The sequence below is a fragment of the Spirillospora sp. NPDC047279 genome (genome assembly GCF_040643285.1).
Taxonomy (GTDB): Bacteria; Actinomycetota; Actinomycetes; order Streptosporangiales; family Streptosporangiaceae; genus Spirillospora.
This window is the reverse complement of record NZ_JBEYUA010000001.1, coordinates 56,656-154,972: the sequence shown is the minus strand read 5'-3', so window position 1 is coordinate 154,972 and position 98,317 is coordinate 56,656. Positions and strand designations below refer to the sequence as shown.

101 protein-coding genes, 1 tRNA gene and 4 pseudogenes (1 of these 106 cut by a window edge) are annotated in these 98,317 nt (G+C 70.9%); 55 read left to right on the top strand and 51 right to left on the bottom strand.

Features of this window, described 5'->3' with window-relative positions:
• Nucleotides 1-1,305, bottom strand: a pseudogene (locus ABZ810_RS00780) (hypothetical protein); the annotation flags it as partial.
• Between the two features lie 60 nt (nt 1,306-1,365).
• On the bottom strand, nt 1,366-2,193 hold the full coding sequence (locus ABZ810_RS00775; protein ID WP_358397472.1) for a hypothetical protein: 828 nt from the start codon (nt 2,191-2,193) through the stop codon (nt 1,366-1,368).
• 342 nt (nt 2,194-2,535) lie between these two features.
• Between ABZ810_RS00775 and ABZ810_RS00770 the strand changes: the two genes are divergently transcribed.
• The 6 genes from ABZ810_RS00770 (at nt 2,536) to ABZ810_RS00745 (ending at nt 5,968) form a co-directional block, all read left to right on the top strand.
• Entirely contained in the window at nt 2,536-2,892 is a 357-nt protein-coding gene (locus ABZ810_RS00770; protein WP_358397469.1) for a hypothetical protein, read from the top strand.
• 15 nt (nt 2,893-2,907) lie between these two features.
• Complete coding sequence (locus ABZ810_RS00765; protein WP_358397467.1) at nt 2,908-3,039, top strand: hypothetical protein; 132 nt, start codon at nt 2,908-2,910, stop codon at nt 3,037-3,039.
• Nucleotides 3,039-3,455, top strand: coding sequence for a hypothetical protein (locus ABZ810_RS00760; protein WP_358397465.1), 417 nt, complete (start codon nt 3,039-3,041; stop codon nt 3,453-3,455). The genes ABZ810_RS00765 and ABZ810_RS00760 overlap by 1 nt, the downstream gene beginning before the upstream one ends.
• Nucleotides 3,456-3,600: 145 nt before the next feature.
• Nucleotides 3,601-4,575, top strand: a complete 975-nt coding sequence (locus tag ABZ810_RS00755) for a hypothetical protein (protein ID WP_358397463.1) — start codon at nt 3,601-3,603, stop codon at nt 4,573-4,575.
• Nucleotides 4,576-4,848: 273 nt separating this feature from the next.
• Nucleotides 4,849-5,199, top strand: coding sequence for an STAS/SEC14 domain-containing protein (locus tag ABZ810_RS00750; protein ID WP_358397461.1), 351 nt, complete (start codon nt 4,849-4,851; stop codon nt 5,197-5,199).
• 112 nt (nt 5,200-5,311) lie between these two features.
• A complete protein-coding gene (locus ABZ810_RS00745; RefSeq protein WP_358397459.1) occupies nt 5,312-5,968 on the top strand; it encodes a hypothetical protein in 657 nt (218 codons plus the stop codon).
• A gap of 557 nt (nt 5,969-6,525) precedes the next feature.
• On the opposite strand, the gene ABZ810_RS00740 is transcribed toward ABZ810_RS00745, so the two are convergent.
• Nucleotides 6,526-6,960 carry a hypothetical protein gene (locus ABZ810_RS00740; protein ID WP_358397457.1) on the bottom strand — a complete coding sequence of 145 codons (435 nt, stop codon included), beginning with the start codon at nt 6,958-6,960 and terminating at the stop codon, nt 6,526-6,528.
• Between the two features lie 171 nt (nt 6,961-7,131).
• Nucleotides 7,132-7,815, bottom strand: coding sequence for a LysR substrate-binding domain-containing protein (locus ABZ810_RS00735; protein WP_358397456.1), 684 nt, complete (start codon nt 7,813-7,815; stop codon nt 7,132-7,134).
• A 55-nt stretch (nt 7,816-7,870) separates the two neighbouring features.
• On the opposite strand from ABZ810_RS00735, the gene ABZ810_RS00730 reads away from it, so the two are divergent.
• From ABZ810_RS00730 to ABZ810_RS00715, 4 genes and pseudogenes are all read left to right on the top strand, one after another.
• Nucleotides 7,871-8,254: a DUF5997 family protein gene (locus ABZ810_RS00730; RefSeq protein ID WP_358397454.1), complete on the top strand. Its 384-nt coding sequence runs from the start codon at nt 7,871-7,873 to the stop codon at nt 8,252-8,254.
• A gap of 313 nt (nt 8,255-8,567) precedes the next feature.
• Nucleotides 8,568-8,867 carry a DUF6247 family protein gene (locus ABZ810_RS00725; RefSeq protein WP_358397452.1) on the top strand — a complete coding sequence of 100 codons (300 nt, stop codon included), beginning with the start codon at nt 8,568-8,570 and terminating at the stop codon, nt 8,865-8,867.
• Complete coding sequence (locus ABZ810_RS00720; protein ID WP_358397449.1) at nt 8,864-9,121, top strand: hypothetical protein; 258 nt, start codon at nt 8,864-8,866, stop codon at nt 9,119-9,121. Before ABZ810_RS00725 ends, ABZ810_RS00720 begins: the two co-directional genes overlap by 4 nt.
• 65 nt (nt 9,122-9,186) lie before the next feature.
• Nucleotides 9,187-9,463, top strand: a pseudogene (locus tag ABZ810_RS00715) (transposase); the annotation flags it as partial.
• A 207-nt stretch (nt 9,464-9,670) separates the two neighbouring features.
• Here ABZ810_RS00715 and ABZ810_RS00710 read toward each other — a convergent pair.
• Nucleotides 9,671-9,744: transfer RNA gene (locus ABZ810_RS00710), tRNA-Gly, on the bottom strand.
• 113 nt (nt 9,745-9,857) lie between these two features.
• Here ABZ810_RS00710 and dcd point away from each other — a divergent pair.
• The 5 genes and pseudogenes from dcd to ABZ810_RS00685 all read left to right on the top strand — a co-directional run bounded on the left by dcd (nt 9,858) and on the right by ABZ810_RS00685 (nt 14,241).
• Nucleotides 9,858-10,433 carry a dCTP deaminase gene (gene dcd, locus ABZ810_RS00705; RefSeq protein WP_358397447.1) on the top strand — a complete coding sequence of 192 codons (576 nt, stop codon included), beginning with the start codon at nt 9,858-9,860 and terminating at the stop codon, nt 10,431-10,433.
• Nucleotides 10,430-10,951 carry a hypothetical protein gene (locus tag ABZ810_RS00700; RefSeq protein WP_358397444.1) on the top strand — a complete coding sequence of 174 codons (522 nt, stop codon included), beginning with the start codon at nt 10,430-10,432 and terminating at the stop codon, nt 10,949-10,951. The genes dcd and ABZ810_RS00700 overlap by 4 nt, the downstream gene beginning before the upstream one ends.
• A gap of 295 nt (nt 10,952-11,246) precedes the next feature.
• Nucleotides 11,247-12,404 (top strand): glycine betaine/L-proline ABC transporter ATP-binding protein, encoded by a 1,158-nt coding sequence (locus ABZ810_RS00695; RefSeq protein WP_358397442.1) that lies wholly within the window; start codon nt 11,247-11,249, stop codon nt 12,402-12,404.
• Between the two features lie 161 nt (nt 12,405-12,565).
• A pseudogene (locus ABZ810_RS00690) lies at nt 12,566-13,285 on the top strand (ABC transporter permease subunit); the annotation flags it as partial.
• 65 nt (nt 13,286-13,350) lie between these two features.
• Entirely contained in the window at nt 13,351-14,241 is an 891-nt protein-coding gene (locus ABZ810_RS00685; RefSeq protein ID WP_358397440.1) for a glycine betaine ABC transporter substrate-binding protein, read from the top strand.
• 131 nt (nt 14,242-14,372) lie between these two features.
• On the opposite strand, the gene ABZ810_RS00680 is transcribed toward ABZ810_RS00685, so the two are convergent.
• On the bottom strand, nt 14,373-15,173 hold the full coding sequence (locus tag ABZ810_RS00680; RefSeq protein ID WP_358397438.1) for a ZIP family metal transporter: 801 nt from the start codon (nt 15,171-15,173) through the stop codon (nt 14,373-14,375).
• A 192-nt stretch (nt 15,174-15,365) separates the two neighbouring features.
• Here ABZ810_RS00680 and ABZ810_RS00675 point away from each other — a divergent pair, with 192 nt between their 5' ends.
• Entirely contained in the window at nt 15,366-16,478 is a 1,113-nt protein-coding gene (locus ABZ810_RS00675; protein WP_358397436.1) for a cellulase family glycosylhydrolase, read from the top strand.
• A 143-nt stretch (nt 16,479-16,621) separates the two neighbouring features.
• Here the strand turns inward: ABZ810_RS00675 and ABZ810_RS00670 are convergent, their stop codons facing one another.
• From ABZ810_RS00670 to ABZ810_RS00645, 6 genes are all read right to left on the bottom strand, one after another.
• Nucleotides 16,622-18,778 carry a (Fe-S)-binding protein gene (locus tag ABZ810_RS00670; protein ID WP_358397433.1) on the bottom strand — a complete coding sequence of 719 codons (2,157 nt, stop codon included), beginning with the start codon at nt 18,776-18,778 and terminating at the stop codon, nt 16,622-16,624.
• A gap of 274 nt (nt 18,779-19,052) precedes the next feature.
• Entirely contained in the window at nt 19,053-20,225 is a 1,173-nt protein-coding gene (locus tag ABZ810_RS00665; protein ID WP_358397431.1) for a CU044_5270 family protein, read from the bottom strand.
• Nucleotides 20,222-20,854, bottom strand: coding sequence for a sigma-70 family RNA polymerase sigma factor (locus ABZ810_RS00660; RefSeq protein WP_358397429.1), 633 nt, complete (start codon nt 20,852-20,854; stop codon nt 20,222-20,224). The genes ABZ810_RS00665 and ABZ810_RS00660 overlap by 4 nt, the downstream gene beginning before the upstream one ends.
• A 67-nt stretch (nt 20,855-20,921) precedes the next feature.
• On the bottom strand, nt 20,922-21,305 hold the full coding sequence (locus ABZ810_RS00655; RefSeq protein WP_358397427.1) for a nuclear transport factor 2 family protein: 384 nt from the start codon (nt 21,303-21,305) through the stop codon (nt 20,922-20,924).
• 66 nt (nt 21,306-21,371) lie between these two features.
• A complete protein-coding gene (locus ABZ810_RS00650; RefSeq protein WP_358397425.1) occupies nt 21,372-22,331 on the bottom strand; it encodes an LLM class flavin-dependent oxidoreductase in 960 nt (319 codons plus the stop codon).
• On the bottom strand, nt 22,328-23,863 hold the full coding sequence (locus ABZ810_RS00645; RefSeq protein ID WP_358397423.1) for an AMP-binding protein: 1,536 nt from the start codon (nt 23,861-23,863) through the stop codon (nt 22,328-22,330). Before ABZ810_RS00645 ends, ABZ810_RS00650 begins: the two co-directional genes overlap by 4 nt.
• Nucleotides 23,864-23,935: 72 nt before the next feature.
• On the opposite strand from ABZ810_RS00645, the gene ABZ810_RS00640 reads away from it, so the two are divergent.
• From ABZ810_RS00640 to hcaB, 5 genes are read left to right on the top strand one after another with little or no spacing between them, the layout of a single operon-like run.
• On the top strand, nt 23,936-24,697 hold the full coding sequence (locus ABZ810_RS00640; RefSeq protein ID WP_358397420.1) for a class II aldolase/adducin family protein: 762 nt from the start codon (nt 23,936-23,938) through the stop codon (nt 24,695-24,697).
• 13 nt (nt 24,698-24,710) lie between these two features.
• Nucleotides 24,711-26,072 carry a Rieske 2Fe-2S domain-containing protein gene (locus ABZ810_RS00635; protein ID WP_358397418.1) on the top strand — a complete coding sequence of 454 codons (1,362 nt, stop codon included), beginning with the start codon at nt 24,711-24,713 and terminating at the stop codon, nt 26,070-26,072.
• Nucleotides 26,069-26,638, top strand: a complete 570-nt coding sequence (locus tag ABZ810_RS00630; RefSeq protein WP_358397416.1) for a 3-phenylpropionate/cinnamic acid dioxygenase subunit beta — start codon at nt 26,069-26,071, stop codon at nt 26,636-26,638. Before ABZ810_RS00635 ends, ABZ810_RS00630 begins: the two co-directional genes overlap by 4 nt.
• A 26-nt stretch (nt 26,639-26,664) precedes the next feature.
• Nucleotides 26,665-26,871, top strand: coding sequence for a hypothetical protein (locus tag ABZ810_RS00625; RefSeq protein ID WP_358397413.1), 207 nt, complete (start codon nt 26,665-26,667; stop codon nt 26,869-26,871).
• Nucleotides 26,871-27,650, top strand: coding sequence for a 3-(cis-5,6-dihydroxycyclohexa-1,3-dien-1-yl)propanoate dehydrogenase (hcaB, locus tag ABZ810_RS00620; RefSeq protein WP_358397411.1), 780 nt, complete (start codon nt 26,871-26,873; stop codon nt 27,648-27,650). Before ABZ810_RS00625 ends, hcaB begins: the two co-directional genes overlap by 1 nt.
• A 71-nt stretch (nt 27,651-27,721) precedes the next feature.
• Here hcaB and ABZ810_RS00615 read toward each other — a convergent pair whose 3' ends face one another.
• Nucleotides 27,722-28,513, bottom strand: a complete 792-nt coding sequence (locus tag ABZ810_RS00615; protein ID WP_358397408.1) for an IclR family transcriptional regulator — start codon at nt 28,511-28,513, stop codon at nt 27,722-27,724.
• 363 nt (nt 28,514-28,876) lie between these two features.
• On the opposite strand from ABZ810_RS00615, the gene ABZ810_RS00610 reads away from it, so the two are divergent.
• Nucleotides 28,877-30,403 carry a 3-hydroxyacyl-CoA dehydrogenase gene (locus ABZ810_RS00610; protein WP_358397406.1) on the top strand — a complete coding sequence of 509 codons (1,527 nt, stop codon included), beginning with the start codon at nt 28,877-28,879 and terminating at the stop codon, nt 30,401-30,403.
• 11 nt (nt 30,404-30,414) lie between these two features.
• A complete protein-coding gene (locus ABZ810_RS00605; RefSeq protein WP_358397405.1) occupies nt 30,415-31,581 on the top strand; it encodes an acyl-CoA dehydrogenase family protein in 1,167 nt (388 codons plus the stop codon).
• Here the strand turns inward: ABZ810_RS00605 and ABZ810_RS00600 are convergent.
• The 3 genes from ABZ810_RS00600 to ABZ810_RS00590 form a co-directional block, all read right to left on the bottom strand.
• Nucleotides 31,578-32,708: a CU044_5270 family protein gene (locus ABZ810_RS00600; RefSeq protein ID WP_358397403.1), complete on the bottom strand. Its 1,131-nt coding sequence runs from the start codon at nt 32,706-32,708 to the stop codon at nt 31,578-31,580. The two genes, ABZ810_RS00605 and ABZ810_RS00600, sit on opposite strands and share 4 nt — an antisense overlap.
• Nucleotides 32,708-33,334 carry an RNA polymerase sigma factor gene (locus ABZ810_RS00595; RefSeq protein WP_358397402.1) on the bottom strand — a complete coding sequence of 209 codons (627 nt, stop codon included), beginning with the start codon at nt 33,332-33,334 and terminating at the stop codon, nt 32,708-32,710. The genes ABZ810_RS00600 and ABZ810_RS00595 overlap by 1 nt, the downstream gene beginning before the upstream one ends.
• Nucleotides 33,335-33,473: 139 nt before the next feature.
• Nucleotides 33,474-33,638, bottom strand: a complete 165-nt coding sequence (locus ABZ810_RS00590; protein WP_358397400.1) for a hypothetical protein — start codon at nt 33,636-33,638, stop codon at nt 33,474-33,476.
• A 2-nt stretch (nt 33,639-33,640) separates the two neighbouring features.
• On the opposite strand from ABZ810_RS00590, the gene ABZ810_RS00585 reads away from it, so the two are divergent.
• Nucleotides 33,641-33,817: a hypothetical protein gene (locus tag ABZ810_RS00585; RefSeq protein ID WP_358397398.1), complete on the top strand. Its 177-nt coding sequence runs from the start codon at nt 33,641-33,643 to the stop codon at nt 33,815-33,817.
• Nucleotides 33,818-34,007: 190 nt separating this feature from the next.
• Here ABZ810_RS00585 and ABZ810_RS00580 read toward each other — a convergent pair whose 3' ends face one another.
• The 5 genes from ABZ810_RS00580 to ABZ810_RS00560 all read right to left on the bottom strand — a co-directional run bounded on the left by ABZ810_RS00580 (nt 34,008) and on the right by ABZ810_RS00560 (nt 38,260).
• A complete protein-coding gene (locus ABZ810_RS00580; RefSeq protein ID WP_358397396.1) occupies nt 34,008-35,258 on the bottom strand; it encodes a CU044_5270 family protein in 1,251 nt (416 codons plus the stop codon).
• Nucleotides 35,251-35,856, bottom strand: a complete 606-nt coding sequence (locus ABZ810_RS00575) for an RNA polymerase sigma factor (protein ID WP_358397394.1) — start codon at nt 35,854-35,856, stop codon at nt 35,251-35,253. Before ABZ810_RS00575 ends, ABZ810_RS00580 begins: the two co-directional genes overlap by 8 nt.
• Before the next feature lie 125 nt (nt 35,857-35,981).
• A complete protein-coding gene (locus ABZ810_RS00570; protein WP_358397392.1) occupies nt 35,982-37,076 on the bottom strand; it encodes a hypothetical protein in 1,095 nt (364 codons plus the stop codon).
• A complete protein-coding gene (locus ABZ810_RS00565) occupies nt 37,073-37,684 on the bottom strand; it encodes an RNA polymerase sigma factor (protein WP_358397390.1) in 612 nt (203 codons plus the stop codon). The genes ABZ810_RS00570 and ABZ810_RS00565 overlap by 4 nt, the downstream gene beginning before the upstream one ends.
• Nucleotides 37,685-37,768: 84 nt before the next feature.
• Nucleotides 37,769-38,260, bottom strand: a complete 492-nt coding sequence (locus ABZ810_RS00560) for a hypothetical protein (protein WP_358397387.1) — start codon at nt 38,258-38,260, stop codon at nt 37,769-37,771.
• A gap of 450 nt (nt 38,261-38,710) precedes the next feature.
• Here ABZ810_RS00560 and dnaK point away from each other — a divergent pair, with 450 nt between their 5' ends.
• From dnaK to ABZ810_RS00530, 6 genes are all read left to right on the top strand, one after another.
• Nucleotides 38,711-40,576, top strand: a complete 1,866-nt coding sequence (gene dnaK / locus ABZ810_RS00555) for a molecular chaperone DnaK (protein ID WP_358397385.1) — start codon at nt 38,711-38,713, stop codon at nt 40,574-40,576.
• On the top strand, nt 40,573-41,193 hold the full coding sequence (gene grpE, locus ABZ810_RS00550; protein WP_358397383.1) for a nucleotide exchange factor GrpE: 621 nt from the start codon (nt 40,573-40,575) through the stop codon (nt 41,191-41,193). The genes dnaK and grpE overlap by 4 nt, the downstream gene beginning before the upstream one ends.
• 135 nt (nt 41,194-41,328) lie before the next feature.
• A complete protein-coding gene (gene dnaJ / locus ABZ810_RS00545) occupies nt 41,329-42,498 on the top strand; it encodes a molecular chaperone DnaJ (RefSeq protein ID WP_358397380.1) in 1,170 nt (389 codons plus the stop codon).
• 2 nt (nt 42,499-42,500) lie between these two features.
• Entirely contained in the window at nt 42,501-42,947 is a 447-nt protein-coding gene (locus tag ABZ810_RS00540) for a helix-turn-helix transcriptional regulator (protein WP_358397377.1), read from the top strand.
• 35 nt (nt 42,948-42,982) lie between these two features.
• On the top strand, nt 42,983-45,586 hold the full coding sequence (clpB, locus tag ABZ810_RS00535; protein ID WP_358397374.1) for an ATP-dependent chaperone ClpB: 2,604 nt from the start codon (nt 42,983-42,985) through the stop codon (nt 45,584-45,586).
• Nucleotides 45,587-45,804: 218 nt separating this feature from the next.
• On the top strand, nt 45,805-46,095 hold the full coding sequence (locus ABZ810_RS00530; protein WP_358397371.1) for a hypothetical protein: 291 nt from the start codon (nt 45,805-45,807) through the stop codon (nt 46,093-46,095).
• A gap of 12 nt (nt 46,096-46,107) precedes the next feature.
• Here the strand turns inward: ABZ810_RS00530 and ABZ810_RS00525 are convergent, their stop codons facing one another.
• Nucleotides 46,108-46,278: a hypothetical protein gene (locus tag ABZ810_RS00525; protein ID WP_358397369.1), complete on the bottom strand. Its 171-nt coding sequence runs from the start codon at nt 46,276-46,278 to the stop codon at nt 46,108-46,110.
• Nucleotides 46,279-46,516: 238 nt separating this feature from the next.
• On the opposite strand from ABZ810_RS00525, the gene ABZ810_RS00520 reads away from it, so the two are divergent.
• The 4 genes from ABZ810_RS00520 to ABZ810_RS00505 all read left to right on the top strand — a co-directional run bounded on the left by ABZ810_RS00520 (nt 46,517) and on the right by ABZ810_RS00505 (nt 49,069).
• Complete coding sequence (locus ABZ810_RS00520; protein WP_358397367.1) at nt 46,517-46,684, top strand: hypothetical protein; 168 nt, start codon at nt 46,517-46,519, stop codon at nt 46,682-46,684.
• A 325-nt stretch (nt 46,685-47,009) separates the two neighbouring features.
• Nucleotides 47,010-47,207 carry a DUF397 domain-containing protein gene (locus ABZ810_RS00515; protein WP_358397364.1) on the top strand — a complete coding sequence of 66 codons (198 nt, stop codon included), beginning with the start codon at nt 47,010-47,012 and terminating at the stop codon, nt 47,205-47,207.
• A gap of 156 nt (nt 47,208-47,363) precedes the next feature.
• Nucleotides 47,364-48,170 carry an SDR family oxidoreductase gene (locus tag ABZ810_RS00510; protein WP_358397361.1) on the top strand — a complete coding sequence of 269 codons (807 nt, stop codon included), beginning with the start codon at nt 47,364-47,366 and terminating at the stop codon, nt 48,168-48,170.
• Between the two features lie 191 nt (nt 48,171-48,361).
• Nucleotides 48,362-49,069, top strand: coding sequence for a hypothetical protein (locus tag ABZ810_RS00505; protein ID WP_358397359.1), 708 nt, complete (start codon nt 48,362-48,364; stop codon nt 49,067-49,069).
• On the opposite strand, the gene ABZ810_RS00500 is transcribed toward ABZ810_RS00505, so the two are convergent.
• Complete coding sequence (locus tag ABZ810_RS00500; protein WP_358397356.1) at nt 49,035-50,513, bottom strand: BTAD domain-containing putative transcriptional regulator; 1,479 nt, start codon at nt 50,511-50,513, stop codon at nt 49,035-49,037. The genes ABZ810_RS00505 and ABZ810_RS00500 overlap by 35 nt on opposite strands.
• A 193-nt stretch (nt 50,514-50,706) precedes the next feature.
• The gene (locus tag ABZ810_RS00495) at nt 50,707-51,162 is read right to left on the bottom strand and encodes a GNAT family N-acetyltransferase (protein WP_358397353.1); all 456 of its coding nucleotides are present in this window, start codon (nt 51,160-51,162) and stop codon (nt 50,707-50,709) included.
• Between the two features lie 137 nt (nt 51,163-51,299).
• On the opposite strand from ABZ810_RS00495, the pseudogene ABZ810_RS00490 reads away from it, so the two are divergent.
• Together ABZ810_RS00490 and ABZ810_RS00485 are read left to right on the top strand one after the other, a co-directional pair.
• Nucleotides 51,300-51,461: pseudogene (locus tag ABZ810_RS00490) on the top strand (NADP-dependent oxidoreductase); the annotation flags it as partial.
• 20 nt (nt 51,462-51,481) lie between these two features.
• Nucleotides 51,482-52,069 (top strand): NAD(P)H oxidoreductase, encoded by a 588-nt coding sequence (locus ABZ810_RS00485; protein ID WP_358397351.1) that lies wholly within the window; start codon nt 51,482-51,484, stop codon nt 52,067-52,069.
• Nucleotides 52,070-52,089: 20 nt separating this feature from the next.
• Here ABZ810_RS00485 and ABZ810_RS00480 read toward each other — a convergent pair whose 3' ends face one another.
• The gene (locus ABZ810_RS00480; protein ID WP_358397349.1) at nt 52,090-52,497 is read right to left on the bottom strand and encodes a nuclear transport factor 2 family protein; all 408 of its coding nucleotides are present in this window, start codon (nt 52,495-52,497) and stop codon (nt 52,090-52,092) included.
• 33 nt (nt 52,498-52,530) lie between these two features.
• Entirely contained in the window at nt 52,531-52,986 is a 456-nt protein-coding gene (locus ABZ810_RS00475; protein ID WP_358397347.1) for an SRPBCC domain-containing protein, read from the bottom strand.
• Between the two features lie 90 nt (nt 52,987-53,076).
• On the opposite strand from ABZ810_RS00475, the gene ABZ810_RS00470 reads away from it, so the two are divergent.
• From ABZ810_RS00470 to hisC, 7 genes are all read left to right on the top strand, one after another.
• Nucleotides 53,077-54,153, top strand: a complete 1,077-nt coding sequence (locus ABZ810_RS00470; protein ID WP_358397345.1) for an RNA ligase (ATP) — start codon at nt 53,077-53,079, stop codon at nt 54,151-54,153.
• A gap of 45 nt (nt 54,154-54,198) precedes the next feature.
• Entirely contained in the window at nt 54,199-54,783 is a 585-nt protein-coding gene (locus ABZ810_RS00465) for a Uma2 family endonuclease (protein ID WP_358397342.1), read from the top strand.
• Nucleotides 54,784-54,927: 144 nt separating this feature from the next.
• The gene (locus tag ABZ810_RS00460) at nt 54,928-55,566 is read left to right on the top strand and encodes a TetR/AcrR family transcriptional regulator (RefSeq protein ID WP_358397339.1); all 639 of its coding nucleotides are present in this window, start codon (nt 54,928-54,930) and stop codon (nt 55,564-55,566) included.
• Nucleotides 55,517-56,674 (top strand): NADH:flavin oxidoreductase, encoded by a 1,158-nt coding sequence (locus ABZ810_RS00455; protein WP_358397336.1) that lies wholly within the window; start codon nt 55,517-55,519, stop codon nt 56,672-56,674. Before ABZ810_RS00460 ends, ABZ810_RS00455 begins: the two co-directional genes overlap by 50 nt.
• A 285-nt stretch (nt 56,675-56,959) precedes the next feature.
• Entirely contained in the window at nt 56,960-57,679 is a 720-nt protein-coding gene (locus ABZ810_RS00450; RefSeq protein ID WP_358397334.1) for an NUDIX domain-containing protein, read from the top strand.
• Nucleotides 57,680-57,840: 161 nt separating this feature from the next.
• A complete protein-coding gene (locus tag ABZ810_RS00445) occupies nt 57,841-58,128 on the top strand; it encodes a DUF6401 family natural product biosynthesis protein (protein ID WP_358397331.1) in 288 nt (95 codons plus the stop codon).
• 93 nt (nt 58,129-58,221) lie between these two features.
• Nucleotides 58,222-59,301, top strand: a complete 1,080-nt coding sequence (hisC, locus tag ABZ810_RS00440; protein WP_358397329.1) for a histidinol-phosphate transaminase — start codon at nt 58,222-58,224, stop codon at nt 59,299-59,301.
• A gap of 130 nt (nt 59,302-59,431) precedes the next feature.
• Here hisC and ABZ810_RS00435 read toward each other — a convergent pair whose 3' ends face one another.
• The 7 genes from ABZ810_RS00435 to purD all read right to left on the bottom strand — a co-directional run bounded on the left by ABZ810_RS00435 (nt 59,432) and on the right by purD (nt 68,274).
• A complete protein-coding gene (locus ABZ810_RS00435) occupies nt 59,432-60,103 on the bottom strand; it encodes a hypothetical protein (RefSeq protein ID WP_358397327.1) in 672 nt (223 codons plus the stop codon).
• Nucleotides 60,104-60,216: 113 nt separating this feature from the next.
• Nucleotides 60,217-61,545 carry a transcriptional regulator gene (locus ABZ810_RS00430; RefSeq protein WP_358397324.1) on the bottom strand — a complete coding sequence of 443 codons (1,329 nt, stop codon included), beginning with the start codon at nt 61,543-61,545 and terminating at the stop codon, nt 60,217-60,219.
• A 705-nt stretch (nt 61,546-62,250) separates the two neighbouring features.
• The gene (murA, locus tag ABZ810_RS00425) at nt 62,251-63,537 is read right to left on the bottom strand and encodes a UDP-N-acetylglucosamine 1-carboxyvinyltransferase (protein ID WP_358398915.1); all 1,287 of its coding nucleotides are present in this window, start codon (nt 63,535-63,537) and stop codon (nt 62,251-62,253) included.
• A gap of 397 nt (nt 63,538-63,934) precedes the next feature.
• Nucleotides 63,935-64,792: a phosphoribosylaminoimidazolesuccinocarboxamide synthase gene (locus ABZ810_RS00420; protein WP_358397321.1), complete on the bottom strand. Its 858-nt coding sequence runs from the start codon at nt 64,790-64,792 to the stop codon at nt 63,935-63,937.
• Nucleotides 64,789-65,592: an MOSC N-terminal beta barrel domain-containing protein gene (locus tag ABZ810_RS00415; protein ID WP_358397319.1), complete on the bottom strand. Its 804-nt coding sequence runs from the start codon at nt 65,590-65,592 to the stop codon at nt 64,789-64,791. Before ABZ810_RS00415 ends, ABZ810_RS00420 begins: the two co-directional genes overlap by 4 nt.
• Nucleotides 65,593-65,596: 4 nt before the next feature.
• Entirely contained in the window at nt 65,597-66,907 is a 1,311-nt protein-coding gene (purB, locus tag ABZ810_RS00410; protein ID WP_358397316.1) for an adenylosuccinate lyase, read from the bottom strand.
• A gap of 122 nt (nt 66,908-67,029) precedes the next feature.
• Nucleotides 67,030-68,274, bottom strand: a complete 1,245-nt coding sequence (gene purD / locus ABZ810_RS00405) for a phosphoribosylamine--glycine ligase (protein WP_358397313.1) — start codon at nt 68,272-68,274, stop codon at nt 67,030-67,032.
• A 341-nt stretch (nt 68,275-68,615) separates the two neighbouring features.
• On the opposite strand from purD, the gene ABZ810_RS00400 reads away from it, so the two are divergent.
• Entirely contained in the window at nt 68,616-69,755 is a 1,140-nt protein-coding gene (locus tag ABZ810_RS00400; protein WP_358397311.1) for a magnesium and cobalt transport protein CorA, read from the top strand.
• A gap of 229 nt (nt 69,756-69,984) precedes the next feature.
• On the opposite strand, the gene ABZ810_RS00395 is transcribed toward ABZ810_RS00400, so the two are convergent.
• From ABZ810_RS00395 to ABZ810_RS00380, 4 genes are all read right to left on the bottom strand, one after another.
• The gene (locus tag ABZ810_RS00395) at nt 69,985-70,908 is read right to left on the bottom strand and encodes a glycerophosphodiester phosphodiesterase family protein (RefSeq protein WP_358397308.1); all 924 of its coding nucleotides are present in this window, start codon (nt 70,906-70,908) and stop codon (nt 69,985-69,987) included.
• A gap of 110 nt (nt 70,909-71,018) precedes the next feature.
• On the bottom strand, nt 71,019-72,302 hold the full coding sequence (locus ABZ810_RS00390; RefSeq protein ID WP_358397306.1) for an adenylosuccinate synthase: 1,284 nt from the start codon (nt 72,300-72,302) through the stop codon (nt 71,019-71,021).
• A gap of 175 nt (nt 72,303-72,477) precedes the next feature.
• Complete coding sequence (locus ABZ810_RS00385; protein WP_358397305.1) at nt 72,478-72,897, bottom strand: DUF3151 domain-containing protein; 420 nt, start codon at nt 72,895-72,897, stop codon at nt 72,478-72,480.
• A gap of 53 nt (nt 72,898-72,950) precedes the next feature.
• Nucleotides 72,951-73,508: a GNAT family N-acetyltransferase gene (locus ABZ810_RS00380; protein WP_358397303.1), complete on the bottom strand. Its 558-nt coding sequence runs from the start codon at nt 73,506-73,508 to the stop codon at nt 72,951-72,953.
• Nucleotides 73,509-73,592: 84 nt separating this feature from the next.
• Between ABZ810_RS00380 and ABZ810_RS00375 the strand changes: the two genes are divergently transcribed.
• Together ABZ810_RS00375 and ABZ810_RS00370 are read left to right on the top strand one after the other, a co-directional pair.
• On the top strand, nt 73,593-74,081 hold the full coding sequence (locus ABZ810_RS00375) for a helix-turn-helix domain-containing protein (protein WP_358397300.1): 489 nt from the start codon (nt 73,593-73,595) through the stop codon (nt 74,079-74,081).
• A gap of 88 nt (nt 74,082-74,169) precedes the next feature.
• Entirely contained in the window at nt 74,170-74,403 is a 234-nt protein-coding gene (locus ABZ810_RS00370; protein WP_358397299.1) for a hypothetical protein, read from the top strand.
• Between the two features lie 62 nt (nt 74,404-74,465).
• On the opposite strand, the gene fbaA is transcribed toward ABZ810_RS00370, so the two are convergent.
• Nucleotides 74,466-75,488 carry a class II fructose-bisphosphate aldolase gene (gene fbaA, locus ABZ810_RS00365; RefSeq protein WP_358397296.1) on the bottom strand — a complete coding sequence of 341 codons (1,023 nt, stop codon included), beginning with the start codon at nt 75,486-75,488 and terminating at the stop codon, nt 74,466-74,468.
• 311 nt (nt 75,489-75,799) lie between these two features.
• On the opposite strand from fbaA, the gene ABZ810_RS00360 reads away from it, so the two are divergent.
• Nucleotides 75,800-76,528, top strand: a complete 729-nt coding sequence (locus ABZ810_RS00360; RefSeq protein WP_358397294.1) for a DedA family protein — start codon at nt 75,800-75,802, stop codon at nt 76,526-76,528.
• Between the two features lie 105 nt (nt 76,529-76,633).
• Nucleotides 76,634-77,020 (top strand): hypothetical protein, encoded by a 387-nt coding sequence (locus tag ABZ810_RS00355; protein WP_358397291.1) that lies wholly within the window; start codon nt 76,634-76,636, stop codon nt 77,018-77,020.
• 145 nt (nt 77,021-77,165) lie between these two features.
• Here ABZ810_RS00355 and pyrE read toward each other — a convergent pair whose 3' ends face one another.
• Nucleotides 77,166-77,702: an orotate phosphoribosyltransferase gene (gene pyrE / locus ABZ810_RS00350; protein WP_358397289.1), complete on the bottom strand. Its 537-nt coding sequence runs from the start codon at nt 77,700-77,702 to the stop codon at nt 77,166-77,168.
• Nucleotides 77,703-77,797: 95 nt separating this feature from the next.
• Between pyrE and ABZ810_RS00345 the strand changes: the two genes are divergently transcribed.
• Complete coding sequence (locus ABZ810_RS00345; protein ID WP_358397287.1) at nt 77,798-78,376, top strand: hypothetical protein; 579 nt, start codon at nt 77,798-77,800, stop codon at nt 78,374-78,376.
• 10 nt (nt 78,377-78,386) lie between these two features.
• On the opposite strand, the gene ABZ810_RS00340 is transcribed toward ABZ810_RS00345, so the two are convergent.
• The 3 genes from ABZ810_RS00340 to ABZ810_RS00330 all read right to left on the bottom strand — a co-directional run bounded on the left by ABZ810_RS00340 (nt 78,387) and on the right by ABZ810_RS00330 (nt 83,760).
• Nucleotides 78,387-79,028, bottom strand: coding sequence for a tetratricopeptide repeat protein (locus ABZ810_RS00340; RefSeq protein ID WP_358397284.1), 642 nt, complete (start codon nt 79,026-79,028; stop codon nt 78,387-78,389).
• 301 nt (nt 79,029-79,329) lie between these two features.
• Nucleotides 79,330-80,634: an NYN domain-containing protein gene (locus ABZ810_RS00335; RefSeq protein ID WP_358397282.1), complete on the bottom strand. Its 1,305-nt coding sequence runs from the start codon at nt 80,632-80,634 to the stop codon at nt 79,330-79,332.
• A gap of 390 nt (nt 80,635-81,024) precedes the next feature.
• Nucleotides 81,025-83,760 (bottom strand): sigma-70 family RNA polymerase sigma factor, encoded by a 2,736-nt coding sequence (locus ABZ810_RS00330; protein ID WP_358397279.1) that lies wholly within the window; start codon nt 83,758-83,760, stop codon nt 81,025-81,027.
• Nucleotides 83,761-83,941: 181 nt separating this feature from the next.
• Between ABZ810_RS00330 and ABZ810_RS00325 the strand changes: the two genes are divergently transcribed.
• The gene (locus ABZ810_RS00325; protein ID WP_358397276.1) at nt 83,942-84,730 is read left to right on the top strand and encodes a hypothetical protein; all 789 of its coding nucleotides are present in this window, start codon (nt 83,942-83,944) and stop codon (nt 84,728-84,730) included.
• A 217-nt stretch (nt 84,731-84,947) separates the two neighbouring features.
• Here the strand turns inward: ABZ810_RS00325 and ABZ810_RS00320 are convergent, their stop codons facing one another.
• Nucleotides 84,948-86,564: an alkaline phosphatase D family protein gene (locus ABZ810_RS00320; RefSeq protein ID WP_358397274.1), complete on the bottom strand. Its 1,617-nt coding sequence runs from the start codon at nt 86,562-86,564 to the stop codon at nt 84,948-84,950.
• Nucleotides 86,565-86,825: 261 nt separating this feature from the next.
• On the opposite strand from ABZ810_RS00320, the gene ABZ810_RS00315 reads away from it, so the two are divergent.
• On the top strand, nt 86,826-87,584 hold the full coding sequence (locus ABZ810_RS00315) for a TetR/AcrR family transcriptional regulator (protein ID WP_358397272.1): 759 nt from the start codon (nt 86,826-86,828) through the stop codon (nt 87,582-87,584).
• A 108-nt stretch (nt 87,585-87,692) separates the two neighbouring features.
• On the opposite strand, the gene ABZ810_RS00310 is transcribed toward ABZ810_RS00315, so the two are convergent.
• The 3 genes from ABZ810_RS00310 to ABZ810_RS00300 form a co-directional block, all read right to left on the bottom strand.
• Complete coding sequence (locus ABZ810_RS00310; RefSeq protein ID WP_358397270.1) at nt 87,693-89,057, bottom strand: SPFH domain-containing protein; 1,365 nt, start codon at nt 89,055-89,057, stop codon at nt 87,693-87,695.
• A gap of 142 nt (nt 89,058-89,199) precedes the next feature.
• Complete coding sequence (locus ABZ810_RS00305) at nt 89,200-89,400, bottom strand: hypothetical protein (protein ID WP_358397268.1); 201 nt, start codon at nt 89,398-89,400, stop codon at nt 89,200-89,202.
• Between the two features lie 104 nt (nt 89,401-89,504).
• Nucleotides 89,505-90,221 (bottom strand): hypothetical protein, encoded by a 717-nt coding sequence (locus ABZ810_RS00300; protein ID WP_358397266.1) that lies wholly within the window; start codon nt 90,219-90,221, stop codon nt 89,505-89,507.
• Nucleotides 90,222-90,381: 160 nt separating this feature from the next.
• Between ABZ810_RS00300 and ABZ810_RS00295 the strand changes: the two genes are divergently transcribed.
• Nucleotides 90,382-90,663: a hypothetical protein gene (locus ABZ810_RS00295; RefSeq protein WP_358397264.1), complete on the top strand. Its 282-nt coding sequence runs from the start codon at nt 90,382-90,384 to the stop codon at nt 90,661-90,663.
• Nucleotides 90,664-90,685: 22 nt separating this feature from the next.
• On the opposite strand, the gene ABZ810_RS00290 is transcribed toward ABZ810_RS00295, so the two are convergent.
• Nucleotides 90,686-91,378, bottom strand: coding sequence for a lysophospholipid acyltransferase family protein (locus ABZ810_RS00290; RefSeq protein WP_358397262.1), 693 nt, complete (start codon nt 91,376-91,378; stop codon nt 90,686-90,688).
• A 366-nt stretch (nt 91,379-91,744) separates the two neighbouring features.
• Between ABZ810_RS00290 and ABZ810_RS00285 the strand changes: the two genes are divergently transcribed.
• The 3 genes from ABZ810_RS00285 (at nt 91,745) to ABZ810_RS00275 (ending at nt 94,234) form a co-directional block, all read left to right on the top strand.
• Nucleotides 91,745-93,226, top strand: coding sequence for a hypothetical protein (locus ABZ810_RS00285; RefSeq protein ID WP_358397260.1), 1,482 nt, complete (start codon nt 91,745-91,747; stop codon nt 93,224-93,226).
• Nucleotides 93,227-93,377: 151 nt separating this feature from the next.
• Nucleotides 93,378-93,755, top strand: a complete 378-nt coding sequence (locus ABZ810_RS00280; protein ID WP_358397258.1) for an STAS domain-containing protein — start codon at nt 93,378-93,380, stop codon at nt 93,753-93,755.
• A gap of 41 nt (nt 93,756-93,796) precedes the next feature.
• Nucleotides 93,797-94,234 (top strand): DUF6210 family protein, encoded by a 438-nt coding sequence (locus tag ABZ810_RS00275; protein WP_358397256.1) that lies wholly within the window; start codon nt 93,797-93,799, stop codon nt 94,232-94,234.
• Between the two features lie 11 nt (nt 94,235-94,245).
• Here the strand turns inward: ABZ810_RS00275 and ABZ810_RS00270 are convergent, their stop codons facing one another.
• The 4 genes in view from ABZ810_RS00270 to ABZ810_RS00255 are tightly spaced (at most 15 nt apart) and all read right to left on the bottom strand, a layout consistent with a single transcriptional unit that may run on beyond the window.
• Nucleotides 94,246-95,142, bottom strand: coding sequence for a glutamate ABC transporter substrate-binding protein (locus ABZ810_RS00270; RefSeq protein ID WP_358397254.1), 897 nt, complete (start codon nt 95,140-95,142; stop codon nt 94,246-94,248).
• A 15-nt stretch (nt 95,143-95,157) separates the two neighbouring features.
• On the bottom strand, nt 95,158-96,765 hold the full coding sequence (locus ABZ810_RS00265; protein WP_358397251.1) for a hypothetical protein: 1,608 nt from the start codon (nt 96,763-96,765) through the stop codon (nt 95,158-95,160).
• Complete coding sequence (locus ABZ810_RS00260) at nt 96,762-97,427, bottom strand: FHA domain-containing protein (protein ID WP_358397250.1); 666 nt, start codon at nt 97,425-97,427, stop codon at nt 96,762-96,764. Before ABZ810_RS00260 ends, ABZ810_RS00265 begins: the two co-directional genes overlap by 4 nt.
• Nucleotides 97,428-97,432: 5 nt before the next feature.
• A protein-coding gene (locus ABZ810_RS00255; RefSeq protein ID WP_358397248.1) for a VWA domain-containing protein crosses the window boundary here: on the bottom strand, nt 97,433-98,317 show its 3' portion. The gene runs 447 nt beyond the window's last position; the window shows 885 of its 1,332 coding nt (coding positions 448-1,332); the start codon falls outside the window, past its right edge — the gene reads right to left on this strand; it ends in the stop codon at nt 97,433-97,435.

Here is a 98,317-nt window from a genome sequence, read left to right as displayed (position 1 = left end):
CCCATGACCACGCAGAGGACCACCCACCTCCTTGCCCGTGACCGTGTCCCACAACCGCACCGTGTCGTCCCGACCACCCGTCGCCAAAGTCCGCCCGTCGGGGCTGAACGCCACCGAGAGGGTGCTGAGCGAAGCGAGGACCCGTCCGTTCCGCCGGGAGTCGCTCATGTCCCACAGCCACACCGCGTCCGGACCACTGCCGGCGAGGAGCCTGCCGTCGGGGCTGAAGGCGACGTCGGTGATCGTGGAGTTGGGGCCGGAGAGCTCCCGAACGGACAGCCGCCGCCTGAGATCCCACAGGCGGATCGCGTATTGGTCGCCGTCCGTGGTGGCGAGAGTTCTTCCATCGGGGTGGAGCGCGATCGGCCTCGTCTCCCCGTGGTGGGCGCTGGATCCCATCGGGCTCGTCTGGGCCCACGAGGCGGTTCGTGAGTCGCCCCAGGCGTTGAGGAAAAGCACCAGAGCGACGACGAAGCCGGCGGCCATGCCGTAGATCACGGCCTTGGCCAGCCAGCGTCTGGGCAGACCTTTCAGGGCTCCACTCTCGTCGTCCGATGCCGCCGGGAGCTTGCAGGCCTCGGTTGGGTCGGGATCAGGCTCCCGGAGTGGGGCGTGGCGCTGGTCGCCGTTCTCGTCCGGTGGGGGGTGGCCCGGTCGTGAGAGCTCCCTCAGGAGCTCATCGCCGGCCGCGCACCGTTCCCCGAGAACCGACTCGGCGGCGTCAAGGACGACACGGGGAACGGGCTGGCTGCACTCGTACCTGTGCGCCAGCTCCAGGATGGCCCACGCCACATCCGTCCGCACCTCCGGAACGACGTCCTGGTCGATGAGGTAGCGCAACATCCGCGCGGGCCGCCCGCTGCACACCTCGTGAATGATCATTGCGGAGCCGTCCGCCGACGGCGCGATGACCTGGGTCAGCCGGTCACCGTCCCAGCGCTCGAGGGCGCGCTCGAACGTGTCGTCGGCGCCGCTTTCGAGTGCGTGCGCGGAGTTCTCCAGCCCGAACCGGAGCCGGCGGGCGGCCTGCTCCGGCATGGTCTCGCCGAGACCGGGCAGCGCGTCCTCGACCGGCGGTGCGAAGCCGGGCGGAGGTTCGCCTTCGCCCCAGGTCCGGCACGCCCACACGAGTCTGAGGATGATGTCGTCGACCGTCCCGCGAAGGGACGCGCATCCGGACGTCAGCCGGAAGTCCAGTGCGGCCAGCACCTCCGGTGGGACGCCCTGCTGGATCTCCCGAACCGTCTCCCCGCCGAACGACGACTGTTCCAGCAGCTCGTCGAAATGATCTCGCCTGGCGTCCACAGTCGCTCCGTCCTTGGGAGCACGCCAGGAATGGGGATCATGAGAATTCATGGATCTGATTCACCTCTCCCCCGTGCCGCCGTCACACGACGCGGGATCGGCCGCGTCATGGTTTCCATGCTTGCGCCGGTAGCGCGCGAGCCGCCGTTCCGCGGCCTTCTCGGTCAGTTCGACCTCCGCGGCGGCCTCCTTCTGGGTGTAGCCCAGCGCCCGCAGGCCGACGACGTGACGTAGACCCGGATCCATCGGCTTGATCGCACGATCGACCAGGTCCTGGACGACGGCGTGCTCTTCGGGATCGACGACGCGCGGCCTGGCGGCCACCTTCTGGGCTTCGAGATCCTCGGCATAAGCGATGTGCACGACGCCGTCGGTCAGGATCTGCTCACGCCGCCAGACTCCGTACGCCTTGCAGAACGCGCACACGCAGGCGCCCACATAGAAGGTCTTGAGACTGGCGCCCTTGTCCGGGTCCCACCGGTTCAGGCGAAGCTGCCGGCGGAACAGTTCCACGCCCTCCAGCAGAGTGTCGATCGCGATCTGATATCGGTCGTCCGCCGTCCAGTCCAGATCGGCGGAATGACGCTTGAACTGGCACCGGCACTTCTGCGCCTTGGCGAAGATCTCTCCGTTGTTCAGCCACTTCATCATGATCGGAAAACCGTACGCCACCATCTCCCGAGCCAGCCGGTTGAACCGGTCGCCGGCGAAATCGTCCTCACGAAGCAGTTCGATCAATCGTTGGTCGACGGCGCGGCGTTGCGCACGGTCGTCGTCGTTCCCCGTTCTCGATTTCTCTGTCAGCTCCCGCTCGGCGATGTCGATCGCGCCAGCGAGATGATCGAGAGCCCTCTTATCCGAAAGGTCGCTGACCTCGATGAGAAGCACAGAATCAGGCTCCGGCTGACGGCTTCCGGCCTGGGACTCGGGTGGCTCCGGGTCAGGCCGGGAAACGTCCGACATGATCGGCTCCTCTGGGGAAGTAGGGGGCGCCGGCCCAGACGGAAGGTTGTCGCCTTAGCTATAGGAAGCACATCCGCCGTTCCCCCCGCACGATTTTTCCCGACCTTCACATCGGCGAACTCACCCTCGCCCCCCTCTCTCGGACGATCAAGTCCGCCCATCAATGCTCCGGGGGACGGGACGGCAACGCCCCCTATGAGATGCACAGGACGCGCCAGCAGGCAGCCTCCCGTCAGCCCAATACTTGATCAAAAGAATCGGGGCGTTATGAAGATCTTCTGTTCGGAAGTTCCGGAAGACATGATCGCTATTCAGCGAAGCAGAAGAATGGCCGTGAAGGTCTTCCTGCGAAACCACCTGAAGCGAGCCGCGCGCCTCAGCGGCCGGCCCCTGATCGTGGTCACGGCCGTGCCGATCGCCCCGACGGTGGCTTGGGCATTGATCGAGCACCCGGAGATGGCGGCGCCCGTAAGCGCGATCACCACGCTCTACATCGCCATGGTGAACACGCGAATGTGGCTGGGCGGTGCCAGGGACGAGAACTCCGAGACCTCCGAGACCGATGACAGGTCGTTCTCCCGACACGGATCCATCCGCGATCCGCGAACGCGCGCGCGGGAGTGACCCCCTTCAGGCACGGTGACCTCGAGCCGAATGGTCGTCACCACCCGCGCCGAGACCGAGAACGGCGAGGTCGTCGACAACCCGACCGAGGAGGCCATCCTCGCGCTGCTGGCTGGTCTCGACACCGCCGACAACACCTTTTCGTGATGGGAGGCGTGCAGGGGCTCGTTCCGTTCGCCCAGATGATGCGGGAGATCGACGCGGACAATGCGGGAGAACTGGGCCTGGGCTGGTACTGGCCCAGGGAATGCGTCGGGGTGGCGGTCGACAACAGCGCGGATGCGCTGGTGATCGACTGCACCCCCGGCCCGGACTTCGGGCAGGTGGGCAGGCACATGGAGGGCGAAGGCACGCTGTTCGGCTTCGAACCCGGCCCGTCCGCACCCAGCATCGGCGCGCTCCTGACCGACGTGGCCGACCGCCTGGAGCAAGGCCTGCCTTTCAGGGAGGGCATGCCCGCCTGGCGCCGCCATCCCGAGACCCCCACCGTCGTCGACGGCCGGCTGGTCTGGCACGCAGACTGGTCCCGTCCTCCGGACATCTACCCGACGGAGTGTCGCTGACCTGGACGTCCCAGTCGCATTGCCAGGCGGCTGCGCGGCGCGTGTTGGCGCTGGCCTGCCCCACACGATCACCGAGATCCTCGACGCCGCCGGCATCGGGATGGGGCCGAGGTCCAGGGATCGTGCCCGGTACGATCAGCGGATCATGACGACAGGGAACCTCGGGCGCCGCGACCGGCGTCCGAGGTCGATGAACCGTTTTCCTCCCGCTGACGGGTTCGTCGTGAACCTGCTTGAGATCGTCAACGACTACCCGACCGGCGATCCGGTGGAACTGCTGGGGTCGGTCGCCGAGATCCTCGCGGAGGACCCCGATCCCCACGTGCGGGCGGCGCACGTGCTCGCGCTCTACTCGACCAGCTTCTGGGCCGCCCACCGGCTCCGCGACCAGCCGGTCTACGACTCGATGATCGCCGCGGCGGCGCTGGCCGAAGAAACGCTGGACACCTGTGCGGAAGACCATCCGGGCAGCGTCGATCTCGGCGACCTTGAGCGCATCGTGCGATGGATCCCTGCGATCGAGGACCCCGAGGTGGCCACCGCCGCAGGACTCGCGAACCGCGACGAGATCGCGCTGTTCTCCTGCCCGGCCTGGCTCCGGCTGATGGCGAGGAAGGCCATGGGGGCGCTGCTGGCACGGCGCCCCGCCGAGTTCGGAATGCCGGATTTCGGCTTGCTGGCGCCTGCGTACGTGGTCGATGACTCCTTGGACGTCATCGCGCTCACCGTCAACGTCGGCTCTTTCCCTGAGGATCCGCCGTCGCAGGTCGCGAGCCTCTGGGCAGCCCAGAGGCTGCTCGGTGACGTTCCGCGGAACGAGCTGCTGCCGTTGACGGCGGTGGTCTGTTCTTCCCTGGTCGGACAGGACGCGACCGCACCGCCGGCCGTCCCGACCTACCTGCGGGAGGTTCTCAACCGAGTCGCGGCAGACTTCGCGTGCACGCACGGCGAGCGCCACAACACCGACCCCGTCGCCTGGCTCGCGGGCGTCGAGTACCTGTACAAGCCGATGCGCTTCGACGATGACGAGCCGGTGGACGAAGCACTGTGGCGCTGCCCCGGCCAACGCGCCGCAATGATCCGCGCAGCGCTCCAGCTCAGCACACCCCTCAAACAGTGACCGTGCTCGCGCCGCTGCGCCAGTAAGGCGGCAGCCCCAGCACAACTCCGCGCGACTCACCGCCGGAGCTTTACGACCCAGGACTGCCAGGTCCCAGAACCGGGCAAGATTCCTGGCGGGGCGGCGGGTGCGCTCGCACATGATCTTTCACTCGGCAGGCTCACCCCCGGCGGGTGAACTACGACCGCCGGGCTCGCTGCGAAGGTCGTGACCGCTGGCAAAGGATCTGGGCTACCTGAAGGGAGCGCATCCGTGATCCGCATGCTCGATGGGATGCCTGACGGGGTTCTCGGCGTCGAAACGGTCGGCAGGCTGACCGCGGACGACTACACCAACGTGCTCGCTCCAGCCCTGGACGCCGCCGTCAAGGAGACCGGAAAGATCCGCATCCTGCTCGTCTTCAGGCACGAGTTCGAAGGCATGAAGCCGGGAGCGGCCTGGCAGGACCTCAAGCTGGGCATCCGCGACTGGAACGCCTGGGAACGCATCGCACTCGTCACCGATCACGACTGGATGAAGGACGGGCTCCGGCTGTTCGCCTGGGCGATACCCGGCGACGTCAAAGCCTTCGGCCTGGCCGAACAAGACGAGGCAGCCGCCTGGGCCGCCGGCACCACCCACTGATCGGCAGCCGCCCGGATCCGCCGTCGGCGGCGGAACGGTCTCGGCGACGTGATGGACGAGGGCATCGAAGAATCCGTTCGAGGCCTTCGGCGCCGCCTGTCATCCTGACCGGATGCTGCTCAAGCTGACCGGGTCCAGCTGTTCGGGCAAGTCCACGCTCGCCTTCTGTGTGTCCGGCCGGCTCCAGCAGGTCGCCGTCCATGACTTCGACGAAGTCGGCGTACCGGAGCGGCCCGATCGCCACTGGCGCCATCGCATGACCGAATGGTGGGTGCGGCGCGCACAGGAGTATCAGGACCGCGGGATCGACCTCCTGCTGAGCGGCCAGTCCCCGCTGGGTGAAGTCCTGGCCGCCCCTTCCGCTCCGCAGCTGGACGGGATCGCCGTGTGCCTGGTCGACGTCGCCGACGAGGTTCGACGCGACAGGCTCACCGCGCGGGACCCTGGCCGGTGGGAAGCCGCCGAGGTCGAGGCGTTCCTCGGCTGGGCCGCCTGGCATCGCGGGCATGCCCGCGATCCCCGCCACCGGCCTGAGGCCATCATCAACGACAGCTGGCCGGGCATGGCCTGGCACCGCTGGACGGGCTGGACCGCCGAGCATCCACGATGGCGCACTCACCTGATCGACACCACCGGTCAGGCAGTCGCACACTCGGTGGAGCAGGTCGAGCAATGGGTGACCGAACAGCGCAAGGCACACCGTTCCGGCCGAGCCGCCGGACCGGGAACCGGCGACAGCAGCGTCACTCGAAGATCGAGCTCCGGGTGACATCGCTTTGGGGTGGTGGGCCTGGTGGAACCGCGAGGGCGTTCCGGATCCGGAACCGCTCTGTCCCGCCGAGGACTTTGAACGGGCGGGTGAGCGGATCGCGCATGTGCTGTCGGTTCCGGGCGCTGAGGGTGTCGGGCGGTGAGTGCTGCTGCGCGGGTGCAGTGCTCGCAACCGTCTGGGGCAGCTCCGCGGCGGGCGGCTCTGGAGATCAAGCGGGATCGACCGCGCTACTGCCGCGTGGCCGCGGACTGACGGGTTCTGGCTTTGATCTCACCCTTGGCCCCGATCCAGAGCCTGCAAGGTTGAGCCCGTGATGAAGAGATGCACCGCTGAAGGGGGTTGGGGTCTGGGGGGAGCCCCCGCTAAGGCTGTCCGAGCGGTAGCGAGGGCCTTGAAAAGGTCAGGCCCGGCGAGTGACCCGCACGTGACCGCTGCTGCCCCTTGATCAGCCTGGAGGCATGACGTCTCCAGGCTGATCAAGCCGCCGGCCGTGTGACTCACCGGAGTCTCGAGCGAGGGGGCCGACCCGTTCTCCGTGAGTCACATCGAACGAATCAGGCCCACCCGCACTTCATCGCCGACTGACCGTTCGCGTTCGCCGCGTAGACGCACACGCGGATGCTGGAGCCGCTGCCGGTCATGCTGAAACCGGAGTGGCTTCCACAGCCGCCGCCGGCCTCCGCCCAGTCCCGGTCGGTCACCCATCCGCTGCCGTTGACGAACTCGACCCGGACGACGCCGCTGCGTGAGTCGCATTTGTCGTCGTACACATACCCGTCGACATGCGTCGTACTGCCGCACCTGTACTTGTACCCGTCGGCATGGGCCTCGGGAACGGAGACGCGCCAGTACGTCTTACCCGAGCAGGCCGCCGCCTCGGCCGGGGCGCTGGTCGCGGTCACCCCCAGAAAGGGCACCGCCAGAGCGGCCGCCGCGACGGCGATGACGCGCTTCCTCTTGCGTGCTCCGCAGAGCTTGATGTTCTTCATGAGCCGAGATGATTCACGGTGCCGTTATCGAACCCTTATCGAGGCCAACAGGGGCGTGGAGCGGCCGGACACGCGGAGGCTTCGGCACGCCGGCCGAACGTTCCCTCCCCACCCGATGAATGCTGATCATCTTCTCTGCTGGGACGCGCCGTCGGTAAGCAGGACCCCTCTTCACGTCCGGCGGCGCGGTTGACGGCGACGTTTGGGGGCGGAGCGCTGTTGCGGTGGCTTCTTACGGGTGGACTCTTGTTGCGGCTTGCGACCACGGGAGCTGTTGGGGGTGCGGCCGCGGACAATGCCGATCAGTTCCTCCATGAGGTCGGTCGTCACGGCCTCGAGCCAGGCCAGGCCGATCTGGGACTGAGGAGCGTCGGTCACGGCGCGGTAGGTGAGGTCTTTGCGGTGGTGGAGTCGGGCCAAGGACTGCGGGAGCAGTAGGACACCGGCCCCCGATGCCACCAACCCGATCGCGTCAGCCGTGCTCTCAGGACGGGTGAAGCCGGGCTGCCCGGGGCGATCACCCCAGGCCAGGACGTCGTCGAGCGGCTCGAACACGTCCTCGTCGGCGAGATCGGCAAGCTCCACCTCCTCCACCGCGGCCACCACGTGATCCTTCGGCACCACCACCACGGTCGTCTCCACGTACAGCGGGATCACATGGAGGCCCTCGCGGTCGACGGGCAGGCGTACGAACGCCGCGTCCACACCACCGTCCCGCAGCAGGGGGACGACCTCGGCGGCGGGCATCTGCACCAGCCGAAGCGGCACCTCCCGCACCCGCTCGGCCCACACCCCGGCCCACTTCCCGGGCGTCACCCCCGGCACGTAGGCCAGGCGGAACTCACCATTGGTCACTTCCTCAGCCTAGTCACGACCAGGCAGCTCCCTCCCGCTGGCTACCCTTGAGGTCATGAGCACGTCCAAGGCGAAAACCCCGCAGACCATGAAGTCCGCGACCGCAGCCAAGAAGCTGGGGATCCTGCTGTCGGCGGCGCCCGCCGAGTTCCAGGAAGGCCCTGTCTCCCGGGACGAATTGAACGCGCTCCAAGCCAACCCGCCCTCCTGGCTCGCAGACCTGCGCCGCGAAGGCCCCCACCCCCGCCAGGTCGTCGCCGCCAAGCTCCGCGTCTCCATCTCAGGCCTGGCCCGCGGCGGCATCACGGGCCCCCTCACCACGGCCGAGATCGAAAACCTGAAGGCCGAAAACCCCGGCTGGCTGGAACGCGAGCAAGCCGTCCAAGCCGAAGTCCGCAAAGAAGAACTCCGCCTCAAGGAGCAGCGCGCCAAGGCCTGACTCTCGTGATGCCCCTGCCACAGGTACGTGGGCGGAGCGAGTGACGGGAATCGGACCCGCGCTACCAGTTTTGGGAAGTCGCATCCCCTGATCACCGCCCACCAGCCAACTCTCTGACCTGCACCAACGCAAACCACTCCCCACTGACGACCGTACGAGCCCGCAAGTCCCCGCTCCCAAAGGGCACGCAACGGGCACCCGACTCGCCTGTCTACGTGTGGGAGGTCGAGCGCGGCTTTCTGGAGGAGTACACGTCCCGGGCTGCGAACCTCTGCGAACTACGCGCGAAGGTTCGCAAAGGTAGATTGGTCTCATGACCGCCCAGCCCGAGGAACCGACCGCGCCGCATGACCCCGGCGAAGACCCGGCCGCGATCTTCGATGCACTGCCGGCGTCACACCGTGACCAGTTCCGGGCCGAGTACGACGCCGCACTGGACGCCGCGCACGACCTGGCACGGTTCAAGCAGGTGCAAACGCTTCTCCGGCAGTGGCGGCTCCGGGCGATCGCGTACGCGCGTCCGGGCTACGAAGAGGCCGTCCAGGATGCGCTGAATGGCCGCGAAGAAGCCTTCGTCCACTACACCCCGCCCGGCTGGGAAGGCCGGGTGTGACCCACCGCTTCAATGGTTTCCACGGACGCGCGCTCTACGAGCTGAACGGCCTGCCCGAAGAGGTCCGCAACGGCCCGCTCCTGCAGCGGCTCCTCCAACTCCTCGAAACCCCGTGGGACGCGGTCCCCGAACGGTCCGGCCTGACCGCGGTCCGCCACGCCTACTTCGGCGAGCACAACCAAGGCATGCTCACCCTGCTGGTAGACGACGACGCCGAGACTTTGCGCATCATCGACATCCTGTGGGTGGGGTAGCGGCGTAGCCACTGCTTGTCCCCCAACTTCCCCTCCCCCGCCCCGATGAATGCCGCACGTTGCGGCGGCGACGCCCGGCCGAATTGCACGGCGACAAGGGCTACGACTTCGCCGACCTGAGACGCCGGCTGCGCGCACGCGGCATCGTTCCGCGCATCGCTTGCGGCGGCATCGAGTCCTCCAGCCGGCTGGACCGCCATCGCTGGGTAGTCGAACGCACGGGTGTCGTGGCTGAGCGGCTGCCGCCGCCTGCACCGCCGCTACGAACGCAAACCCGAGCACTTCCTAGCCTTCGTCGGCATCGCCGCCACCCTCATCTGTCACCGCCGACTCATTAAATGAGATGTCGTCTAAGTTCTCTCCGCGCGAGCGGGGGTGGTCCGCTGGTCGTGGCGGCCGCTGGGAAGAGGCCGGCGGCCCCGGAGTCTGCACTAGACGGAGTGCGTTGTGCCGGGTGGTGGTGGGGTGTCCGGGGTGATAGATGAGTGATAAAAGATCTTGAGCCCTGATCGACTGTGTCGTGATCAGGGCTCTGAGCTGGGAGTTCTTTGGAGCGAGTGACGGGAATCGAACCCGCGCTACCAGCTTGGGAAGCTGGAGTTCTGCCATTGAACTACACTCGCGCGGGCCGCCTGAGGGGGCGGCCGTTCGGCCATGGTACCGGAATCTGGGTGGTTGGCGAGACGGGCGCGGGGCGGACTGCGGGGCGGGTGGTCTAGCCGGTAGCTTTTCTGACGTGCTGCTCTCCGATCGCGATATCAGGTCCGAGCTCGAGTCCGGGCGGGTCAAGATCGACCCGTTCGAGGCGAGCATGGTTCAGCCGTCCAGTGTGGACGTGAGGCTGGACCGGTACTTCCGGGTGTTCGAGAACCACAAGTACCCGCACATCGACCCGATGATCGAGCAGAGCGATCTGACGCGGATGGTCGACGTGGAGCCGGACGAGGCGTTCGTGCTGCACCCCGGGGAGTTCGTGCTGGCCTCGACCTATGAGATCTTCGCGTTGCCCGACGACCTGGCCGCCAGGTTGGAGGGGAAGTCGTCGCTCGGCAGGCTGGGGCTGCTCACCCATTCGACGGCGGGGTGGATCGATCCGGGGTTCAGCGGGCACGTGACGCTGGAGTTGTCGAACGTCGCGACGTTGCCGATCAAGTTGTGGCCGGGGATGAAGATCGGGCAGATGTGCCTCTTCAGGACCAGCTCGCCGGCCGAGTTCCCGTACGGGTCCGAGCGGTACGGGTCGCGGTACCAGGACCAGCGGGGGCCGACGCCGTCGCGGAGCTATCTCAACTTCCACCGCACGAGGGTATGAGCCGGAGCGAACTGGAAGCCGACCTCAGGCGGTACGACCCGCTCGTGAAGCGGCGGCCGTGGGGGTGGCGGCTCTCAAACGGGGCGTTCGTCAGCAGGAACGGCTCGGTCAAAGGGGATGACCGGCTGGCCCGGGGGCTCGTGAGGGCGTCGGGCGAGGAGGCCCTGGAGGATCTGATCCGGGTCTTCGTTCCCGGAGTGTTGTTGCCCGCGGAGCTCGCCACGTTGTTGCAGGGGCTGCTGCCCGCGGTGGTGATCCGCGAGGATCCCGATCTCGGGCTCTTCTGGTTCGACAACGACGATCCCGACCTGACCGTCAGCGCGCATGAGGTGCGCGGGGAACTACCGCCGGCGGTGGCGGCGACCGGGCGGTTCTACGTGTGCGGGATCGACGACGCGCGGGGGCCTTCACCGGAGTCGGCCGAGAGGGCGTTCCGGATCGCCGAGGCGATCGGCGGGACGGCGGTGGATCGTTACGGTTTCAGGGTGACCGAAGTGACCCAGATCACCAAAAGATGAAACATCTTCTGAACGAAGGTAACTTCGGTTGGTGCAAAGCAATGGCTCCGGTTTGACGCTCTAGTTGCGCGAAGCCCCTCGCACCGGAAGCCGTTAGGGAAACTCCCGAGCGCTCAGCAGTTTCCGCGCACCCCCGGCCCCCCGGGCGCGTCAGGTCAGGCGCGTGAACGCGGAAACCCGAAAGGAGACCGTGTCCACACTCCGCGCGGAAAACGTTACCAAATTGTTCGGCCGCAAGGCCGTAGAGGCCAGTCGAAAACTCGGCTCCGGCGCGGATCTGAAGGAAATCCGCGCCATGGGCGTGACTCCGGCCGTGGTGGACGCCTCCTTCGAGGTGGCGAGCGGTGAGATCTTCGTGGTGATGGGCCTGTCCGGGTCCGGCAAGTCCACATTGATCCGCATGCTGAACGGCCTGCTCGACCTGACGTCGGGCACCGTCGAAATCGACGGCGAGGATCTGGCCAGCCTGTCCGGCAAGGCTCTGCGCACGCTCCGGCAGAGCAAGGTCAGCATGGTCTTCCAGCATTTCGCCCTCTTCCCGCATCGCTCCGTCCTGGCCAATGCCGCCTATGGCCTCGAGGTACAGGGTGTCTCCAAGGCTGAACGCGAGAAGACGGCCCGGGAGTTCCTGGGACTCGTGGGCCTGGACGGCTGGGAGGACAAACTCCCCGGCCAGTTGTCCGGCGGAATGCGGCAGCGCGTCGGGCTCGCGCGCGCCCTGGCGGCCGGCACCGACATCATCCTGATGGACGAGGCGTTCAGCGCGCTCGACCCGCTGATCCGGCGCGAGGTGCAGGATCTGCTGCTCGACCTCCAGTCACGGCTCGGCAAGACGATCGTGTTCATCACCCACGACCTGAACGAGGCGATGCGCATCGGCGACCGGATCGCGGTGATGCGGGAGGGCCGGATCGTCCAGATCGGCACCGCCGAGGAGATCCTCACCGATCCGGCGAACGACTACGTCGCGCAGTTCGTCGCCGACGTGGACCGCACCCGGGTGCTGACGGCCGCGTCGGTGATGGAGAAGCCGCTGGTCACCGTGCCCGCCAACACCGGGCCCCGGACGGCGCTCCGCACGATGCGCGAGCATCAGACGTCGGCGGCCTTCGTGGTCGGCCGTGACCGCACGCTCGCCGGGACGGTCGAGGCCGCCACCATCGCCGATGCCGTGCAGGACGACGTCCAGGCGCTGGACGGGCTGATCGACACCGAGACCATCGTGCCGGTCCGGCCGGACACGCCCGTCGCCGACCTGTTCGCCCGTTCGGCCGAGAGTGCTCTGCCGGTCCCGGTCACCGACGAGAGTGGAACGCTCCTGGGCGTGATCCCCCGGGTCACGCTGCTGGCGGCGCTCGGAGCCATCAACAGCCACCTGCCCGACGACGTGCCTGTGGACGACCTGACCGAGGAGTCCTCGGACGAGCCGATGGCCAAGGGAGGTGCCGCCTGATGTCGGATCGTGTACTCGCCGCGGACGTGCCCCGGGTCCCGGTCGGCGACTGGTTCGCCAACACCGTCACCTGGCTGACCGACAACGTGTCGTGGCTGTTCGAGGCGATCGCCGAGGCGGGCGAGTCGACCGTGGAGGGGCTGGCCGACCTGCTGAAGGCCACACCTCCGCTGGCCCTCACCGTCGTTCTGGCGCTGCTCGCCCTGTGGCTCAGCGGATGGAAGCTCGGGCTCTTCACGCTGGTCGGCTTCGGCCTGATCGACAACATGGAGCTCTGGGAGCCCGCGATGGACTCCCTCGCGCTGGTGCTGGTCGCCGCGCTGGTCGCGGTGGTGCTCTCGATCCCGATCGGGATCGCGGCCGCCCGCAACGATCTGGTGAGCCGCGTTCTCCGGCCGATCCTGGACCTGATGCAGACGATGCCGGCCTTCGTCTACCTGATCCCGGCGATCTTCTTCTTCAGCATCGGCGTCGTGCCCGGCGTGGTGGCGACGGTGATCTTCGCTCTCCCGCCGGGAGTGCGGCTGACCGAGCTGGGCATCCGCGGCGTCGACACCGAGATGGTGGAGGCGGGCGAGGCGTTCGGCACCCCGCCGGGCCGCATCCTGACCCAGATCCAGCTTCCCCTCGCGATGCCGACGATCATGGCCGGGATCAACCAGCTGATCATGCTCTCGCTCTCCATGGTCGTCATCGCCGGCATGGTCGGCGCGGGCGGCCTCGGCGAGGAGGTGCTGGAGGGCATCCAGCGGGCCGACATGGCCACCGGATTCGAGGGCGGCATCGCCGTCGTCGTCCTGGCCGTCTTCCTCGACCGGGTCACCAGCGCGCTCGGCGACCGCACGGCGGTCGCCCGCGCCGCGGCACGGGCCGCCACCTGACCGGCGTCGCTCCCCGACCGCTCCCAAGACGTCTCTTTCATCCGCTCCCCAAAGGAAGGACGCCCATGCGTCTCCCGTTCAAGAAGGCGGCCGTCGCCGCCGCCGCGCTGTCCCTCAGCCTGACCACCCTCGCCGCCTGTGGCGGTGACGACGGCGGCTCCGGCGGCTCCAGCAAGAAGCTGACCATCGGCATGGTGACCGGCTGGGCCGAGGGCGAGGCCGCCACGGCGTTGTGGGACAAGATCCTCACCGACAAGGGCTACGACGTCGATGTCAAGGCCCTCGACACCGGACCGCTCTACACCGGCATGGCCAAGGGCGACGTGGACCTGTTCCTCGACTCCTGGCTGCCGGGCACGCACGAGGACTACTGGAAGCAGTACGGCAGCAAGCTCGAGAAGGTCGGCATCTGGTACGACAAGGCGCCGCTGACGATCGCGGTGCCGACCTACTCGCCGCTGAAGTCCCTGGCGGACCTCAAGGGCAAGGGCTCGGCGTACGGCGGCAAGATCATCGGGATCGAGAAGAGCTCCGGCCTCTACCGGATCTCCAAGGAGAAGATGCTTCCGGCGTACGGCATCGAGGGCGAGTACGAGGTGACCACCTCCTCGACCGCCGCCATGCTCGCCGAGCTGAAGAAGGCCACCGACGCCAAGAAGGACATCGTCGTCACCCTGTGGCGTCCGCACTGGGCCTACAGCAAGTTCCCGATCCGCGACCTGACCGACCCCAAGGTCGCCATGGGCGCGCCCGACGGCGTCAACACGGTCGCCCGCAAGGGCTTCAGCGAGGACCAGGCCGAGGTCGCCGGCTGGCTCAAGAAGTTCAAGATGAACGACCAGCAGCTCGGCTCGCTCGAGGACCTGATGGAGAACAAGTACAAGGGCAAGCCGGAGCAGGCCGTCGACGAGTGGCTGAAGGCCAACCCGGACTTCGTCAAGTCCATCACCGGCTGATCCACGGCTCACCCGAGCCCGAAGAGTCCGTACGTTCACGTGGGCCCCGCTCGTCTCGATCGAGCGGGGCCCGCGCCGTATGCCGACCGCCGAGGTCGGCCGAGGTGCGCCGTGTACCGACCGGCCGGGAGTCAGCCGGCGATGCCGACGATGAACATGACGGCCAGGACGCCCGCGCCGGTCGCGCACAGGGTCAGGACGCGCGGATGGCGGCTGTGGGCCTCCGGCAGGATCTCCGCGGCGGCCAGGTAGAGCAGCACCCCGGCGAAGAACCCGAGGTACGGGCCGAGCACCTCGCGCGGCACCTCCACCAGCATCGTGATCAGAGCGCCGGCCACGGGGGCGGCCGCGTCGGCGGCCAGCAGCGCGATGGCCGGGCCGCGGTCGGTGCGGTTGAGGGACGCGGCGGTGAACGTGTTGAAGCCGTCCGCGAAGTCGTGCGCGATGACGGCGAGCGCCACGAGGAGTCCCACGGACGAGCCTGACTGGAAGCCCAGCCCTATGCTCAGGCCGTCGACGAAGCTGTGCCCGACCAGCGCGCTCGCCGCCACCAGGCCGACCTTGCCCTGCTCGTTCCCATGGTCCTGGGCGGCCGGGTCCTGGGCGGCCGGGTCCTGGGCGGCGTGGCCGTGGCCGTGACGATGCCGGTGCGGCGCGTACTCGGACTCGTGCGCCTGGTGGATGGCGGTCGCCTGCTCGATCACGTGCAGGAGCAGGAAACCGCAGGCGAAGCCTGCCATCGGGGCGGGCACGCCCAGCCACGACAGGTCGGACAGTTCGAGGGACTCGGGCACCAGGTCGAACGCGGCGATCCCCAGGATCAGCCCGCCGACGAGGCCGAGCACCAGGTGCCGGTGGTCGCGCACGCGCATCGCGACGATGCCGCCGACCAGCGTCATCAGCGCCGACACCACCGCGAGGACCACAGCCATGGTCCGGTCCTATCAGCCGCGTGACCACAGCGGCCCCACGCGCACCCCAAGCCCGCACCGAGAACCGAAAGGATCTTGAACAACGGAACGGTAACGATGCACCGGGCTCACCCGGCACGCCGCATGATCATCGGGGTAGCGTCCGCTCCGCGAACGATCTTGATCTTCGACGCCCCCGAAGGGACCCCCGCCATGCGTCGACTGACCGCGGCCCTCACCGCCGCGCTCGCACTCGCGGCCGTCACCGCCTGCTCGGCCGGTACGGAGCCGCGCACCGGCTCACTCGCGGGCGCCGCCGGCACCGGGCTCTCGGGCAAGCTCCGCACCACCGCCAAGCAGGCGTTCGTCGGCGCCGACGGCCCCGAGCGGCTGAACGGGCCCAACATCCAGCCCGTCTGGGGCGCGGACGACATCGGCACCTGGGACCAGAACACGTACGACCAGATCAAGGCCAAGGGCTTCACCGCCGTACGGATGGTCCTGTTCTGGGACGACTTCGAGCCCGCCAAGGGGCAGTGGAACGAGACCGCGTTCACCGTCCTGTCGACGGCGCTCGACCGCGCCGAGGCGGCGGGGCTGTACGTGATCTTCGACTGCGTGCACCTGTACGGGCAGCCCGAGGGGCAGTCGCGCGTGCCCGCGTGGGCCCGGACGGCCGACGGCATGGGCGCCGTGGCGACCAACGGCCTGGGCTTCCTCCAGCAGCTCGCCACCCGCTTCGGCGCCAGCGAGGCGCTCGCCGCGTACGACCCGGTGAACGAGCCGTACCGGTGGCCGGTCGACCACCGCACCGTCCTCGCCGACTACACCAAGATCATCAACGCGATCCGGGCCAGGGACGCCGACACCGGCATCATGGTCGAGCCGACCTACGGCGACGCCAAGGTGCCCGAGGCCGACCTCGCCGCGCTCGCCCCCACCGACCGGAGCAACCTGATCTGGTCGTTCCACGACTACTACGTCGGCGGCAAGGGCGAGGGGTACGACGCCAACGGCATCGGCGTCAGCCCGAACGCCTCGGACGGCGACACCGGCTACGACCCCGCCGACAAGGCCGACCTGGCCACGCATCTGAACGTCCAGCTCGGCATCGCGGCCAAGGCGGGGCTGCCGGTGTGGATCGGCGAGTTCGGCATCGGCGCCGACGCGCCCGGCCACGACCAGTTGATCAAGGACAAGGTCGCCCTCTACAAGGCCAACGGCCTCGGCTACTCGTGGTGGGAGTACAAGGACGGCAGCGGCGCGTTCAGCATGATCGACCACGAGGACGACGGCTGGAAGCCCTGGGTCGACCTGCTCTTCTGACGGAGCGGCCACCCGGAAGGACAAGGCCACCACTGGAAAGACAGGCCACCACTGGAAAGACGAAGGCGCCCGCCCCCGTTCCCGGGGCGGGCGCCTTCGTCGTGCTTGGGCTGACGGCGCCCTACTCGGCGCCGGCGGGCGCCTTACTCGGCGCTGACGGGCTCCTTCTCGGGAGAGGTGCCCGCGGCGCCCCCGCCCTTGATGGAACGGATGAGCAGCTGGGAGACGTCCACGACCTCCAGCGACTCCTTGGCCGCGCCCTCGTTCTTCTTCTCGTTGATGGCGTCGCCGAGCATCACCAGGCAGAACGGGCAGGCCGTCGAGACGGTGTCGGGATTGGTCTCCAGCGCCTCGTCCACGCGCTCGGTGTTGATGCGCTTGCCGATGCGCTCTTCCATCCACATGCGCGCGCCGCCGGCGCCGCAGCAGAAGCCGCGGTCCTTGTGGCGGTGCATCTCCTGCGTCTTGACGCCCGGCACCTTGGCCATGATGTCGCGCGGCTGCTTGTAGACCTTGTTGTGGCGGCCCAGGAAGCAGGGGTCGTGGTAGGTGATGTTCTCCTCGATCGGGGTGACCGGGGTGAGCTTGCCCTCGTCGACCAGGTGCGCGAGCAGCTGGGTGTGGTGCACGACCTCGTACTCGCCGCCGATCTGCGGGTACTCGTTGGCCAGCGTGTTGAAGCAGTGCGGGCAGGTCGCGACGATCTTCTTGACGCCCGCGTCGTTCAGCGTCTCGACGTTCTGCTGGCCGAGCATCTGGAAGACGAACTCCATGCCCAGGCGGCGCGCCGGGTCACCGGTGCAGGCCTCCATCGGGCCGAGGACGCCGAACTTGACGCCCGCGATGTGCAGCAGCTCGGCGACCGCCTTGGTGGTCTTCTTGGCCCGGTCCTCCAGGGCGCCGGCGCAGCCGACCCAGAAGAGGTACTCCATGTCCTCGGGCATCTTCTCGTCGACGACCTCGACCTCGAAGTCGAGCTCCTCGATCCATTCGAGCCGCTTCATCTCGGACATGCCCCACGGGTTGCCCTTGTTCTCGAGGTTCTTCAGCATGACGCCGGCCTCGCTCGGGAACGAGGACTCGATCATCACCTGGAAGCGGCGCATGTCGAGGATGTGGTCGATGTGCTCGATGTCGACGGGGCACTGCTCGACGCAGGCGCCGCAGTTGGTGCAGGCCCAGAGGACGTCGGGGTGGATGACGCCGTCCTCGGCGACGAGTTCCTTGTCGACCTCCATGGCGAGCTTCTGCTCGTCGGTGAACTTCTCGCGCTCCTCCTCGGAGGCGAGCATGTAGGGCGCCTTGTGGAACGCGTGGTCGCGCAGCTCCAGGATGACCATCTTGGGCGACAGCGGCTTGCCGGTGTTCCAGGCGGGGCACTGCGACTGGCAACGACCGCACTCGGTGCAGGTCGCCATGTCCAGGAGGCCCTTCCAGGTGAAGTCCTCGATCTTGCCGCGGCCGAAGGTGTCCTCGTCCGGGTCGGCCTCCTCGAAGTCGAGGGGCTTGCCGTTGCTCATCATCGGCTGGACGGCGCCGAGGCCGTCCGGGCGGCGCTTGAACATGACGTTCAGCGGCGCGATGAAGATGTGCAGGTGCTTGCTGTTGACGACGATCACCAGGAAGACGAGCGCGACGCCGATGTGCAGCAGCAGGCCGATGGACCCGAGCACTTCCAGCGTGTCGTGGCTCAGCCCGTCGAACAGCTTGCCGACGGCGTACGAGCCGTACGCCGCCTTCCCGTAGGCCAGCTCGTCGGCGGCCGACGACACGCCCCGGAAGAAGAACATCGTCCAGATGACGTTGAAGATCATGAAGAGGATGACCCAGGCGCCGCCCAGGTGCGACCCGGAGAACCGGGACTTGCGGCCCAGCTTCTTCGGCGCGTTCTTGAACCGGATGATCGCGAACGTGATCAGGCCGAGCAGGCAGAGGATCGCGATCGTGTCCTGGACGAACCCGATCGGCCCCCACGTCTGCAGGAACGGGATGTGCGTGCCGAGCCCGAACAGCAGCTCGACGGCGGCCTCGCCGTAGACGGTCGCCAGGAGGATGAACGCCCACATGACGGCGGCGTGCGCCAGGCCCGCGACGGTCCACTTCAGGAGCTTCTTCTGCCCCATGACCTCGACGACCTGGCCCTCGATGTCGGCCTTGGGGTCACGCTTGACCTGGAGGACGCGGTCGGGGTCGGGCTGGCCGCTCTTGAAGAGCTTCCACAGGAACAGCACCCGCCGGCCGGCGAGCGCCAATGCGACCGCCGTCCCGGCGAGCCCAATGATCAATGTGAGCCAGAACACTGTTCCGTCCTCCTGAGGTACGGGCGTTGGCTGTCAGCGTAGGGCTCGCGACAGACTGCGTTTCATCCGGGGCCCGAATACTACTCGGCAGTAGCTTATGTGTGATAGCCCGGACCTCTCGCCTGGATCTTCCGACGCTTATATATGCCTCGTGACCTCCACCGCAATCCCCTCCTGACCACGTCGCGAACACCGCCGGTGACGTCCCCCACACGACGGAACGGGGCGCCCTCCCCGTCATGACAGGAAGAGCGCCCCGCTGTGAGCTCCCGGATCAGCGCGGAGCGGTGTTCGTCCAGGCGGCCTCGGTGATGGTCGAGGACGAGACCTTGGAACCTGCGGGGAGGTGGGCGTTCATGCCCGCCGGCTTCACGATGACGGTCTCGTTGCCGAGCGCCCGCCCGGCGCCCTCATCGACGATCACCCGGTGCTCCAGGACCCCGTTGCCGGTCCGCTCGGTCATCACCAGCGCGGTACCGGTGCGGCCCTCGCCGTCCACGACCGGGCCGACCGCCTTGATCGACTTAAGCTGGGCGAGCATCCGGAACGCCCCGGCCCGCACCTTCGGCGTCACCGGCATGTCGGTGATCAGACCCCGGGTGACCTGGAAGAGCCACTCGTCGGAGCCCATCGGCTCGCTCGACGACTCGGTGCTGTGCCCGTTGTACCAGCGCAGGAGCTGCGTCCTGAGGGCGCCCGGCTCGCTCGGCAGGCGTGCGAGGTCCTTCATCGTGACGTTGCGGCCGAGCCAGAAGACCTTGTCGCCGTCGACCAGGTCAGAGCCGTTCACCTGCGGCTTCCCGGGAGCCGCCGCCAGTTTGGTGGGCGGCTTGCGGATCTTGCTGCCGGGCGCGATGGGCACCTCGACCTCGAAGCTGGCCGGGGAGCCCGCGCGCCGCCAGGCCGCGGTGTCCGCCGCGGTCGCGGGCCGGGCGCCGAGGTACTGCTCCGAGCCGTAGGACTTGTGGCGCGGCTTGGCCGGCGTCCACCCCTCGCCCCTGGTCGTCACGACGATGGTGTAGCCGTTCGCGGGCGTGCCGACCTGGTAGTACAGCCGGCTTGTCGTGGCGACGCGCCAGTACGCGCCGGACGCGAGCGGCTCGCCGTCGGCCCGTTCGGCGGCGGCGAGCAGGACCGTCCGGGCGTTCAGGGCGACCGGCGCCTGAACGCTCGGGCTCCCGCCGGCGGTCGGCCCGTCGTCGCCCGTGCCGCCGCCGTCTCCTGGACCGGTGCCGGCGGTGGCGACCACCAGCGCCGCCGCCGCGGCCGCTCCGACCAGCCCCAGGCCCCACATGGGCCTGATCCGGCGGCGCGCCGGAACGGCCGTGCGCCGCGGTGAGGCCGACATCGCCCGAGCGATCTCCGCCTCCCGCGTGGCCTCGTCCACGGCCGCGCCGAACTCCTCCGGCCGGGCCTCCGCCAGCGCGCGCATCACATCGCGGGTCATGACATCTCCTCACTGGTGATCCCGACACGGGGGCGAACGGCTCGTGCCGTCTCCGGTCCCGGCTCCTCGACCGCGCGCAGCAGCCGCTTGCGGGCCCGGTGCAGCCGGACGCGCAGGGCGGCGGGCCGGCAGCCGAGGACGCGCGCGGCGTCCCGCGGCGACAGGCCCTGCCACGCGATCAGGATCAGGATCTCCCGGTCGTCCTCCGCGAGGGTCGCCATGGCCCGCACCACCGCGAGCCGCTCGGCGACGCCCTCGGCGACGTCACGTTCGGCGGGCTCGGCCCAGTGCCGCAGCTCGGCGTTGAACGCCTCGCGGCGGGTCTCGGCGCGGTAGTTGTCGCGCAGCACGTTGCGGGCGACGCCGAGCAGCCAGGGCAGTGCCGGCTCCGGCACGTCGGCCAGCCGCCGCCACGCCACCGCGAAGGTCTCGCTCACCACCTCGTCGGCGACCTGCCGGCCGGCACGGCTGACCGCGTAGGCCCACACCCGCTGCCGGCACGCGTCGTAGATCGCCGTGAAGCGCCGGGCGTCCGCGGCCGCGTCGGCCCCGCCGGCCTTACCGGCCCGGCCGGATCTGGCGGCTCTGTCGGCTCTGTCGGCTCTGTCGGCTCTGCTGTCGGACGTCACACCCGCACCTCCGTTCCGTTCGTCCCGTGTCCTCCGTCACCAGGAAGTGGAACGAGGGAGGCGGGTGTTACACGGCGGCTTCCCGGGCGGCGCGGATCGCCGTGCGCTGCGCGGAGTCAAGGTATTCGTCGATCCGGGTGATGTGGCCGTCGCGCACCTGGAGGTACATGGCGCAGTGCAGTTCGACGTCCCGCCCGTCCGGCAGGGTGCCGTGCAGGACGTGCTGCTGCATGACGCCGTCGTCGAGCGAGGCCCTCCGCACCACCTCGTAGCGCAGCCCCGAGACCACCCGGTGCAGGCCCTTCAGGACCTTGAGGTTGTCGTCGACGGGCTGTTCCACCAGGTCGTCGTTGTGCCAGATCACGGCGTCGGGCGCGTAGATGGAACGGACGGTGTCGATGTCACCGGCTTCGAGGGCGGCGAAGAAACGGTCGATGACCTGGTCGTGCATGGTGTGTCTCCGGGGGTGCGGGGCGGGAAGCGGGGCGGGGCGAGGGGGCGGGGAGTGGGAGGGGCTTCAGGCGAGGTCGTTGATCAGCTGGGGGTAGTCCCAGACGCCGGCGACCGGCATCGGGAAGATCACGGGCAGGTCGATCCCGGCGGCGCGGTAGTCGGCCACCCGCGCCCGGCAGGCCGCGGCGTCGCCGTGCGCGACGAACCGGTCGGCGGCCTCCTGCGGGACGTGCCGGGCGGCCGTCGCGCGGTCGCCGGCCAGGACGTGCCGGCGGACCTCATCCAGCGGGACGCCGAAGAGCCGGTCGGCCGCCGGGTGGAGGGCGTAGCGGGGAACGACGGAACGTGCGGCCTCGGCGGCCACCTCGGCGTCGCCGGACAGGCAGGTGTGGATCACCGCGAGCACCTGGACGGACGCCGGGTCGCGTCCCGCCTCGACGGCGGCGGCGCGCACCTTGACGGCCGCCTCGCCCGCCTGGCGCGGCGACATGAGGTTGAGGATCACGCCGTCGGCGATCCGGCCGGCGAGGTCGAGCATGCGCGGCCCGAGCGCGGCCAGGTAGACGGGCATGCCCGCCCGCGGCGGGCGGTCGAGCGGGATCGGCGCGGTCCGGAAGACCTCGCCCTCGTGCTCCTTGCCGGCCAGGACGGCGCGGACGACCCCCACGTACTCCTCGGTCATGGCGAGCGGCGCGAACGGCGCCAGCCCGAACCGCGCGTTCATGATCGTGTTGCCGGTGCCCAGGCCGAGCACGAACCGTCCGTCGGACGCGTCGTCCAGCACCGCCGCGGTCTTGGCGGCGAGCACCGGCGGACGCAGCGCCGCGTTCACGATCGCCGTGCCGACCTGGACGTGCCGGGTCGCGGCGATGATCGGGTGGCACAACGACAGCGCGTCGCCGTGCCCCTCGGCCACGAACACCGACGTGAAGCCGGCCTGCTCGGCGAGGCCGCCGATCTCGCCGATGCGGGCGGGCGGCAGGCCGCTGTGCGAGGCGATGGAGAGTCCGAGTCCGGCGGTCATGAGGCGGCCCTCCGTCGAAGCTCGCGCTTGAGCACCTTGCCGGTGGTCGTGCGCGGGAGCACATCGGTGAATTCGGCGCTCTTCGGGCACTTGAACCCGGCGAGGCGCTCCCGGCACCAGTCGATGACCTCCGCCGGCGTCACCGGGCCCGCGCCGGCCACGGGGATGATCACGGCGTGCACGGCCTCGCCCCACTTCGGGTCCGGCACCCCGATCACCGCGACCTCGGCGACGGCGGGATGGTCGGCCAGCACGGCCTCGACCTCGGCCGGGTAGATGTTCTCGCCACCACTGATCACCATGTCCTTGGCGCGGTCGAGGATGGAGAGGTACCTGTCGGCGGTCAGCCGGCCGACGTCGCCGGTGCGGTACCAGCCGTCGTCGGTGAACGCCTCCTTCGTCGCCTCCGGGTCCTTCCAGTAGCCAGAAAAGAGGCATTCCCCCCGGATCAGCACCTCACCCGGCGAACCGGTGTCCACCTCGCGCCCGGCACCGTCGACGATCTTGACCTCCCAGCCGAAGGCGACCCGGCCGGCGCTGGCCAGCTCGGGTTTCTCGGGCAGATGGTCCTCGGGCGCGAGCAGGCTGATCATGCTCTGGCTCTCGGTGTTGCCGTAGATCTGGCGGAACCGGCAGCCGAACGTGCCGAGCGCGACGGTCAGGGCGGCCGGGGTGATCGGCGCCGAGCCGTAGGCGATCTCGACCAGGCTGCTCAGGTCCGCGCCGCCGCGGCGGCGCACCTCGGCCACGAGCATCTCGACCAGCGAGGGGCCCGCGGTGAAGAACTGCACGCGGTCACGTTCGACGGCGTCGACCACGGCCGCGGGATCGAACGCGGTGTGCACGTACAACGTCCCGGCCGTCAGCATGACCTGCATCGCCTGGCCGTATCCGCCCAGGTGGAACAGCGGCATGATCTGCAGGTGCCGCGACCCGGCCACCTGGTCGCCGATCTCCAGGGCGAACGCGGCGACGCTCTGGATCAGGGCGCCGTGCCGGAGCGGGATGCCCTTGGGGCGCCCGGTCGTCCCGCTGGTGTGCAGCAGCGCCATCACCGACTCGCCCGACAGCGCGGGACGCGGGGGCGGCGGGGCGTCGAGCGCGTCGCCCGGCGTCCAGCCGTCCGGGACCGTTCCAGCATCGGAGGCGGGGGCGCCGATCACGACGCCGGGCAGCGTGGCGGCGGCCTCGACCAGGCCGGTGAACTCCGCGTCGGCCGCGACCGCGACCGGCTCCAGCAGGGCGAAGAGGTCGGTCAGCTCGCGCGCGGACAAGCGCCAGTTGACGAAGGCCGGGATCGCCCCGGCGCGCATGAGCGCGAAGGCCTGGATGAGGAAGTCGGCGCTGTTCTTGGCCACGACCGCCACGACGTCGCCCGGCGCAACGCCCCGGGCCGCCCAGCCGCCGGCTTTGCGCTCCAGGAGGTCGAGCACCTCGCGGTAGGTGTGCCGGGCGCCGCGGTCGTCGATCAGGGCGGGCAGATCGGGATGAACGGTCGCACGCCATTCGATCACGTGGATCCAGCTCTGCATCCCTTTTGCCCCTTTCGCCCTCCCGAAAAAGCATCATTGCAGAAATCATTTCTGTAGGACAGACTCCGAGCGATGAATCTCTCCGCGCCTGATCTCTCCGGCCTGCGCCGCGACATCGCGCTGGCCTGCCGGGTGCTCGCGCACCAGGGCCTGGCCGCCGACGTGCTCGGCCATGTGAGCGTCCGGACCGGCGACGGCCGCATGCTCATCCGCTGCCGCGGCCCGCGGGAGAGCGGACTGCTGTTCACGACCCCGGACGACGTGCACGAGGTCGGGCTCGACGGGCCGTACGACGACCTGCCCGGCGGCTACGCCGTGCCGAGCGAACTGCCGATCCACGCGGAGACGCTGCGACGCCGGCCCGACGTGACCGTGGTCGTGCACGCCCACCCGCCCGCGGTGGTCGCGGCCGACCTGGCCGGCCTCGCCCTGCGCCCGATCGTCGGCGCGTTCAACATCCCGGCGACGCGGCTGGCGGCCGACGGCGTCCCCGTCCATCCGCGCGGCGTGCTGATCCGGCGCGCCGACCTGGCCGCGGAGATGCTCGCGGCGATGGGGGACGCGCCGGTCTGCGTGCTGCGCGGCCACGGCGTCACGACGACCGGCGCCACGATCGCGCAGGCGGTGGTCCGCGCCCTCAACCTCGAAGCCCTCGCCCGCATCACCCTCGACGCCGCCCAGGCGATGGCCGGCCGAGGCCCGGCGCCCGTTCAGCCGCCCGATCTGCCGGCGGCGGACATCGCCGAGCTTCCCGATCTGGGCGCCGCGCTCAACGAGGAGTCCGTCTGGCGCCACCACCTGGCCCGGCTGTCCCACGCCGGGCTGTCCGTCTGAAGAAGGGCTCCTCGTGCTCGATGTCACCGCCGTCGTCGCCGACGTCCGGCGCGGGATGATCCCCGCCCACGTCTACAACGACCCCGAGGTCTTCGCGCTGGAACGCGACCGGTTGTTCTCCCGCGCCTGGGTGTTCCTCGCGCACGAGTCCGAGATCCCCGACCCGGGCGACTACGTCGTGCGCCGCGTGCTGGCCGACTCGTTCATCGTGGCGAGGGACGAGAACGGCACGGTGCGCGCGATGTTCAACATGTGCCTGCACCGCGGCATGCAGGTGTGCCGGGCCGAGATGGGCAACGCCTCGCACTTCCGCTGCCCGTACCACGCCTGGACGTACCGCAACGACGGGCGCCTGGTCGGCCTGCCGTTCCACGTGGACGCGTACGGTGGCGAGGACGGCTTCGCCAGGAAGGGCCAGGGCCTGCTGCCCGCCCCGGCGCTCGACACCTACCGGGGCCTGATCTTCGCCAGCCTCGACCCGGACGCGCCGCCGCTCCGCGAGTACCTCGGCGACTTCGCGTTCTACCTCGACCTCTACGCCGCCCAGAGCCCGGCGGGCCTGGAGTTGCGCGGGCCGCAACGCTGGCGGGTCAAGGCCAACTGGAAGATCGGCGCCGAGAACTTCGCGGGCGACAGCTACCATACGCCCCACACCCACGCGAGCGTCGTCGACATCGGGCTGTTCCGCGAGCCCAAGGCGAGCAAGCGCAAGGAGGGCGCCCTCTACACGGCGGGCCCCGGCGGCGGGACCACCTACAAGCTGCCGCCCGGCGACCTCGACGAGAAGCTCCGCTACGTCGGCTACCCGGACGAGATGATCGAGCGGATGCGGGCGTCGTGGTCGCGCGCCCAGCGGGGCCTGGTCGAGGACGACGGCTTCATGGTCTCGGCCGCGACGCTCTTCCCCAACCTGAGCCTCGTGCACAACTGGCCGAAGATCGACGACGCCGGGACGGTCGTGCCGTTCATCTCGCTCCGGCAGTGGCAGCCGGTGTCGGCGAACGAGACCGAGGTGTTGTCGTGGTTCGCCGTCGACGCCGCCGCGCCGGAGTCGTTCAAGCGCGACTCCTACAAGGCGTACATCATGTGCTTCGGCAGTTCCGGGATGTTCGAGCAGGACGACGTGGAGAACTGGGTCTCCATCACCGACGTCGCGCAGGGCACCATGGCCCGGCGGCTCAACCTCAACAGCCGGATGGGGCTGACGTCCGACGACAAGCCGATCAAGCCGCCGCTCGCGGACTTCTCCGGGCCCGGCACCGCCTACCAGGGCTTCGGCGAGTTCAACCAGCGGCACTGGTTGTCGATGTGGGGCGACCACCTCCTGCGCGAGCCCGCGGTCCACGCGCCGATCGACCTGGGGGCGGCGCGATGAGCCGGCCGCTGCGCTACGGCGACCCCGTCCACCAGGACGCGCACCAGTTCCTGGTCGAGGAGGCCGCGACGCTCGACCGCCAGGACTTCGGCGGCTGGCTGCGCCTGCTCGCCGACGACATCCGCTACGTGATGCCGGTCCGGGTGACCACCGCGCGCGGCGCGGGCTTCGACTCGCTCGCCGACATGGGCCACTTCGACGAGGACATGTACGCGCTGCGCAAGCGCGTGGAACGGTTCGCCACCGAGCACGCCTTCACCGAGGACCCGCCGTCCCGCACCCGGCGCTTCATCAGCAACGTGCGCACGTTCCGCCTGGACGGCGACGGTGACGGCGACGGCGACGGCGACGGCGACGGCGGCGGTGGCGGCGGCGGCGGTGAGCTGCGCGTCGAGTCGTACATCCTGCTCTTCCGCAGCCGGGGCGACACCCGCGAGCACGACCTGCTGTCGGCGGGCCGGGCCGACGTCCTGCGCCCCACCGCCGCCGGCCACCTGCTCGCCCGCCGCGAGATCACCGTCGACGAGTCCGTGCTCCGCACCCAGAACCTGGCGCTGTTCCTATGAGCGAGGTTCCTGTGAACGAGGTTCCTGTGAACGAGGTTCCTGTGAACGAGCCGATCACCATCGCGAACGAGTTCGCCGAGGTGCTGGTCGACCGCGTCCAGACCCGCAACGGCGTGCGGCTCCGCGTCCGGGCGCCCCGCTCCGGCCGGGAGATCCTGCTGTGCCCGCTGGAGCTGGAGGCGCTCACCCGGCAGGACCACGACCTCTTCTCCCGGCTCCTGGAGGACGGCTGATGGGCTGGCTGGACGGCAAGCGGGCACTGGTGGTCGGCGCGGGCTCGGGCATCGGCCGCGCCGTCCTCGACGCGTTCGCGGGCGAGGGCGCGCGCGTCGCGGCGCTGGAGGTCGACTCCGGCAAGTGCGAGCGCCTCGCCGCCGACCTGCCCGGCTGCCCGGTCAACCACGGTGACGCCACCAGCCTCTCGCAGACCGAGGCCGCCCTGGCGGCGGTGCGGGAGGCGTACGGCGGGCTCGACGTGCTGGTCAACTGTGTCGGGATCTTCGATTTCTACCGCGGCCTGGACGAGCTCGACCCGGCCGCGCTGGACGACGCGTTCGACGAGACGTTCCGCGTCAACGTCAAGAGCCAGCTGGTCTCGGTCAAGGCCGCCCTCCCCGACCTGCGCGCGTCGCAGGGGTCGGTGGTGCTGACCGTCTCGACTTCCGGCTTCTATCCGGGACGCGGTGGCATCCTCTACGTCGCCTCGAAGTTCGCCGTGCGCGGCTGCGTCGTCTCGCTCGCCCACGAACTCGCGCCCGACGTGCGGGTGAACGGGGTCGCGCCGGGCGGCACGCTCGGCACCGAACTCACCGGCCCGCGCAGCCTGGGCCTTGCCGATCGCCACCTCGGCGACGCCCCCGGCCGCGCCGAGGACCTGAAGAGCCGAACGCCGCTCGCGGTCGCGCTCACCGGCGAGGACCACGCGGGCAGCTATGTCTTCCTGGCCTCCGACCGCGCCCGCGGCATCACCGGAACGATCGTGCACTCCGACGGCGGCATCGGAATCCGCTGACCCGCTCCTCTCAGGAAACTCGGCCTCAGCCGCCTGCGGGCCGCGGCTCCGGAGCCTGAGAAGCCCGGGGCTCAGGAGGAGGTGAAGCCCGCCAGGCGCGACAGGCGGGTGGCCTCCTCGCCGAGGTGCGCGGCGAGGGCTTCGGCTCGTTCGGCAGGGAGGCGGGAGAGCGGCGCGGACACGGCCAGGGACGCGACCGGACGTCCGCGCGGGCCGGGCACCGCGACCGCCACGGAGGCGACGCCGTCCTCGCTCTCCTCCCGGTTGAGGGCGTAGCCGCGCTCGCGGACCCGGCCGAGCTCGATCATGAGCTCGGCCGCGTCGGTGATCGAGTGCTCGGTCTCGCCCGGCAGGGCCCGGCCGGAGGGGAAGAGCGCGGCGACCTCGGTCGCCGGCAGCGCCGCGAGGATCGCCTTGCCGGAGGCGGTGCAGTTGGCGGCGAGCGTGGTGCCGGTACGCCCGGCGACGCGCAGCGACCTGGCGCTCTCGACCGCGTCCAGGTAGCGCACCATCGCCCCTTCGAGCCCGACCAGATGGACGGTCTCCCCGGCCCAGTCGGCGAGCTCCTCCAGCAGCGGCCGGGCGTGCAGCCGGATGTCCATGTTGCGGACGGCCGCGAGCCCGATCTCCACGAGCATCGGCCCCGCCACGTACACCCGCGAGTCGGGCTCCTGCCGCACGAAGCCGTGGTAGGCGAGCATCGCCAGCAGCCGGTGCGCCGTCGAGTGCGCGACCCCGAGGAACTCGCGGGCGTCCGAAAGCCGCACCTTCTCGTTCTCCCGGAAGAGCGTCAGCAGCTTGAGCGCGTTGTCGACCGACGCGATGGGGTACGCGGGCCGCTGCTGTCCGCCGTCTTTCCGCACACCAGAACAATAGGGCCGATCAGGCGACCGGCGGCACGTAGCCGCTCAGCGCCCGCAGTCCCGCCATCACCTCGTCCGCGGTGGGGCGCGACCCGTACGTGCAGAAGCTGGCGTCCGGGGCGCGCGGCATCCGCCGCACCGACTTCGGCGCCGACCACCACTACACGTTCTGGAAGTCACTCCAGAAGTGACGTGACGACCGCGACGGCGGCCAGGACTCGACGCGCTCGAAGATCGCGGCGAGGCCCTGGCCGCCGATGCGCGTCGGCGTCGCCGGGTGGTTGAGTGGCAGGGGCCGTGGCGGTGGTCACGCTCGTGTGAATATATTTCTAGAATGATTTTCTAAATCTGGGAGGGAGAGCCATGTGGGCGCGAGAGGTGGCGGCGATCCGGGTCATCGGCACCGGAGTGATGGGCCGCGGGATCGCACAGCTCGCGGCGGCCTCCGGGATCACCGTGGAGCTCGCCGACGCCCGTCCCGAGGCGGTCGGTGACGCCGTCTCCCACATCGGCGCCATGTTCGACAAGCTGGCCGCCAAGGGGAGGCTGGACGACCCGGCCGCGGCGCGGTCGCGCCTGCGCCCGCTGGACGACCCGTTCGCCCCGGCCACCGGCTGCGACCTGGTCGTCGAGGCCGTGCGCGAGGACCTGGAGACCAAGCGCGAGCTCTTCGCCGCCCTGGAGAAGGTGGTCGGCGACCAGACCGTCCTCGCCACCAACACCAGCTCGCTGTCCGTCACCGCGATCGGCACCTCCCTCAACGACCCGAGCCGCCTGGCCGGGCTGCACTTCTTCAACCCGGTGCCGCTGATGCGGCTGGTCGAGGTCATCGCGGGCGCGCGCACGGCGCCGTGGATCCCGGACGCGCTGACCGACCTGGTCCGGCGGATGGGGCACGAGCCGGTCCGCGCCCCCGACACCCCGGGCTTCCTGGTCAACCACGCCGGACGCGGCCTGCCGACCGAGGCTCTCCAGATCCTCTCCGAGGGCGTCGCCGAGCCCGCCGACATCGACCGCATCGCCCGCGACGTCCTCGGCCTCAGGATGGGCCCGTTCGAGCTGATGGACCTCACCGGCCTCGACGTCTCCCATCCGGTCCTCGAGACCGTGTGGTCGGGGTTCTACGGCGAGCCGCGCCTCCGCCCGTCCCCCATCACCCGCACCCGCATGGAGGCGGGCCTGCTCGGCCGCAAGACCGGCGAGGGCTTCTACGCCTACGCCGACGGCGCCAAGCAGGAGCCGCCGGAGCCCGCGCCGCCGGCCGCGGACGCGCGGCCCGTCTGGGTGCCGGGCGCCGAGGCCGCGGCGCTCACCGCGCTGCTCGACGCGTCCGGCGCCACGGTCGAGACGGGCGACGCGCCCTCCGCCGACGCGGTCGTCCTCGTCGCCGAGTACGGCGGCAGCACGCTCGGCTTCGCCCGCCGCGAAGGACTTCCGGTCGAGCGCACGCTGGGCGTCGACCCGCTCGACGGATTCGCCCGCCGCCTCGTGGTGTCCGTCCATCCGGGCGTCGAGCCGGACGCCGGGCGGGCGGCGCTCGCCGTGCTCGCCGCGACCGGACGGCCGGTGACCGCCGTCCGCGACGCCCCGGCACCGGTCGCGCAGCGCCTGCTCGCCTCGATCGTCAACGTCGCCTGCGGCATCGCCGGCCAGCGGCTCGGCCGCCCGGAGGACGTCGACACCGCCGTACGGCTCGGCCTCGGCTATCCGCGCGGCCCGCTCGAATGGGGGACCGAGGTCGGCCCCGACGTCCTGCGCGGCGTCCTGGCCCGCCTTCACGAGACGACCGGCGACCCCCGCTACCGGCCCAACGCCTGGCTGGTCGAGCGCGCCGATCTCGGCCTGCCCCTGACCGCGCCCGGCACCGCGCCCGCCGACCTCTACCGCTAAGGACGTTCGAGATGGACCTGGAACTCAACGAGACCCAGACCGCCTTCCGCAAGATGGCGGCCGAGTTCGTGGACGCGGAGATCGTGCCGAACGTGCGGGAGTGGGACCGCCGCGAGGAGGTCGACCTGGGCATCGTGCGGCGGCTGGGCGAGCTCGGCTTCCTGGCGCTCGGCATCCCGGACGAGTACGGCGGCGTGGAGTGCGACATGGTCGGCTACACGACGGTCATCGAGGAGCTCGGGCGGGGCGACTCGTCGGTGCGCGGCATCGTGTCGGTGTCGCTCGGCCTGGTGTCCAAGTCGATCGCGGCGCACGGCACCGAGGAGCAGAAGCGGGAGTGGCTGCCTCGGCTCACCGCTGGCGAGGCGCTCGGCTGCTTCGCGCTGACCGAGCCGGGCACCGGGTCGGACGCGGGGGCGCTCATCAGCCGGGCCCGCCGGGACGGCGACGACTGGGTGCTGAACGGCCAGAAGATGTTCATCACCAACGGCACGTGGGCGAAGGTCGCGCTCGTCTTCGCCCGCACGAGCGACGACGGCGGGCGCGGCGTGACCGCGTTCCTCGTCCCGACCGACCTGCCCGGTTTCACCGCCAACACCATCCACGGCAAGCTCGGCCTGCGCGGCCAGGCCACCGCCGAGCTGGTGCTGGAGGACGTGCGGGTGCCCGACTCGGCGCGGCTCGGTGAGGTGGGCAAGGGCCTGGGCATCGCGCTCGGCGCGCTCACCAAGGGCCGCATCTCGGTCGCCGCCGGGGCCACCGGGCTCGCGCAGGGCGCCCTGGACGCGGCGGTGAGGTACGCGGGCGAACGCGAGCAGTTCGGCCGCCCGATCGCCGCGTTCCAGCTCGTCCAGGAGCTGCTCGCCGACTCGGCCGTCGAGGTCGAGGCGGCGCGCCTGCTCACCTGGCGGGCGGCGTCGATGGCCGACCGCGGCGCCGGGCGCCAGGAGCTGGCCACCGCCGCCTCGATGGCGAAGTACCACGCCAGCGAGACGGCGGTGAAGGTGTCCAACAACGCCCTCCAGGTCTTCGGCGGTTACGGCTACACCGACGAGACCCCGGTCGGGAAGTACGTGCGCGACGCCCGCGTGCTCACCCTCTACGAGGGCACCAGCCAGATGCAGAAGCTCATCATCGGCCGGGCGCTCACGGGCGTCGACGCGCTCGTCCCCCGCTAGGGCTTCCCGAACTTGAAGATCGGGTAGTCCGGGATGGTGTTCGTCCAGCCGGACGAGACGTTCGCCCGGTAGGAGATCATCGTCGTGCGATTCACCATGACCTGGTAGGCGAGCACACGCCCGGTGGCCGGGTCGATGACCAGCCACTCCTCCTGCCGGGCGTCGCCCGGATTCTTGCGCGAGTACGTGATCGCGATGCCCTTACGGCCGAGCGGGTCGGCGACCTGCCCGACGACGCGGAGTCCGGGCTCGGCCGCCAGCATCCGGTAGGCCGCGCCCAGCACCTTGGGCGAGGCCGGGGTGGTGCTGAGATGACGCACGTTGCCGAACAGCCAGGGCACGGGGCTGACATGGGTCTCGCCGTCGGCCGCGGTCAGCCGGCCCTGAGCCTTCCGCAATGCCGCCCGAAGCCCCGCCGGGGTTTGGGGAAGCGTTCGCACATCCGGTGGTGTGAGGCTGCCGTGCTCCGGCAGCCGGTACGCCAGGCCACCGGGGCTCCGGGCCTTCGTCCAGGCGGTCGGCCCGCTGCCGTTCTTCTCCTTCCCCTTGAAGACCTTCCACAGGCGCTGACCGTTGGTGCGCTGCCGCGTCGTCGCCGCCGTCGGCGCCGCCGCCGTCGGCAGCACGCAAGCCGTTTCCCCCTTCTTGCAGGTCGTCGGGCCCAGGAGGCGGGTACCCAGACCGCGGTCGGCCTCCCACGCCTCACGGCCGGGACCGGCGTCCCATCGCGCGATCTGGGAGGTCAGTTCGTACCGGCCCGTCGATGCGACCGCAAGCGCACGTTCCTGCTCCACCGTGTGCCAGTACTTCCCCCGGGCGGGCGGCGCGGACTGTTCCAGCTTGGTCGCCGCCGAGAGCAGCACCGTCCGGGGTGACGTGGGCACCGGTGCCGAGCCGGACGGGTCGGGCGCGCGCGGTGACGTGCCCGCGTACACGCCGACGGCGATGGCGGTCACCGTGGTGAGCGCGAGCGCCGGGATCGCGTAGGTGACGCGCGGCCGGGCGGGCCACGGCGACCGGCGCGGCGACCGCATCTCCTGCTTCAGACGGGCCCGGCCCATCTCCACCGACCGTTCGGTGGGCGGCCGCTCGTCGAGCATCGTGCCGATCATCCGCATCTCGTCCATCACTGGAGACCTTCCGTGTCGAGGGCGGCGCGCAGCTTGCGGCGCGCCCGGTTGAGCCGGGAGCCGACGGTGCCGTACGGGATGCCGAGGGCGGTCGCGACCTCCTCGTGGCCGAGCTCGCTCAGCGCCACGAGCAGCACCACGTCGCGTTCCTTGGCCGAGAGCGCGGCCAGGGCCCGCGCCAGCTGAGGCTGGAGCTCCTCGGCGGTCACCCAGGTGACGACGCGTTCCTCATGGCCGCCGCTGGGCCGGTCGGCCCCGACCCGGGCGAACGCCTGGTAGCGGCGGGTCTCGGCACGGCGGTGCTGGGCGACCAGATTCGTCGCGATGCCGAAGAGCCAGGGTCGCAGGGCACCCTTGCCGGGGTCGAACCTCGCGCGCCTACGGAAGGCGACGAGGAAGGTCTCCGCGGCGACGTCGTCGGCCGCCTCCGGGCCGAGGCGGCCCGCGACGTACCGGTGGACGGGCGGATAGTGCCGGTCGTAGACGGCGGTGAAACGCTCGGGATCGTTCATCGACTCGGCGACGAACCGCGCGTCCTCCGCGTCCCGCGACTCACGCGCCGCCGCCGGGTCCGGCGAACGTTCGCCGGGCCCGGCGGACGGCACGTCCACGGGGTAGGTCATGGGGGGAACCCTCCGGGATCGTGTGTCCGGCTGTCACCCCTTACTCCGCCGTCGCGACGGTCTCCTTTCGCTCCGCCAGCCGAACGGCTTCTTCTCGTCGAACGGTTTCTCCGCAGGCGGTACTCGCCGCCCGGCCTGGTCAGCACGCTCTGGTCCGACAGCAGCACGCCGGTACGGAGTCGACGATGGTCTCGTCGCGCGCGCCGAACTCGCCCTTCTCCTCCGCGGGCTCGCCCTCGATGACCGGATCGGGCGGGTCGGTGGGGAGCGGCTTCACGTCGGCGGTCACCGCGACTGTGCGCACCGGTGATCGCGTACGCGCCGATCCTGGGACGGACCATGTACGGCTGGCCCACGACCTGGTCGGTGTACCAGTACCGGCCCTGCGGGTCGGGCAGGCGTTCGGCCCGGTCCGCCACGGCCAGCAGCAGGTCGCGCGGCGACATCGTACGCGGCGTCCCGGCCCAGCCGCTGGCCGCGTAGCCGTGGATCTCGGCGAAGTAGGCGTCGAAGACCTCGCCGAACCGTTCTGGATCGTGCAGGGACACCGGCATCACCGGTGCGGGTTTCCCTGTCATGGAGGGCCTTTCCGTGGCGCGGAGGCGGTCTGCACGTATCACCCGATACCGGGGATCATGTTCACGCCTCCGCGCCGCGGCGGCTTACCGGCGCCTCAGCAGCGGGCGCACTCGGGCTTCTTGGGATTCCCGTTCTTGTCCACGTTGTAGCGCTTCTTCGGCAGGACCGGCGCTTCGTCGGTCCAGCGGGCGTCGAGCATCACCGAGAAGCGCACCACCTGCCCCGGTCGCTGGGGGGCGGACCTGCTGGCGACGTGGACATCGTCAGGCCGCAGGACGATCTCCTCGGTGGCGAGCAGCCGCCCGGTCACCGGGTCGATGATCAGCCGTTCCTCGCGTCGCGGGCCGTCCGGCCCGTCGTCGCGCCGGACGGCGACCGCCCGCCCGGTCCGGCCCAGCCGGTCGGTGACCGTGCCCAGGCTCCGCATGCCGGGCAGGCCGGCGAGCATCTGGTACGCGGCGGCGCGAACCTTCGGGGGTGCGGGGTCGGCGGCGAGCAGGTTGCTGCCGATGTTGAAGAGCCGCTCGTTGCGCTGGTCGGCGTCCTTGATGCCGGCGGAGGAGAGCCACCCGAGGATCCGCGACTTCAGGTCGGCCTGGTCGGTGGGCAGGCCCCGCAGGACGGCGGGTGTCAGCTTCGCCCCGGGGACGAACCCGGTCCAGCCGGGCCGGAGGCTCGCCGGCATCGCGAACGGCTCACCGGCCGCCGCCGGGACGGGGACGGACTTGATCTTCTCGGTGATCACGTCCACCGGAATCGGCTTGCCGGAGACGCCGAGGGCGTCGCTCGCCGTGACCTGCCAGCGATCGGGCGACCCGGCACGCCGCCAGGCGGTCTGGTCGGCGGATGTCGCCGGTTTGGCGCCCGTCTCCCGCATCACGATCCAGTGGTACTCCTTCGGCGAGACCGGGATCCAGTTTTGGATCTCCGTGCCGCGTTCGATGACGTAGTCCGCGCCGATCGGCCTGACCTGGTCGCCCACGATCTGCCGGGTGTACCAGTAGGCGCCCTTCGACGGCGTCTTGTCGAGATTCTCGGCCGCCGCGAGCAGGATCGTGCGGGCCGACATCAGCGGCTCGGGCGGCGGAGCCGGACGCGTCGGGGCCGAACGTGTCGGGGCCGCCTCGCCACCGTAACCACCACCGATGGCGGCGTTCCAGGTCATGAGGCCGGCCACGGACGCGGCGACCAGTCCCGCCGCCAGCGCCGGCTTCGTCCACCGCGCGTGGCGGCGCACGGCCACCGGCACGGTCAGTCCGGCCAGGCCGTCGCGGCCCTTCGCGGTCACCTCCGGGGAGGGGCCGCCCTCGTCGAGCAGCTCCGCCACCATCGACACCTCATCCATGGGACTTCCCTTCGTCGCGTGTGGGATCCGTCCCGCCCAGTGCCTCCCGCAACTTCCTCCGAGCCCTGTTCATCCGTGATCCGACGGTCCCGCCGGGGATCTCCAGTGCCTGCGCGACCTCCTCGTACCCGAGCCCGCCGACCGCGATGAGCAGCAGCACGTCGCGGTCGCCGGGCGGCAGCGCCGCCAGCGCGGCGGCGAGCTGCGGCCGGATGCCCTCGGCCGCGACCCGCTCGGTCACCCGGTCCTCGTGACCGGGCGCGGCGGGGGCGGCGTCGCCGGCGCGCGCGAGCGCGCTGTAGCGGCGGCTCTCGTCGCGCCGGTGCTGGGCGACCAGGTTGGTGGCGATGCCGAACAGCCAGGGCCTCACGGCGCCGCGCGCCGGGTCGAAGCGGTCGCGCCTGCGGAACGCGGCGTAGAACGTCTCGGCCGCGATGTCGTCGGCGACGTCGCGGCCGAGGCGCGCGGCCACGTACCGGTAGATCAGGGCGAAGTGCCTGTCGTAGATCACGGTGAACCGATCGGGCTCATGCCGGGAACGCTCGATCACCGTGGCGTCGTCGTCGGGGACGGCGGCGACGCCGGGTGGAGCGATCATCCGTGGCTCCATCTCATGTCGGTCCTTCCGAGGCGAATGGCGGTCACCTCTACTCAGTCGGAGCCACGGACGTTCTTCACGCGACCGCTCCTCACTCGTGCGGCCAGTGATGGGCCAGTGATGGGCTAGTGGTGCGGCGCCTCGCTCGTCCAGCCGGCGTGGAGCACCGCCTGGCGTTCGACGACCGCGCCGGGGCGCAGGCCGGGGAAGCGGGTGCCGCGCTCGACCACCACGTACTGCCGTCCCAGCACCGCGAACGTCGTCGGGTGAAGGATGACCTGGACGTCGAACACCCCGCTACCCCCGCCGATCGTCCGGCCGCGTCCGACCAGGGCCACGCCGGCGCGTCCCTTCATGTCGCGGACGCCCTCGACCAGGCTGATGCCGGGCCGGTCGGCCAGCATCCGGAACGCCGCTCCGCGAACCTGCGGAGAGGTCGCCTCCGTCAGGATCTGGTAGCCGCCGAGCAACGTGTTGGCCGCGTCGAGGCGCAGTCCGCCCGGCCTCCTCTCCTCCGCGAACAGCAGCTTCTCCAGCCCGCCCGGCTGTCGCGCGATCCGGTCCCGTTCCACCCACGGCTCGACGTCGCACCCGCACAGGCGCCGGCGTTCGGCCCCGGTCGTCCGGTAGGTCTCCCAAGCGCCCGGTCCCGACATCGTCAGCGTCATCCAGCGCGGGTCGTCCGCGGTGCGCACCCGCCACGTCCGCGGCGAGCCGGCCTCGCGCCAGGCCGCACGGTCCGCGTCGGTCGCGGGCCCGACGCCCAGCGGGCGCCGGTAGTCGACGTAGGTGTCGGACGCCGACCGCGGTGACCAGGTGTCGCCCTCGGACGAGCGGGTGACGACGTAGCCGCCCACGGGATAGGAGACGGCCTCCGCGACGGTGCGCTTGCGCCAGTAGCGGCCCTCCGGCTGCTTCTCGGCCTGGGACGCCGCCGCGAGCAGGACGCCCCGCGCGTTCAACTCGGTCTTCTGGGGGCCGGGCGTCGTTCCCGGCCCGGCCCCGGCGCCGCCGCCGAGCGTCGCGACCGCCACGGTGGCCGCCGCCCCCACGGCGACGACGCCCGGCAGCGCGAGCCGCAGGCCGGCCCTCCGCCTCCGTCGAGGCGGCCTCTGCGGCATCCGCCTCTCGGTCATCCGCGCCCGGGCGGCGGTCACCACCCGCGCGTCCGGCTCCGGCGGGTCGTCGAACAGCGCCCGCACCTCGGTCAGCTCGTTCATCGGGTCCTCTCCTCGTCGCTCATGGGATTGGTCCCGCCCAGTGCCTCGCGCATCTTCCTTCGAGCCCGGTTGAACCTCGAGCACACGGTGCCGAAGGGCACGCCCAGCGCGTGGGCGACCTCCTCGTACGACAGCTCGGCCAGCACCACCAGCAGCAGCACGTCGCGCTGCTTGGCGGGCAGGGCCGCGACCGCGTCGGCCAGCGGCCCCCTGACCTGCTGTTGTGCGCTCACCCTCGCGGCGACCCGGTCCTCGTGCCCGGTCGCGCCACCGTCGGCCGGCAGCCGGGAGAGCGCGCGCAGCTTGCGCCTCTCGTCGCGGCGGTGCCGGCCGATCAGGTTGGTGGCGATCCCGTACAACCAGGGCCGGGCGTCGCTCCGGGTCAGGTCGTACTTGCGGCGCTGCCGGAACGCGGCGTGGAACGTCTCGGCGGCGATGTCGTCGGCGACATGCACGTCGAGGCGCCGCGCCACGTACCGGTGGATCTCCGTGAAGTACGCGTCGAAGATCGCGCCGAACCGCTCGGGCTCATGCCAGGACCGTTCGATGACCGACGCGTCGTCCACCCCCTCCGGTGACGGGGTGGCGACATCGGGGGGAGCGGTCATGCGTGGCTCCTTCAAGATGAGGCCTCATCTATCGGCGTGGACAGATTTCACCTCTTCTCATCCGGAGCCCGCATCCGCCTTCCATCAGGGCTCGGCCGAAGGCGCCGGCCTCTCGTTCGTCCAGCCGGCCTCCAGATGGGTCCGCGTCCGGCTCCTGCCCAAACCAGGCGAGCCCACGGACTCGGCCAGGAGCGTCGCCGTGGCCGGATCGACCACGAAGCGGTGCAGCGGGCCGAGACGCAGCTCACGCCCCTTCCGGCCCCGGCTGTCGCGGACGATGTCGCCGCTGGTGATCCCAGGGCTCGTCGCCAGGGCCCGGAACGCGGCTGCCCTGGTCCGCGGCGAAGCGGGCGCCTGGGCGAGCAGGCCGAACAGGAAGTCGTTGACGAACGACTCGACGTCGTTCTCACGCTTGAGCGCCTCCGGAGTGAAGTCGCGGGTCGCCGTGCGCCGAGCCCAGGCCACGATGCCCTGGGGGTCGGCGGGCGCCGACCGGAGATCGTTGAGGCTCAGCGGCCGGTCGGCGATGGAGAACGGGTGTGACGACGGCCGGGACGGACGCCCCAGGGTGGCCACCGGGCTCCAACTGCGGCGTCAGCGGTGACGGGACCTTCACGATCGGCAACCTCGACCCCTACGAGTGGCCGGTCGGGTTCTGGGATCCGATGTCGGAGTTCAGCGATCGGCCCGGCTATGGCGCCCAGTGGCCCGGCCCCACCAGGCTGGGGCGCTTCTCTGTCTCCTGCTTGAGGGGGAGGCGGGGGCGTGGCGGGTCGTTCGGAGCGATGAAATGGGCCCTGAGACGGGTCCGGGAGGGAACGGGAATAGGGCGCTCATTCGTCCTGTTGACGAGAGCGTCAGCAAAGTTGAGTCTGGTCGACTCAAGTCATTTGACAACTTGATCCCGACCGGGCAACCTTGCGAACCAGAGACTCAGCCTGGCCGCCCTCCGGGGGCTGGTGCGGCCGGGTCGGCATAGCGAACGACAGAACGACCGAAGAGACATCACGACGGAGGACGAGAGACATGGCACGTGCGGTCGGCATCGACCTCGGGACGACCAACTCGGTCGTCGCGATCCTTGAGGGTGGCGAGCCCACCGTCATCGCCAACGCGGAGGGGTCGCGGACCACGCCGTCCGTCGTCGCCTTCGCCAAGAACGGCGAGGTCCTGGTAGGCGAGGTGGCCAAGCGCCAGGCCGTGACCAACGTTGACCGCACCATCCGGTCGGTCAAGCGCGAGATGGGCACGGACTGGAAGGAGACCATCGACGGCAAGGACTTCACCCCGCAGCAGATCAGCGCGTTCGTGCTGCAGAAGCTGAAGAGGGACGCCGAGTCCTACCTCGGCGAGACCGTCACCGACGCGGTCATCACCGTTCCGGCCTACTTCTCCGACCACCAGCGGCAGGCCACCAAGGAGGCCGGCCAGATCGCGGGCCTCAACGTCCTGCGCATCATCAACGAGCCGACGTCCGCGGCGCTGGCCTACCACCTGGAGAAGGAGAACGAGGCCACGATCCTCGTCTTCGACCTCGGCGGCGGCACGTTCGACGTCTCCCTGCTCGAGGTCGGCGACGGCGTGGTCGAGGTCAAGGCCACCTCCGGCGACAACCACCTCGGCGGCGACGACTGGGACCAGAAGGTCGTCGACTGGCTGGTCGAGAAGTTCAAGAACGCCAACGGCGTGGACCTCGCCAAGGACAAGATGGCCCTCCAGCGCCTGCGCGAGGCCGCGGAGAAGGCCAAGATCGAGCTCTCCAGCTCGTCCGAGACTCAGATCAACCTGCCCTACATCACCGCCTCGTCCGAGGGGCCGCTGCACCTCGACGAGAAGCTGACCCGGGCCGAGTTCCAGCGGCTCACCGCCGACCTGCTCGAGCGCACCAAGGCGCCGTTCCAGAACGTGCTCAAGGACGCCGGCATCGGGGTCGACGGGATCAACCAGGTCGTCCTGGTCGGCGGCTCGACCCGCATGCCCGCGGTGTCGGAGCTCGTCAAGGAGCTCACCGGCGGCAAGGAGCCCAACAAGGGCGTCAACCCGGACGAGGTCGTCGCGATCGGCGCCTCGCTCCAGGCCGGCGTGCTCAAGGGCGAGGTCAAGGACGTCCTCCTGCTGGACGTGACCCCGCTGAGCCTGGGCATCGAGACCAAGGGCGGCATCTTCACCAAGATCATCGAGCGGAACACCACGATCCCGACCAAGCGGTCGGAGACGTTCACCACCGCCGACGACAACCAGCCGTCCGTGGAGATCCAGGTCTTCCAGGGCGAGCGCGAGATCGCCGCGTACAACAAGAAGCTCGGCACCTTCCAGCTGACCGGCCTGCCGCCGGCGCCGCGCGGCGTGCCGCAGATCGAGGTCACCTTCGACATCGACGCCAACGGCATCGTCAACGTCAGCGCCAAGGACCAGGGCACCGGCCGCGAGCAGTCGATGGTCATCACGGGCGGCTCCGCGCTGCCCAAGGACGACATCGAGAAGATGATGCGCGAGGCCGAGCAGTACGCCGAGGAGGACCGCAAGCGCAAGGAGGAGGCCGAGGTTCGCAACCAGGCCGACACCCTCGCCTACTCGACCGAGAAGTTCCTGCGGGAGAACGACGAGAAGGTCCCCGAGGAGCTCAAGAAGGAGGTCGGGGACGCGGTCGCCGAGGTCAAGAAGACCCTCGAGGGCACCGACGTCGACGCGATCCGCACCAGCGCCGAGAAGCTGGCCCAGGTCAGCCAGAAGATGGGCGCCGCGATGTACGCGCAGAACCCCGAGGGCGCGCAGGCCGCCGGTGACGACGCCGGCCCGACCGCCGACGCCCAGGGCGGCGACGCGCAGGACGACGAAGTCGTCGACGCCGAGATCGTGGACGACGACAAGCCGAAGGGCGGTGCCGCGTGACCAACCCTCCCACCGAGGGCGAGGAGCGCGAGGGCCCGGTGATCCGCGACAGGCGGCGCATCGACCCGAAGACCGGCCAGGTCAGGGAGCCGGACGCCGAGGCCGCCGAGGCGGCTCCGGCGTCGGCCCCGGAGTCGGCCGCGGGTGGTGCGGAGGCCGCGGCCCTCAAGACCCAGCTCGAAGAGCGCACCGCGGACCTCAAGCGGCTCAAGGCGGAGTACGACAACTACCGCAAGCGAGTCGACCGGGACCGCGTGGCCGTCCGCGAGCAGGCTCTCGCCAACGTCCTCAACGAACTCCTGCCGATCCTCGACGACATCGGCCGGGCCCGTGACCACGACGAACTCACCGGCGGCTTCAAGTCGGTGGGCGAGGCGCTGGAGGCGGTGACCGGCAAGCTCGGGCTCGAACGCTACGGCGAAAAGGGCGAGCCCTTCGACCCCACGGTGCACGAGGCGCTCATGCACTCGTACTCGTCCGACGTGACGGAGACGAGCGTGGCGAACGTGCTCCAGCCGGGCTACCGCATCGGCGAGCGGGTCCTGCGACCCGCGCGCGTCGCGGTGGCCGAGCCCGCCGAGGCGGGCGACGACGCCGGAGACGGCGTCGGGGAGTGACCCGCGCCCGGGTGGCCTCTACTGGGGGGTACGGGGCCACCCGGGGCGGGCACGTTCCCGCACGGACCGGGCACACGCTCGGAGCACAGGCTCAGACACGTAGGACGCAGTGGCACTAGCAGAAAGCGGGGCGCCGTGAGCACCAAGGACTACCTGGAGAAGGACTACTACAAGGTCCTGGGTGTCTCGAAGTCCGCGTCGCAGGACGAGATCAAGAAGTCCTACCGCAAGCTGGCGCGCAAGTACCACCCCGACGCCAACAAGGGCGACACCGACGCCGAGGACAGGTTCAAGGAGGTCTCCGAGGCCTACGACGTCCTCTCCGACGAGAAGCGCCGCAAGGAGTACGACTCCGTGCGGGCGATGCCGGGCGGGTTCCGCGGCCAGCAGGGCGGCGGGTTCGGCTTCGACCTGGGCGACCTCTTCGGGCAGGGCGGCACCGGCACCACCACGGGCGCCGGGGCCGGCGACCGTATAGGAGACATCTTCGGCGGGTTGTTCAACCGCGGCGGCGGCGCCCGCACGTCGGGCACCCGGCGTGCCCGCCGGGGCGCGGACGTGGAGACCGAGGTGACCCTCACGTTCGGCCGCGCGATGAACGGCGTGACCGTGCCCATCAAGCTGACCAGCGAGGCCGCCTGCCCGAAGTGCCGCGGCACCGGCGCCAAGGCCGGCACCGTGCCGCGGGTGTGCCCCAACTGCGAGGGCACCGGCAGCGAGACGCGCAACCTCGGCAACTTCGGCTTCCAGGAGCCGTGCAAGGAGTGCCACGGGCGCGGGCTCGTCGTCGACGACCCGTGCACCATCTGCCACGGCAGCGGCCGCGCGACCGGCACCCGGACGATCCAGGCCCGCATCCCGGCGGGCGTCGCGGACGGGCAGAAGATCAGGCTCAAGGGCAAGGGCGCCCCGGGCGAGAACGGCGGCCCGGCCGGCGACCTCTACGTCACCATCAAGGTGCGCCCGCACAAGGTGTTCGGGCGGAGCGGCGACAACCTGACCCTCTCGGTCCCGGTCACGTTCCCCGAGGCCGCGCTGGGCGCCGAGATCAAGGTGCCGACGTTCCAGGGCCAGCCGGTGACGCTGCGCCTCCAGGAGGGCACTCCCAACGGCCGCACGCTGCGCGTGAAGGGCCGTGGCGCGACCCGCCGCGACGGCACCAAGGGCGACCTGCTCGTCACGATCGACGTGCAGGTGCCGCAGAAGATCGATGACACCACCCGCGAGGCGCTGGAGCGCCTGCGTGCCGCCGACGACGGCGACGACCTGCGCAGCGAGCTGCTCCAGCAGGCCCGAGAGGAGTGATCATGGACCCGTTCGGCGACGACACCCCGGTCTATGTGATCTCGGTGGCGGCGCAACTGTCCGGGCTGCATCCGCAGACGTTGCGGACGTACGACCGGATGGGACTGGTCTCGCCCGGCCGCACCGCGGGCCGCGGGCGCCGCTACTCGATGCGCGACATCGTGCTGTTGCGCGAGATCCAGCGGCTGTCCCAGGAGGAGGGCATCAACCTCTCGGGCATCAAGCACATCCTCGAACTGCAGCGCGACAACATCCACCTCCGCGAGGAGCTCGTCAAGGCGCACGCCGCGCTCGAGGACCTCGCCAACGAACTCGAATCGACCCGGGCCGTGGCCGCCCGCCTGGCACAGCAGCGCCGGCGCGGCGAGCCCGCGGAATCTCCCGGTACGGACCTGGTGCCGATCCGCCACACGGGGGTCGTGATCTGGCACGAGCGCCGCTCGGAGTGAAGCGGCGCCGACGGTATTAGGGGCGTAGAAGACAGATGGACAACAAGCTCACTCTGAAGAGCCGTGAGGCGATCACGATCGCGCTCCGGCAGGCCGCGAGCGCGGGCAACCCTCAGGTGGAGCCCCTGCACTTGCTCGCCGCACTGCTGACCGTCCCGGAGGGCACCACGGTGCCGCTGCTCAAGACGGTCGGGGCCGACCCGCAGGCGGTGCGGCGCCAGGTCGAGGAGCGGCTGGCGCAGCTGCCCAAGGCCTCCGGCTCGACCGTTCCCGAGCCGCGCCTGTCCGGCCAGCTGCAGCGCGTCCTGGGCACCGCGCAGCACCGCGCCGAGGAGCTCGAGGACGAGTACGTCTCGACCGAGCACCTGCTGGTCGCGATCGCCGCCGACGGCGGCCCGTCGGCCGAGCTGCTCAAGGAGTTCGGGGCGACCCCGCAGGCGCTGCTCGACGCGTTCAAGGACGTGCGAGGGAGCGCCAAGGTCACCAGCGAGAGCCCGGAGGACACCTACAAGGCGCTGGAGAAGTACGGCGTCGACCTGACCGCCGCCGCCCGCGATGGCCGGCTCGACCCGGTCATCGGCCGTGACACCGAGATCCGCCGCGTGGTCCAGGTGCTGTCCCGGCGCACCAAGAACAACCCGGTGCTCATCGGCGAGCCCGGCGTCGGCAAGACCGCCGTCGTCGAGGGCCTCGCCCAGCGCATCGTCGCGGGCGACGTGCCCGAGTCGCTGCGCAACAAGCGGCTCGTCTCGCTCGACCTGGGCGCGATGGTCGCGGGCGCCAAGTACCGCGGCGAGTTCGAGGAACGCCTCAAGGCGGTGCTCACCGAGATCAAGGAGAGCGACGGCCAGGTCGTCACGTTCATCGACGAGCTGCACACCGTCGTCGGCGCGGGCGCGGCCGAGGGCGCGATGGACGCCGGCAACATGCTCAAGCCGATGCTGGCGCGCGGCGAGCTGCGCATGATCGGCGCGACCACGCTGGACGAGTACCGCGAGCGCATCGAGAAGGACCCCGCCCTGGAACGCCGCTTCCAGCAGGTCTTCGTCGGCGAGCCGTCGGTCGAGGACTCCATCGCGATCCTGCGCGGGCTCAAGGGCCGGTACGAGGCGCACCACAAGGTGCAGATCGCCGACGCCGCGCTCGTCGCCGCCGCGACCCTGTCCGACCGCTACATCACCGCCCGTTTCCTGCCCGACAAGGCCATCGACCTGGTGGACGAGTCGGCGTCCCGGCTCCGCATGGAGATCGACTCCCGTCCGGTCGAGATCGACGAGCTGCAACGTTCCGTCGACCGGCTCAAGATGGAGGAGCTGACACTCGCCAAGGAGACCGACGAGGCGTCCAAGCAGCGGCTCGACCGGCTCCGCAAGCACCTCGCCGACCGCCAGGAGCACCTGAACGCCCTCAACGCCCGCTGGGAGCACGAGAAGGCCGGCCTCAACCGGGTCGGCGAGATCAAGGAGCGCATCGACCAGCTGCGCGGCGAGGCCGAGCGGGCCCAGCGCGACGGCGACCTGGAGACCTCCGCCCGGCTCACCTACGGCGAGATCCCGGAGCTGGAGAAGCAGCTCGCCGAGGCCTCCGCGCAGGCCGAGTCCGACAATGCCGACGCCATGGTCAAGGAGGAGGTCGGCCCGGACGACATCGCCGACGTCGTCGCCTCCTGGACGGGCATCCCGGCCGGGCGCCTGCTGGAGGGCGAGACCGCCAAGCTGCTCCGCATGGAGGACGAGCTCGGCCGGCGGCTGATCGGCCAGGGCGCCGCCGTGAAGGCCGTCTCGGACGCGGTGCGCCGCGCCCGCGCGGGCATCTCCGACCCGGACCGGCCGACCGGCTCGTTCCTCTTCCTCGGCCCGACCGGCGTCGGCAAGACCGAGCTGGCCAAGGCCCTGGCGGAGTTCCTCTTCGACGACGAACGCGCCATCACGCGCATCGACATGAGCGAATACTCCGAGAAGCACTCGGTGGCCCGCCTCGTCGGGGCGCCTCCCGGCTACGTCGGCTACGAGGAGGGCGGCCAGCTCACCGAGTCCGTCCGCCGCCGCCCCTACTCCGTCGTCCTGCTGGACGAGGTGGAGAAGGCGCACCCCGAGGTCTTCGACGTCCTGCTCCAGGTGCTGGACGACGGCCGCCTGACCGACGGGCAGGGCCGTACGGTCGACTTCCGCAACACGATCCTGATCCTCACGTCCAACATCGGGTCGCAGTTCCTGGTGGATCCGACGCTGGAGAACGGCGCCAAGCGTGAAGCGGTCATGAACGCGGTGCGCAACTCGTTCAAGCCGGAGTTCCTCAACCGGCTGGACGACGTGATCCTCTTCGACGCGCTCACCACGACCGAGCTGACCAGGATCGTCGACCTCCAGGTCGACCGCCTCGCCGAACGCCTCGCGGACCGCCGACTCACCCTGGAGGTCACCGACGCGGCCCGCGAGTGGCTGGCGCTCACGGGCTACGACCCGCTCTACGGGGCGCGGCCCCTGCGCCGCCTGGTGCAGACCGCCATCGGCGACCAGCTCGCGCGCGAGCTGCTGTCCGGCGAGATCCGCGACGGCGACCGGGTCGTGGTCGATCTCGACGAGGCCGCCGACGCGCTCACGGTCGGGTCGGGCCAGGGTCTGTCACTGGCGAAGTAATACGACCGGAAGGCCGTCACCCCCACCGGGGTGGCGGCCTTTCGCATGCGCGAAAAAAAGGGGGTTGACGAAGCCGGGGACCCTTTATAAAGTCGCACGCATGGAGTCCTGATCCCACGGTTGAGCACAGACGCCGCCTCGCGCGGCCCGCTCCCCACGCATCGCTCCCGACACCCTCTTCCCAGGCCGTGAGCAGCGCCCTGACCTAGAGCCGTCCGGTGAGCGACCTTCCCGTTCCCTTTCATCGGTCCGCCGTGGCCGTTCTTTGGCGACCGTTTCTCATGCTTTATCGGAGGTCTGTTTTGCGTACCCCGGATCACGAACTCAACGAAATTCTCGCGTCCGTCAACAAGGACGCGAACGCCGAGAAGAAGACCAGGAAGGCGAAGCCGGCGCAGCGGAAGCGCCACTTCGATCCGAAGTCGGCGGCCTTCGCCGCGCGCGGCGGGGCGTCCCACCGGAACGCCCGGCAGATGCCCACCCGCCGCCTCCAGCGCGGCGGCCGCTGACCCGCACGCCGATCACGGGCCGGCCCGCGTCTCCTGGATGCGGGTCAGCCCGTCGAACGGCGTCTCGGGCGGCGGCACGACCGACGCCACCGCGGCCAGCCCGAGCAGCGCGGCCGCGATGGCCAGCCGCCGCCGCAACCGCCCCGGCCCCGGGCCGCGCGTCTCCCCGCCACGTCCGCTCATCGACCTTCTCCCCCGATCTCGTGGTGTCCGGTCGACGCTACGGATCGGGCACGGACGTCACCATCCGTTCTGCTCCCCTCCTGAGCAGGGGGTTAACCCCACTCTGGCCTGGGATTTCACCACCATGGAGCGCTGGGGGGTGGAGCAGGCTACACCTTCGTTCCGGGAGTGCGCCCGCTCGTGGCGGCCGGTCCCCGTCGGACAGAGTGGATCACATCACCGACAACGGAGGACCCCCATGAAGCCGCTGCTCTGGATGCTGCTCGCCATCTCGCTGACCACCAACATCGTCGTCGGCCTCGTCGACGACGGCGTCTTCTCGATCGTCGTGAACGCGGTCACCGGGATCCTGGTCCTGGGATCCCTCGCCGCCCTGATCACCCTCCGCGTCCGCGCCCGCACCTGACCCGGCCGTGTTCGATCACGACGGGGAAAGCAGACGGCGGGATTCGCGGTCGGTCCGCGGAATTCCGGGCCGGCGTCCAGGCCGGGACATTGGCCAGGATCGCCGGCCCGGCGGCGGTCGTGATGACGGACATGTTCGATCGGCGAATCCCCTCGACCAATGATCGTTCGTTACCGTGAGTGACGAACGTCCGCGGCGAGAACGGAGACGGCGGGGCCGATCGCTCCAGAATTCACTGGCTCATTCGGTGCATGATCTCTCGCTTACGGGCATGTAACGTACGACGTACATCATTAAACGGCGCGAAGACCACGGTGGGGATCAGATGGACCTGACCGGTGCTGTATGGCGCAAGAGCAGCTACAGCGGCCCCAACGGCGGTAATTGCGTAGAAGTCGCCGGCGTCACCGGCGCCGTCGTACTCCGCGATTCCCAGGGCGACGATGACGAAGCGGTCATCGTCCTGACCACGGAGCAGTGGCGTGCCCTGACCGGCCGCCTGAGAAACGTTCACACATCCTGATCGTGTGCACGAATGCGCCGCCGGCGCGTCACGTTCGCCACCAACGTTGATTGAAACCGCAACCACACCGGGGGCGTCGGGGTTCGTCCAGTGAGAGGCCACGAAGGCTCTCTCTCGCCCGATCGGGCGAGACCGTGACTCCCGAGGTGGAACCCCATGGATCTGCAGCTTTCCGGCCGTGTCGCCGTCGTCACCGGCGCGTCGAAGGGGACGGGCCTGGCGATCACTCGCACGCTGCTGGACGAAGGCGCCAAGGTGGTGGCCGCGTCCCGCAAGAGCAGCCCCGAACTCGACGCGCTCGCCGGGCCCGGCCTGGTGCACGTCGCGGTCGACCTCATGGACCCGGACGCGCCCGCCCGGGTCGTGCGGCGCGCGGTGGAGACGTTCGGCGGACTGGACATCCTGGTCAACAACGCGGGCGGCCCGCCGCCCGGGGTGGCCTTGCCGCGCTTCGGCTTCCTCACGCCGACCGACGACGACTGGCGGCAGATGCTGGAGTTCAATCTCCTCTCCGCCGTGCGCGCCATCCGCGCGGCCATCCCGGCGATGCTCGAACGAGGCGGCGGCGCGATCGTCAACGTCTCCTCCGGCAACGCGCGCCGGCCGCCGCCGATGAACTACGACTACAACGCCGCCAAGGCCGGTCTCAACACCCTGACCAAGGGGCTGTCGGAGGAGTTCGGGCCGCAGGGGATCCGCGTCAACACCGTCTCCCCCGGCCCGGTGCGCACGGCGTGGTGGACCGAGGAGGGCGGCGCCGCCGACATCCTCGCGGGCGCGACGGGCGCCGACCGGGACGCGGTGCTGGACCGGGTGGCGCCCGAGATGATGAACCTTGTCACGGGTCGGCTGGTCAAGCCCGAGGAGATCGCCGACGCCGTGGCGCTGCTCGTTTCGCCGCGTTCGGGAAGCACGACCGGTTCCGAGTACGCGGTGGACGGCGGCTTCCTCAAGGAGCTGTGACGACCTCTTTGCGGAGCCGCACGATTCGCCTTGGCACAAGGGCGGGCACAATCAAGCCCGTGACGCCCCGAGTGCGGGGCGTCGGATGAGCCTGCTACTGGCCCGGAGGGCCGGCGGACGGTCACACGACCGGCGCACGCCCCCGGGCCGGGGCAGGCCGAAGAACCTCCCCCTGCCCTATCGTGTGCCGGGTGCCGAACACCGATACCAGGGTGAAACCGCGCAAACCCGGACCCGAGGCCGTTCTGGTCCCGATCGCGCGCCTTCCACGCGAGCGGCGGCGCGAGCTGAGCAGGCGGGCATGGCGCGGGATGAGCACCGCGCAACGCGTCGCCGCGGGCCCGCTCATCCTCCTCGTGCTGTTCGTGGCGGTGGCGCTGACCGTCTGTCCGCCGCTGTACGCGCTCTTCGGCACCGACGTCCCCGGGCTGGTCAACGACGCCGGCGACAAGGGCCCGGTGTCGGCGGGCGAGCGTGCCGAGGCGTGGGTGATCTGGGTGCCGTGGATGGCGATGATCGGCTTCCTCTTCTGGCGCGGTGTGCGGGCCCGGCTGCGCGCCCCCTACCTGGCCGTGGACCCCGAGGGCGTGTGGCCGGTCTTCGGCGGGCGCGTCGAGGCCGGGCTGGAGTGGGCACGCGTCGCCGCGGTCGGCATCGGCGGCGGACGGGTGGAGCTGTTCCCGGTCGACGCGATCAAGGACTCCGCCGTCCCGACCGTGCTGGACGGCCTGGTCGTCAACGCCGCACCGCCCGCTCGCGGCCTGCGGGGCAAGCGCTACTCCCTCGACCTGCCCGACGGCCTCCCGGCGGGCGACCTCGCCGCCGCGCGTGACGCGGTCACCCGTTTCGGCGGCACGGACAAGCTCATCGACCTGCCCAGGACCGCGCCCCTGACGTGACGCCCCGTTCGAACTCGACGGCGTAACCGTCGCCGAGCGCGTCCCGTACGGCCGCGCGGGCCTGGTCGAGCTCGCCGCGAGCACGTCCGACCGTCGCCCGGACGTACAACGCCGCCACCGCGTCGGCGTTGGCGGGAGTCAGCTCGAACGGGGCGCCCGCCGCCGCCCTCTCCGCGAACAGCCGGACGGCCGCGTCCTCGTCGAGCGGCGGAACGCTCCGCGTCGTCTCCCCCTCGACCCCGAGCGGCTCCTGGCCGGTGGCGAGGACGTGGAGGCCGGGCGAGCCGCGCAGCAACGACCCGGCGAGCTCCGCGACGGGACCGACCACGTGCTCGCAGTTGTCGAGGACCAGCAGGATCCTGCACTTCAGCGCCCGTTGGAGCTGACCGTTCAGGTCCCCCGTCTCGTCGTCGCGGACGCCGAGCGCGGCCGCGACGACCTCCCCCGGCGTGGCGCCGGACGCGGGTTCGAGCCCGGCCAGCTCGACCAGCCACACCCCGTCCGGGAACGCCTCCCGGACGTTCCTCGCGGCCTCGACGGCCAGCCGGGTCTTCCCGACGCCGCCGGGCCCGGTGAGCGTGACCAGCCTGCTCTTGTCCAGCAGGCGCGTCACCTCCGTCAGGTCCCCGTCCCGCCCCACGAGCGCGGTCAAAGCCGCCGGCAGGTTGGTGCGCGCAGGCCGGGGCCGCGGAGGCTCCAGCGCCGCGTCCTGCCGGAGCATCGCCTCGTGCAGCGCGGCCAGCTCCGGGCTGGGGTCGAGCCCCAGCTCGTCGGCGAGGCGCGTCCGCACCTCCGCGTATCCGGCGAGCGCCTCGCTCTGCCGCCCGGCGCGGTACAGCGCCCGCAGGTGAACGGCGCGCAGCCGTTCCCGCAGCGGATACCGGGTCACCAGGTCTCCGAGCTCGCCCACGAGCAGCCGGTGCTCGCCCAGCTCCAGCCGGACCTCGGCGTGCTCCTCCAGCACCGCCAGCCGTTCTTCCTCCAGCCGCCCGATGGCCGGCCGGACGAACTCCTCGTCGCCGAAGTCGGCGTAGGCGGGCCCGCGCCACAACGCCAGCGCCGCGGCCAGGGCGGCGGCCGTGTCCGCGAGGTCGTCGGTGGTACGCGCCCGCGCGGCCAGGTCATGGAAGCGCCCGGTGTCCACCGCCTGTGGATCGACACGCAGCAGGTAACCGGGGGACTGCGACACGACCAGCTCACGCCCGCCCGGCTCGGCCTCCTCGAGCGCACGGCGCAGCTGCGACACCCGCGTCTGCAGCGTGTTGATCGGGTTCCGCGGGAGCCGTTCGCCCCACAGGTCGGCGACCAGCCGGTCGACCGGCACGGGCCGTCCCTGGTGAACGAGCAGGTCGGCGAGCAGCGCCCGGACCTTGAGCTCGGGAATGCGCACCGGCCGCCCGTCGTCCGTCCACACGGCCAGCGGGCCGAGCACGCCGAATCGCATGATCGAAGGTTATCCGACGTCTCGGCGACCCGAATACCGGCGATTAGCGCCACCGGCGACAATCATTTGCCATGGTCCATTGTCCGCGCACGCCACACAAGACCTGCGACATTATCGATCAAGCCAGGTGTTCGATTCATGACAAGGGGAAAGGTCGCCCAGTCGTTCGACTCAGAGGACCCCGCCGAGGACCTCAGAGCGACCGCGTCATGAAAACGCTGTTGGGGTCGGGAGCGTAGTCGGCGAACGGCTCGCAGTACTCGAACCCGAACTTCTCGTACAACCTGCGCGCCGGCAGGAAGAAGCCGGCCGAGCCGGTCTCGAGGCTCAGGCGGGTGAATCCCCTGGCCCCGGCCTCGACGAGGATGTGCTCCAGCAGCCGCGAGGCGACCCCGCCGCGCTTGCGCACCGGATCGGTGCGCATCGACTTCAGCTCGGCGTGCCCCGCGTCCAGCCGCTTGATCGCCCCGCAGCCCACCAGCGCGCCGCCGTCCCAGGCCGTCCAGAACGTGACCTCGGGCCTGCGCAGGCCGTCGAGGTCGAGGGCGTGCTTGCTCTCCGGCGGCGACGTGGCGCGCATCTCCTGGACGTGCGCCTCCAGGAACGCCTCGATCTCCGGCCCGGAGAGATCGTCCACCTCGATCCGCATCCCGCCGACCTCCCGTCGTGCTCGCCGTCTCCCCTGCGCCCACCAGCTTGCCATCGCTTGATCGTCGACCTGCAGCGGACCTGAAGGGGACCTGAAGCGCCGGTCGGCACAGTGAGGGTCATCCGAACTCAGGAGGAATGATGACGACTTCGCGGGAGTTCCGGCCGGCCTCGCGTCCGGCCGGTGCGGCGACCCTGGACGACTACCGGCCGGCCGAGGTGGAGGTGCCGGGCCCCGGCCCGGGACAGCTCCTGGTGCGCAACACGTGGATGTCGGTCGACCCGTACATGCGGGGCAGGAACACGTCTGGGGACCGTCAATGAACGCGCTAGTGGTCGTCGCACATCACCGGAGCACGTCACTGACCACGTCCATCGCGAGCCGGGCGAAGGCCCGCCTGGAGGCCGAGGGCCATACCGTCGACCTGCTCGACCTGCACGCCGAGGGCTTCGACCCGCGAATGAACCCGGAGGACGAGCCGGACTGGGGCGACCGCGACAAGGTCTACTCGGCCGAGGTCGGCGACCACATGCGGCGGATCGACGCCGCGGACCTGCTTTTGATCGTCTTCCCGGTCTGGTGGTACGGCCTGCCCGCGACCCTCAAGGGCTGGATCGACCGCGTCTGGAACTACGGCTTCGCCTACGGGCGCAGCGAGCCCCGGCTCGCCGGCAAACGAATGGTGTGGCTCGGCCTGGCAGGTGAGTCACGCGCCTCGTACGCCGAGCACGGCCTGGACAAGGCGCTGGCCACGCAGCTCCGCGTCGGGATCTCCAACTACTGCGGCATCACCGACGTGGACGTGCGCTTCGTGTACGGCACCGTCCCCGAAGACCCCGACACCGACGTCCTGTCCGCCGCCGAAGAAGAACTCACCACCACCCTGACCACCGCCCCGGTCGGCTGACCTGGGGGCAAGGCAGGCGGTCAGGGGAAGGAGAGGGAGCCGGTGGGTTCTCGGTGGCCGTCCGCGGCGTGCCAGTAGTCGCGGACCTCGGCTACCAGGCCGTCCGGGCGGAAGCGGACGAACGCGCATCCGGCCAGCGAGACGGGCCTGCCGCCCCCGGCCTCGGTGGCCAGAACGCGGAACTCCACCACCGCGCGGTCACCGTCCACCAGCGGGGTGCCGAAGCGCACGTCGGACGCGGGTTCCTCGGCGAAGCTCGCCCGCAGGTAGTCGAGCAGGGCGGCCCTCCCCACGTGCAGGGGGCGGAACGGCATCGACCGGTGGAGGCAGTCGCCGGCGTACAGCGCGGCGATCGTGTCGGCGTCCGACCGTTCCCACGCGCTCTCCCACACCCTGGCGAACCGCTCCGCGGCCTCGTGTACGTCCACGAGCCGATGCAACCACGCGGGAGTCCTCGGGCATCAGGGGCTTCGGACGGTGACGACCTCGTCCAATCGGGCTAGGACCTGGGGCCACGCGCCCAGATGACGGTCGCGGGCGTCGGCGTTGGGGAAACCCGCGTGGGTGAGCCGCAGTTCGGTGCCCCGTTCGGCCGGGGTCAGCTCGACCGTCACCACCGTCTCCGCTCCCTCGGTGCCGCCGTCCCCGCTGACCCAGGTCTGGATGACCCGGCGCGCCGGTTCGAGGCCGAGGAACCGGCCGTAGTGCGGATGGCGCACGCCGTCGTGGAAGGTCTCGAAGAAGTAGGGGGTGTTCACCTCAGGCCGCATGAGCACGGTGCCGGGCTCGGCGAACCACATGTGGATCTGCTCGGTCCAGGCCAGGTAGAGGCCCTGGGCCGAGCCGTTCATGTGGCGTTCGGAGACGACGCGCAGGGGGCGATCCGACAGGTCGGGCCAGGCGACTTCAAGAGGCATGCCTTTCCCCTACCACCGGAAAACGCGTTGCCCGAGCCGCCACGGCGTTGGGACTCTGAACATCGTCGCCGTTCACGAGGAAGGTCTGCGATGTCCACGCTGCGGGTCACCGCCGAGCTGCTGACCGTCCATCCCCACGACAACGCCGACGCGCTGGAGCTGGCCCAGGTCGGGCTCTACCGCGCCGTCGTCGCGAAGGGCGAATACCGGACGGGCGACTGGGCGCTCTACATCCCCGAGGGTTCCCAGCTCCCGGACGCGCTGATCGAGGAGCTCGGGCTGACCGGCAAGCTCGCGGGGTCGGCGAAGAACCGCGTCAAGGCCGTGCGGCTGCGCGGCGAGCTGTCGCAGGGCATCGTCTGCGTACCGGCCGCGGTGAACGGCACGGATCTGGCGGCCGCGCACGCCGAGGGGCGGGACTTCGCGGCGGACCTGGGCGTCACCAAGTGGGTGCCGCCGATCCCCGTTCACATGGCCGGCGAGATGGAGGCCGCGCCGGACCTCGTGCCGTGGATCGACATCGAGGACGTCAAGCGTTACCCGGCGCTCTTCGAGACCGGCGAGGCCGTCGTCGCGACGGAGAAGGTGCACGGCACCGCCTGCGCGTTCACGCTGGCCGGGGACGCGTCGTACGTCTCGTCCAAGGGGTTCAGCGCCAAGCGGCTGGCGATCAGGCACGACCCGTCCAACCTGTACTGGCGGGCGGTCGAGGCGCACGGCGTGCCCGAGGCCGCCGCCCGCATCGCGGATCTCCTCGCCGCCGACCGCGTCGCCGTGTTCGGGGAGGTCTTCGGGCAGGGCGTGCAGGACCTCGCGTACGGGGCCAGCGGCAAGGGTGAGCGTCCCGGCTACGCGGTGTTCGACGTGGCCGTCTCGTCGGGTGCCGAGCGGGTCCGCTGGCTCGACCCGGCCGAGCTGGCCGCGCTGCTGGAGAAGGTCGGCCTGCCCGCCGTCCCCGTCCTCTACACCGGCCCGTACGACGCGGACGCCCTCATGACGCTGGCGAACGGTCGCGAGACCGTCTCGGGCCAGGGCGCGCACCTGCGCGAGGGCCTGGTCGTCCGTACCGCCGCCGAACGCTACAGCCCCGTCACAGGCGGCCGGGCGATCGGCAAGTTCGTGTCCCCCGCCTACCTCACCCGCAAGAACGGCACCGAATACGAGTGACGCAACCCTCCATCGACGCACCTCGACAAGCTCTTGAGCAGCATCTTGATCGAGAAGGAGCTCATCGTGCCGCTCCCCGTCTGGGCCACGGATCCGTCCAGCCTGCTCATCACCGAGGAGGAGTACGAGGCCCTTCCAGACGAGGTCTGCAAGTCCATCGAGGTCGTCGATGGCCGCGTTGTGTTCTGCGAGTCTCCAACCCCGGAGCACCAGCGCGCGTCACGCGATCTGACCATGGCCCTGCTGGCCGTGCGTCCTCCGGAACCGCGCCTAGACGTTCTCCAGGACACCGACATGCGCTACCGGCATCGAAATCCCCACGTCGCCAGGTCCGGGAAACGTTTCACCTTCCGGCGTCCGGACATCAGCGTGCTGCGATGCCTGGACCGCGGGGCCAGGCTCTGGTCCGACGATGTGATCACGGCCGTAGAGATCACATCCTCGGACGATGAGGTGGATTTCAACGACAAGCGCGCCGAATACGCCGCACAGGGCATCCCCGTCTACCTGATCGTGGTGATGGACGGTGATCGCATCGGCTCGGTCGAAGAACATCGGCTGGACTGGAGCGGGCGCAACTACCAGCTGGCGGCCGTCCCACCGCGGCGCCCTGGTCACCGAGCTGCCTGAGGGGATCAAGCTCAACGTCCCCTTCACAGAGCTGGAACGCGTCTGACCCCGGCCGAATCCGCTCGGTAACTCGCCGGCCGACGAGTCAATCACTGATTGAATCGGTGATTGACCCGGCTGACCTAGCCATGGTCCACTGGACGGGTGCAGCCGACGCGAAGCGAGACCGACGCGCGACAGCGCCTTCTTGACGCCGCCGAACGGCTCCTGCGCGAGCAGGGGTACGAACGGATGTCGGTGCGTGCCGTCAACAAGGCCGCGGGCATGAACCCGGCGGCTGTGCACTACCACTTCGGTTCCAAGGAGGAGCTGGTCACGGCCCTCCTGGAACGCAGCCTCAAGCAGGCGTGGGACGAGTCCCTGACCACGCTGAAGATCCCCGTGGCACCCGAGGTCGGGGAGATCGCTCGGGCGCTGGTGGAGCCGATGGCGCGGATCGCGGGGGACGATTCGCGCCGCTGGATGCTGGCGCTGCTCGCGCGCCTCGTCCTCTCCGGTCAGCCGCTGCCCTGGCGTTCGCCCTGGTCCGCACCCGAGCCGTGGATCGCCATGCTCGGCCGAGCGCTCCCGCACCTGCCGGCGCACGCCGTGGCCGAACGGTGGCGGCTGGCCCGCGACCTGGTCCTCCTCACCTACGGGGCCCCGTTCGGCGACTCCGCCGGACCGCCGCCCCCGACTCCAACGGTCATCGCTTTCGTCGCGGCCGGGATGGCCGCGGAAGGAGCCACCCCCCATGGCCACGATCTTCGAGCCCGCCCGCCTGGGGCCGCTGACCCTGCGTAACCGCACCATCAAGGCCGCCACGTTCGAGGGCCGCACGCCGAAGGGCCTGGTCACCGACGAGCTGATCGAGTTTCACCGGGCCATGGCCGCGGGCGGCGTCGGCATGACCACGGTCGCCTACTGCGCGGTCGCGCCCGAGGGCCGTACCGAACGCCGCCAGATCCACATGCGCCCGGAGGCCGTTCCCGGGCTGACCCGGCTGACCGAGGCCGTCCACGCCGAGGGCGCGGCGATCGCCGCGCAGGTCGGCCACGCCGGCCCGGTCGCCGACGCCCGTTCCAACCGGGCCCCCGCCCTCAGCGCGTCCCGCCGTCTGAGCCCGCTCACCGGCCAGTTCATCCAGGGCGTCTCGCCCGAGGACATCACCCGCGTCATCGGTGCCCACGCCGACGCCGCCGAGCTGGCCGCCGACAGCGGCTTCGACTCGGTCGAACTGCACTTCGGCCACAACTACCTGATCAGCTCGTTCCTCAGCCCCCGCCTCAACCGCCGGCGCGACGGCTGGGGCGGGGCACTGCCCGCCCGCGCCCGGCTCGCCCGCGAGGTCGCCGAGGCCGTCCGCACCCGCGTCGGCACCCGCGTCGCCGTCACCGCCAAGCTCAACATGGACGACGGCGTGCGCAAGGGACTGAACCCCGACGACAGCATCGAGGCCGCCCGTCTCCTGGAGGCCGACGGCCACCTGGACGCCCTGGAGCTGACGGCCGGAAGCTCGTTCCTCAACCCGATGTACCTCTTCCACGGGAAGCCGCCCGTCAAGGACTTCGCCGCCGCGTTCCCGCAACCTCTCCGCACCGGGCTCCGCGTCTTCGGCCGCGCGTTCCTGCGCCACTACCCGTACGAGCCGCTCTACCTGCTGCCGCTGGCCCGCCGCTTCCGCGAGGCCCTGACCATGCCGCTGATCCTGCTGGGCGGCGTCACCGACCGCGCCTCCATGGACACCGCCATGAACGAGGGCTTCGAGTTCGTCGCCATGGGCCGCGCCCTGCTCATGGAGCCCGACCTCATCGCACGCATCCAGAAGGACGACACCACCACATCCCAGTGCATCCACTGCAACCGCTGCATGCCCACCATCTACAGCGGCACCCGCTGCGTCCTCACGTGACCGCCCAGGCACCCACCGCCTCCTGACCCACGCAACCCCGCGAGGCAAGCACTCCGCCTTCACGCATTCCACGATGATCCCGTGCAGCGGGTCTGAGGATCTCGACCCCCGGTGGCGGGGCGCATCTCGAAGAAGTCGTCGAGGAGGTCGCGACCTTGGGAGGGCTTGTCACGGAAAGTTAATGGACGGCTACGACATTTTCGGCGCGGTCGTCCCAGAAGCCCGGAGGCCGGGGCCGAGGGCGAGGATCACGTGCATATGGGGCGTTGGCGGTAACGTTCAAGCATGCCCGTGCCCCGCCTCGCCGTCACCGTCGACCTAGTCGTCCTCACTGTGCGGGAACAGCGGCTCTCCGCCTTGATGTGGCGGCGGGACCGGGCGCCTTACGACGGTTGCTGGTCGTTGCCGGGCGGGTTCATCCAGCTGGACGAGGACCTGCCGGTGGCCGCCGCGCGCCTGATGGCGGAACGGGCGGGCCTGGCAGACGTGCGGATCCACCTCGAACAGCTGGCCACCTACGGCTACCCGGACCGCGACCCGCGCCAGCGCGTCGTCAGCGTCGCCTACCTGGGCCTCGCGCCGGACCTGCCCGCCTCGTCCCGGGCTCAGGTGCTCTGGTCGGCGGTGGACGACCTGATCCGCCATGATCGTGCCGCGTTCGACCACAAGCGCATCCTGTGCGACGGGGTCGAACGGGCCCGCGCCAAGCTGGAGTACACCTCGCTGGCCGCCGCGTTCTGCCCGCCCGAGTTCACCGTCGCGGAGCTGCGCCGAGTGTACGAGATCGTCTGGGGCACCCCCCTCGACCCGCGGAACTTCCACCGGAAGGTCACCGGCGCCGACCGTTTCCTGGTCCCGACCGGCCGCACCACCACGCGCGACGGCGGACGGCCCGCCCGCCTCTACATCCGCGGCGACGCCGAGCAACTACGCCCGCCCATGCTCCGCCCGTCGCCGCAGGTTCCGCTGGAAAGCCCGTCGACGGCAAGGTCACCCGTCGCCTGAGCCGTCCCCGCGTCGCACCTACGGGTGCTCAAGGGCCTGCCGCGCGGGGCGTGCGAGCTTCCGGCGACCGTTCGGAAGGGACGACTATGTCGGCGGTCACTGGGTAAAGAAATCGCGTCGGCGGACATCGCATGACCTGGGCATTGCTAGCTTTTGATCCCATGGATGGCGACATGTCCGAGGAGCTCGGCCTCCTCGTCAGGGACATCGGCGACGCCGGTGTGGCCGAGATGTCCGGTACCCCGGGGCTCGCCGCGGCCGTCGACCAGCATGTGGCGGCGGTGCGCGACGACATCGGCGCGCACCGGCCGCACCCCGACGTCCTCATGGACTACCTGCACGGCTTCGCCGAGGACGCGTTCCGGCGCGGCTGGTGGCCGGGGAGCACCCGCGACTGGGAGTTCGTGCGCATCGTGGCGGTCTGCTGGATGATGCGGGAGAACGTCTGAAGGGTCCGGATCGCTCGGGCCGCCCGCCCGCCGATCCGGAACGGGACGATCCGTAGGCTGGGACCACCACCCCCGTACGTCTGGAGGACAACGGTGTCCGAGGGAACCACTCCGCGCTTCCGCTCCGTCCTCGACCGGTTCGTGGCCTACAAGCCCGGCAAGGTCGTGGTCTCACCGGAGGGCCGCTCCTACAAGCTGTCGTCGAACGAGTCGCCGGCGGGGCCGCTGCCCTCGGTGGTCGAGGCGATCAGCGCGGCGGCGCTGACGGTCAACCGCTACCCCGACAACAACTGCACCGCGCTGATCGACACGATCAGCGCCACGTTCGGGGTGCCCGCGGACCATGTGGCGGTGGGGTGCGGATCGGTCGGCGTCACCCAGATGTTGCTGGAGGCGGTGGCCGAGCCCGGCGCCGAGGTGATCTACGCCTGGCGCTCGTTCGAGGCCTACCCCCTGCTGGTCTCGCTGTCCGGCGCGACCTCCGTCCAGGTGACGCTGCGCGACGAGGCGCACGACCTGGACGCGATCGCCGACGCGATCACCGAGCACACCCGGCTGATCTTCATCTGCAACCCCAACAACCCGACCGGCACGATCGTCCGCCGTCCGGAGCTGGAGGCGTTCCTCGACCGCGTCCCGGCCGACTGCCTGGTGGTGCTCGACGAGGCGTACCGCGAGTACGTGCGGGACGACGCGGTGCCCGACGGTCTGGAGCTGTACGGTGACCGCCCCAACCTGGCGATCCTGCGGACGTTCTCCAAGGCCTACGGACTCGCCGGCCTGCGCATCGGCTTCATGGTGGCGCACCCCGAGGTCGCCGCGGCCGTGCGCAAGACCTTCCTGCCGTTCAGCGTGAACGCCGTCGTCCAGGCCGCCGCCATCGCCTCCCTCGCCGCCACCGACGAGCTGCTCACCCGGGTGGAGAGCACCGTCAAGGAACGCGAGCGCGTCCGCGACACCCTGATCGCCGACGGCTGGACCGTCCCGCCCACCGAGGCCAACTTCGTCTGGCTGCGGCTGAACGAGCGCACCCTGGACTTCTCCGCCGCGTGCGACGCCCAGGGCGTCAGCGTCCGCCCCTTCCCCGGCGAGGGCGCCCGGGTCTCCATCGGCTCCCCCGAGGAGAACGACGCCTTCCTGGCCGTAGCCCACACCTACCCCCACCGCAACTAACCCCCGCTTCCACACCCAACCGACCAGCGCCCCCCGCCCCCGGACGCAGGCCAGGCCCGGTCGCTGGCCGGGTCGCTCACCCGTTGATCGCGATCGCCAGCTCACGGACGCCTGGGCCGCTCGGTGCGGGTCAGCTCGTGGCGGGGGTGTCGGCGGCCGGGGTGGTGGGGTCGCCTGCCGGTGGGTCCGGCGTGGGCGGGTCGGGGGTGGGCGGGTCCGGTGTGGTGACGGGCGGATCGGTCACGCCGGGGTCGGTGACCGGCGGGTCCGGCTGGGTGACCGGCGGGTCCGGTGGCGTGGTGGTCGGCGGCTTGGTCGTCGACGGCGTGGTGGGCCGGATGGACGGGTCGCGGACGCGGCTGACCGGTGACGTTCCCGGGGGCGCCGACGTGCGCGAGGTCTGCGGGGCGACGGCGGGCGGCAGCCCGGGGTCGCCAGGGGCGGTGCCGCCCACGTCGTTCCGTCCGCCCTTGCCGTCGGCGGGTTCGGTGCCGGCGGGGGCGGGGGTCGGCGAGAGTTGCAGCAGGGCCGGCAGGCCCTTGCGGATGGGCTGGTAGCCGACCATGGCGGAGACCGCCACGCCCGATCCCAGGATCAGCGCGGCGACGCCGGCGGCGGCGGCGATGCGGGCTCGTTCGGACGTTCCTTCGCCGCGGCCCAGCAGGCCCGCGAGGGTCGCCGTGAGGGACGCGGCCTTGGGGCCCGGCCAGTGCAGGTGCTCGCGTCGCGCGTAGGCCCACGCGAGCGTCTGCGAACGCTCGGCGGGCTCGGGACGCGGGGTTTTGGATCGGCGGTCGCTCATCGTGCCCCCGCCGACTCGCATGTCTCCATGCTTGTCCGACGCGGGATCAAGCGGCCGGGTTGGCCCCGGCCGCTTGATACCGTGCGGAATCTCTACGTGACGCCGCGGAGCGCCTAGGTGCTGGCCTTCGGCCCCAGCTTCTCCACGATCAGCCGGTAGAGCTGGCGTGGCCGTCCGGGCTGCGGCGTGCGGTTGGGCGGGAGCGGCCAGGCGAGGCCCTCCTCGACCAGCGTGCGCAGCAGGCGCCGGGCGGTACGGGGGGTGACGCCGAGCATCTTGCCGGCGTTCTCGGCGTCGACGATCAACGGCTGATCCTGGTCGCCCAGCTTGTCGGCCAGGCGGGCGAGGATCTCCAACCCCTTCGGCTTGGCCTGCGGCTGCGCGCGAGGGGGTGTGCGGGGCGCGGGCACCAGTGCCCGGCCGTCGCGGTCGAGAGCGAAGCCCTGGGCGCGCTGCGAGCTCTGCGAGCGCGCCAGCGCGGCGCGGGCGTGCGTCTCGGCCTCGTGGGCGGTGCGGCCCATGCCGATGCCGACCTCGATGGCCAGCCCGAGCTCCTCGCGGACCCGTTCGACGAACGGGGGTGTGCGGAAGCCCTCGGTGGAGGCCGTGACCGACCCCCGGGTGGCGATGACCAGGTAGCTGTGGTCGTCGAGGGGCCATACGGAGGCGTTCATCCGGTGCGCCTCCTGGAGGAGCACGCGGTGGAGCGCCAGCTTGAGCTCGTCCCGCCAGTAACGCGGTGTCACGCGGCGGGGCGTCTCGCGGAGCGTCGGCACGTCGACCAGGACGGTGACGAGCTGCGACTCCTCGAGACGGTGGTGGGCGCCCAGCAGCGCGGCGGTCTGCAGCGAACTGCGGATCGCGGCGCCGGTCGGGCGCACCCGGATGGTAGGGACCCCGGCCATCTCCATACGTTCGGCCGTGGCGTGCACGCAGGTCATCGCGACCGTGGTCGCGCCGCGCCGCCACAGGCGCTCGTGGAACGCGGCGAGGGTTCCCGGCCCCGCCGCCTCCTCGCGCAGATGGACCTGGTCGGTGGCCAGATTGATCTCGGCGTACGCCTCCTCGACCTCGGCGCGGCCGAGCACGTCGATGCTCACCCTGGCCGGATCGAAACGTTCGTCGAGGGAGGCGCGCAGCAGCGCCCCCTGTAGTGCCGCCCCGTTCAGGGGCACGTAGGTGGCGGGCATCGTGAGCACGCCCGCCTTACGCGCGAAGTCGTACGGCACCGGGCTCGCGAACAGGCACACGTCCACGCCCGAGCCCAGCCGTACGACCTTGTCGGCCGCTTCCTGTTCGTCGCGGTACGCGGCGGCCACGAGCCGGCTCGGCACCGGCGTCGGGCCGTGGCCCATCAGCATGACCCGCTCTACGAGGTCATGCGGACCCACGACGCCGATCGTCAGGTCGGGGGTCACCGACCCCGTCCTCGCTGCCGTCATCAGCGCCCGCTCGCTTCCCGGTCTGCCCTGTGGCGGGGGCCCGGCCCCGGCCATGCGTTCGCGCACGCTCCGCCCAACGGTTGACTCATGGCTTGTCGCCCCTGCCTTCTGACCCAGCACCGCAGTTCCCGTGCGATTCGCCTTCCCGCAGCCCCCGCCCAACCACCCTCTCGTTGGACGAGCTCTGCTCGGCGTCCTCCTATGTGGGCAGATCGGGTCAGGGCGACGATGTGTGACGCCCAGACGCGAAATCGAATCAAGAGTGCGGCGAAAAAGTAACCTACGCGACCCCTTGGTCAGTAATTTGTCACCATTCGGTCAGTCTTGATTCTGCATCTTCGGTCGTCCGAAGATGAAAAACAAGACCCGAAAACACCGCGGGGACCTCCTTCTGGCGCTGATGCGCACTGAAGAGACCCCTGCGGCGACCGATTGGTTTACGCGCGGCCCGAAAATCGACCAACCCGGTTCCGACTGCGCAGTAAACGTCCATATAGCCCAGAACCGCACGTCCATGCCTGATTCTGACCGGCTGTCCGATTGACTGTCAGCTCGCCCGACAGGGCCGCTCAGAGGTTCCGGCAGTTGGCGGCGGTCACGGCACGGGTGGAAGGCATCGCGCCCCTCACACGAACGCTGCCGGGCGCCAGGCGTGTGCCTGGCGCCCGGCAGGGGTGTCCGAAAGTCCGGGGCCGGAAACGGGCTTTAGACCGTCTCGCGGATGATGTCGGCGCCGAGCTGCGACAGGCGCTCGGCGGTGTGGGCGTGACCGCGGTCGAGGTAGTAGGCCGAAGTGATCGTGGTCTCGCCCTCGGCGGCGAGGCCGGCGAGCACCAGGGCGCTGCCGCAGCGCAGGTCGTGCGCCTCGACCTCGGCGCCGCGCAGGGCGCTCGGGCCGTTGACCTTGGCCCGGTTGCCGTCGACCTCGATGTCGGCGCCCATCTTGGTGAGCTCCTCGGCGAGCTTGAAGCGGCCGTCGAAGATGCGCTCGTAGATGTAGGACGGGCCGTCCGCGAAGCAGGACAGCGCCATGATCGGCGACTGGAGGTCGGTCGCGAAGCCCGGGTACTCGTCGGTGATGACGTTGATCGGCCGGAGCGGCCGGTCGCGCCGCACCTGGAGCACCGCGCCCTGCTGGTGGAACTCCACGCCCATCTGCTCGAGCTTGTCGGCCGCGACGCCGAGGTGCTCCAGCGAGGCGCCGACGAGGCCGAGCTCGCCGCCGGTGATCGCGGCCGCCATGACGAACACGCCGGCGTCGATGCGGTCCGGCATCACGGTGTGCTCGACCGCGGTGAGCTCGTCGACTCCCTCGACGGTGATGAAGCCGGTGCCGCCACCGCTGATCCTGGCGCCCATGCGCTGGAGGATCTCGATGTTGTCGAGGACCTCGGGCTCGAGCGCGGCGTTCTTGATCAGGGTGGTGCCGCCCGCCAGCGCCCCGGCCATGATCAGGTTTTCGGTGCCGGTGTGCGACGGGGTGTCGCAGTAGAGCGTGGCGCCGCGCAGGTCGCCGGCCTTGATGTGGATGACGCCGTCGCCGTTGTCGGCCACCTGCTCGGTGACGGTGGCGCCCATGCGCTTGAAGCCGTTGTAGTGGAAGTCCAGGTTGCGGCTGCCGAGGTTGCAGCCGCCCACGCCCTCGATGATGGCCTCGCCCAGCCGGTGCAGCAGCGCCGGGACGAACAGGAACGACCCCCGGAACCGGGAGGCGATGTCGGCCGGGAGCACCGGGCTGGTGAGCGTCGACGCGTCGATGACGAGCGTGCGCTCGGCCTCGTGCAGTTCCGCCTTGGCCCCGATGGCCCGAGCCAGCTCGACCGCGCGGCGCACGTCCTCGATGATCGGGACATTGCGCAGGACCGTACGGCCCTTGGAGGCCATCAGCGAGGCGCCGATCATCGGCAGGACCGCGTTCTTGGCGCCCTGGATGAAGACCGTGCCCTGCAGAGGCCGTCCCCCGCGCACGCGGTAACGAACGTCTTGGCCCATGCTCATGCCGCCTTACTCCTTAATTGCGGAAACGGTGCTACCAGTTCAAATGAGACTGCCGACCTGGCCGTTCACTTCCGGAACAGCGGGATCACAAGGGCCGAGCACGCCTAACGGTGTCCCCTCCATGAAACGCGCCCCCAGTAAACCACCGCACCGAGGGTGCGGCGTCCGTAGTGCACGGCCCGTGGCGACGGTACGACTCCCCTTCCCGTCGCGTTCACTTAGACAGTGGCATTCGCGCAAAGGTTCGCGTTTTGCCGCGTCTAGAGTGTGAGCCCCGCCGCATCCCGCGTCCACCCGCCCGTCCGGCGGGTCGCACGAAAGTACGGCGAATCGGCCGGACGTGCGGCCGATCGGGGCGGCTCACGGTCCGTCAGGGCGACGTGCGGCCACATCAGGCGAACGTGCGGCCCGTCAGGCGTTCGTAGGCCTCCACGTACTTGGCCCTGGTCCGTTCGATGATCTCAGGGGGCAGCGGCGGCGGCGGACCGCCCGCCGCGCGGTCCCATCCGGACTCCGGCGAGGCCAGCCAGTCGCGGACGAACTGCTTGTCGAACGAGGGCTGGGCGTGTCCCGGCTCCCACCGGTCGACGGGCCAGAACCGGGACGAGTCCGGGGTCAGCACCTCGTCGGCCAGGACCAGTTCGCCGTCCGCGCGCCGGCCGAGCTCGATCTTGGTGTCCGCGACGATGATCCCGCGGTCGAGGGCCAGCTCGGCGCCGCGCCGGTAGACGGCGAGCGTCACCTCGCGGAGCCGTTCGGCCTCCTCGGCGCCCTCCTGCGCGACCACCTCGCCGAACGTCATCGGCTCGTCGTGCGCGCCGACGTCGGCCTTGGTGGTCGGGGTGAAGATCGGCTCGGGCAGCACCGAGCCGTCCAGCAGGCCGTCCGGCAGCGGCACGCCGCTCACCGCGCCGTCCTGCCGGTACTCCCTGAGCCCGCCGCCCGCGAGGTAGCCGCGGGCGACGCACTCGACCTTGACCATGTCGAGGCGTTCCACGACGACCACCCGGCCCGCCCAGCCGGCCGGGGCGCCCTCCGGCGGGTCGGTGGAGATCACGTGGTTGGGCAGCAGGTCCGCCAGCCGCTCGAACCACCACAACGACAGCTGGGTGAGGATCGCACCCTTGTCCGGGATCGGGGTGTCGAGGATGTGGTCGTACGCGGACATCGTGTCGCGCGCGACCATCGCCAGCTCGCCGCCGGGCAGCTCGTACAGATCACGGACCTTGCCGCTGTGCAGATGCTTCATCGGGCCCCTTCGGTCGCTTCCAGGATTTCCACAGGGTCGCCGACGGCGAGCGGGCCGACGGTGCGCGGGACGCCGTTCTGGCCGAACCTGATCCCGCGGTCGATCGTCCGGTACCGCGCGAGCGTGCGCAGCGGTTCGCGGCCGCGTTCGCCCGACTCCTGGTCGGTGGTCGTGATCACGCAGCGGGCGCAGGACTTGACCAGTTCGATCTCGACGTCGCCGACGCGCAGCCGCCGGACGGAGTCCTCACCGAACGCGCCGAGCCCGCGAACGACCAGGTTGGGGCGGAAACGGTTCATCGGCAGCGGGGTGTCGAGCCGCCCGTTGAGGTCGTCCAGCGACTCCTCGGAGATGAGCAGGAGCGGGTAGCCGTCGGCGAACGCCGTCTCGCCGCCGCCCCTGCTGGTGGGCCGGTGCCCGGTGAACCGCACCAGGCGCGCCTCGACGCCGAGGAAGGCGCCGAACCACTCCGCCGCCGCGTCGCCCTGGTCGACGCCCTGGCATTCGGCCCGCTGCACGGTGACGTCCACCACCGGACCGTCGTCCACAGGCTTGTGGAAAAGTGTCTCCAGGCCTTCGACGGCGACGGCGAGCTGCTCGCCGTCGTACGTCGGGCGCATCAGCGCCATCCGCGCGTGGTCGCGCTGCGACAGGAACCGGCCCTCGGGCGTCGTCAGCATGAACTCGCGGTCGAACCGCAACCCCGTGGACGTCAGCTCCGCGGCGCGCAGCGGCGTGCCGCCGCCGCTCTTGAGCGGATAGACGTTGAGCTCGGTCAGCACCGCCCCCGTGTCGCCCATGGCGTCAGGCGAGGGCCGCGAGCCGGTCGAACATCGGGCCGAGCCGCTCGACGAACCGCTCCGGCCGGCACACCGCGTCCAGCCGTTCCTCGTCCAGCGACAGGCCCGCCTCGGCGGCGTGCTTGCGCAGCGTCTCGCGGAACGGGACGCCGGTCTGCCAGGTCTCCATCGCGGCCTTCTGGACGAGCGGGTACGCCTCGTCGTCGCGCGACATCCCGGCCTCGACCAGCTCCAGCAGCACCGTCGAGGTGTAGATCAGCCCGCCGGTGGACTCCAGGTTGGCCGTCATCCGGTCGGCGTCGACGACCAGCCCGGACATCAGCCGGTTGGTGAGGTTGAGCATGTAGTCGAGCGCGACCGAGGCGTCCGGCAGCGCGATGCGCTCGGTGGACGAGTGCGAGATGTCGCGCTCGTGCCAGAGCGGGATGCCCTCCATGACCGGGACGATCTGCGCGCGCACGATGCGGGCCATGCCGGCCAGCCGCTCGGAGATGATCGGGTTCTTCTTGTGCGGCATCGCCGACGAACCCTTCTGGCCCTTGCCGAAGGGCTCCCAGAGCTCGCGGACCTCGGTGCGCTGGCCGTGCCGCACCTCCAGCGCGATGGCCTCCAGCACCGTCGCCATGATCGCCAGCGACGAGACCCACTCGCTGATGCCGTCGCGGATGACCACCTGGGTCGACACGTCGGCCGACTTGAGGCCGAGCTTGCGCGCGACGTGCCGTTCGATCGCGGGGTCGATGTTGGAGTAGGTGCCGACGGCGCCGGAGATGGCCATGACGCCGACCGCCTCGCGGGCCCTCTTGAGCCGGTCGCGCGAACGTGCCGTGGCGAACGCGAAGTCGGCGACCCGGTGGCCCCAGACGTCGGGCTCGCCGTGGATGCCGTGCGTCCGGCCGACCCGGAGGGTGGCGCGGTGCTCCAGCGCGTGGTCGCGGAGCGTGGCCACGAGCGTGTCGGACTTGGCCAGCAGGATGTCGGTGGCCTCGACCAGTTGCAGCGCGAGCGCGGTGTCGAGCAGGTCGGAGGAGGTCATGCCGAAATGCACGTACCGGGCCGCCTCGCGCGGCTCGGTGTTGTCGGCCCAGGCCGACAGGAAGGCGATCACGTCGTGCTGGGTGACCGCCTCGATCTCGTGCACCGCCTCCGGCGTGGGCGGCGGCGCCTTGCGCACCGGCTCCACCACCTCCGCCGGGATGGTGCCGGCCGCGGCGTGCGCCTCGACCACCAGGGTCTCGACCTGGCACCACAGCTCGTACTTGTGCGCGTCACTCCAGACGCGGCCCATTTCCGGAAGGGTGTAACGCTCAATCACAAACCTGATTGTCCCAGGTGACCCTCGATGCTCCCGCCTCAGGTGTCCGGCGCGCCGCGGGGGCGTGCCGCAGTGCGCGCCGGCCGCCGTGCGCCGGCATGGACGGCGTGCGCCGCCGCGGGTCAGCCCTCGACGGCCTTGAGGGCGATGTCGCCGCGGTGGTGGGCGCCGCGGATCCGGATCCTGGCCGCGGCCTCGTACGCGGCGGTCCGGGCGGCGGCGAGGTCGTCACCGGTGCCCACCACGTTGAGCACCCGGCCGCCGTTCGCGACGAATCCGTCGCCGGCGCGCTTGGTCCCGGCGTGCAGCACGTACGCCCCCGGCACCTGGGCGGCCTCGTCGAGCCCCAGGATCTCGTCGCCCTTGACCGGCGCCTCGGGGTAGTGCTCCGCGGCGATCACGACCGTCACGGCCGCGCCCGGGAACCACGACAGCCGCGTCCCCCGGACGAGACCGCCGATCGCGCACGTCTGCAGCAGGCTGCCCAGGGGCGTGGCGAGGCGGTCGAGCACGACCTGGGTCTCCGGGTCGCCGAAGCGCGCGTTGAACTCCACCACGCGCACCCCCTTGGACGTGAGGGCCAGGCCCGCGTAGAGGACGCCCACGTACGGCGTGTCGCGCCGGCGCAGCTCGTCCACGGTGGGCTGGACGACGGTGGCCATCACCTCGTCCACCAGGCCCTCGGGGATCCACGGCAGCGGCGTGTAGGCGCCCATGCCGCCGGTGTTGGGCCCGGCGTCGCCGTCGTAGGCGCGCTTGAAATCCTGGGCGGGCATCAGCGGCACCGCGTCCTGCCCGTCGCAGAGCGCGAAGAGGGAGACCTCCGGACCGTCGAGATAGTCCTCGATCACCACCCGGTCGCAGCCGCCCGCGTGCGCCAGGGCCACGTCCCGGCTCTCGGTCACGACCACGCCCTTGCCGGCCGCCAGGCCGTCGTCCTTGACCACGTACGGCGGCCCGAACTCGTCCAGCGCCGCGGCGGCCTGCGCGGTCGTCTCGCACACCCGGGCGTCGGCGGTCGGCACGCCCGCCGACGCCATGACCTCCTTGGCGAACGCCTTGGAGCCCTCGATCCGGGCCGCCGCCCTGTCCGGCCCGAAGCAGGGGATCGCGGCCGCCCGCAGCGCGTCGGCGACCCCGGCCACCAGCGGCGCCTCGGGCCCGATCACCACGAGCGTGACGCCCAGGCGCTGGGCCAGCTCCACGACCGCCGTCGGGTCGGTCGGGTCGAGCGCGTGGTTGGCCGCGACCGCGGCCGTGCCGGGGTTGCCGGGCGCGCAGTGGAGCGCGGTGACGGAGGGGTCGCGGTGCAGGGCGCGGGCGAGCGCGTGCTCGCGGCCGCCGGATCCAAGAACGAGTACTCGCACGTCGGACGAGCCTAGTAGGCCCGGCCACCCGGCGGCGGACCGACGGTGTGATCAGGACCACGCCGCGGCCGTGTGAACTTGAACGATGTCCACATCGTCAAATATGTCGGCTGGTAAACTTCACAGGCTTGTCGCCTGGCGCCTAGGAGTGAAAGGAGGTGGTCGGGATGAGTCCTGGTGATCCTTGCAGTACTGCGGAGCCCCCTCACAGTCCAAGCCTCCGGACTGTTCATCCGACCGCCTCTCATCGGCGTCCGGCCACCGCCCCCATGCGTTCCCCTCGCTGATCGCGAGGGTCTGAGCGCTTGCCGCGTGCATGGCCGGAGGGTTAGGAGCACCTCATGGCCATGACTCGAGTCCGCCCTGGCCGGGCGACCAAGTCGCTGTTCAAGACGCGCGGGCGTCTCGCCGCCGGGCCCGCGTCCGTCGTTCAGCGTGATTCGGCGGTCATCGACTGGGCGGCCTACATCGACGGCCATCGGGTGTCGACCGACACGATCGACGACGCGGTACGGATGATCCGCGACGGCCGTCTCATGCCCGCCGCCGAGGTGCCCCGCGGCGGGGTCATGAGCGCCGCCGCCGAGCCGAGCGCCGGGTTCGTGTGGGTCGGGCTGCACGAGCCGTCGGAGACCGAGCTCGCCGAGCTGGCCGAGGTCTTCGGGCTGCACGAGCTCGCCGTCGAGGACGCCATCAACGCCCACCAGCGTCCCAAGCTGGAGCGTTATGACGACGTCAACTTCTTCGTCATGAAGACCGTCGGTTACGTGCGCCGCGGTCCGGACGGCGCGGAGGTCGTCGAGACCGGCGAAGTCATGATCTTCTGTGGCCCCGACTTCGTGGTGACGGTGCGCCACGGCACGCACTGCGAGCTGGGCTGCGTGCGCAAGGACCTGGAGAAGGACCCCTCGCGGCTCAGCCTGGGCCCGAGCGCGGTGCTGCACGCGGTGGCCGACCGGGTGGTCGACGGCTACGTGAGCGTGGCCGTCGCCGTCCAGGAGGACCTCGACCAGGTCGAGGAGGCCGTCTTCTCGCCGGAGCGCACCGACGAGTCGCGGCGCATCTACCAGCTCAAGCGCGAGGTGATCCAGCTGAAGCGGGCGGTCGGGCCGCTCGCCGGGCCGCTGCGCAACCTGAGCAACCGGCGTTTCGTCCCGAGCGAGATCAAGGAGTACCTGCGCGACGTCGAGGACCACCTCACCCGCGTCCGCGACCAGGTCGAGGCCTACGACGAGCTCCTCAACCCGATCCTCCAGGCGCACATGACGCAGGTGACCGTCGCCGACAACCAGGACATGCGCAAGATCTCCGCCTGGGGCGCGCTCTTCATGGTGCCCACCGCCATCGCCGGGATCTACGGGATGAACTTCGACTTCATGCCCGAGACCGAGTGGGCGTTCGGCTACCCGATGATCCTCGGCGTGATCGCGACCGCCTGCCTGTGCCTCTACAGAGGCTTCCGCCGCAACGGCTGGCTCTGACACCACGCCCGCGGCTCCCCGGGAGCCCGCGAACGGCTCCAGAACGCCTCAGACGGCTCCGCGAGAGCCTCAGAGCCGCTGGAGGCGTGCCACAGGCGCTGGGAAGCGCCACAGAGGCGTTGAGGCGCGTCAGAGGCCCTGAGTGAGCGCCAGAGGCGTTGAGAGAGGGTCACAGACGTTGAGCGAGCGTCACAGACGTTGGGCGAGCGTCACAGACGTTGGGGAGCCGTCAGAGGCGTTGGAGGAGCGTTCGGGTGAACGGGCGCGGGAGCGGCAGGCCGTGCGCGGCGAGCACGGTGCGCAGCCGGTCCGGGTAGTCGGTCACGATCGCGTCCACCTCGCAGGCGACGAGGCGTTCCATGTCGGCGGGCTCGTTCACCGTCCACACGACCACCGGCAGCGCCAGCGAGTGGGCGGCGTCGATCAGTTCCGGCGTCGTGAGGACGCGCTCGGGAGACAGGACGGTCGCGCCGACGTCGAGCGCGGCGCGGGCCGGGTCGCCGGGCTCGGCCCCGGCGAGCCAGCGGGTGCCGGGCACGAGGGTCTTGGTCTCGACGAGGGCGACGCGGCCCGCGTCCGGCGCGTACCGCCGCGCCTCGACGAGCACCCGCCAGTCGAACGCCAGCATCCGGCTCCGCCGGGTCAGGTCGAACGCGCCCAGCACCTCGGCGACCGCCGCGGCGAAGAACGCCACGTCGGCGTCGGGCCAGTCCGGGTCGGTCTTGAGCTCGACGGCGAGATCGACGCCGGGCGCCCGCGAGAGCAGCGCGCAGGCCTCGGCCAGCGTCGGGATCGCCGTCCCCGGCAGCGGGAGCTGGGTGAGGACGAACGGGTCGTCGTCGCTCACCGGCCTGCGCACCCCGGCGTCGAGGGTGGTGAGCTGGTCGAGCCGGAGATCGCGGATCGCCTTGCCCACGTACGGGTACATCGGGTCGCCCGGCCGCGCCGGCCCGGTGTCGCTCAGGTTGACCGGCGACACCACCTGGTCGTGGTTGAGCACCACCACGCCGTCGGCCGACAGGCCCACGTCGAGCTCGACGGCGTCGACGCCGAGCTCGAGTGCGTGCACGAAGCCGGGCAGGGTGTTCTCCGGTCGCAACCCCCGTGCCCCCCGATGACCGTGCACCTCGACGGTCCTCACGGTGGAAATCACGGTCTCGAAGCTACAGGGAGTCACCGATCATCCGATGGCCGACCGGTGAGATCCGATTGAACGTTGCGGACCGGCGCCGCCCGCACCGGCCGGGCTCGGACCCGCGCCGCTCAGACGAGCGAGCGGAGCTGGAGGGTCTGGTCGCGGCCCGGGCCGACGCCGATCGCGGAGATCTGGGCGCCGGACATCTCCTCCAGGGCGCGGACGTAGGCCTGCGCGTTCTTGGGCAGGTCGTCGAACGTCTTGGCGCCGGTGATGTCCTCCTGCCAGCCGTCCAGGTATTCGAGGATCGGCTCGGCGTGGTGGAACTCGGTCTGCGAGGCGGGCATCTCGTCGTGCCGGACGCCGTCGATCTCGTACGCGACGCAGACCGGCACCCGCTCGACGCCCGACAGCACGTCGAGCTTGGTGAGGAAGTAGTCGGTGATGCCGTTGACCCGGGTGGCGTAGCGGGCGATCACGGCGTCGAACCAGCCGCAGCGGCGGTCACGCCCGGTGGTCACGCCGTACTCGCCGCCGGTCTTGCGCAGGAACTCGCCCCACTCGTCGAGCAGCTCGGTGGGGAACGGGCCGGAGCCGACCCGCGTCGTGTAGGCCTTGAGGATCCCGATGACCCGGGTGATCTTCGTGGGGCCGACGCCGGAGCCCGCGCACGCGCCGCCGGCCGTCGGGCTGGACGACGTCACGAACGGGTAGGTGCCGTGGTCGATGTCGAGCAGCGTGCCCTGGGCGCCCTCGAGCAGGACGACCTTGTCGTCGTCGAGGGCCTGGTTGAGCACGAGGGTGGTGTCGGCGACGAACGGCTTGAGGCGCTCGCCGTACTCCAGGTACTCCTGCACGATCGGGCCGGTCTCGATGCGGCGCCGGTTGTAGACCTTGGTGAGGACCTGGTTCTTCTCGCGCAGCGACAGGTCGAGCTTCTGGGTGAGGATGTTGGGGTCGAACAGGTCCTGGACCCGGATGCCCATGCGGTTGATCTTGTCGGCGTACGCGGGGCCGATGCCGCGGCCGGTGGTGCCGATGCGCGCCTTGCCGAGGTAGCGCTCGGTGACCTTGTCGAGGGCACGGTGGTGGGGCATGATCAGGTGCGCGTTCGCCGAGATCAGCAGGCGCTCGCAGGAGATGCCGCGGTCCTTGAGCCCGTCGATCTCCTGGAGCAGCACCGCCGGGTCGATGACCACCCCGTTGCCGATCACCGGGACGACGTCGTCCGACAACACGCCGGACGGGAGCAGGTGCAGCGCGTAGCTCTTGTCTCCGATGACCACGGTGTGGCCGGCGTTGTTGCCACCCTGGTAGCGGACGACGTAGTCGACATCGCCGCCGAGCAGGTCGGTCGCCTTGCCCTTGCCTTCATCTCCCCATTGGGCTCCGACAAGAACGATGGCGGGCATGCCACTTTTCCTTCCCACGACGAAGGCCCCTGATCGCAAGCGCGAAGGGGCCTCTTGCGATCAAATCGTACCCATAGCCGGGGAGTGAAGAAACCGCAGGCCGTAGTAACAGCAACAGAAGTGACATGTGAGTCGATCCGGCTCAAAGCGTGCGAAGCCCCGCCGGATCGGATCTTCAGGCGTTCAGGACCTCCGCCGCGGTCGCGCTGCTGTCGCGCAGGAACGTCTTGCAGCGGTCGGCCTCCTGCTCCTCGCCGATCGCCGCCGCGGCCCGCCCGAGGGCGTGCAGGGCCCGCAGGAACCCGCGGTTGGCCTCGTGCTCCCAGGGAACCGGCCCCTGCCCCTTCCAGCCCGCGCGGCGCAGCTGGTCGAGCCCCCGGTGGTAGCCGGTGCGCGCGAACGCGTAGGAGTCGATGACGCCGCCGCGGGCGAACGCCCGGTCGGCCAGCTCGGCCCACACACCCGGGTAGTCCGGGTGGCGCGCGGCCACCTCGAACGGGTCGACGCCCTTTTCGAGGGCCTCGCGGGCCTCGACGTTATCCGGCAGTTCGGTCGGAGGCACGCCGCCGAGCAGGTTCTGGGTCATGCCGGTCATGGTAACGCCCCTCGGCGCACCACTTCGGGACCGGCCTCGACCTGCGCGAACCGTCAGACCGGCAGCGGCAGGGGCAGCCGGTAGTGGGCCGATCCGCCCTCGCTCGACGGGCGTACGCCGGGCCAGCCCGTGCGGATCGCGGACATGGCGATCCGGTTGGCCAGGACGACGTCCGCGTCGAACTCGGTGATGCCGCGCCGTTCGGCGAGCTGGGCCAGGAAGCCGACCATCCGGCGGGCCAGGCCGCGCCGCTGCCAGGGGTCGGCGATCAGGACGGCGATCTCGGCGCGCCACGGCTCGGCACGGTCCCGGATGTACTCGGCGATGCCGAGCATCTGACCGTCGAGCAGGGCCACCATCGCCTCGCGGTCCCAGTGGTCGAGCCGGTAGAGCGACCGCACGTACATCTCGGGGATCGCGGGGGTGCCGGAGAAGAACCGGGTGTAGAGGCTCTCGCCCGACAACCGCCCGGACATGCCGCGCAGCCGCTCGTCGTCGCCGATGCCGTACGGCCGGATGCGCACGTCCTGCACGGTCGCCAGGACGCCGAGCATGGCCGGTGGCAGTTCGGGTCGAACGCGAGCGACGCTGCCCACATCGAGTTGCTTCATACAACCCATTGGACCCCAGTGCGTTTCGTGAAGCAACCTTTAGACCGGTTCGTTGTATGACACAACTCAGGTAGCGTGGAAACCGTGTTGCCCCGCACGTACGAAACCCAGAACTGCTCGATCGCCCGCGCTCTGGAGGTGATCGGCGACCGCTGGACGTTGCTGGTCATCCGCAGCGCCTTCGAAGGCGTCCGGCGCTTCGACGACTACCAGGACGTTCTCGGCATCGCCCGCAACGTGCTCACCGACCGGCTCACCCGGCTCTGCGACGAGGGCCTGATGCGCCGCGTCCGCTACCAGGAACGCCCCGACCGCTTCGAATACCGCATCACCCGCAAGGGCGTCGAGCTGTGGCCCGCCATGATGATCCTGCTGCTCTGGGGCGACCGCCACTACGCCCCCGAAGGGCCCCCGGTCATCGTCACCCACCGCGGGTGCGGCGGCGCCCTGACGACCCACCTGACCTGCGACAAGTGCGGCGTTCACCTGGACCCCCGCGACATCGAGCCGATCCCGGGCCCCGGCGCCGTCCTCGCCTCGGAGGCCGCCGGCGGAGCCGACGCGACGGCCTGATCCTTTTGTCGGACCCGTGGCGTACGTTCGACCTCGGCCGTTTCCGGGTCTCGTGGCCCGGCCGTCTGGCAGGAGGTCGATCATTCAGATGCGCGGAGGCCGAGGCGTCGGCCGGGACCTGTGCGGCCGCCGTCACGCCCTGACACAGGTGGAGTGCCTTCTCCCGGACACGCACTACCCGGGGGCGCACTACGCCCTTGACGGGACGACCTGGCACGACGGCCTGTGCCAGGGATGCCACGGCGACGGCACGCGGGACGGCGCCGTCTGCGGCGACTGCAACGGCGGCGGCTTCTCGCTGGTCGAGCTGGGCGAAAGCTGAACGCGCGGCCACCCCGGAGGGCGACCGCGCGTTCGTGAGACCGGGCTCCGGCCTCGGGGCGACTACTTGATCTTCTTGCCGGCGGAGAGCAGGTTCTCGCAGGCCTCCACGATGCGGGCGGCCATGTTGGTCTCGGCGGCCTTGCCGTACGAGCGCGGGTCGTACTGCTTCTTGTTGCCGACCTCGCCGTCGATCTTGAGGACGCCGTCGTAGTTGCTGAACATGTGGGCGGCGATCGGGCGGGTGAAGGCGTACTGGGTGTCGGTGTCGATGTTCATCTTGATGACGCCGTACGACACCGCCTCGCGGATCTCCTCGAGGGTGGAGCCGGAGCCGCCGTGGAACACCAGGTCGAACGGCTTGGACTTGTTGTACTTGGCACCGACCGCGTCCTGGAGCTCCTTGAGCACCTCGGGGCGGAGCTTGACCGAGCCCGGCTTGTAGACGCCGTGCACGTTGCCGAAGGTCGCCGCGAGGATGTAGCGGCCCTTCTCGCCCAGGCCGACCGCCTCGACGGTCGCCAGCGCGTCACCGGTGGTGGTGTAGAGCTTCTCGTTGATCTCGTTGGCGACGCCGTCCTCCTCGCCGCCCACGACACCGATCTCCATCTCCATGATCACGCGGGCCTTGGCGCACTCCTCGACCAGTTCCGCGGCGATCTGGAGGTTCTCCTCCAGCGGGACGGCCGAGCCGTCCCACATGTGCGACTGGAACAGCGGCTCCTCGCCGCGCGCCACCCGCTCCTGCGAGATCTTGACGAGCGGGCGCATGAAGCCGTCCAGCTTGTCCTTGGGGCAGTGGTCGGTGTGCAGCGCGATGTTGACCGGGTAGTGCGCGGCCACCACGCGGGCGTACTCGGCCAGGGCGGTCGATCCCACGACCATGTCCTTCACGGTGGAGCCGGACAGGTACTCCGCTCCACCGGTCGACACCTGGATGATCCCGTCGCTTTCCGCTTCTGCGAAGCCGCGCAGCGCCGCGTTCAGCGTCTGACTCGACGTCACGTTGATGGCGGGGTATGCGAAACCGTCCTGCTTGGCACGGTCGAGCATCTCCGCGTAGACCTCAGGGGTCGCGATGGGCATTTGATCAGCGTCCTTTCACACGCGTGGTGCCGCCGGGCATCCGGCCGGGCGGTGCTCCACGAATGCCTGCCCGCTGGAGCCACGGCTCCAGGCCAGGTCAGGGCTCCGGGGAGCGCAAGGGCCAGGTATGGGATGTCGCCCAGGCCAGTATCTCGAATTTTCCCGTGCGAGCCAGCGCGGGGTGGCCCGCAGCGGCCACCAAGAAGATCGTTTGGGGCGCTTTGGCACGCCTGTGAACGGAGAGCCGTCCAAGGTAGGCCGAGGAATCACTTCTCAGGGAAACCTGATGCCGGGCCAGGTACTCTCGCGGTGTGGATCTCGCGTTCGTTTCTCTCGATATCACCGAGTGGCTGCACCCGACGGCATGGCTGCAGTTGTTCGGCACCTTCGCCACGATCGGCGTCATCGCGATCATCTTCGCGGAGACCGGACTGCTGTTCGGATGCATCCTGCCCGGTGACTCGCTGCTCTTCACGGCGGGGATCCTCACCGCGGTCAGCACCGTCAACGGCCAGGAGTTCCAGCCGCTGTCGCTGCCCTGGCTGCTCATCGGCGGCCCGATCGCCGCCATCCTCGGCGCCCAGCTCGGGCACTGGCTCGGCGCCAAGTACGGACGCAAGCTCTTCGACCGCCCCGACTCCAAGATCTTCCGTCAGGAGTGGGTGGAGAAGGCCGAGTACTACTTCGAACGTTTCGGCCCCGCCAAGGCGGTCGTGCTGGCGCGCTTCATCCCGATCGTGCGGACCTTCCTCAACCCGCTCGCCGGCATGCTCGGCATGGACACCCGCAAGTTCTTCATCTGGAACGTCGTCGGCGCGGTGATCTGGACCGACTCGCTGTTCCTGCTGGGCCACTTCCTCGGCGCCAAGGTCCCCGACATCGAGCGCTACATCCTTCCGGGCGTGGCGATCATCCTCATCCTGTCGGTCATCCCAATCGTCCGGGAGATCCTGAAGGGCCGCGGCGGTCAAGGCAACGGTCCGAATAAGAATGACTCTGAAGAGTCACGTCCGTCGCTCAGCGGTGACAGTTATCGCTAACCTCCCCATGTGGGACGTCATCGGTCGGACCCTAGGGGTCTCGCGCGCATATTGATCGCGGCCATTGCCGTGGTGCTGGCCTTAGCGCTACTCGTGGTGGGCGCCATGGCGTTGGTCAACGCGCTGACTTCGGATTCCGACCAGCCCCCCGGCACCCCCACCGTCAGCGCCAGCGAGAACACCGGCGGGTCCGCGACCCGGTCCGGGTCCGCGCCGACGGGTCAGCCGCAGGGTTCGCCGGGCGCCACCTCGGCCACGCCGCTGGTGATCCGCGTCACCGGTTCGGCCACCGCCGTGACCGTCACCGTGGCGGGCACCGGCGAGGTGCTGCAGACCGGCGTGCTCAACACCGGCGAGGCCCGGCAGTACGACCGCGCGCCGCTCAACGTGGTCGCCGCGGACGCGGGCTCGGTGGAGGTCACGATCTACGGGCAACTGCAGCCGCGCGGCCAGGTCGGCCAGCGGGGCGAATGGCGCGTGCCGAAGAAGTGACATCGCCCGGCGAACGCCGGGAACGGGGCGGGGGCGCCCGATGGCCGATCATGGTCCATCGGGCGTCCCCGCCCCGTTTCGCCCTGCCCTCCGTCCGGCCGCGGCCCGCGTTCGGGCCCGGCCCGCGTTCGGGCCTTGGAGCGTGTCAGCCCAGGCCCAGGTCCGGGACGCTGTAGGGGTGGCGGTACTCCAGCCCCTCGGCGGCGATGCGCTCGGCCGCGCCGCGTTCGAGGATGGTGGCCACGGCGACGACCTCCGCCCCGGCCTCGCGCAGCGCCTCGACGGCGGTGAGGACGGAGCCCCCGGTGGTCGAGGTGTCCTCGACCGCGAGGACGCGGCGCCCGGCCACGTCCGGGCCCTCGATGCGGCGCTGGAGTCCGTGCTGCTTGTCGGCCTTGCGCACCACGAACGCGTCCAGCTTGCGCCCGCGGGCGGCGGCGGCGTGCAACATCGCGGTGGCCACCGGGTCGGCGCCGAGCGTGAGCCCGCCGACGGCCTCGTAGTCGAGGCCGGCCGTCTCGTCGAGCATGACCCGCCCGACCAGCGGCGCGACCGTGCCGTCCAGGGTCACCCGGCGCAGGTCGACGTACCAGGACGCACGCTTGCCCGAGGACAGCACGAAGTCGCCGTGCACGACGGCCTTGTCTTTGATCTCTTCGAGGAGGTCATCACGATCGCTCACAGCCAGAACCCTATTCATCACCGCTCCGTGCCCGCGTACCGGCGCCGACCCCGGTAGGTTGGCGGAGCGGATCCGAACGGCAGGAGGGCACAGAGGTGACGCCCGGCACTCTCGTCCTGCTGCACGAACCGTTCGCCGCCGCGACGGCCTGGGGCGACCTTCCGGAGATGTTGCGCTCGTACGGGCTGGACGTGGTCGCGCCGGACGTCACCGACGGCGGCACGCGTTACGTGGCCCGCGCCTCCCTGATCATCGCGGCGACGGCGCCTGCGACGCCCCTGGTGCTGGTGGCGTACGGGGCGGCGGGGCCGCTGCTGCCCGCCATCGCGCTCGCGCAGCGGGCCGCGCACCGCAAGGTCGGCGGGTACGTCTTCGTGGACGCCGAGCTGCCGAGGCCGCAACGCGCGCACGACCACGATCATGACTCCGGCCATGGTCATGACGCCGTGGAGCAGCAGCCGCCGCCGGTGCCCGCGGACTGGCCGGACGCGCCGTGCGCCTATCTGCGCACGGACGCCGACCGGATCCCGGTACGGCCGGACGGCACCATGGCCCAGCCGGACGAGCGAGAGCGCGCGTCACGCGAGGCCTCGCTCCGCGGCTGGACGGTCGTCGACCACCGGCCGCCGGCCGCGGTGGCCCAGTCGCTCAGCGAGCTGGTCGCCACCCTCTGAGGGTCGGGGATCAGGCGTTCTTGAGGAGATCGTCGAGCAGGGCGTCGTAGTCGTCCTCGGCCTGGCCCAGGTCGATCCGGGCGCGGTAGCGCAGGCGCAGCAGCGCCTCCAGGCTGTCTTCGGCCAGCGCCACGTCGTCCGGGCCCGGGTTGAACGCCCCCGGCACCTCGCCGGCGGGCTCCCCCGAGGAGACGCCGGTGCCGACCGCGCGGTCGCGCAGCGCCAGCACCACGTCGGCGCCGGTGGTCGCCCACTCGTGCGCCCCCGTCGCGTCGCCCTGGGCGTAGAGGACCTCGGCCACCGCCCGGTAGACCTCCGGGTCGCGGGGCGCGTCGGCGCGGATCTCCTCGACCAGCCGGCGGGCCTCGTCGGCCTCGCCCAGCTCGAAGAGCGCGTCGGCCAGGTAGGCGCGCGGATCGCCGTAGGTCTCCCCGCCGTCCTCGATGGCCTGGCGGTACAGGCCGGCCGCCTGGCCATGATCACCCGCGTGCTGCCACTGCTCTCCCGCGCGCAGCAGCACATTGGCACGTGACACCCCTCCGGACACCGACTCGGCGAGCTCAGAGAGCCGCCGGGCCGCCGAGATGTGATCGCCCGTGCGCAGGGTGTCGAACTCCAGATCGTCGAGATCGTCTTCCGTCACATGCGTCACGCTTCAACGCTACCCGCCGCTCGGCGACCGAAGCGGGTGAATCGAGGATGATCGTGAAATACCTACACGTACGGCGGCACCCTGATCCGGCCGCAGTCGACCAAACATGCCTCTACCTGCGGAAACGTGCTGGGACGTGCGATTGGCGAACCCGCAACGCGGCACATTCCGCAGCGTCCGCCGTCCCTCACCGTGCAGAACCAGGGCCTGTGACGCCGGGCGCAGGCCGGAACGCGCCATCGCGGGGCGGATCGTACGGGTGAGATCCAGGGCGGCTCAGGGAGCGATGCGGGGAGCGTTCCTATCGGCGAGACCGCTCGAGGGCGTCCCAGAAACCGCGGCGGAGGGCGTGGCGAACCTCATCGTGGAGAAGGAAGTCGATCGGCAGGGACGAACCTTGGAGCAGGCGGGCCTCCAGATCGGAGGGCATGCGCGGCTTGCGGGCCAGGACGGCCTCGAGCCACAGGGCGGGAGCGTCGCGGGCGACCGACTCGCCGAAGTCCTGGCCCTCCTGGTGGGCCGCCTTGACCGCGTCCGACAGGGTGGGAGCCGCCTGGTGCTGGACGGGGAGCGGGGCGATCTGCTGCGGGCCGGTGTAGGGGCCGTGCGGCTGACCGGACGGAGGCGAGGACGGAACGGACGTGCCGTACTGCGGCCCGGCGCTCGGTGCCGAGGTCGACTGCGTCGGGGTCGGCGCGGAGTGCAGCGGGCTGGGAGTGGAGGACGGCGGGGGCGACTGCGACGGGATGTTGGCGCCCGTGCCCAGGCTCGACCCGCCGAGACCCGACCCGCCCAGACCTGAACCGCCGAGCCCCGAACCGCTGAGACCGGACGGCATGCCCGAACCGAGGCCGCCGCTGCCGAGCCCGACCGAGGGCTGCGTGCCGGTGTTGGAGCCGGAGGAGAGCTGCGGCTGGCCGGAGATCGGCGAGGACGACGGCGGGCCGTTGTGCGGGCCGGCCGAGAGCGAGCCGATCGAACCCCCGACGCCGTTGCCGTGACCGTTGGACAGCGGGCTGGTCATCGAACCGCTGCCGATGCCGCTCCCGATCCCGATGCCGCTGTCGAGGCCGGACAGCAGGTTGACGAACGGGCGCAGGTGGCCGCTGCCGATCTCGATGAGGTCGTCGCACTCCTGGCGCAGCACGCGGGAGATCGTCCAGTTGCCGTCGACCGCGACGTGCACGACGGTGACCCGGATGCCGAGGTCCTGGGCGTCGGCGACGACCTGCGCGAGGTCCTCGTCTCCGCTCACCACGACCGCGTCGGCGAGCGCGCCGTTGCGGGCGAGCGTCATCAGGTCGCGGTGGATCTCGGTGTCGACGCCCTCCCGGCGGCCCGGGCGGATCCGGCCGAGGCGGAGCTTGAGCCCCGGCAGGTCGGCCAGCGCGTCATGCTCGGGCGCCTTGCGTCCTTCGACCGTCGCCTCGTACCAGTAGCAGCGCAGCAGCGGCAGTCCGGTGCGTTCGCGGGCGAGATTGCTCAGCAGCTGGAGCAGGCCGCCGAAATCCCACGAGACCGTCTCACGATGGCGGGTGCCGTGCACCGCCATGGCGCCGTCCGCCAGCAGATAGCCGGCGTCTACGAACAGCGCGCAGCGATCCATGCGACACCGCCTTTCTTCAACACGGGACATCTCCGGGTGCCCACCCCACGATCGGAGTGGTGGCGAGGGGGACCATCTTCAGGGTGGCCTGCCCTTCCTGCTCTCGGGGACGTGGTCCGACACTGACCCCGGGCTTCCTTAGCGTAGTGAAGCCCGTTAGTCCCGTAGGCCAATACGGCGATTCGCCACTCTTTCACGAGAGCAGGCCGCGTGTAACCCCTCGGACCTGCGCTTCGATCTCGTGTCCGACCTGGCGTGACGCGTGCCCCACCTCGATGGTCGACAGCGCGGACGCTACCAGCCGTTCCGGTCTGTCCATAATGCTTCCTCATGATCTTTACGGGAAGAATCGGTTGCCGGTTCACCCGTGATGCGCGCGCGACCCGCGCTTCAACTCCGCATGGGCGCGGTCACCGTCACGACTCCCGCCAGGTAGGCGTCCCGGCGGGTGGTCAGGCTGAGGATCCGCCCGCTGTCGAGCGATGCGGAAAAGTAATCGACATCTATCCCAAAGGTCAGTTGTGGGCCCACGGCCCCCTCCGCCGAACCGTCGGCGACGTTCTTGGGCGAACGGTCGCCGCCCGCCGGAGTGAGCGGCGTGCCGTCGAGCATCAGCCGGTCACCCCTGAGGTCGGCGTCGCCCTCCCAGAGCACGGTCCCGATGCGGGCCGCCTCGCTCGTGGCGAGCAGCCCGTTCACCGGGACGTCCACCCGCCGAGCCGCGTGCGGGCCGAGCACACGGGCGCCGTCGAGCACCATCGCCTGCTGGTAGGGCGCCTCCGGATCCGCCACGACCACCACCAGGCTCCAGCCCGCGTAGTGCGAAGTGCCGGGTCTGGTGGGAACGTCGGCGCCCCACCACCGGCCGGCGCCGTGCCGCCGCACGAGGTCGGTGACGTCGGCGAACGCCTGGTAGACGCGGTAGTCGGGCATCCGCCCGTGGTCGACGTGGCCGCTCCGCACCTCCTGGTAGCCGGCGCCCGGCGGTCTCACCTTGACCGTCGCCGGGGTCTTCCGGCCGCCCACGCCCGACCAGTAGAGGCCCGCCCACCGCACCTTGGCGCGCGCGGGCAGCTCCAGCTCGGCCGCACTGGACGACCGGGTCGCGGACACGTCGTCGAGATCGAGCGGAGTCATCTTCCAGAAGTCGTTGTCGCGGCGGTCGCCCTTGCGCTGCCGCGCCTCGGCGCAGCCCTTCTCGCCGGCGTCGCAGCTGAGCAGCGAGTTGCCGGCCTGGACGATCCGCAGGTTGCCGTCGGCCGCGAACCGGGCGGGCATCCCGCCGGCGGCCACGCCGTCCGCCGCCCTGGCCGTGGCCCGGACCTTGCCGGACCGCAGCGCGACCTGGGGAGGACTGTCGAACGGCGCGGAAGGCCCGACGTCGACGTGCAGGTAGGCGGACGTGGACGCCCCCGAACGCAAGGGCTCGTGCGTGCACCGCACCCGATTGCGCGGCCCGGGGGCGGGCGGCGGCTCCTGGTGGTCATCGCCCAGCGCGTCGTCCACCACCTCCCCCACAAGATCGTCATCACCCTCGCCGCCCCCACCCCGCGCCGCAGGACCGCCGCGCGGCGCGGGCCCGCCGTGCGGCACGGGCCGGTCGGGCGCTGCTGGCGTGCCGTGCGCCGCTGGCGTGTCATGTGCTTCGGGCGTGTCATGTGCTTCGGGCGTGGCGGGTGCCTTCGGTGTGGCAGGGGCAGGGGGCTTCCGGGGTGAGGTGAACGGGCGGCAGGTCCAGTTGTCTCCGGGGGGTTGGCGGGGCTTGTAGATGGCCGCGTTGCGGCCTGTGGGGCCGCCCGCGTAGGTCACTCCGGGGGGCAGGTCGACGTCGGCGACGACGTCGCGGGAACGGCCGTCGCCGGTGTTGTGCACCGACATCGCGACGATGCCCGGCTGCTCGCGGATGAGGGTGCCGACGGTGCCGATGCGGGCCGTCAGCCGGGCGGGCGGGACCGGGGCCGGGGCCGCCGCGGGCGGGCTCGGCTCGGCGGGCGGCTTGCGGGCCGGAGGCGGGGGCGGCTGCTCGGGCGGCGGCGCGGGGGCGGGCGCGGGCGGCTTCGGCTTGGGGTTGGCCGCGGGAGGTTGCGCCACGGCGGGCGGCTTGCGTACGGGTTCGATCGGCTCCTCACCGGAGACGAGCATGAGCGCGGCCACCGCGGCGGCCACCGCCACCGTGGCGGTGCCGCCGCCCAGCGCCTGCTGCTGGCGCTTGGGGAGATGACGGAACCATCCGAAGATCCCACCTGCCGCGATGCCGCCGCCCTTGGCCGCCATGGCCAGGTAGGCGGTGGCCGCCGTGCCGAGGATCAGCGGGCCGAGGGCCTCGCGCAGCGCGGTGTTGACGTCGGCGAGCTCGAGATAGATGGTCTTGCAGCGCTCGCAGTCGTCGAGGTGGCGTTCGACGGTGCGGGTCTCGCGCTTGGCCAGCCCGTCGCGCACGTACGAGCCGAGCTTGTCGAGCACCGGGCGGCACCGGTCGTCGGTGACGAGCGCCAGCCCTCCGGCGGCACCGGCGGCGGCCGCGGCTCCGGCGGCGTCGGGCGAGGTCGCCGCCGGATCGGCCAGGTGCATCTGGAGGTAGGCCTGGCGCAGCCCTTCACGGGCGCGGTAGGCGAGCGCGGCGGTGCCGTTGGGGGTGAGCCCCAGCAGCGGCGCGACGTCGGCGGGCTTGGCTCCCTCGACCTCGGTGTGCCAGAGCACGGCCTGCCAGCGTTCGGGCAGCGACTGGTACGCACGGACGATCATCGACCGCTCCAGCCCTTCGAGCGCCGGGTCGGTGAACGGCACGCCCGGGTCGTACAGCTCGATCTGGTCGGTCGACTGGAGCCGCTTCTCGCTGCGGTAGCGGTCGTAGATCGTACGGCGGACGGCGGTGAGGAGGTACGGGCGGAAGCCGGACTGCGGGCCGCCGCCGCGCCGCAGCACGTCCAGCACCTTGGTGAAGGTGTCCTGGACGGCGTCCTCGGCGCGGTCGCCCTCGATGAGGCCGCGGGCCAGTCTGCGGGCCGCGCCCAGATGCCGTTCGTAGAGCGTGCCGTAGGCGGAGACGTCGCCACCGCGGATGCGGGCGATGAGCACCGCGTCGCTGGACTCCGCCAGAGCCAGGTCGGACGCGGCCTCGCCCACGAAGACCCCTCCTTCACCATGTCCGTTTTTGCTCGCACATTGTGATCAGTTGACCACGGGTTGTCGCGGAAGATAATTCCGCAACCGGCGTCATGACTAAACCGATTCGCCGTCAGAGGTCTGGGAGGACGCACCCGGCGGACAGTCCTCCCGCCCATCGAGACGGGTGAGCGGAGGCGGAATGGCGTACCTCTGGAGCGGGCCGCTCCCAGGGGACCGGGCGGCGCCCGGCACCGACGAGCTGCGGGAACGCTGGCGGAACCGCAGCATGGCGGAGGGCTGGTCGCTCCCCACGGACTGGTGGAGCCCTGCGGTCGAGGCCGTGGTGGCCGCGGTCCGCGCGGGACGCGGAACGGCCGTCGCCTGCGCCCGGCTCGGCCAGGCGCGCGGGCGGGCGGGCGTCGGCATCGGCGAGACGCTCGACGACCTCGGCGCGCTGTTCGCGGTCCTCAGCCGGCCCGACCCGCCGCTGTCGCTCGTGCGCTGCGCGGCGGAGGGCTGGGTCGACTCCGGGCTGATGGCGCTGGCCGCCGAGTCCTGCGAGGACCCGCTCACCGGGCTGATGACGCTCTCGTACCTGCGGAGCCGGCTCGCCGAGATCTACCGGGCGGCGAACGCGATCGGCGGGTCGGCGGGCCTCACGGCGGCCGGCAGCCACTGCCTGGTGATGGTGGACCTGTCGGACGGCTCGGAGCCGTGGCGGCGGCTGGCCCGCGCGGTGGTCGTGGCGCACGACCTGCGCACCGTCTTCGACGGCGGCGAGACGCTCACCCTGGTCGGCACGGGACGCGCCGCCGCGCTCGTACCGACAGGCCCGCGCCTCGAACCCGCGGTCGCTTCGCTGCGCCGCCTCCTGACCCAGACCTTCACCTCCGCCGACCGGACCGGCGAAGGATTCCTCGTCTGGATCGAGCGCCTGCCCGAATCACTCACCGAGGCGCTCGACCTGCTCGAAGTGTTAGCGCGCTGACGCGCATCAGGACCGATCGATCCCGGGACACCCGGATTCCGGCCGCTTCACAGGGGCGTGGCCGGTGTCCGTGGTGCCCCGAAGACGCCATCGGCGCCGCGTTGCCCCGGCGAGGGGGCGGGGCGCCGGCGCCGATGGCCCCTGGAGGGTGCGCGCCCGTTCCGGCGAGGGGGCGGAACGGGCGCGCACGCACTCCGGATCCCGAGCGGTCTCCGGATCAGCCGATGTCGGTGCTGCCGAGCTCGGTGAGGGTGGTCTGCGAGTCGGGGGACTCCCAGCGGACATGGCACGCACGCCCGTTCAGCTCGACCGTGCAGATCGCGTTGGCGAACCACGGCCCCTCGGTCCGGGACCAGCGCAGCGGGATCTTCTTCACCCCGGAGAGCTTGCCCAGCAGCCAGAACGGCGCCGCGACCACCCGGAGACCGGCCAGCATGTTCGCGAAGCGGAACTTGCCCTCCAGCGGGTTGCGCAGCGGCGAGCACACGATCTGGGAGATCACCGACTCCGTCTCCGGCGCGGTCACCCTGGCCAGGTAGGAGTAGTGGATGTCACCGGACAGAAATGAGATCGTGGCCGGCGCGCGGCCGCGCTCTCCCTTCCCGACGGAGACGACGTCCCTGGCCACCTCCCGGAACGACTTCTCGAAGGCGGCCCAGTGCTCCAGGTCGGCGCCCTGCCGGATCTTCTCGCCGAGCCGGGCGGCGCGCTTGCCCCAGGCGCCCTCGGCCATCGCCTCGTTCCAGGCCTCGGCGTGGTGGATGGTGCGCGGCAGCAGGTACGGGAGCGAGCTGGCGATCAGCAGGTGGTCGACGTCGCCCTGGCACTGCTCGTCCAGCCAGCGGAACTCGTCGTCGTCCAGCATCCCGCGGCGGTCCTCGGTCAGCAGCCGGGAGCAGCGGCTGTCGACGACGATCAGCCGGGAGCCGTTGATGTCGTGCGCGTAGCTCCAGCGCGCGGTCGTGGGCTCCTTGTCCGCCCGTTCGGCGAACTCGTCCAGGATCTTGCCCGCGTCGCCGCCGTCGGCGGACGCCGTCCGCACCGCCTTGTAGATCGGGTCGGCCGCCCGCTCGGCCGGCGGCATGTTGCCGAGATGCTGGTAGATCCAGTACGAGGCGATGCCGCCGACGATCCGGGCGCGCCACCACGGCTGCTCCCAGATCTGCCGGCGCCACGCGTACGAGGTGTTCCAGTCGTCGCGCACGTCGTGGTCGTCGAAGATCGTGAGCGTCGGCACCGTCGAGAGCAGCCACCGCACCGCCGGGTCCTCACGCCAGGCGAGCTTGTAGAGGTGGGTGTAGTCCTCGAAGTCGGCCAGCTCGTCGACCGGCGGCTCGTCGGGGTCCCGGCGGCTCAGGATGAACGTGCGCATCTCGTCGCTGAGCTCGTCGGCGTAGACCTGGTCGCCGACCAGGAGCAGCACGTTCGGCCGGCGTTCGTCGCCTTCGGAGAGGCGGTGCGCGTACGCCGACAGCGCGTCGATCCCGTACTGGCTCTGCTTGTCCGGCGAACGCCGGCACGAGCCGAACGAGATCCGCAGCCGCCCGTCGGGGTCGATCGTGCGGATCCGGCTCTCGGGGAACTTGGTCACCGGGTCCGGCCACACGGTCTCGCCGTCGATGGCCACCGAGTAGGGGATGTCCGAGGCGGGCTCCAGCCCCTCGATCGCGACGAGCGCGTAGTGGTGGCCGTGCACCGTGAACGTGTGTTCGCGGGCATCGAGGCCGTCGTCGTTGAAGACACGGACCTCGGCGGGGGAATCGGTCTCCACCCACACCGTCGCCGTGCTTTCGCCGACGTGGCGGAGCAGGGGGCCGAGAACCAAAGCGGTCATACTCCGCATCCTTAGCGGAACGGGGGTCGTCACGTCCATCGTTTCGCCGGTTCGGCGGGCGTGACCGGGCGTCGGCGCTTCGCCCCCGCCACGGCGCCCTCCTCGTCCTGCCGGGCGATGCCGCGGATCGCCGGACACCGGTGGATCCGCCATCGTGACCTTCACCACCCCATCCTCGCGACGACGCCTTCCAGAGGTCGTTCGCATGTGCGTACACTGTGCGCTAGACTGGCGTGCCAGCCCGCGACCTGGAGGTCAGCCATGCCAGCCGCCGAGAAGCCGATCCCGTCGGTGTGGACGCGCCCGCGCAAGCAGCGCGAACAACCCGCGCTGAGCCGGGAGCGGATCGTCGCCGAGGCCGTGGCGCTGCTGGACGCCGAGGGCATCGACAACCTCAGCATGCGGACGCTCGGCAACCGGCTCAACGCCGGGGCCACCTCGCTCTACCGGCACGTGGCCAACAAGGACGAGCTGATCGAGCTGGTCGTCGACGAGGTCTACGGCGAGCTCGAGGTGCCCGCGGCCGGCCCGGACGGCTGGCGGGACGCCGCCGCCCAGATCGCGGCGAGCACCCGGGAGATGGCCCTCCGGCACCCGTGGGTGGTGATGCTGCTCGGCCAGGCCGGGCTGGCCTACCTCGGGCCCAACATGATGCGGCAGACCGAGCGCATCCTGGCCGTCTTCCAGGAGGCGGGCTTCGACGCCGCCGAGGCCGACCAGGCCATGACCACCATGCTCGCGTACGTCATCGGCCTGGTGACGAGCGAGGCCGCCTACCTGTCACTGCTCGCCCGCAGCGGCCGGTCCGAGCAGGAGTGGGCCGACACCCTCCGGCCGGCCGTCGAGGCGGCCACCAAGGACTACGACCGGCTGACCGAGAGCTACGCCGCCATCCGCGACAAGGACCCCGCGCGGATGCGCCAGGAGACCTTCGACTACGGCCTGGCCCGAGTCCTGGACGGCATCGAAGTCCGCCTCACCGGCCCCGCCTCCACCGCCCCCACCGACCCCGCCCCCTGACCACCGCCCAACGGCGGACGCCGGGCCAGGCGGGGGTGAACACCCGCCTGGCCCGGCGCCTTGGTCATGTCCGGCATGCCGCCCGGACGGCGTCGGTATCGGGACGCGTCAGGCCTCGGGCTTCTTGACGGTGGAGACGGTGGCGTTCTCCTCGATCGGGAGGGGGGCGGCACCGTTGGTGCCGTTCGCGCCGTGGGAGCCGTTGCCGCCGTTCAGGTTGTTGAGCAGGGTGCGGGCGACGCCCAGGCCGGTGCCGCCGAGCGTGAGCGCCTTGGCCAGCATGTCCTCGACGCCGTCGGCGCCGTTGAGGACGACCATGTTGTCGACGTTGCCGAAGACCTGCGCGCCGGCCTCGACGATCTGCGGCCACTGCTCGGCGAGCTGCTGCGCGATGACCGCCTCGGTGTTCTGGGCGAGGGCGCCGGCGCGGGCCTCGATGGCCTCCGCCTCGGCCAGGCCCTTCTGCCGGATCGCGTCGGCCTGCGCCTGGCCGATGATGCGGGTGGCCTCGGCCTCCCGCTCGGCCTTCAGCTGGACCTCCTTGGCCGCCGCCTGGGCGAGCGCGATGCGCTGCTCCCGCTCGGCCTCGGCCAGCTTGACCTGCTCGTACGCGCGGGCGTCGGCGGGCTTGCGGATCTCGCTCTCCAGGCGCTTCTCGGTGCGCTCGGCCTCCAGCTCGGCGTTGCGGGTCTCCTTGAGGATGACCTCCTGGCGGGCCTGCTGCGAGGCCTGCTGGACCTGGCCCTCGTACTCGGCCTTCTTCATCTCGGTGTCCCGGATGACCGCCGCGTTCTCGCGCATCGCCTCCTGCTCGCGCTGGGTGGCCTCCTGGTCCCGCTCGGCCTCGGCGATACGGGCGGCGGCGGCGACCTTGGCGGCGTGCGGGCGGCCCAGGTTGGTGATGTAGCCGGTCTCGTCGTCGATCTCCTGGATCTGCAGCGAGTCGACCACCAGGCCCAGCTTGTTCATCTCGTCGGCCGCGGAGCTGCGCGTCTCGCCGGTGAGGCGCTCGCGGTTGAGGATGAGGTCCTCGACGGTCAGGTTGCCGATGATGGAACGCAGGTGACCGGTGAACAGCTCGTGGATCGCGCCGTCCATCGACCCCTGCTGCTCCAGGAAGCGGCGGGCCGCGTTGGCGATGGAGACCAGGTCGTCGCCGACCTTGTAGATGACCACGCCGCGCACCTTGACCGGGATGCCCTGCTGGGTGACGCAGCTGACCTCGAGGTTGGCGGCCCGGCTGTCGAGGCGCAGGCGCCGCGAGACCTGGAAGCCCGGCAACACCGACGTGCCCTTGCCCGTCACGATCTTGAAGCCGAGACTGTCCACGCCGTCGATCGGCTTGGACTTCGCGCCCAGACCCGAGATGATCAGCGCCTCGTTCGGCTCCGCGACCCGCCACACCATCTTGAACAGGATGATCAAGATGATCACGGCGGCGACCGCCGCCATCGCCACGAACAAAATGGGCATGAGGAGCCTCCCGGGGGTCTGGCTGGAGCTTTCGGCGACGTCGGAACGAATCGAACGTCGCCACATAGACGCAGCGAACGTCTCGCCGGTTCGCCTTCCGGCGCAACCTGAATGGCCGCTTCAGGCCGCCTGAAAGCGGACGTCAGCCCAGGGCGGGGGCCACGTAGACGGTGCGCGGGGGGTGGTACTCGACGACCACGATGATGGTGCCCACGATGATCTCGTCCCGCGGGTCGACCGGATGCGCGTAGAACGCCTCCACGCCGCCGCGGACAGGGATCATGACCTCCCCGACGAGGCCTGGGCCGATCCTGCCGGTGACCCGGCCCTCCTTGCCGATCAAGGTCTCCCCCGCTCGTTCTCGATGTCCGCAGACGAACGGTATCCGACCGGACGTGCCTTAGGGCGTCCCAACGTCGACTGCCCGGCTTTGGGACACGCCCTGGGTCAGGGAAGGATGCGCTGCGCCTGGTCGAACGCCTGGCGCGCGAGCAGTTCGACGTCCGCGCGCGTGGCGTTCGGCCCGTACAGGCTCACGGTCGCCATGTAGCGGCGCCCGCGCAGCACCACGTACCAGGCGCGGGTGTGCGAGCTGCCCGACACCGTCGTCACGCCGACGGTGCGCGAGCCCTCGCCGATCGTGCCCGGGGGAGCCTCGACGACCTGGTGCTCGGACCACTGCGCGCCGACCCTCGTGCGGAAGGCGGTACAGCCGACCGGGACCCGCGTCCGCACCAGCCGTTCGGCCATCTCGGAGTTCATCGCGACCAGCGTCTCGGTGGCGATCTGGCCGCTGCCGCGCGCGAACGTGGCGATCGCGGCGGGGAGGCCGGGGTCCACCGCGCGCATCCCGCCGGTCATCGCGGTCGCGCAGCGCGGCTCGTCCATCCGGACCTGCTTCTGCAGCTGCGTGGAGTTCTGGACGGCCTTGAGCGCGCCGTACTCCCCCGAGTCGGGCTCGCCCGAACGCTGGTATCCGGCGACGTCGAGGAGCAGGGCCTGTTCGAGCTGGTCGGAGGTGTAACCGGTGCCCGCCAGCGCGGCCCTTCCCGTCGCCTTCACCGGCTGGACGTTCTCGCCGTTCCCGCCACCGCCGCTGCACGCGGCCGCCGCCGCCGTCGCCGTCAGGACAACCGCCGCCGTGAAGATCCTGTGCGCCGCCATGCGGGTGACCCTAGGCGCACTCGGCGCAAGACGGTGCAGACGACACGCCCTTGGTCCAACCCGGCGCAGACTCACCATGATCGGACCCCGGTCCACCTGGGTAGACCCCTGGAGCGCCCGCCGCTCCGGGCGCCGGTTGAGACTCGGGGGGATCAACGAGATGACCGCGATGGTCAAGGCGGGGGCCGCCGGGCTCTTCGCGGCCAACCGGCTGAACGCGGGGCGCAAGCTCATCGACGCCGACCCGACCCTGTGCAAGGCCCTCAAGGAGCCGGTCGACGCGTTGTGGACCTCGATGACCGGGCTCGCCGGCAAGTTCAGGAAGGGCGAGGTGAACCCGGCCGACATCGACTCGGTCTCCACGGCCATCGACGGCGTCAAGTCGGACGCGAGCGAGAAGGCCGACACCACCATCAAGAACCGCCAGGCGCCCGGCTTCTGAGCTCGAGCCCCCGGAGGACGGATCAGGCGGGGGTCTCGGGGCGGGTCTGGGCGTCGGCGCGGTCGTTGTAGACGCCGGCGAACTCCTGTCCGGAGAGCTTCTGGATGGTCTCGACGACCTCGTCGGTGATGGCGCGGCGGGCCTTGGCCGGGGCCAGCTCGCGGTAGTGCGTGAAGTCGATCGGGGGACCGATGCGCACGGTCGGGCGGGGGCCGAAGAAGCGGGGGAAGGAGGCACCGATGGGCTGGATCTTCTCGGTGCCCTCGAGCCCGACCGGAAGCACGCGCGCGCCGGAGGCGAGGACCAGCCAGCCCAGGCCGGTGCGGCCGCGGTAGAGGCGGCCGTCGGGCGAACGGGTCCCCTCGGGGTAGACGGCGAAGGCGCCGGCGTGGTCGAGGATGTCGACGGCCTGCTCCAGGGCGCCCATCGCGGCGCGCTGGGCGCCGCGCTTCACCGGGACGTGCCCGAGGTTGGTCATGAACCAGCGCACGAAACGGCCCTTGACGCCCCGGCCGGTGAAGTAGTCGGCCTTGGCGATGTAGGTCACCGGGCGGGGGATGGCCAGCGGGATGATGAAGCTGTCGATGAAGGACAGGTGGTTGCTGGCCACGATGATCGGACCGTAGTCCGGGACGTTCTCGCCGCCGATGACCCGCGGGCGGAAAATCACCCAGAGGATCGGACGGACCACGCGGGTCATGAACGTGTAGAACACCCAGCCTCCTGAATTCGGCACCGACACTGTAACGCCCGTGCCGATCCGGGCCCGGTCCGCCGTCCTCCCTAATCAGGTGCCGAGACTTCCAGAAATGGACCATCCGCAGGTCAGGCGGACGGGCCGATAGATATCTCACACCAAGAACCGGTCATGGAACTTCTTCAATATTGGACCGGCGATCCAATCCCGCCGCCATTTCCTACCGCGCAGTAAGTTTCCGGTGCGTAGGTTTTCGCCCCCGCACCGGCCGCGAAATCCTCCAGAGGGACGGTGGCGCAACTCACACCACCCGTCTAACCTGAGCCGCAACCTGGATCTTCCGTCCAAGATGTCCGGCTCGGCGCGGCGGTGGAGGGGTTGGCGATGACCGTACGACGACGGCTCGGCAGGCGGGCGACGGCGATGCTGGCGGCGGCCGTGATCGGCGGTGCGGTCACGGCGGTGCCCGCGTCCGCCGCCACGGGACCGCAACCCGGCACCCCCGCCTACCGCGCGCGGGACGAGCAGAACCAGCGCGACGCCTGGGGACGCACGTTCGGCCCCGGCGGGCAGCTCTCCAACCCCGCCTACCTCGCCGCGCTCCTCGCCCAGGTCGGCCCCAGGACGCTCGCCGACTGGGCCGACCAGGCCCGGCGCCTGAACCGGCCCAGCGTGACGCTCGGCATGATCTTCCCGCCCGCCAACATCGGCAACCCGCTGCGCGACGGCTGGTCCGGGCGCCGCGGCCGGGAGGCGCCGATCAGCTACACCAACCGTTACGGCGCGCTGATCAAGGGCACGATGTACGCGCCGCTGCCCGGCGCCCGCGACCCCTACACCGGCGCCGCGCTCACCGGCCCCTTCCCCGGAGTGGTGATCACGACCGGCTCCGTCCAGGGCACCGAGCGCATGTACACCTGGCTGGCCCAGGACCTCGCCGAACGCGGCTATGTCGTGATGACGTACGACGTCCAGGGGCAGGGCCGCAGCGAGACGCTCCCGCATCAGGGCCCGGTCGCCGACCTCCCGTTCTGCGACCCCACCGCGGCGCCGCTGCCCGGCGAGGAGGGCGGCTGCCCCGGCGTGATCTCGCAGCAGGGCGCGAACTTCCGGTACGGCACCGAGGACGCGCTGAGCTTCTTCCAGTCGACGCCCGCCGCTCCCTGGCGCAACCCCGGCGCCGGCTCGGCCCAGGTCGACGCGCACAACCCGTTCTGGGAGTCGTACGACCGCAGCCCCGACACGCGCAGCGTGACGCCCGGGCGCACGAGCCGCATCGCCGTCATCGGCCACTCGTACGGCGCGTCCGCCGTCTCGTACCTCCAGACGGTCGACCCGCGCGTCCAGACCGTCATCGCCCTCGACAAGCTCGGGCTGCGCGCCGACACCGCGTGGCCGGTCGGACGGCCCGTCGTCCCCGCGCTCGCCCTTCAGGCCGACTACGGCTTCCTCCCCCAGGCGTTCGAGACGGCGCCCGACCCGTACCGGGAGCGCAGGACCGGGTTCGACACCTGGACGGCCGCCGGCGTCGACAGCATGGTGGTCGTGCCGCGCGCCGCCACGCACCTCGACTACACCGACTTCCCGCTCGTCCTGCCCGCCTCGCGCCACGGCCAGGCGCTGTCGAGCGTCTACGCCCAGGCGTGGCTGGCCAAGTACCTCAAGCACGACCCGTCCGCCGACGCCACGCTGGCCGCCACCTCGTTCCGCTATCTGGAACCGGTCGGCATCGGCATCTGGGCCCCCGTCACGCTCAAGCGGGACGACCTGCTGTCGTTCTACTTCTGCTCCGCCTACCGTTTCCGGACCGCGACCGGTGCCGTGGAGGCGAGTCCGGACCTCAACGGAACGGGCTGCGCGAGCTGAGTCCCGGCGGGGATACGGACCCGGTCACGGGCGCGCTACCTGGACCTATTCACCGGAAGTGCTTGGAAAGCGCCGGGGGGTGCGCGATCCTGAGTAGTCCACCGGCAGGGTCGCGGGTCCGCCACCGAGTGAGGGCGTGAGGACGTAGCCCATGGACTTCGACGTCAACTTGATGCACCACGACCGCTGCACCCTCCTCCGGGTGCAGGGCGAGATCGACGTTGTCTCCCGGCCGAAGTTCGAGGCGGCCATGTTCGACGTGATCGACACCGGCGTGCCGCTGGTCGTCGACATGCGCCAGGTGACCTTCTGCGACTCGACCGGGCTGAACGCGATCGTCGCGGCCAACCGCCGGGCCGGCGAACGCGGCACCGTCATCGCGCTGATCGCCCTGCCCGAACGGGTACGCCGGGTCTTCCGCATCACCGGCATCGACAAGTTCGTCCCGGTCCACGCCACCCTGCGCGAGGCGGTCGGCGCGCTCCCCTCCGCCGCCGGCCCGGCCCGCTCCGACCCCGGTCCGTTCTGACCGCGTCGCCGTTCCGCGCGCGGTTGGTGGACACTGTCCGCGTGACAGCACGGCATGTCCTCCTTGATCCCTACGATCGCGGCGGCTGGCTGGGAGCGATCGTCTCCGCGCCCACCGGCGTGGTGTACGAGCAGCAGTACGGCGGGACGGCCCGCCGCCAGGACCGCCGCGAGGGCTACTTCGTGCCGTTGCCGTGCGAGGAGGCGCTCTTCGAGCTGCGCGACCTCTTCGAACGGGAGCTGCGCAGCGCGGGCGTGTGGGGCGCGAACCACCGGTGGAGCCCCGAGCAGCTCGACCGGCTGCGCATGGCCGTCGCCGTCATCCCGTTCGACATGGGGTACGCGCCCGGTGACTCCGGCCTGCTGGGCCCCGATCCCCTGAGGCTGGACGAGGGGCTGCTGCACCAGGCCGACGAGGCGTGGGTCCCGGTGGTCACCCCCGACGGCCCCGGCGTCCTCGTCTGGAGCAACTCCGGCTGAGCCGGACGTGATCAGGTGCACCCCTCGAACTGGGGGACGCTGGTGGTGATGCGCAGGCCGGACGTGCCGAACCACTTCTTGAGGAACGCCTCGGCCTTGCCCTCCTGGTACATCTGGGTCACGGCCCGGTTGACCGCCTCGCACGCGGCCAGGTCGCCCTTCTTGAGGCCGATGCCGTACTTCTCGTCGGTGAACGGGGCGTTGATGATCTTCAGCGGCCGGCCGGCGGCGAAGCCCGCGAGGATGACGTCGTCGGTGGAGATGGCGTCCACCTGGTCGCCCAGCAGCTTGGTCAGGCAGTCGCCGTAGTTGGCCGCGTCGACCGTCCTGGCGGCGATCTTGCGTTCCTCGATGACGCGCTTCCAGGAGTTGGAGCCCTTCACCGCGCACAGGCGCTTGCCCTTGAGGTCGCGCACGCTCTTGATCGAGTCGTCGGAGGCGCGGATCAGGGTGTCCTGGTGCGGCACGTAGTACGGGCCGCCGAAGCTGACCTTGGTCTTGCGCTGGGCGGTGATCGAGTACGTGGCGAAGATGAGGTCGACCTTGCCGGAGGCGAGCGCGGTCTCGCGTTCCGACGACGGCGTCGTGCGGAAGGTGATCCGGCTCTCCGGCACGCCGAGCTTGGCCACCACGTACTTGGCCACGTCCACGTCGAAGCCCTCGTAGGTGCCGTCGGGCCGCTTGAGGCCGAGGCTCGGCTGGTCCTCCTTGACCCCGACCACCAGCGACCGTTTGTGCAGGATCGAGCCCGCGTCGGCCTCGCCGCCGAGCCCGCAGGCGGCGGTGGCCAGGCCCGTCGCGGCGACCATGAGCGCGGCGGAGCCGCGGCGGGGGGCGCGGGGGGTCGTCCCCCCTCGGACGATCCAGCGCGCGGCGGAGCCGCGGCGGGCGGTTCGGGGGGTGCGCATGGTCGTCCTCCGGGGTCAGCGGAACTCGGCGAGGCGGGGGCGGACGCCGGCGAGGATCAGCACGGCGATGACGGCGGCGGCGCCGAGCGGGACCGCGTTCCAGCCGCCGAGCGCGCCGTCGGCGTCCCTGATGGCGGTGCCGAACGCGGCGTGATGGGTGTCGGTGAGCCGGACCAGCGCCCGGTCGTAGTCGTCGAAGTCCTTGATCGCGCCGGTCGTCCGGCCCATCCGCAGGGTGATCGCCGCGGCGCGGTCGTCCTTGGCGACCAGCTCGCGGATCCGGCGGTCGTTGTCGATGACCCTCCGGTAGGCGCCGAGCGTCTCGGCGAACGCGGCGGTCTCCAGGCCGGGCCCGATGCCGTCGGCCTCCTCGCCGAAGAGCCCGAGGAACACGCCGCGGTCGCGGGCCGGGTCGTAGGTGCCCAGCACCTCGGGCAGCCGCGCGTAGTAGGTCTCCAGGGTGACCGGCTTGCCCTTGGGGTCGACGAAGAGGACCGCCAGCGACTTGTCGAGGTAGGTCTGCTCGTAGGTGTCGGCCCGCCCCGGGTCGAGCAGGTAGCGGCTCTCGTCGGCGAACGCGCTGTGGCTGATCGCACGGGCCCGCGACAACGCCAGGATCGAGTCGAACCCGTCCTCCTTGGCCTTGCGCAGATGCCCGGCCTGCGCGGACAGCAGGCCGACGCTCACCGCGACCAGCACGAACGCGACGACCGTCGCCAGCGCGAGCGCCGGGTTGACCAGGCGCCGGAAACGCCCGGCGAGATAGACCTGGGTGACCACGAGGACCGCCAGGAGCAGCGCGCCGGTGAAGGCCACCCACGTGCGCCCGGACTCGATGGCCGTGCGCTTGCTCTCGTACGCCTGCCGTACGGTGGCCCCGCTGTCGAGCGTGAGGTTGTAGGCCTTGGGCAGCAGCTCCATCTTCATCAGGTCGGTCGCCTGCCGGTAGGTGTCGACCACCTGCTGCGGCACCTCCCCGGCGGCGTGGTCCGCCTGCCGGTCGAGGAGCATCGCCTCGCCGACCAGCCGCTCGTACCGGCCGAGCCCGTCGATCACCTCGCGGACGGTCCGCTGCATGTGGACGTTGTCGCCGGCCAGCTGGGCCGCCTGCACGGCCGCGTTGCCGGCATCGACGCGGCGGGCCTCGTACCGGCGCAGCGCCTCGTCGTAGCCGATGCCGAGCCCGCGCTCGCGCCCGATCAGCAGGACGTTGGCGACCTGGGCGTCCATGTCGCTGAGCGCGAAGTAGAGCGAGCCGGTGGCCACGACCTGCGGCCCGGCGTCGTGCCCGATCGTCTGCACGCCGTCGCGGGCGTTGCCGATCGCGACGCTGAGCACCACGAGCAGCACCGAGACGGCGACCAGGCCGAGCGCGGCGTACGCGCGGATCCGGCCGGGGATGGTGCCGAGCCAGCGGGCGCGGAAGAACGTCCTCAGCCTCCCGCCGGGCCGCTCCTCCCGCACGTCGGGAGGCGGACCTGGACCGCCCGCCCCGCGCCGCCCGCGCCCCCTGGCGTGCCTGCCGCCGGAGCCGCCGGCACCGGGCACGCCCGGCGGGGCGGGCGGTCGCGCCGGGGTCGCCGGAGGATCCGGCCTGGCCTGGCTTTCGGGCGTGGTCGTCATCGGCGGTTCTCTTCCTCGCGGAACAGCGTGATGGTGGTCCAGGCGCCGACGTGGATGCGGTCGCCGTCGCCCACCGGGACGGGCACGTTGACGTCGATCGGGTCGTCCGAGCCGTTCACCGACGTGCCGTTGGTCGAACCCGGGTCGACGAGCGCCCAGGTGCCGTCCGGCTGGGCGAGCAGGACCGCGTGCATGTGCGAGACGCCGGGATCCTCCGGCGGCACCGACAGGTCGATCTCGGGGAAGATCGACCGCGAGGTGCTGCGGCGGCCGATGCGGACCTCGTCGCCGGTCAGCCGGATCGGGCGTTCGGGGCAGTAGGGCGGGAAGGCGAGCGTCGCCGCCCCCGGCCCGCCCAGCGCCATCATCGCCTCGTAGTAGTCGCGGTCGGCCGCGACCACCGCCGTCCACGCCCACCCCGCCGTCCGCTCCGGGGCCCGGGAGAGGTCCTCGGGAGGGGGCCCGATCGTCTGGGCCTCGGACCGCTGCTTGGTCTCGAAGTCGTAGCCGTCCTCCTCGCAGAACCGGCCGCTGCGCGGCGTTCCGCAGGTGGGGCACGACTCGCCCGCCGCGCCGGCGGGCGGCGCGGCCGTCATGAGGTCGCCGCAGACGTCGCAGTAGTCGTCAGCGGCCGAGGTGTGCCCGCGTGGACAGACCGGCATGGTGGTCAGCCTCCGTCCTGCTGCCGCTCGCCGCCCTGGCGTGTTCGCACGGTCCGGACCGAACGGGTGTCGAGCCGCATCTCGTCGGCCTTGTCGACGTCCTTCTTGAGCCGCACGGTGCCCGACTCGACGTCGACGACGTCGACCACCCGGTCGAGCAGTCCCGCGATCTGCTCGTTGCCGACCCGGTTGGCCAGCACGACCGCGCGGCCGAGCCGGGCCGTGGCCGTCTCCTCGTCGCCGGTCCGGCGGGCCTCCAGGCCCTCCTGGATCGCGTCGGCGAGCTCGGACTGGCCGGTGTGGATCGCGACCCGGCCGTTGATGCGGGTGGACTTGGCCTCGTCGTCGGTCCATTCGGCCAGGACGTTGCCGGAGGCGAGCACCTGCTCGACCGGTACGGGCCCGCCGCCCGGCACGACGAGCTTGGCCCAGGCCGCCCGCATCTGCCGCCCGACGTCGCCCGGCTCGACCTCGACGCACAGGTGGTATTCGCGGTCCTCGGTGCCCCACGCGCCGAGCGGATAGTCGGCCGTCTGCTTGCCGGAGGGCACGCGGCGGCCGGTGAGGTCCTCGACGGTCGGCGTCATCTGCTTGACGAACCGGACGGTGGCTCCCTGCGGCGTCCACAACCTGAGGACGACGTCGGCGACCTCCTTGCCCATCGACGTCCTGGTCATCTCCAGGAAGTCGCGTTCGAGGTCCTGGGGGTCGGGCACGTCCAGGAACGTGCCGAGCAGCGCCGAAGCGATCTTGCGCAGCTCGGCGACCTCCCAGTCGGTGCCGACGCCGCGCGCGTCGCACACGAAGGTGCCCGCGCACCGCGCCAGCGCGGCGTCGAGCTCGACGTCGCTCTCGTGCTGGTTCTTGCCGTCGGTGAGCAGGATGGCGTG

Excerpts from the sequence above, each read along its gene's own strand:
- ABZ810_RS00770 (WP_358397469.1), top strand. The coding sequence starts at position 2,536 with ATGAAGATCTTCTGTTCGGAAGTTCCGGAAGACATGATCGCTATTCAG.
- ABZ810_RS00760 (WP_358397465.1), top strand. The coding sequence starts at position 3,039 with ATGGGAGGCGTGCAGGGGCTCGTTCCGTTCGCCCAGATGATGCGGGAG.
- ABZ810_RS00755 (WP_358397463.1), top strand. The coding sequence starts at position 3,601 with ATGACGACAGGGAACCTCGGGCGCCGCGACCGGCGTCCGAGGTCGATG.
- ABZ810_RS00750 (WP_358397461.1), top strand. The coding sequence starts at position 4,849 with ATGCCTGACGGGGTTCTCGGCGTCGAAACGGTCGGCAGGCTGACCGCG.
- ABZ810_RS00745 (WP_358397459.1), top strand. The coding sequence starts at position 5,312 with ATGCTGCTCAAGCTGACCGGGTCCAGCTGTTCGGGCAAGTCCACGCTC.
- ABZ810_RS00740 (WP_358397457.1), bottom strand. The coding sequence starts at position 6,960 with ATGAAGAACATCAAGCTCTGCGGAGCACGCAAGAGGAAGCGCGTCATC.
- ABZ810_RS00730 (WP_358397454.1), top strand. The coding sequence starts at position 7,871 with ATGAGCACGTCCAAGGCGAAAACCCCGCAGACCATGAAGTCCGCGACC.
- ABZ810_RS00725 (WP_358397452.1), top strand. The coding sequence starts at position 8,568 with ATGACCGCCCAGCCCGAGGAACCGACCGCGCCGCATGACCCCGGCGAA.
- ABZ810_RS00700 (WP_358397444.1), top strand. The coding sequence starts at position 10,430 with ATGAGCCGGAGCGAACTGGAAGCCGACCTCAGGCGGTACGACCCGCTC.
- ABZ810_RS00695 (WP_358397442.1), top strand. The coding sequence starts at position 11,247 with ATGGGCGTGACTCCGGCCGTGGTGGACGCCTCCTTCGAGGTGGCGAGC.
- ABZ810_RS00685 (WP_358397440.1), top strand. The coding sequence starts at position 13,351 with ATGCGTCTCCCGTTCAAGAAGGCGGCCGTCGCCGCCGCCGCGCTGTCC.
- ABZ810_RS00680 (WP_358397438.1), bottom strand. The coding sequence starts at position 15,173 with ATGGCTGTGGTCCTCGCGGTGGTGTCGGCGCTGATGACGCTGGTCGGC.
- ABZ810_RS00675 (WP_358397436.1), top strand. The coding sequence starts at position 15,366 with ATGCGTCGACTGACCGCGGCCCTCACCGCCGCGCTCGCACTCGCGGCC.
- ABZ810_RS00665 (WP_358397431.1), bottom strand. The coding sequence starts at position 20,225 with ATGACCCGCGATGTGATGCGCGCGCTGGCGGAGGCCCGGCCGGAGGAG.
- ABZ810_RS00655 (WP_358397427.1), bottom strand. The coding sequence starts at position 21,305 with ATGCACGACCAGGTCATCGACCGTTTCTTCGCCGCCCTCGAAGCCGGT.
- ABZ810_RS00650 (WP_358397425.1), bottom strand. The coding sequence starts at position 22,331 with ATGACCGCCGGACTCGGACTCTCCATCGCCTCGCACAGCGGCCTGCCG.
- ABZ810_RS00645 (WP_358397423.1), bottom strand. The coding sequence starts at position 23,863 with ATGCAGAGCTGGATCCACGTGATCGAATGGCGTGCGACCGTTCATCCC.
- ABZ810_RS00640 (WP_358397420.1), top strand. The coding sequence starts at position 23,936 with ATGAATCTCTCCGCGCCTGATCTCTCCGGCCTGCGCCGCGACATCGCG.
- ABZ810_RS00630 (WP_358397416.1), top strand. The coding sequence starts at position 26,069 with ATGAGCCGGCCGCTGCGCTACGGCGACCCCGTCCACCAGGACGCGCAC.
- hcaB (WP_358397411.1), top strand. The coding sequence starts at position 26,871 with ATGGGCTGGCTGGACGGCAAGCGGGCACTGGTGGTCGGCGCGGGCTCG.
- ABZ810_RS00610 (WP_358397406.1), top strand. The coding sequence starts at position 28,877 with ATGTGGGCGCGAGAGGTGGCGGCGATCCGGGTCATCGGCACCGGAGTG.
- ABZ810_RS00605 (WP_358397405.1), top strand. The coding sequence starts at position 30,415 with ATGGACCTGGAACTCAACGAGACCCAGACCGCCTTCCGCAAGATGGCG.
- ABZ810_RS00600 (WP_358397403.1), bottom strand. The coding sequence starts at position 32,708 with ATGGACGAGATGCGGATGATCGGCACGATGCTCGACGAGCGGCCGCCC.
- ABZ810_RS00595 (WP_358397402.1), bottom strand. The coding sequence starts at position 33,334 with ATGACCTACCCCGTGGACGTGCCGTCCGCCGGGCCCGGCGAACGTTCG.
- ABZ810_RS00580 (WP_358397396.1), bottom strand. The coding sequence starts at position 35,258 with ATGGATGAGGTGTCGATGGTGGCGGAGCTGCTCGACGAGGGCGGCCCC.
- ABZ810_RS00575 (WP_358397394.1), bottom strand. The coding sequence starts at position 35,856 with ATGATCGCTCCACCCGGCGTCGCCGCCGTCCCCGACGACGACGCCACG.
- ABZ810_RS00570 (WP_358397392.1), bottom strand. The coding sequence starts at position 37,076 with ATGAACGAGCTGACCGAGGTGCGGGCGCTGTTCGACGACCCGCCGGAG.
- ABZ810_RS00565 (WP_358397390.1), bottom strand. The coding sequence starts at position 37,684 with ATGACCGCTCCCCCCGATGTCGCCACCCCGTCACCGGAGGGGGTGGAC.
- dnaK (WP_358397385.1), top strand. The coding sequence starts at position 38,711 with ATGGCACGTGCGGTCGGCATCGACCTCGGGACGACCAACTCGGTCGTC.
- ABZ810_RS00540 (WP_358397377.1), top strand. The coding sequence starts at position 42,501 with ATGGACCCGTTCGGCGACGACACCCCGGTCTATGTGATCTCGGTGGCG.
- clpB (WP_358397374.1), top strand. The coding sequence starts at position 42,983 with ATGGACAACAAGCTCACTCTGAAGAGCCGTGAGGCGATCACGATCGCG.
- ABZ810_RS00525 (WP_358397369.1), bottom strand. The coding sequence starts at position 46,278 with ATGAGCGGACGTGGCGGGGAGACGCGCGGCCCGGGGCCGGGGCGGTTG.
- ABZ810_RS00520 (WP_358397367.1), top strand. The coding sequence starts at position 46,517 with ATGAAGCCGCTGCTCTGGATGCTGCTCGCCATCTCGCTGACCACCAAC.
- ABZ810_RS00515 (WP_358397364.1), top strand. The coding sequence starts at position 47,010 with ATGGACCTGACCGGTGCTGTATGGCGCAAGAGCAGCTACAGCGGCCCC.
- ABZ810_RS00510 (WP_358397361.1), top strand. The coding sequence starts at position 47,364 with ATGGATCTGCAGCTTTCCGGCCGTGTCGCCGTCGTCACCGGCGCGTCG.
- ABZ810_RS00500 (WP_358397356.1), bottom strand. The coding sequence starts at position 50,513 with ATGCGATTCGGCGTGCTCGGCCCGCTGGCCGTGTGGACGGACGACGGG.
- ABZ810_RS00495 (WP_358397353.1), bottom strand. The coding sequence starts at position 51,162 with ATGCGGATCGAGGTGGACGATCTCTCCGGGCCGGAGATCGAGGCGTTC.
- ABZ810_RS00485 (WP_358397351.1), top strand. The coding sequence starts at position 51,482 with ATGAACGCGCTAGTGGTCGTCGCACATCACCGGAGCACGTCACTGACC.
- ABZ810_RS00475 (WP_358397347.1), bottom strand. The coding sequence starts at position 52,986 with ATGCCTCTTGAAGTCGCCTGGCCCGACCTGTCGGATCGCCCCCTGCGC.
- ABZ810_RS00470 (WP_358397345.1), top strand. The coding sequence starts at position 53,077 with ATGTCCACGCTGCGGGTCACCGCCGAGCTGCTGACCGTCCATCCCCAC.
- ABZ810_RS00455 (WP_358397336.1), top strand. The coding sequence starts at position 55,517 with ATGGCCACGATCTTCGAGCCCGCCCGCCTGGGGCCGCTGACCCTGCGT.
- ABZ810_RS00450 (WP_358397334.1), top strand. The coding sequence starts at position 56,960 with ATGCCCGTGCCCCGCCTCGCCGTCACCGTCGACCTAGTCGTCCTCACT.
- ABZ810_RS00445 (WP_358397331.1), top strand. The coding sequence starts at position 57,841 with ATGGATGGCGACATGTCCGAGGAGCTCGGCCTCCTCGTCAGGGACATC.
- ABZ810_RS00435 (WP_358397327.1), bottom strand. The coding sequence starts at position 60,103 with ATGAGCGACCGCCGATCCAAAACCCCGCGTCCCGAGCCCGCCGAGCGT.
- ABZ810_RS00430 (WP_358397324.1), bottom strand. The coding sequence starts at position 61,545 with ATGACGGCAGCGAGGACGGGGTCGGTGACCCCCGACCTGACGATCGGC.
- murA (WP_358398915.1), bottom strand. The coding sequence starts at position 63,537 with ATGGGCCAAGACGTTCGTTACCGCGTGCGCGGGGGACGGCCTCTGCAG.
- ABZ810_RS00420 (WP_358397321.1), bottom strand. The coding sequence starts at position 64,792 with ATGAAGCATCTGCACAGCGGCAAGGTCCGTGATCTGTACGAGCTGCCC.
- ABZ810_RS00415 (WP_358397319.1), bottom strand. The coding sequence starts at position 65,592 with ATGGGCGACACGGGGGCGGTGCTGACCGAGCTCAACGTCTATCCGCTC.
- ABZ810_RS00400 (WP_358397311.1), top strand. The coding sequence starts at position 68,616 with ATGGCCATGACTCGAGTCCGCCCTGGCCGGGCGACCAAGTCGCTGTTC.
- ABZ810_RS00390 (WP_358397306.1), bottom strand. The coding sequence starts at position 72,302 with ATGCCCGCCATCGTTCTTGTCGGAGCCCAATGGGGAGATGAAGGCAAG.
- ABZ810_RS00385 (WP_358397305.1), bottom strand. The coding sequence starts at position 72,897 with ATGACCGGCATGACCCAGAACCTGCTCGGCGGCGTGCCTCCGACCGAA.
- ABZ810_RS00380 (WP_358397303.1), bottom strand. The coding sequence starts at position 73,508 with ATGAAGCAACTCGATGTGGGCAGCGTCGCTCGCGTTCGACCCGAACTG.
- ABZ810_RS00370 (WP_358397299.1), top strand. The coding sequence starts at position 74,170 with ATGCGCGGAGGCCGAGGCGTCGGCCGGGACCTGTGCGGCCGCCGTCAC.
- fbaA (WP_358397296.1), bottom strand. The coding sequence starts at position 75,488 with ATGCCCATCGCGACCCCTGAGGTCTACGCGGAGATGCTCGACCGTGCC.
- ABZ810_RS00355 (WP_358397291.1), top strand. The coding sequence starts at position 76,634 with ATGGCGTTGGTCAACGCGCTGACTTCGGATTCCGACCAGCCCCCCGGC.
- ABZ810_RS00335 (WP_358397282.1), bottom strand. The coding sequence starts at position 80,634 with ATGGATCGCTGCGCGCTGTTCGTAGACGCCGGCTATCTGCTGGCGGAC.
- ABZ810_RS00325 (WP_358397276.1), top strand. The coding sequence starts at position 83,942 with ATGGCGTACCTCTGGAGCGGGCCGCTCCCAGGGGACCGGGCGGCGCCC.
- ABZ810_RS00320 (WP_358397274.1), bottom strand. The coding sequence starts at position 86,564 with ATGACCGCTTTGGTTCTCGGCCCCCTGCTCCGCCACGTCGGCGAAAGC.
- ABZ810_RS00315 (WP_358397272.1), top strand. The coding sequence starts at position 86,826 with ATGCCAGCCGCCGAGAAGCCGATCCCGTCGGTGTGGACGCGCCCGCGC.
- ABZ810_RS00310 (WP_358397270.1), bottom strand. The coding sequence starts at position 89,057 with ATGCCCATTTTGTTCGTGGCGATGGCGGCGGTCGCCGCCGTGATCATC.
- ABZ810_RS00300 (WP_358397266.1), bottom strand. The coding sequence starts at position 90,221 with ATGGCGGCGCACAGGATCTTCACGGCGGCGGTTGTCCTGACGGCGACG.
- ABZ810_RS00295 (WP_358397264.1), top strand. The coding sequence starts at position 90,382 with ATGACCGCGATGGTCAAGGCGGGGGCCGCCGGGCTCTTCGCGGCCAAC.
- ABZ810_RS00285 (WP_358397260.1), top strand. The coding sequence starts at position 91,745 with ATGACCGTACGACGACGGCTCGGCAGGCGGGCGACGGCGATGCTGGCG.
- ABZ810_RS00280 (WP_358397258.1), top strand. The coding sequence starts at position 93,378 with ATGGACTTCGACGTCAACTTGATGCACCACGACCGCTGCACCCTCCTC.
- ABZ810_RS00270 (WP_358397254.1), bottom strand. The coding sequence starts at position 95,142 with ATGCGCACCCCCCGAACCGCCCGCCGCGGCTCCGCCGCGCGCTGGATC.
- ABZ810_RS00265 (WP_358397251.1), bottom strand. The coding sequence starts at position 96,765 with ATGACGACCACGCCCGAAAGCCAGGCCAGGCCGGATCCTCCGGCGACC.
- ABZ810_RS00260 (WP_358397250.1), bottom strand. The coding sequence starts at position 97,427 with ATGCCGGTCTGTCCACGCGGGCACACCTCGGCCGCTGACGACTACTGC.